This window comes from Variovorax boronicumulans (assembly GCF_009811375.1).
GTDB classification, from domain to species: Bacteria; Pseudomonadota; Gammaproteobacteria; order Burkholderiales; family Burkholderiaceae_C; genus Variovorax; species Variovorax boronicumulans.
In genome coordinates, this window is sequence record NZ_BKDH01000004.1 from 220794 (window position 1) to 333283 (window position 112490).

General features: G+C 67.9%; 103 protein-coding genes (2 of these 103 cut by a window edge). 62 read left to right on the forward strand and 41 right to left on the reverse strand.

All coding sequences use genetic code 11. The features are described from left to right. The 4 genes in view from VHAB30_RS26090 to VHAB30_RS31000 are tightly spaced (at most 26 nt apart) and all read left to right on the forward strand, a layout consistent with a single transcriptional unit that may run on beyond the window. Nucleotides 1-2440, forward strand: the 3' portion of a protein-coding gene (locus tag VHAB30_RS26090) for an LPS-assembly protein LptD (protein WP_159279101.1). 152 nt of this gene lie to the left of the window's left edge; the window shows 2440 of its 2592 coding nt (coding positions 153-2592); its start codon lies beyond the left edge, outside the window; it ends in the stop codon at nucleotides 2438-2440. Between the two features lie 19 nt (nucleotides 2441-2459). After that, nucleotides 2460-3863, forward strand: a complete 1404-nt coding sequence (locus tag VHAB30_RS26095; protein WP_159279102.1) for a peptidylprolyl isomerase — start codon at nucleotides 2460-2462, stop codon at nucleotides 3861-3863. Between the two features lie 26 nt (nucleotides 3864-3889). Continuing rightward, entirely contained in the window at nucleotides 3890-4657 is a 768-nt protein-coding gene (rsmA, locus tag VHAB30_RS26100; RefSeq protein ID WP_159274209.1) for a 16S rRNA (adenine(1518)-N(6)/adenine(1519)-N(6))-dimethyltransferase RsmA, read from the forward strand. After that, nucleotides 4654-4899, forward strand: a complete 246-nt coding sequence (locus VHAB30_RS31000; RefSeq protein ID WP_174250289.1) for a hypothetical protein — start codon at nucleotides 4654-4656, stop codon at nucleotides 4897-4899. Before rsmA ends, VHAB30_RS31000 begins: the two co-directional genes overlap by 4 nt. 43 nt (nucleotides 4900-4942) lie before the next feature. Here VHAB30_RS31000 and VHAB30_RS26105 read toward each other — a convergent pair whose 3' ends face one another. The 3 genes from VHAB30_RS26105 to VHAB30_RS26115 all read right to left on the reverse strand — a co-directional run bounded on the left by VHAB30_RS26105 (nucleotide 4943) and on the right by VHAB30_RS26115 (nucleotide 8361). Then, entirely contained in the window at nucleotides 4943-5368 is a 426-nt protein-coding gene (locus VHAB30_RS26105; RefSeq protein ID WP_095747788.1) for a barstar family protein, read from the reverse strand. Nucleotides 5369-5418: 50 nt separating this feature from the next. Then, a complete protein-coding gene (locus VHAB30_RS26110; RefSeq protein WP_056574987.1) occupies nucleotides 5419-5832 on the reverse strand; it encodes a ribonuclease domain-containing protein in 414 nt (137 codons plus the stop codon). A gap of 180 nt (nucleotides 5833-6012) precedes the next feature. Continuing rightward, the gene (locus VHAB30_RS26115) at nucleotides 6013-8361 is read right to left on the reverse strand and encodes an NADP-dependent malic enzyme (RefSeq protein WP_062473579.1); all 2349 of its coding nucleotides are present in this window, start codon (nucleotides 8359-8361) and stop codon (nucleotides 6013-6015) included. A 176-nt stretch (nucleotides 8362-8537) separates the two neighbouring features. Here VHAB30_RS26115 and VHAB30_RS26120 point away from each other — a divergent pair, with 176 nt between their 5' ends. The 15 genes from VHAB30_RS26120 to VHAB30_RS26190 all read left to right on the forward strand — a co-directional run bounded on the left by VHAB30_RS26120 (nucleotide 8538) and on the right by VHAB30_RS26190 (nucleotide 29446). After that, nucleotides 8538-9587, forward strand: coding sequence for an SPFH domain-containing protein (locus tag VHAB30_RS26120; RefSeq protein ID WP_062473577.1), 1050 nt, complete (start codon nucleotides 8538-8540; stop codon nucleotides 9585-9587). A 106-nt stretch (nucleotides 9588-9693) separates the two neighbouring features. Continuing rightward, entirely contained in the window at nucleotides 9694-11175 is a 1482-nt protein-coding gene (locus VHAB30_RS26125; protein ID WP_159279103.1) for a DUF4178 domain-containing protein, read from the forward strand. 63 nt (nucleotides 11176-11238) lie between these two features. Next, complete coding sequence (locus VHAB30_RS26130) at nucleotides 11239-11457, forward strand: DUF350 domain-containing protein (protein WP_062473571.1); 219 nt, start codon at nucleotides 11239-11241, stop codon at nucleotides 11455-11457. After that, nucleotides 11454-13010, forward strand: coding sequence for a polyamine aminopropyltransferase (locus VHAB30_RS26135; protein WP_390904044.1), 1557 nt, complete (start codon nucleotides 11454-11456; stop codon nucleotides 13008-13010). The genes VHAB30_RS26130 and VHAB30_RS26135 overlap by 4 nt, the downstream gene beginning before the upstream one ends. A gap of 7 nt (nucleotides 13011-13017) precedes the next feature. Beyond that, complete coding sequence (locus tag VHAB30_RS26140) at nucleotides 13018-14628, forward strand: FAD-dependent oxidoreductase (RefSeq protein WP_159279104.1); 1611 nt, start codon at nucleotides 13018-13020, stop codon at nucleotides 14626-14628. Then, entirely contained in the window at nucleotides 14625-15764 is a 1140-nt protein-coding gene (locus VHAB30_RS26145; protein WP_159279105.1) for a saccharopine dehydrogenase family protein, read from the forward strand. Before VHAB30_RS26140 ends, VHAB30_RS26145 begins: the two co-directional genes overlap by 4 nt. Nucleotides 15765-15771: 7 nt before the next feature. Then, entirely contained in the window at nucleotides 15772-16251 is a 480-nt protein-coding gene (locus tag VHAB30_RS26150) for an SRPBCC family protein (RefSeq protein WP_235926923.1), read from the forward strand. Next, nucleotides 16248-16625 carry a DoxX-like family protein gene (locus VHAB30_RS26155; RefSeq protein ID WP_159279107.1) on the forward strand — a complete coding sequence of 126 codons (378 nt, stop codon included), beginning with the start codon at nucleotides 16248-16250 and terminating at the stop codon, nucleotides 16623-16625. The genes VHAB30_RS26150 and VHAB30_RS26155 overlap by 4 nt, the downstream gene beginning before the upstream one ends. Beyond that, on the forward strand, nucleotides 16622-17098 hold the full coding sequence (locus tag VHAB30_RS26160) for a DUF2269 family protein (RefSeq protein ID WP_159279108.1): 477 nt from the start codon (nucleotides 16622-16624) through the stop codon (nucleotides 17096-17098). The genes VHAB30_RS26155 and VHAB30_RS26160 overlap by 4 nt, the downstream gene beginning before the upstream one ends. 123 nt (nucleotides 17099-17221) lie before the next feature. Next, on the forward strand, nucleotides 17222-23230 hold the full coding sequence (locus VHAB30_RS26165) for an alpha-2-macroglobulin (RefSeq protein ID WP_159279109.1): 6009 nt from the start codon (nucleotides 17222-17224) through the stop codon (nucleotides 23228-23230). 21 nt (nucleotides 23231-23251) lie between these two features. Next, nucleotides 23252-25573 (forward strand): penicillin-binding protein 1C, encoded by a 2322-nt coding sequence (gene pbpC / locus VHAB30_RS26170; RefSeq protein WP_174250290.1) that lies wholly within the window; start codon nucleotides 23252-23254, stop codon nucleotides 25571-25573. A gap of 75 nt (nucleotides 25574-25648) precedes the next feature. Beyond that, entirely contained in the window at nucleotides 25649-27001 is a 1353-nt protein-coding gene (locus VHAB30_RS26175; RefSeq protein ID WP_159279110.1) for an esterase-like activity of phytase family protein, read from the forward strand. Between the two features lie 149 nt (nucleotides 27002-27150). Further along, complete coding sequence (locus tag VHAB30_RS26180) at nucleotides 27151-27459, forward strand: DUF3649 domain-containing protein (protein WP_370680729.1); 309 nt, start codon at nucleotides 27151-27153, stop codon at nucleotides 27457-27459. After that, nucleotides 27456-29108 (forward strand): PepSY-associated TM helix domain-containing protein, encoded by a 1653-nt coding sequence (locus VHAB30_RS26185; protein ID WP_159279111.1) that lies wholly within the window; start codon nucleotides 27456-27458, stop codon nucleotides 29106-29108. The genes VHAB30_RS26180 and VHAB30_RS26185 overlap by 4 nt, the downstream gene beginning before the upstream one ends. Further along, nucleotides 29108-29446, forward strand: a complete 339-nt coding sequence (locus tag VHAB30_RS26190) for a DUF3325 domain-containing protein (protein ID WP_235926935.1) — start codon at nucleotides 29108-29110, stop codon at nucleotides 29444-29446. The genes VHAB30_RS26185 and VHAB30_RS26190 overlap by 1 nt, the downstream gene beginning before the upstream one ends. A gap of 36 nt (nucleotides 29447-29482) precedes the next feature. Here VHAB30_RS26190 and VHAB30_RS26195 read toward each other — a convergent pair whose 3' ends face one another. Genes VHAB30_RS26195 through VHAB30_RS26215 form a run of 5 tightly spaced genes read right to left on the reverse strand, consistent with a single transcriptional unit; the run spans nucleotide 29483 to nucleotide 34090 of the window. Further along, entirely contained in the window at nucleotides 29483-30622 is a 1140-nt protein-coding gene (locus VHAB30_RS26195; RefSeq protein WP_159279113.1) for a hypothetical protein, read from the reverse strand. Next, complete coding sequence (locus VHAB30_RS26200) at nucleotides 30619-32010, reverse strand: aminopeptidase P N-terminal domain-containing protein (RefSeq protein ID WP_159279114.1); 1392 nt, start codon at nucleotides 32008-32010, stop codon at nucleotides 30619-30621. Before VHAB30_RS26200 ends, VHAB30_RS26195 begins: the two co-directional genes overlap by 4 nt. 6 nt (nucleotides 32011-32016) lie before the next feature. Then, the gene (locus VHAB30_RS26205; RefSeq protein WP_159279115.1) at nucleotides 32017-32961 is read right to left on the reverse strand and encodes a hypothetical protein; all 945 of its coding nucleotides are present in this window, start codon (nucleotides 32959-32961) and stop codon (nucleotides 32017-32019) included. Continuing rightward, a complete protein-coding gene (locus VHAB30_RS26210) occupies nucleotides 32958-33686 on the reverse strand; it encodes a nucleotidyltransferase family protein (RefSeq protein ID WP_159279116.1) in 729 nt (242 codons plus the stop codon). Before VHAB30_RS26210 ends, VHAB30_RS26205 begins: the two co-directional genes overlap by 4 nt. 14 nt (nucleotides 33687-33700) lie before the next feature. Next, nucleotides 33701-34090 (reverse strand): S-adenosylmethionine decarboxylase family protein, encoded by a 390-nt coding sequence (locus VHAB30_RS26215; protein WP_159274196.1) that lies wholly within the window; start codon nucleotides 34088-34090, stop codon nucleotides 33701-33703. A gap of 149 nt (nucleotides 34091-34239) precedes the next feature. On the opposite strand from VHAB30_RS26215, the gene VHAB30_RS26220 reads away from it, so the two are divergent. Together VHAB30_RS26220 and gap are read left to right on the forward strand one after the other, a co-directional pair. Further along, nucleotides 34240-36345: a transketolase family protein gene (locus tag VHAB30_RS26220; protein WP_062473533.1), complete on the forward strand. Its 2106-nt coding sequence runs from the start codon at nucleotides 34240-34242 to the stop codon at nucleotides 36343-36345. A 63-nt stretch (nucleotides 36346-36408) separates the two neighbouring features. Continuing rightward, nucleotides 36409-37410: a type I glyceraldehyde-3-phosphate dehydrogenase gene (gene gap / locus VHAB30_RS26225; RefSeq protein WP_056575024.1), complete on the forward strand. Its 1002-nt coding sequence runs from the start codon at nucleotides 36409-36411 to the stop codon at nucleotides 37408-37410. Between the two features lie 73 nt (nucleotides 37411-37483). Here gap and VHAB30_RS26230 read toward each other — a convergent pair whose 3' ends face one another. From VHAB30_RS26230 to VHAB30_RS26240, 3 genes are all read right to left on the reverse strand, one after another. Continuing rightward, nucleotides 37484-38080 carry a hypothetical protein gene (locus VHAB30_RS26230; protein WP_159279117.1) on the reverse strand — a complete coding sequence of 199 codons (597 nt, stop codon included), beginning with the start codon at nucleotides 38078-38080 and terminating at the stop codon, nucleotides 37484-37486. Nucleotides 38081-38095: 15 nt separating this feature from the next. Continuing rightward, on the reverse strand, nucleotides 38096-38686 hold the full coding sequence (locus VHAB30_RS26235) for a hypothetical protein (protein ID WP_159279118.1): 591 nt from the start codon (nucleotides 38684-38686) through the stop codon (nucleotides 38096-38098). Between the two features lie 88 nt (nucleotides 38687-38774). Beyond that, entirely contained in the window at nucleotides 38775-39083 is a 309-nt protein-coding gene (locus VHAB30_RS26240) for a putative quinol monooxygenase (protein ID WP_159279119.1), read from the reverse strand. A gap of 208 nt (nucleotides 39084-39291) precedes the next feature. Between VHAB30_RS26240 and VHAB30_RS26245 the strand changes: the two genes are divergently transcribed. After that, complete coding sequence (locus VHAB30_RS26245) at nucleotides 39292-39582, forward strand: YciI family protein (protein ID WP_062473524.1); 291 nt, start codon at nucleotides 39292-39294, stop codon at nucleotides 39580-39582. Between the two features lie 24 nt (nucleotides 39583-39606). Here VHAB30_RS26245 and VHAB30_RS26250 read toward each other — a convergent pair whose 3' ends face one another. Together VHAB30_RS26250 and VHAB30_RS26255 are read right to left on the reverse strand one after the other, a co-directional pair. After that, complete coding sequence (locus VHAB30_RS26250; protein WP_174250291.1) at nucleotides 39607-40680, reverse strand: pirin family protein; 1074 nt, start codon at nucleotides 40678-40680, stop codon at nucleotides 39607-39609. Nucleotides 40681-40827: 147 nt separating this feature from the next. After that, nucleotides 40828-41244 carry a VOC family protein gene (locus tag VHAB30_RS26255; protein WP_159279121.1) on the reverse strand — a complete coding sequence of 139 codons (417 nt, stop codon included), beginning with the start codon at nucleotides 41242-41244 and terminating at the stop codon, nucleotides 40828-40830. A gap of 164 nt (nucleotides 41245-41408) precedes the next feature. Here VHAB30_RS26255 and VHAB30_RS26260 point away from each other — a divergent pair, with 164 nt between their 5' ends. Continuing rightward, on the forward strand, nucleotides 41409-42983 hold the full coding sequence (locus VHAB30_RS26260) for a CYTH and CHAD domain-containing protein (protein WP_159279122.1): 1575 nt from the start codon (nucleotides 41409-41411) through the stop codon (nucleotides 42981-42983). Between the two features lie 67 nt (nucleotides 42984-43050). Here VHAB30_RS26260 and VHAB30_RS26265 read toward each other — a convergent pair whose 3' ends face one another. Together VHAB30_RS26265 and VHAB30_RS26270 are read right to left on the reverse strand one after the other, a co-directional pair. Continuing rightward, nucleotides 43051-43527 (reverse strand): FKBP-type peptidyl-prolyl cis-trans isomerase, encoded by a 477-nt coding sequence (locus tag VHAB30_RS26265; protein WP_062473516.1) that lies wholly within the window; start codon nucleotides 43525-43527, stop codon nucleotides 43051-43053. A gap of 38 nt (nucleotides 43528-43565) precedes the next feature. Further along, the gene (locus VHAB30_RS26270; protein ID WP_139702923.1) at nucleotides 43566-44495 is read right to left on the reverse strand and encodes a LysR family transcriptional regulator; all 930 of its coding nucleotides are present in this window, start codon (nucleotides 44493-44495) and stop codon (nucleotides 43566-43568) included. A 139-nt stretch (nucleotides 44496-44634) separates the two neighbouring features. Here VHAB30_RS26270 and VHAB30_RS26275 point away from each other — a divergent pair, with 139 nt between their 5' ends. The 11 genes from VHAB30_RS26275 (at nucleotide 44635) to VHAB30_RS26325 (ending at nucleotide 55275) form a co-directional block, all read left to right on the forward strand. Continuing rightward, nucleotides 44635-45219 carry an NADPH-dependent FMN reductase gene (locus VHAB30_RS26275; protein ID WP_159279123.1) on the forward strand — a complete coding sequence of 195 codons (585 nt, stop codon included), beginning with the start codon at nucleotides 44635-44637 and terminating at the stop codon, nucleotides 45217-45219. Then, nucleotides 45216-46070 carry a pirin family protein gene (locus VHAB30_RS26280; protein WP_159279124.1) on the forward strand — a complete coding sequence of 285 codons (855 nt, stop codon included), beginning with the start codon at nucleotides 45216-45218 and terminating at the stop codon, nucleotides 46068-46070. The genes VHAB30_RS26275 and VHAB30_RS26280 overlap by 4 nt, the downstream gene beginning before the upstream one ends. Nucleotides 46071-46166: 96 nt before the next feature. Next, on the forward strand, nucleotides 46167-47372 hold the full coding sequence (locus tag VHAB30_RS26285; protein ID WP_095747339.1) for a M20 aminoacylase family protein: 1206 nt from the start codon (nucleotides 46167-46169) through the stop codon (nucleotides 47370-47372). A gap of 39 nt (nucleotides 47373-47411) precedes the next feature. Further along, nucleotides 47412-48386, forward strand: coding sequence for a tripartite tricarboxylate transporter substrate-binding protein (locus VHAB30_RS26290; protein WP_174250292.1), 975 nt, complete (start codon nucleotides 47412-47414; stop codon nucleotides 48384-48386). 445 nt (nucleotides 48387-48831) lie between these two features. Beyond that, the gene (locus VHAB30_RS26295; protein ID WP_095948363.1) at nucleotides 48832-49974 is read left to right on the forward strand and encodes a branched-chain amino acid ABC transporter substrate-binding protein; all 1143 of its coding nucleotides are present in this window, start codon (nucleotides 48832-48834) and stop codon (nucleotides 49972-49974) included. A gap of 15 nt (nucleotides 49975-49989) precedes the next feature. Continuing rightward, a complete protein-coding gene (locus tag VHAB30_RS26300) occupies nucleotides 49990-50925 on the forward strand; it encodes a 4-hydroxyproline epimerase (RefSeq protein WP_159279125.1) in 936 nt (311 codons plus the stop codon). Between the two features lie 11 nt (nucleotides 50926-50936). Beyond that, on the forward strand, nucleotides 50937-52040 hold the full coding sequence (locus VHAB30_RS26305; protein ID WP_159279126.1) for an NAD(P)/FAD-dependent oxidoreductase: 1104 nt from the start codon (nucleotides 50937-50939) through the stop codon (nucleotides 52038-52040). Beyond that, entirely contained in the window at nucleotides 52037-52285 is a 249-nt protein-coding gene (locus VHAB30_RS26310; protein ID WP_139702916.1) for a (2Fe-2S)-binding protein, read from the forward strand. The genes VHAB30_RS26305 and VHAB30_RS26310 overlap by 4 nt, the downstream gene beginning before the upstream one ends. After that, a complete protein-coding gene (locus VHAB30_RS26315) occupies nucleotides 52282-53556 on the forward strand; it encodes an NAD(P)/FAD-dependent oxidoreductase (RefSeq protein ID WP_159279127.1) in 1275 nt (424 codons plus the stop codon). Before VHAB30_RS26310 ends, VHAB30_RS26315 begins: the two co-directional genes overlap by 4 nt. Further along, complete coding sequence (locus VHAB30_RS26320) at nucleotides 53553-54269, forward strand: GntR family transcriptional regulator (protein WP_390904045.1); 717 nt, start codon at nucleotides 53553-53555, stop codon at nucleotides 54267-54269. The genes VHAB30_RS26315 and VHAB30_RS26320 overlap by 4 nt, the downstream gene beginning before the upstream one ends. 79 nt (nucleotides 54270-54348) lie before the next feature. After that, nucleotides 54349-55275: a fatty acid desaturase family protein gene (locus VHAB30_RS26325; protein ID WP_159279128.1), complete on the forward strand. Its 927-nt coding sequence runs from the start codon at nucleotides 54349-54351 to the stop codon at nucleotides 55273-55275. A gap of 4 nt (nucleotides 55276-55279) precedes the next feature. On the opposite strand, the gene VHAB30_RS26330 is transcribed toward VHAB30_RS26325, so the two are convergent. After that, nucleotides 55280-56170 (reverse strand): EamA family transporter, encoded by an 891-nt coding sequence (locus VHAB30_RS26330; RefSeq protein ID WP_159279129.1) that lies wholly within the window; start codon nucleotides 56168-56170, stop codon nucleotides 55280-55282. Between the two features lie 89 nt (nucleotides 56171-56259). On the opposite strand from VHAB30_RS26330, the gene VHAB30_RS26335 reads away from it, so the two are divergent. After that, nucleotides 56260-57147, forward strand: coding sequence for a LysR family transcriptional regulator (locus tag VHAB30_RS26335; protein ID WP_159279130.1), 888 nt, complete (start codon nucleotides 56260-56262; stop codon nucleotides 57145-57147). A gap of 12 nt (nucleotides 57148-57159) precedes the next feature. Here the strand turns inward: VHAB30_RS26335 and VHAB30_RS26340 are convergent, their stop codons facing one another. From VHAB30_RS26340 to VHAB30_RS26355, 5 genes are all read right to left on the reverse strand, one after another. After that, nucleotides 57160-57483 carry a hypothetical protein gene (locus tag VHAB30_RS26340; RefSeq protein WP_159279131.1) on the reverse strand — a complete coding sequence of 108 codons (324 nt, stop codon included), beginning with the start codon at nucleotides 57481-57483 and terminating at the stop codon, nucleotides 57160-57162. Nucleotides 57484-57574: 91 nt separating this feature from the next. After that, nucleotides 57575-57745 (reverse strand): hypothetical protein, encoded by a 171-nt coding sequence (locus VHAB30_RS31005; protein ID WP_167395080.1) that lies wholly within the window; start codon nucleotides 57743-57745, stop codon nucleotides 57575-57577. A gap of 94 nt (nucleotides 57746-57839) precedes the next feature. Then, nucleotides 57840-59282 carry an ATP-dependent RNA helicase DbpA gene (gene dbpA / locus VHAB30_RS26345; protein WP_062482564.1) on the reverse strand — a complete coding sequence of 481 codons (1443 nt, stop codon included), beginning with the start codon at nucleotides 59280-59282 and terminating at the stop codon, nucleotides 57840-57842. A gap of 124 nt (nucleotides 59283-59406) precedes the next feature. Beyond that, a complete protein-coding gene (infA, locus tag VHAB30_RS26350; RefSeq protein WP_062482563.1) occupies nucleotides 59407-59676 on the reverse strand; it encodes a translation initiation factor IF-1 in 270 nt (89 codons plus the stop codon). A gap of 553 nt (nucleotides 59677-60229) precedes the next feature. Next, complete coding sequence (locus VHAB30_RS26355) at nucleotides 60230-61480, reverse strand: MFS transporter (protein WP_159279132.1); 1251 nt, start codon at nucleotides 61478-61480, stop codon at nucleotides 60230-60232. A gap of 87 nt (nucleotides 61481-61567) precedes the next feature. Between VHAB30_RS26355 and pdxR the strand changes: the two genes are divergently transcribed. Beyond that, complete coding sequence (gene pdxR, locus VHAB30_RS26360) at nucleotides 61568-63034, forward strand: MocR-like pyridoxine biosynthesis transcription factor PdxR (protein WP_159279133.1); 1467 nt, start codon at nucleotides 61568-61570, stop codon at nucleotides 63032-63034. 11 nt (nucleotides 63035-63045) lie between these two features. Here pdxR and VHAB30_RS26365 read toward each other — a convergent pair whose 3' ends face one another. Next, nucleotides 63046-63522, reverse strand: coding sequence for an Lrp/AsnC family transcriptional regulator (locus VHAB30_RS26365; RefSeq protein WP_070063380.1), 477 nt, complete (start codon nucleotides 63520-63522; stop codon nucleotides 63046-63048). 120 nt (nucleotides 63523-63642) lie between these two features. On the opposite strand from VHAB30_RS26365, the gene VHAB30_RS26370 reads away from it, so the two are divergent. Then, nucleotides 63643-64941 (forward strand): aspartate aminotransferase family protein, encoded by a 1299-nt coding sequence (locus tag VHAB30_RS26370; RefSeq protein WP_159279134.1) that lies wholly within the window; start codon nucleotides 63643-63645, stop codon nucleotides 64939-64941. Here VHAB30_RS26370 and VHAB30_RS26375 read toward each other — a convergent pair. After that, on the reverse strand, nucleotides 64938-65990 hold the full coding sequence (locus VHAB30_RS26375; protein ID WP_159279135.1) for a sugar phosphate isomerase/epimerase family protein: 1053 nt from the start codon (nucleotides 65988-65990) through the stop codon (nucleotides 64938-64940). The genes VHAB30_RS26370 and VHAB30_RS26375 overlap by 4 nt on opposite strands. Before the next feature lie 105 nt (nucleotides 65991-66095). On the opposite strand from VHAB30_RS26375, the gene VHAB30_RS26380 reads away from it, so the two are divergent. Beyond that, nucleotides 66096-66983 carry a gamma-glutamyl-gamma-aminobutyrate hydrolase family protein gene (locus tag VHAB30_RS26380; RefSeq protein WP_062480404.1) on the forward strand — a complete coding sequence of 296 codons (888 nt, stop codon included), beginning with the start codon at nucleotides 66096-66098 and terminating at the stop codon, nucleotides 66981-66983. A gap of 18 nt (nucleotides 66984-67001) precedes the next feature. On the opposite strand, the gene VHAB30_RS26385 is transcribed toward VHAB30_RS26380, so the two are convergent. The 3 genes from VHAB30_RS26385 to VHAB30_RS26395 are packed head-to-tail and all read right to left on the reverse strand — an operon-like array spanning nucleotide 67002 to nucleotide 71049. After that, nucleotides 67002-68516: a class I adenylate-forming enzyme family protein gene (locus VHAB30_RS26385; RefSeq protein ID WP_159279136.1), complete on the reverse strand. Its 1515-nt coding sequence runs from the start codon at nucleotides 68514-68516 to the stop codon at nucleotides 67002-67004. Nucleotides 68517-68533: 17 nt separating this feature from the next. Further along, complete coding sequence (locus tag VHAB30_RS26390; RefSeq protein ID WP_174250293.1) at nucleotides 68534-70174, reverse strand: acyl-CoA dehydrogenase family protein; 1641 nt, start codon at nucleotides 70172-70174, stop codon at nucleotides 68534-68536. Nucleotides 70175-70212: 38 nt separating this feature from the next. After that, complete coding sequence (locus tag VHAB30_RS26395) at nucleotides 70213-71049, reverse strand: thioesterase family protein (RefSeq protein ID WP_159279137.1); 837 nt, start codon at nucleotides 71047-71049, stop codon at nucleotides 70213-70215. A 72-nt stretch (nucleotides 71050-71121) separates the two neighbouring features. Here VHAB30_RS26395 and VHAB30_RS26400 point away from each other — a divergent pair, with 72 nt between their 5' ends. Beyond that, entirely contained in the window at nucleotides 71122-71754 is a 633-nt protein-coding gene (locus VHAB30_RS26400) for a TetR/AcrR family transcriptional regulator (RefSeq protein ID WP_159279138.1), read from the forward strand. Between the two features lie 9 nt (nucleotides 71755-71763). Here VHAB30_RS26400 and VHAB30_RS26405 read toward each other — a convergent pair whose 3' ends face one another. From VHAB30_RS26405 to VHAB30_RS26415, 3 genes are all read right to left on the reverse strand, one after another. Continuing rightward, nucleotides 71764-71943, reverse strand: a complete 180-nt coding sequence (locus VHAB30_RS26405) for a hypothetical protein (RefSeq protein ID WP_062480395.1) — start codon at nucleotides 71941-71943, stop codon at nucleotides 71764-71766. Nucleotides 71944-72038: 95 nt separating this feature from the next. Then, complete coding sequence (locus VHAB30_RS26410; RefSeq protein WP_159279139.1) at nucleotides 72039-72920, reverse strand: N-formylglutamate amidohydrolase; 882 nt, start codon at nucleotides 72918-72920, stop codon at nucleotides 72039-72041. A gap of 12 nt (nucleotides 72921-72932) precedes the next feature. After that, a complete protein-coding gene (locus tag VHAB30_RS26415; RefSeq protein WP_159279140.1) occupies nucleotides 72933-73895 on the reverse strand; it encodes a tripartite tricarboxylate transporter substrate binding protein BugE in 963 nt (320 codons plus the stop codon). 109 nt (nucleotides 73896-74004) lie between these two features. Here VHAB30_RS26415 and VHAB30_RS26420 point away from each other — a divergent pair, with 109 nt between their 5' ends. Next, nucleotides 74005-74940 (forward strand): LysR substrate-binding domain-containing protein, encoded by a 936-nt coding sequence (locus VHAB30_RS26420; protein ID WP_159279141.1) that lies wholly within the window; start codon nucleotides 74005-74007, stop codon nucleotides 74938-74940. 4 nt (nucleotides 74941-74944) lie between these two features. Here VHAB30_RS26420 and VHAB30_RS26425 read toward each other — a convergent pair whose 3' ends face one another. Both VHAB30_RS26425 and VHAB30_RS26430 read right to left on the reverse strand, forming a co-directional pair. After that, the gene (locus VHAB30_RS26425) at nucleotides 74945-75925 is read right to left on the reverse strand and encodes a tripartite tricarboxylate transporter substrate binding protein (RefSeq protein ID WP_174250294.1); all 981 of its coding nucleotides are present in this window, start codon (nucleotides 75923-75925) and stop codon (nucleotides 74945-74947) included. Between the two features lie 6 nt (nucleotides 75926-75931). After that, nucleotides 75932-78901: a DNA topoisomerase III gene (locus tag VHAB30_RS26430; protein ID WP_070063301.1), complete on the reverse strand. Its 2970-nt coding sequence runs from the start codon at nucleotides 78899-78901 to the stop codon at nucleotides 75932-75934. 84 nt (nucleotides 78902-78985) lie between these two features. Between VHAB30_RS26430 and VHAB30_RS26435 the strand changes: the two genes are divergently transcribed. The 3 genes from VHAB30_RS26435 to VHAB30_RS26445 are packed head-to-tail and all read left to right on the forward strand — an operon-like array spanning nucleotide 78986 to nucleotide 80741. Next, nucleotides 78986-79714, forward strand: a complete 729-nt coding sequence (locus VHAB30_RS26435) for an SET domain-containing protein (RefSeq protein ID WP_390904048.1) — start codon at nucleotides 78986-78988, stop codon at nucleotides 79712-79714. 2 nt (nucleotides 79715-79716) lie between these two features. After that, nucleotides 79717-80532, forward strand: a complete 816-nt coding sequence (locus tag VHAB30_RS26440; protein WP_159279142.1) for a biotin--[acetyl-CoA-carboxylase] ligase — start codon at nucleotides 79717-79719, stop codon at nucleotides 80530-80532. 8 nt (nucleotides 80533-80540) lie between these two features. After that, complete coding sequence (locus VHAB30_RS26445; protein WP_159274165.1) at nucleotides 80541-80741, forward strand: sporulation protein; 201 nt, start codon at nucleotides 80541-80543, stop codon at nucleotides 80739-80741. 5 nt (nucleotides 80742-80746) lie between these two features. Here the strand turns inward: VHAB30_RS26445 and VHAB30_RS26450 are convergent, their stop codons facing one another. Both VHAB30_RS26450 and VHAB30_RS26455 read right to left on the reverse strand, forming a co-directional pair. Beyond that, entirely contained in the window at nucleotides 80747-81472 is a 726-nt protein-coding gene (locus tag VHAB30_RS26450) for a HEAT repeat domain-containing protein (protein WP_159279143.1), read from the reverse strand. Beyond that, on the reverse strand, nucleotides 81469-82911 hold the full coding sequence (locus VHAB30_RS26455) for a sensor histidine kinase (protein ID WP_062480377.1): 1443 nt from the start codon (nucleotides 82909-82911) through the stop codon (nucleotides 81469-81471). Before VHAB30_RS26455 ends, VHAB30_RS26450 begins: the two co-directional genes overlap by 4 nt. A gap of 142 nt (nucleotides 82912-83053) precedes the next feature. Here VHAB30_RS26455 and VHAB30_RS26460 point away from each other — a divergent pair, with 142 nt between their 5' ends. Then, a complete protein-coding gene (locus VHAB30_RS26460; protein WP_159279144.1) occupies nucleotides 83054-84019 on the forward strand; it encodes a hypothetical protein in 966 nt (321 codons plus the stop codon). A 26-nt stretch (nucleotides 84020-84045) separates the two neighbouring features. Here the strand turns inward: VHAB30_RS26460 and VHAB30_RS26465 are convergent, their stop codons facing one another. Beyond that, entirely contained in the window at nucleotides 84046-84720 is a 675-nt protein-coding gene (locus VHAB30_RS26465) for a response regulator transcription factor (RefSeq protein WP_056575150.1), read from the reverse strand. A gap of 62 nt (nucleotides 84721-84782) precedes the next feature. Beyond that, entirely contained in the window at nucleotides 84783-85268 is a 486-nt protein-coding gene (locus VHAB30_RS26470; RefSeq protein ID WP_159279145.1) for a MarR family winged helix-turn-helix transcriptional regulator, read from the reverse strand. 146 nt (nucleotides 85269-85414) lie between these two features. Between VHAB30_RS26470 and recA the strand changes: the two genes are divergently transcribed. From recA to VHAB30_RS26485, 3 genes are read left to right on the forward strand one after another with little or no spacing between them, the layout of a single operon-like run. Beyond that, a complete protein-coding gene (recA, locus tag VHAB30_RS26475) occupies nucleotides 85415-86524 on the forward strand; it encodes a recombinase RecA (RefSeq protein ID WP_159279146.1) in 1110 nt (369 codons plus the stop codon). Between the two features lie 60 nt (nucleotides 86525-86584). Next, nucleotides 86585-87058 carry a recombination regulator RecX gene (gene recX / locus VHAB30_RS26480; protein ID WP_095747317.1) on the forward strand — a complete coding sequence of 158 codons (474 nt, stop codon included), beginning with the start codon at nucleotides 86585-86587 and terminating at the stop codon, nucleotides 87056-87058. A 13-nt stretch (nucleotides 87059-87071) separates the two neighbouring features. Continuing rightward, complete coding sequence (locus VHAB30_RS26485; protein WP_235926924.1) at nucleotides 87072-87470, forward strand: SRPBCC family protein; 399 nt, start codon at nucleotides 87072-87074, stop codon at nucleotides 87468-87470. Between the two features lie 12 nt (nucleotides 87471-87482). On the opposite strand, the gene yiaA is transcribed toward VHAB30_RS26485, so the two are convergent. Next, complete coding sequence (gene yiaA, locus VHAB30_RS26490) at nucleotides 87483-87923, reverse strand: inner membrane protein YiaA (RefSeq protein WP_062482786.1); 441 nt, start codon at nucleotides 87921-87923, stop codon at nucleotides 87483-87485. Between the two features lie 114 nt (nucleotides 87924-88037). On the opposite strand from yiaA, the gene VHAB30_RS26495 reads away from it, so the two are divergent. The 3 genes from VHAB30_RS26495 (at nucleotide 88038) to VHAB30_RS26505 (ending at nucleotide 91412) form a co-directional block, all read left to right on the forward strand. Continuing rightward, a complete protein-coding gene (locus VHAB30_RS26495; protein ID WP_159279148.1) occupies nucleotides 88038-88760 on the forward strand; it encodes a hypothetical protein in 723 nt (240 codons plus the stop codon). A 133-nt stretch (nucleotides 88761-88893) separates the two neighbouring features. Continuing rightward, on the forward strand, nucleotides 88894-89844 hold the full coding sequence (locus tag VHAB30_RS26500) for a bestrophin family protein (RefSeq protein ID WP_159279149.1): 951 nt from the start codon (nucleotides 88894-88896) through the stop codon (nucleotides 89842-89844). A gap of 68 nt (nucleotides 89845-89912) precedes the next feature. Further along, a complete protein-coding gene (locus tag VHAB30_RS26505; protein WP_159279150.1) occupies nucleotides 89913-91412 on the forward strand; it encodes a succinate CoA transferase in 1500 nt (499 codons plus the stop codon). A 62-nt stretch (nucleotides 91413-91474) separates the two neighbouring features. Here VHAB30_RS26505 and argC read toward each other — a convergent pair whose 3' ends face one another. Continuing rightward, the gene (argC, locus tag VHAB30_RS26510; protein WP_159279151.1) at nucleotides 91475-92398 is read right to left on the reverse strand and encodes an N-acetyl-gamma-glutamyl-phosphate reductase; all 924 of its coding nucleotides are present in this window, start codon (nucleotides 92396-92398) and stop codon (nucleotides 91475-91477) included. A 207-nt stretch (nucleotides 92399-92605) separates the two neighbouring features. Here argC and sucC point away from each other — a divergent pair, with 207 nt between their 5' ends. The 12 genes from sucC to VHAB30_RS26570 all read left to right on the forward strand — a co-directional run bounded on the left by sucC (nucleotide 92606) and on the right by VHAB30_RS26570 (nucleotide 106505). Beyond that, the gene (sucC, locus tag VHAB30_RS26515) at nucleotides 92606-93772 is read left to right on the forward strand and encodes an ADP-forming succinate--CoA ligase subunit beta (protein WP_056575181.1); all 1167 of its coding nucleotides are present in this window, start codon (nucleotides 92606-92608) and stop codon (nucleotides 93770-93772) included. A 10-nt stretch (nucleotides 93773-93782) separates the two neighbouring features. After that, on the forward strand, nucleotides 93783-94676 hold the full coding sequence (gene sucD / locus VHAB30_RS26520) for a succinate--CoA ligase subunit alpha (RefSeq protein WP_056575184.1): 894 nt from the start codon (nucleotides 93783-93785) through the stop codon (nucleotides 94674-94676). A 116-nt stretch (nucleotides 94677-94792) separates the two neighbouring features. Further along, nucleotides 94793-95476: a TerC family protein gene (locus VHAB30_RS26525; protein ID WP_062475329.1), complete on the forward strand. Its 684-nt coding sequence runs from the start codon at nucleotides 94793-94795 to the stop codon at nucleotides 95474-95476. A 29-nt stretch (nucleotides 95477-95505) separates the two neighbouring features. Then, nucleotides 95506-96315 carry a Stp1/IreP family PP2C-type Ser/Thr phosphatase gene (locus tag VHAB30_RS26530; RefSeq protein WP_159279152.1) on the forward strand — a complete coding sequence of 270 codons (810 nt, stop codon included), beginning with the start codon at nucleotides 95506-95508 and terminating at the stop codon, nucleotides 96313-96315. A gap of 73 nt (nucleotides 96316-96388) precedes the next feature. After that, a complete protein-coding gene (locus VHAB30_RS26535; protein WP_159279153.1) occupies nucleotides 96389-97039 on the forward strand; it encodes an FHA domain-containing protein in 651 nt (216 codons plus the stop codon). 72 nt (nucleotides 97040-97111) lie between these two features. Then, entirely contained in the window at nucleotides 97112-99370 is a 2259-nt protein-coding gene (locus VHAB30_RS26540; protein ID WP_159279154.1) for a CHASE2 domain-containing protein, read from the forward strand. A 29-nt stretch (nucleotides 99371-99399) separates the two neighbouring features. Next, nucleotides 99400-100203, forward strand: coding sequence for a 3',5'-cyclic-nucleotide phosphodiesterase (locus VHAB30_RS26545; protein ID WP_159279261.1), 804 nt, complete (start codon nucleotides 99400-99402; stop codon nucleotides 100201-100203). Nucleotides 100204-100404: 201 nt separating this feature from the next. After that, nucleotides 100405-100875, forward strand: coding sequence for a pilin (locus VHAB30_RS31240; RefSeq protein ID WP_159279155.1), 471 nt, complete (start codon nucleotides 100405-100407; stop codon nucleotides 100873-100875). Between the two features lie 81 nt (nucleotides 100876-100956). After that, on the forward strand, nucleotides 100957-103044 hold the full coding sequence (locus VHAB30_RS26555; RefSeq protein ID WP_159279156.1) for a glycosyltransferase 87 family protein: 2088 nt from the start codon (nucleotides 100957-100959) through the stop codon (nucleotides 103042-103044). A gap of 143 nt (nucleotides 103045-103187) precedes the next feature. After that, a complete protein-coding gene (locus VHAB30_RS26560) occupies nucleotides 103188-104426 on the forward strand; it encodes a glycosyltransferase family 2 protein (protein ID WP_235926925.1) in 1239 nt (412 codons plus the stop codon). A 99-nt stretch (nucleotides 104427-104525) separates the two neighbouring features. Then, nucleotides 104526-105572: a class I SAM-dependent methyltransferase gene (locus tag VHAB30_RS26565; RefSeq protein ID WP_159279158.1), complete on the forward strand. Its 1047-nt coding sequence runs from the start codon at nucleotides 104526-104528 to the stop codon at nucleotides 105570-105572. A gap of 45 nt (nucleotides 105573-105617) precedes the next feature. Then, a complete protein-coding gene (locus VHAB30_RS26570; RefSeq protein WP_159279159.1) occupies nucleotides 105618-106505 on the forward strand; it encodes a glycosyltransferase family 2 protein in 888 nt (295 codons plus the stop codon). 26 nt (nucleotides 106506-106531) lie between these two features. On the opposite strand, the gene VHAB30_RS26575 is transcribed toward VHAB30_RS26570, so the two are convergent. From VHAB30_RS26575 to VHAB30_RS26590, 4 genes are all read right to left on the reverse strand, one after another. Next, nucleotides 106532-107458 carry a glycosyltransferase family 2 protein gene (locus VHAB30_RS26575; RefSeq protein WP_159279160.1) on the reverse strand — a complete coding sequence of 309 codons (927 nt, stop codon included), beginning with the start codon at nucleotides 107456-107458 and terminating at the stop codon, nucleotides 106532-106534. Nucleotides 107459-107491: 33 nt separating this feature from the next. Beyond that, a complete protein-coding gene (locus tag VHAB30_RS26580) occupies nucleotides 107492-108571 on the reverse strand; it encodes a methyltransferase domain-containing protein (RefSeq protein ID WP_159279161.1) in 1080 nt (359 codons plus the stop codon). 67 nt (nucleotides 108572-108638) lie between these two features. Beyond that, nucleotides 108639-110090 (reverse strand): flippase, encoded by a 1452-nt coding sequence (locus VHAB30_RS26585; protein WP_159279162.1) that lies wholly within the window; start codon nucleotides 110088-110090, stop codon nucleotides 108639-108641. A gap of 299 nt (nucleotides 110091-110389) precedes the next feature. Beyond that, nucleotides 110390-112490 carry the 3' portion of a PilC/PilY family type IV pilus protein gene (locus VHAB30_RS26590; RefSeq protein WP_159279163.1) on the reverse strand. Its footprint extends 2093 nt past the window's final position, so only the last 2101 of its 4194 coding nucleotides appear in the window; the start codon falls outside the window, past its right edge; it ends in the stop codon at nucleotides 110390-110392.

The following is a 112490-nucleotide window of genomic DNA, read 5'->3' on the forward strand; positions in this document are numbered from 1 at the left end:
CACCGAGACGCTGACGCCCGTGCAACGCAGCCAGCTGCCCAGCCTCGTCACCGGCGACCGCATTTCCGGCCGCCCCGACCTCGAGACCGTGGTCGAGGGCAATGCCACGCTGCGCCGTGGCCCGGTCGCCATCACGGCCGACCGCCTCGAGTATTACCAGCCGGACGACCGCGCCAAGGCCACCGGCAACGTGCGGGTCAACCAGGCCGGCAACGTGTACGAAGGCCCCGAGCTGGAGCTCAAGCTCGAGACCTTCGAGGGCTTCTTCAACAACGTGCGCTACCGCTTCCTCGCGACCGGCGGCCACGGCGAGGCCGAGCGCATCGACTTCGTCGACTCCAACGTCTCGATCGCGCGGCGCGCCAGCTACACCACCTGCCGCCGCGAGGACTTTCCCGGCTGGATGCCGGCTTGGCTGCTGACCGCGGCCACGCTGACCACCGACACCGAGGAAAACGAAGGCGTCGCCATCGATGCGCGCATGAGCTTCATGGGCATCACGACGCCGCCGATCCCGCGCGTGACCTTCCCGCTGTCCAACGAGCGCAAGAGCGGCCTGCTGCCGCCCACCATCGGGCTGGACAACACCAACGGCTTCGAGGTCGCGCAGCCCTACTACTGGAACATCGCGCCCAACCGCGACGCCACCTTCACGCCCACGCTGATGAGCAAGCGCGGGCTCAACCTGGCCAGTGAGTTCCGCTATCTCGAGAAGGACTACAGCGGCAGCATCCGCCTGGACCTGATGGGCAGCGACCGCCTCGTGGGCCAGCGCTACAACGAGGCGCGCGCCGAGCAGCTGCAGAAGCTGAACAACGGCGAGATCGCGCTCAAGGACCTGAACTTCGGCAAGCCGCCCGACAGCAGCAAGCGCTGGGGCCTGTGGCTCAATCACCACCACGACTTCGACGCCAAGGCGCTGGGCCTGGACTCGCTGTCCGCCAGCCTCAACATCAACCGCGTCAGCGACAACGACTACTGGCGCGACTTCACGCGCACGCCGACGCTCGCGCAGCGCCAGCTGCCGAACGATGCCTCGCTGAACTGGTCCAAGGGCGACTGGAGCGGCGCCGTGCGCGCCCTGCGCTACCAGACGCTGCAGTACAACCTGTCGCCGGTCGTGCCCTCGTACGACCGCGTGCCGCAGATCACGGCCAACTACGCCAAGTACGACTGGCACGGCTTCGACGTCTCGCTGAACACCGACTACTCGCGCTTTCGCGTCAACAGCATCCTGGCCGGCCAGCCCGGCTTCGACCTCATCCAGCAGTCGCAGCCCGACGGTGACCGCGTGTTCGCGCAGGCGGCGATCAGCCGGCCGTTCCTCACGCCGAGCTCCTTCGTCATCCCCAAGCTGCAGCTGCACGCGACCTCGTACAACTACTACCTGCCGCAGTCGTCCATTCCGAAGGTGTCGGTCAATGGCATCGACTACGTGAACGGGATGCCGTACAACCCGAGCCAGCTGTACTTCTTCCCGACCTCGTCGAACCGCGTCGTGCCGACCTTCAGCCTGGACAGCGGCCTGGTCTTCGAGCGCGACGCCAGCTACTTCGGCCGCGCCTTCCGCCAGACGCTGGAGCCGCGCGCGTACTACGTGTACACGCCGTACCGCAACCAGAGCATGCTGCCGAACTACGATTCGGCCGCCAACGACTTCAGCTTTGCGACCATCTACACCGAGAACGCGTTCTCGGGCGCGGACCGCATCTCGGACACCAACGCGCTCACGCTGGGCGTCACGTCCCGCCTGATCGACCCGGGCACCGGCGTGGAAGCCGTACGCTTCGGCATCGCGCAGCGCTTCCGTTTCGCTGACCAGAAAGTCACGCTGCCGGGCGTCGCGCCGGTCACCGACCGCACCAGCGACCTGCTGCTGGGCGCCCAGATCAACTGGACGCCCAAGTGGAGCCTGGACACGCTGCTCCAGTACAACCCCGATTCGCGCCGCTCCACGCGCAGCGCGATCAGCGCGCGCTACAACCCGGGGCCGTACCGCAACCTCAGCGCCGCCTTCCGCTACCAGGCGCCGAGCACGCCCACCGCCACCGACGGCAACAAGTCGATCGACTTCGGCTGGCAATGGCCACTCAACGACCTGTGGGGCGACAAGGGCAAGGACCTCGGGCCGGGCAAGGGCGAAGGCGGTGGCCGCTGGTACGCCGTGGGCCGCCTGAACTACAGCCTGCAGGACAAGAAGCTCACGGACGGCGTGCTCGGGGTCGAGTACGACGGCTGCTGCTGGATCAGCCGTGTGGTGCTGCAGCGCATCACCACCGGCCAGGTGACGGCCAACACCCGCATCATGTTCCAGCTCGAATTCGTCGGTTTCTCCAGCATCGGCTCGAGCCCGATGCAGGCGCTGCGACAGAACATCCAGCGCTACCAGCCGCTGCGTCAACCGACCGAAGCCCCGAGCCGCTTCACCAATTACGACTGAAACGACGACCGTCCACGCCATGAAACACATCCGTTCCCTCATCACCCTGGGTTGCCTTGCGGCCATCGCCGCAACGGCCGGCGCACAGGGCTTTCGTTCCGGCAGCGGCATCACGGACATCATGCGTGCCGGTCCCCGGATCGTGCCGCCGGCGGCGCGCCCTGCAGCTCCCGCGGCGGCGCCGGTGCAGCGCGCGGCCGAGTACATCGTGGCGCTGGTCAACTCCGAGCCCATCACCAACACCGAGGTGCAGTCACGTGTCACGCGTCTGATCCGCGAGAACCCGGACGCCGAGCGCGTGCCGCGCGCCGAACTCACGCGCCTCGTGCTGGAGCGCCTGATCACCGAGCGCGCGCAGCTGCAGCTGGCGAAGGAAAACGGCATCAAGGTCGATGACGTGGCGATCGACCAGGCCGAGCAGACCGTGGCCCGCCAGAACGAGATCAGCCTCACCGAGCTGCGCAGCCGCGTCGCGGCCGAGGGCATCTCGCCGCGCGAATTCCGCAACGACCTGCGCGACCAGCTGCTGCTCACGCGACTGCGCGACCGCGAGGTCGAGTCCAAGGTCAAGATCAGCGACACCGAGGCCGACGAGTACCTGCGCGAACAGCGCGAGAGCGCCGTCAAGAACAACGCCCTGCTCAACCTCAACATCGCCCAGCTGCTGGTGGCCGTGCCCGAGAACGCCACCGAGGCGCAGGTCGCAACCGCACAGAAGAAGGCCACCGACCTCGCGCAGCGCGCGCGCAGCGGTGAAGACTTCGCCAAGCTGGTGCGCGAGAACTCCGACTCGCCCGACCGCGCCAACGGCGGCGCGCTCGGCCTGCGCAGCGCCGACCGCTATCCGCCCGTGTTCGTCGAGGCCACGCAATCGACCGCGGTGAACGGCATCGCCGGGCCTGTGCGCTCGGGCGCCGGCTTCCACGTGCTCAAGGTGCTGACCAAGGCGCAGGTGGGTTCGTCGGATGCGTCCATCACCCAGACCCAGGTGCGCCACATCCTGCTGCTGAACGACCCCAAGCGCACGACCGCGCAGGCGGTGGCCCAGCTGCAGGAATTCAAGCGCCGCGTGCAGGCCGGTACCGCCGACTTCGCCGGCCTGGCGCGCGACAACTCGCAGGACGCGAGTGCCAAGGAAGGCGGCGACCTCGGCTGGTCGCGCCCCGGCCAGTTCGTGCCCGAGTTCGAGGAAGCCATGGACCGGCTCACGCCGGGCCAGATCAGCGACCCCGTGGTGTCGCGCTTCGGCGTTCACCTGATCCAGGTGGTCGGCCGCCGCGAAGCCAAGCTGAGCCAGTCGGAGCAGCGCGAAGCCGCGCGTGCCGCGCTGCGCGAACAGCGCGTCGAAGAAGCCTTCACCACCTGGGTGCAGGAAGTGCGCGCGCGCGCCTACGTCGAATACCGCGAGACGCCGCAGTCCTGATGGCCGCGGCAGCGTCTTAGGTCGCGATGGCACAGCACATTGCAAGAAAGCGGTTCGGACAGCACTTCCTGTCCGACGGCGGGATCATCGACGGGATCGTGCAGGCGATCGCGCCGCAACCCGGCGACGCGATGGTCGAGATCGGGCCGGGGCTGGCGGCGCTCACGCAGCCGCTGGTCGAACGGCTCGGCCGGCTCACGGTCATCGAGCTCGACCGCGACCTGGCCAAGCGGCTGCGCGAACATCCGCAGCTGGATGTCATCGAGTCGGACGTGCTCAAGGTCGACTTCGCCGAACTCGCGGCCAAGGCCGAGCCGAAGCCGCTGCGCGTGGTGGGCAACCTGCCCTACAACATCTCCACGCCGATCCTGTTCCACCTGCTGGGCTATGCCCACCTGATCGCCGACCAGCACTTCATGCTGCAAAAGGAAGTGATCGACCGCATGGTGGCCCGGCCCGCCACCTCGGACTACAGCCGCCTGAGCGTGATGCTGCAGTGGCGCTACGACATGGAGAACGTGCTGTTCGTGCCGCCCGAGAGCTTCGACCCGCCCCCGCGCGTCGACAGCGCCGTGGTGCGCATGGTGCCGCTCGCGCAGCCGCCGGCGGTCGATGCGGCGCGGCTCGGCGAGATCGTGCAGGTGGCCTTCAGCCAGCGCCGCAAGATCCTGCGGCACACGCTGGGCAAATGGCTGGGGGAGCATGGCTTCGCCGGCGAGTTCGACATCCAGCGCCGCGCCGAAGAGGTGCCGGTGGCCGAATACGTTGCACTGGCCCAGGCCGTTCCCCCATGAAAAAAGCCCGTCGACGACGGGCTTTTTTTGTGGCGGCGAGCGGTTGCAGTTACGCAGCTGCCAGCCAGTACCCCGCATTGAAGGGGCTGCTCATGCGCAGCGCCAGGGGCGACACGTCGACGAGCTTGTCGGTCGGCATTTTCTCGCCGGCCGGCTCGGTGCTGGCGGCGGGCGTGGCCGCGGCGGCTGCCGTGGCGGTGGTGTTGACTTCGATGCCATCGAGGGTTTCAGCGGTCGGCTGAGCCTCGTTCGCCCGTTCTGCTTGGCTGGTGGATGCAGAACGGGCTACAGAAAAGAATAGAAGCAGCGGAACGGGACCTTGCGATCGCCCCAGTAGTCCGAAGCGTCGCGGAAGATGTCGAGCAGTTGCTCGCGCGCTTCCTTGTCGAACTTGGCGTTGGCCGGGATCTGTTCGAGCACGATGACGAAACCAGGCTGCGGGCCCGATTTATGCAACGGGTCGGTCATGCAGTCGTACAGCGCGTCGAAGTTCTTGCCGAAGTGCGCCGGGAAGGTGAACTGCTGGGCAATCAGGTCGAGCACGTCCTGCTTGGTCTGGGCGTTGCCCAGGTTGGCGTACAGGAAGTGCTGGCCGGCCGCGTTGGCGGCATCCTGCAGGTCGTTCACGCGAAACGCGCGGATCGATTGCACGATGTTCGGGCGTACGGCTCGAAGGGATAAGGTCATATCCGCTGGTCTTTCCATAGTCATCATCATCTCGTCGGGGCGCTTCGGGGCGCCGCTCAGGTCGTTGTCATCGCTCATGGCGCAATCCGTCTGAAACTCGCATAGTGGTCCGCCGTGTACCAGCAGGCTTCGGGCGCCGTGCGCTGCTCGCCACCGCAAACGATCCGCCGGGCACCGCGGTTGCGCGCGCCGGGCGTTGGCACCGTGTACTCGCGGTAATGCCCGCGGCGTGCCGCTGGCAGGATGCGTTCGCGATTGCCGAATACCGTGCCGTCTTTGTCGTACCGGAAGGGGCCACCGTCAAGGATGGCCTGGTAGGTTCGCTGGCCCTGGACCGGCAGATCGGTCAGGGCAATCGATGCCTCGGAGGACGTTTTGTCGGCGCCGAACCATCCGCGGGCCTCGGCCCCCGTCGTCAGAGCCACCAGCATCAAGCTGGTGAGCGCAAACTTAGTGACAGAGGACGTGATCGAGGCGTAAGCCGCCATGGGGCACCACAAGAAAAGAGCGGGGGGTTTGAATTGCGCTCAACCTCGGGGTTAACCCGCAAATTCAAGCCCGCGAGTGTGCACCACGCTGGCGAAAATAGCAAGCGACTGCCCAAAGTTTGAGCAGTCGCGGGGGCAGAAAGCGACGCCTTAAGTTGGCGTCCACTCTCGCCAAATGGCCTATCTCTCGGCGTTTGCGTCGGCCACTGTCAAGGCTGTCATGTTCACGATGCGGCGAACAGTCGCGCTCGCCGTGAGAATGTGCACAGGTTTGGCCGCGCCGAGCAGAACCGGGCCGATGGCGATGTTGCCGCCGGCCGCGGTCTTGAGCAGGTTGTAAGAAATGTTGGCAGCGTCGATGTTGGGGAACACCAGCAGGTTGGCGTCGCCCGCGAGCGCGCTGTGCGGCATGACGACCGCGCGCTGCTTGCTGTCCAGGGCCACGTCGCCGTGCATTTCGCCGTCCACCTCGAGCCAGGGTGCCTGCACGCGCAGCAGGTCGAGCGTCTTGCGCATCTTGACGGCGCTGGGCTCGTTGCTGGTGCCGAAGTTGGAGTGCGACAGCAGCGCGGCCTTCGGCTTGAGGCCGAAACGCATCATTTCCTCGGCCGCCATGGTCGTGATCTCGGCCAGTTCCTCGGGCGTCGGGTCGTAGTTGACATGGGTGTCGACCAGGAACACCTGGCGGTCGGGCAGCAGCAGGCCGTTCATGCAGGCGTACACCGGCACGTCCTGCGGGGTGCTGGCGCAGCCGCCGGGGCGCTTGCCGATCACTTGGTCGATGTAGTGCAGGTGGATCAGCGTGGTGCCCCAGGTGCCGCAGATCATGCCGTCGACCTCGCCCTTGTGCAGCAGCATGGCGCCGATCAGCGTGAGGCGGCGGCGCATCTCGATCTTGGCGGTCTGCACCGTCTGGCCCTTGCGCTCGGTCATGCGGTGGTAGGTCTGCCAGAAGTCGCGGTAGCGGTGGTCCTGCTCGACGTTGACCACGTCATAGTCGAGCTCTTCCTTCAGGCGCAGGCCGAACTTCTCGATGCGCTGGGCGATGATGGCCGGACGGCCGATCAGCGTCGGGCGCGCCAGGCCTTCGTCCACCACGATCTGCGCGGCGCGCAGCACGCGTTCTTCCTCGCCTTCGCAGTAGGCCACGCGCTTCTTCGGCGCGCGCTTGGCGGCGTCGAAGATCGGCTTCATGGTGGTGCCCGAGGCGTAGACGAAGCTCTGCAGCTTGTCGCGGTAGGCGTCCAGGTCCTTGATCGGGCGCAGCGCCACGCCGCTTTCCTCGGCCGCCTTGGCCACGGCCGGCGCGATCTTCATCATCAGGCGCGGGTCGAAGGGCTTGGGAATCAGGTATTCGGGGCCGAAGCTCAGCTTTTCACCGGCGTAGGCGGCGGCCACGCGTTCGCTCTGCTCGGCCTGGGCCAGCTCGGCGATGGCGTGCACCGCGGCAATTTCCATCTCGTCGGTGATGGTGGTGGCGCCCGAGTCGAGCGCGCCGCGGAAGATGTACGGGAAGCACAGGACGTTGTTGACCTGGTTCGGGTAGTCGGTGCGGCCCGTGGCCATGATCACGTCGTTGCGCACCGCATGGGCGTCTTCGGGCGCGATCTCGGGGTTCGGGTTGGCCAGCGCGAAGATCACCGGCTTGGGCGCCATCTTGGCGACCATTTCCGGCTTGAGCACGCCGCCGGCCGACAGGCCGAGGAACACGTCGGCGCCGGCGATCACTTCCGACAGCTTGCGCATGTCGGTCTTTTGCATGTACTGGCGCTTGTCGTCGTCCATCAGCTCTTCGCGGCCTTCGTAGACCACGCCGGCCAGATCGGTGACGAACACGTTTTCGCGCTTCAGGCCCACCTTGAGCAGCAGGTTCAGGCAGGCCAGCGCCGCGGCGCCCGCGCCCGAGGTGACCAGCTTCACTTCGGCGATGTTCTTGCCGGCCACCTTCAGGCCGTTGAGCATGGCGGCCGCCACGGTGATGGCCGTGCCGTGCTGGTCGTCGTGGAACACCGGGATCTTCATGCGCTTGCGCAGCTCGCGCTCGACATAGAAGCAGTCCGGGGCCTTGATGTCTTCCAGGTTGATGGCGCCGAAGGTGGGCTCCAGCGAGGCGATGATCTCGACCAGCTTGACCGGGTCCTTCTCGTCGATCTCGATGTCGAACACGTCGACGCCGGCGAATTTCTTGAAGAGAACGCCCTTGCCTTCCATCACCGGCTTGGAGGCCAGCGGGCCGATGTCGCCCAGGCCCAGCACGGCGGTGCCGTTGGAAATGACACCCACGAGGTTGCCGCGCGAGGTGTACTTGAAGGCGTTGGCCGGGTCCTTGACGATTTCCTCGCAGGGCGCGGCCACGCCGGGCGAGTAGGCCAGCGACAGGTCGCGCTGGTTGACCATCTGCTTGGTCGCCGCGATGGCGATCTTGCCGGGGACGGGAAACTCGTGGTACTCGAGGGCGGCACGGCGCAACAGGGCGCGCTTGTCTTCCGGGGTGGGGGTCGAAGGGGACGATGCGGTCGAATCGGACATGTGCCGTTGCTCCTGGTGGCGCTTCTTCTGGGGGCGCCGATTGTAGACCTCGGTCCATACCGCCCTACGCCGCATGGCCGGTGGCAGGCATGACCAAAAGCACGGGGCACCGTCAAGGCCCTGTGGCAATATGTGTGGCTGGGACACAAACCGACAACATCTCGAGAGGAACGACCATGGCCCTGATGGATTTCATCAAGAAACAGTTCATCGACATCATCCAGTGGACCGAGTCCGGCGATGGCACGCTGGCCTGGCGTTTCCCGATGGCCGAGATGGAAATCCAGAACGGCGCCTCGCTCACCGTGCGCGAGTCGCAGATGGCGGTGTTCGTCAACGAAGGCCAGGTGGCCGACGTGTTCGGCCCCGGCATGTACAAGCTCACGACGCAGACGCTGCCCGTGCTCACGTACCTGAAGAACTGGGACAAGCTCTTCGAATCCCCCTTCAAGAGCGACGTCTATTTCTTCAGCACCCGCCAGCAGGTCGACCAGAAGTGGGGCACGCCCCAGCCGATCACGATCCGCGACAAGGACTTCGGCGCCGTGCGCCTGCGCGCCTTCGGCAACTACAGCTTCCGCATCGGCGACCCGAAGCTGTTCCACACCGAAATCTCCGGCACGCGCGACATCTACTCCGTGGCCGACCTCGACGGCCAGCTGCGCGGCCTGGTGCTGCAGAACATCAGCAACGCCATCGCCTCCAGCGGCCTGCCCTTCCTGGACCTGGCGGCCAACCAGATCCAGTTCGCGACCGCGCTGGCCACCCAGCTGGTGCCCGAGTTCGAAAAGATCGGCATCAAGCTCGAGAACATCACGGTCCAGAACGTCTCGCTGCCCGAAGAGCTGCAGAAGATCCTCGACCAGAAGATCGGCATGGGCATGGTCGGCAACGACATGGGCAAGTTCATGCAGTACCAGACGGCGCAGGCCATCCCCAAGTTCGCCGAAGGCGCAGCGGGTGGCAGCGGCATCGCGGGCGACGCGATGGGCCTGGGTGCCGGCGTGGCGCTCGGCCAGGTGCTGGCGCAGAACCTCGCGCAGGGCCTGAGCCCGAACGCCGCGGCCCAGGCCGCGGCCACGACGCAGCAGCCGGCCGTGGCCGTGGTGAGCGCCGCCGACGTGATGACCACGCTCGAGAAGCTCGGCGAACTCAAGACCAAGGGCATCCTCACGCAGGAAGAGTTCGACGCCAAGAAGGCCGAACTGCTGAAAAAGCTCGTCTGATTCGTCGCAATGTTTTCGATAGCGACTGACGCCCGCCCAGCGGGTGTCAGAGGCCTTTTGGGCTTGAATCATTCGTGGCCGGCCGCGCCATCGCACCCGGTGCGCCATGGCTGAGGAAACCGGCTCCCAACGCTACTACCGCGCGCCCTGCCCCGGCTGCGGCGCACCGGTCGAATTCCGCTCGGCGCAATCGACGCACGCGGTCTGTCCCTATTGCCAGAGCACCGTCGTGCGCCAGGGCGAGACGCTCGCGCGCACCGGCAAGATGGCGGAGCTGTTCGACGACTTCAGTCCGCTGCAGCTGTTCGCCACCGGCCGCATCCAGGACAAGCCCTTCACGCTGATCGGCCGGCTGCAGTACACCTACCCCGGCGGGCGCTGGACCGAGTGGATCGCCGCGCTCGACGGCGACCGCACCGGCGTGCTCAGCGAGGACAACGGCGCCTACGTCTTCGCGCTGCCCTTCGACCTGCAGCGCGCCGCGCCGCCGCCGGCCGACCTGCGCGTGGGCGCCACCACCGCCTTCGCCGGCCAGAGCTACACCGTCGCCTCCAACGAAGAGGTGGCGCTGACCTCCGCGCAGGGCGAGTTGCCGCACCTGCCCGCGCTCGGCCAACCGTTCGCGATGGTCGAGCTGCGCAACGACAAGGGGCTGGTGCTCAGCATCGACTACGGCACCGCCCCGCCCACCGCGTACCTCGGGCGCTCGGTGCAGCTGGACGACCTGCAGCTCACCGGCCTGCGCGACGAATCCGCGAAGGACGAAAAGGGCCGCAGCTTCAACTGCCCGAATTGCGGCTCGCCCGTCACGGTCAACCTGGCCGACAGCAAGAGCATCACCTGCGGCTCGTGCAACAGCATCATCGACCTGTCGCAAGGCATCGGCGGCGAGCTCAAGCACGCCGAGCAGAACGAGCCGGTGCGCCCGCTCATCGCGCTGGGCAGCATGGGCCAGTTGCAGGGCGCGCAGTGGCAGGTGGTGGGCTTCCAGCACCGCATGGGCCAGGAGCCCGGCGACGACGAGCAGTTCGGCTGGGACGAGTACCTGCTGTACAACAAGAAGCGCGGCTTCAGCTTCCTGGTCGATGCCGAAGACGGCTGGAGCATGGTCAAGCCGACCACCGGCGCGCCCGTGATGGCCGAGAACGGCACCACCGCCACCTACCTCAACAAGCGCTACCAGCAGCAGTACGCCTACAACGCCGAAACCACCTACGTGGCCGGCGAGTTCTACTGGCAGGTCGAGCGCGGACAGAAGACCTTCAACCGCGACTTCGCCAGCGGCGGCGCGCTGCTCTCGATGGAGCGCTCGGCCAACGAGCTGACGTGGTCGTCGGGCAGCAAGATCGACAGCGGCGCCGTGGCCACGGCCTTCAAGCTCGACGCCAAGAAAGACCTGTTCTCGCGCGGCGACGCGCTGCCCGTGAGCGCCGCGTCGGGCATGGGTTGCGGCACGATCATCCTCGTCATCGTGGTCATCCTCTTCGTGCTGATCATGATGAGCAATTGCGGCGGCGGCTCCTCGAGCGGATACCGCAGCTCGGGCGGTTCGTACGGCGGCTACTCGAGCGGCGGCGGCCACAAATGACGAAGATCGCGCGCAGGCATTGCTCTCTTGTTTCTCTCTTTATTGCTACGACTGGAGGTCCCCATGGGAATTGAATGGCTGAAACCGGGCGTGGTCCTCGGATCGCTCGTGTATGCGCTGATCGGCGTGGTGGTCTTCTGGATCTGCTTTCTGATCATCGACAAGATCACCCCCTATGACCTGTGGGGCGAGATCGTCGAGAAGCAGAACAGGGCGCTGGCGCTCGTCGTGGCCGCCATGTGCCTGGGCATCAGCGTCATCGTGGCCGCAGCAATCCATTGAGCGACGCGGCCCTGCCCGCGCGCACCCCGGATGCGCGGGGGCCGCAACCCGTGGAGATCGCGCTGCTCGCCAGCGTGTTCGTCGTCGCGGCCTGCGGCCTCGTCTACGAACTGAGCGCGGCCGCGCTGAGCTCCTACCTGCTCGGCGACTCGGTGCTGCAGTTCAGCACCATCATCGGCACCTACCTGTTCGCCATGGGCGTGGGCTCGTGGCTCTCGCGCTACTTCGACCGGCAGCTGCCGGCGCACTTCCTTCGCATCGAACTGCTCGTGGCGCTGATCGGCGGCGCGCTGCCGGCGATCCTGTTCCTGGCCAACGCCTACGTGCCGGGCGCGTTCCGGCTGCTGCTGTACGGCCTCGTGGTGGTGGTGGGCACGCTGGTGGGGCTCGAGATTCCGCTGGTGATGCGCATCCTCAAGCGCAACATCGTGCTCAAGGACCTCGTGTCGCAGGTGCTGACCTTCGACTACCTGGGCGCGCTTGCCGTGTCGGTCGCGTTCCCGCTGATCCTCGTGCCGCAGCTGGGCATGATCCGCACCGGCCTGCTGTTCGGCGTGATGAACGCCGCGGTGGCCGTGTGGGCGCTGTGGCTGTTCCGCCATGAGCTGCGCCGCGCCGGCGCGCACGCGGTGGCCTGCTTTCTCACGCTGGCCGCGCTCATCGGCGCCTTCTGGGGCGCCGACCACATCACCACGCTGGCGGAAGACAAGTTCTACCAGGACCGCATCGTCTTCAGCGCCAGCTCGCCCTACCAGCGCATCGTGGTCACGCGCGGCGCGCTCGGCCACCGGCTGTTCCTCAACGGCAACCTGCAGTTCGCCGAGCGCGACGAGTACCGCTACCACGAGGCGCTGGTGCACCCCGCGATGGCCGCGCACGGTGCGCCCAAGAAAGTCGCCGTGCTCGGCGGCGGCGACGGCATGGCGGTGCGCGAGATCCTCAAGTACCCCTCGGTCGAGTCGGTCACGCTGGTCGAGCTCGATCCGAACATGACGCAGCTCTTCACCACGCACGAGACGCTGGCCGCGCTCAACGGGCACGCGCTCTCGTCGCCGAAGGTGAAGGTGGTCAACACCGACGCGTTCCAGTGGCTGCAGCAGGAGGGCGACACCTTCGACGTCATCGTGGTCGACTTTCCCGATCCCACCAACTTCGCCATCGGCAAGCTCTACACCAACAGCTTCTACGCGCTGCTCGACCGGCGCCTGTCGGCCAGCGGCTACGCCGTGATCCAGACCACCTCGCCGCTGGTGGCGCGCAAGAGCTACTGGACCGTGGCGACCACCATCGAGTCGGTCGGCCTGAAGGCCACGCCGTACCACGCGCACGTGCCCAGCTTCGGCGAATGGGGCTACATCATCGCCAGCCACCGGCCCTACCGGCTGCCCGATGCGCTGCCGGGCGGCATGCGCTTTCTCACGCCGGCGACGCTGCCCCTGATGTTCGACTTTCCGCTCGACATGGCGCGCGTGCCGGCCGAAGTGAACCGCCTGTCGAACCAGACCCTCGTCACCACCTACGAACAGGAGTGGGGCAAGGTCATGGCGCACTAGCCGCGGCATGCAACGGCGCGACTTCCTCGGCGTGGCGGGTGCGGCGGGCGCCCTGGCGCTGGCCGGCTGCGAGGCGCCACCGCCGGTCATCGAAGGCGGCTTCACCGGCATCGATGTCGCGCGCGGCCACGCCATGCGCGACGGCGCGCTCAGGTCGCAGGCCCCGGCCACCGTCAGGCGCACCCGCGTCGTCATCGCCGGCGGCGGCGTCGCTGGCCTGGCGGCGGCGCGCGCGCTGCGCCTCGCGGGCATCGACGACTTCGCGCTGCTCGAACTCGAAGACACCGCTGGCGGCAACGCGCGCGGCGGCTCGGTCGGCGGCATCGCCTGCCCGCTCGGCGCGCACTACCTGCCCACGCCCGGCGACGACGCGCACGAGGTGCAGGACCTGCTCGAAGAACTCGGCCTGCGCCGCCGCGTGGCCGGCCGCTGGACCTACGACGAGCGCCACCTGTGTCACAGCCCGCAGGAGCGCCTGTTCTTCCGCGGTGAGTGGCAGGACGGGCTGCTGCCCGTGCACGACGTGGGTGCCGGCACGCAGGCGCAGTACCGCCGCTTCGCGCAGCGCATCGACGCCCTGCAGCACGCCGCCCACTTCGCCATTCCCACGCTGCGCTTCGCCGTCACGCCCGAGCTGCTCGCGCTCGACGCCGTGCCCTTCGCGGGCTGGCTCGACCGCGAAGGCTTCGACGACGCCCACCTGCGCTGGTACCTCGACTACTGCTGCCGCGACGACTACGGCGCCGGCATCGCGCAAGTGTCGGCCTGGGCCGGCATCCACTACTTCGCAAGCCGGCACGGCTTCCATGCGCCCGGTGACGCGAGTGGCAGCGTCAACGACACCAACCCCGACCGCGACGGCGTGCTCACCTGGCCCGAAGGCAACGGCTGGCTCACGAAGCAGCTGGCCGCGCCGCTGGGCGAGCGCCTGCACACCGGCCAGGTCGTCACGCGCATCGCCGAAGGGCGCGCGGGCGTCGAGGTCGACGCGTGGGATGCCGCATCGAAATCGATGGTGCGCTGGCAGGCCGAGCGCTGCATCGTCGCGCTGCCCGTCTTCATCGCCGCGCGCGTGGTCGAGAACCCGCCGGCGCTGCTGACGAGCGCCGCCGTGCACGTGCGCTACGCCCCGTGGCTGGTCGCCAACGTGCACCTGCGCGGCCCGCTGGCCGACCGCGTCGGCGCCGCGCCGAGCTGGGACAACGTGATCTACGGCACGCGCGGCCTCGGCTACGTCGATGCACGTCACCAGACGCTCGACCCCACGCCGCGCGGCACCGTGCTCAGCTGGTACCGCCCGCTGGGCCCGAGCGGCTACGACACCGGCGACGGCCGCCAGCTGCTGCTCGAGCGCCCGTGGACCGCATGGCGTGACGAGCTGCTGGCCGAGCTGTCGGTGCCACACCCCGACCTGCCCGCGCTCGCCACGCGCGTCGAGATCACGCGCTACGGACACGCCATGTCGATCCCGCGGCCCGGTCTGCTCGCGCAGATCGGCGCGCACGGCGACCGCGTGGCTGCGGGCCGGCTGTCGTTCGCGCACGCGGACTGGTCGGGCTATTCGATCTTCGAAGAAGCCTTCACGCGCGGCCACGTCGCCGGAGCGAACCTCGCATGAAGACACTGGTGCTCGGCGGCTACGGCAACTTCGGCGCGCGCATCAGCCGCGCGCTGGCGCAGGACCCGGGCATCGAGTTGTGGGTTGGCGGGCGTGACCTCGAACGGGCCACGGCGTTTGCGCAATCGCTGGGCGGCAGTGCACGCGGTGTGCGCGTCGATGCGCAGTCGCCCGACCTCGCGCAGGGGCTGGGTTTTCTGGGCGCCGACCTCGTCATCCACACCGCCGGCCCGTTCCAGGGCCAGGACTACCGCGTGCCGCAGGCCGTGGCAGCCGCCGGCGCGCACTACATCGACCTGGCCGACGGCCGGCGCTTCGTCTGCGACTTTCCCGCCGCGATGGACGCGGCCTTCCGCAGCGCGGGCCGCACCGCCGTGGCCGGCGCCAGCACCGTGCCCGCGCTGTCGTCGGCGGTGGTCGATCATCTCGCCGCCGGCTGGCAGAGCCTGCGCAGCATCGACATCTGCATCGCGCCGGCACAGGGCGCACCGCGCGGCGAAGCCACGCTCGCGGGCGTGCTCGCCTACTGCGGCGCGCCGATCCGCGTCTGGCAGGGCGGCCGCTGGACCGAGCAGCCCGGCTGGGCCCACCCCGCAAAAGTGCAGTTCGCCCGCATGAAGCCGCGCCGCGGCGCCTTGTGCGACATCCCCGACCTCGAGCTCTTTCCCATGCGCTACGCCGGCGTGCAGTCGGTCATGTTCCGTGCCGCACTCGAAGTCGGCCTGACCCAGCACGCCTTCGCCTTCCTGGCTTTCCTGCGCCGCACGGGCCTGCTGCGCGCACCGCAGAAGCTGGCGCCACTGCTGCACGCGACGGGCGGCGTGTTCGATGCGTTCGGCACCGCGCTGGGCGGCATGGTGGTGTGCGTCGAAGGCACCGATGCGCACGGCGCCATCGCGCGCCGCGCCTGGCACATCGCGGCCGACGACAACCACGGCCCCGAGATCCCCTGCATGGCCGCCATCCTGCTGGCCCGCCGGCTCGCGCGCGGCGAGGCGTTGCCGACGGGCGCGCACGCCTGCGCCGGCCTGCTCACGCTGCCCGAGTTCGACCCCGAGTTCGCGCGCTGGGGCATGGTGACGGATGTGATCGACGAAGGCGAAAGCGCAGCAGGCCATGGCACACCAGCGCTTTGAATTCGACATGCCGGCGCCGGCCGACGTGGTCTTCGATGCCTTCCACTATCACGTCTGGCGTGCGCGCTGGGACTCGCTGGTCGGCAACGCCCGCGTGGTGGGCGGCGCGCCCTGCCCTTTTGTGGGCGCGGAAACCGAGAACACCGGCGGCGGCTGGTTGCGGGGCCTGTCGATGCGCACGCGCTTCGTCACTTTCGACCGGCCGCATGTGGCCGCGGCTTCGATGGTCGGCCGTTCCTTTCCCTTCAGCCGCTGGGCCGCATCGATGCGGCACCGGGACACACAGCCTGGTCATTCGGTGCTGATCTACGTCTACACCATCGAAGCCGGACCGAAAGCCTTGCGCTGGCTGCTGGAGCCCGTGGTGGCCCAGGTCTTCGCGCGGCAGACACAGCGGCGCTTTGCGCGCATGCGCGACTTTCTTGCGGGACATGCGGACGAGGTCGTCCAGTGGCAACGGGCACAGCATGGGAGCGACGCGGCATGACGAAGACGCGTGACGACGACCGCCTGCTGCGCCTGAGCCTCGTCGCGGTCTGGCTCTTCACCGCCGTCGCCAGCATCGTCGAGCTCGACGGCCAGAGCCGCCGCGTGCTGGCCGATGCGGGCATCACCTCGCCGCCATGGCTGGTGCAGGCGCTGATCGTCGGCGGCGCGGCGGCCGATCTTGCGGTCGGCCTGGCGCTGTGGCTGCGACCCGGCCGCACCGTTTACCTGACCGCCTTCGCCCTGATGCTCGCCATGACGCTCGTGGCGACCGTGCTGCAGCCGGACCTGTGGCTGCACCCGCTGGGCCCGCTGCTCAAGAACCTGCCCATCGCCGCGCTGCTCTGGCATCTGTACCGACGCGCCACGCCATGAACACCTACCTCGTCCTCAAGTGGCTGCACATCGTCTCCAGCGTGCTGATGGTCGGCACGGGGCTGGGCTCGGCCTTCTACATGTTCTTTGCCAACCGCAGCGGCAGCGTGCCGGCGCAGGCGGTGGTGAGCCGGCTGGTGGTGCGGGCCGATTGGTGGTTCACCACGCCCACGGTCATCCTGCAGCCGGTCACCGGCTTCGCGCTGGCGCACATGGCGGGCTGGCCGCTGTCGACGCCGTGGCTGGCGCTGTCGCTGGGGCTGTTCGCGTTCGCGGGGGCGTGCTGGCTGCCGGTGGTGTGGCTGCAGATCCGCATGGCGGCCCTGGCGGGGCAGGCGCATCGCGAGGACACCGCGCTGCCGTCGCTGTATCTGCGCTACCAGCGCTACTGGGAGCTGCTGGGCTACCCGGCCTTCGTGGCCATGGCCATCGTGTTCTGGTTGATGGTCAACAAGCCCGCACTTTCGTTCTGACGTTCGAGACGGGCCGGTGCGCGGGCCCTGTGCGGTTTTCACGCAGACTTCACACACAGCGCCATGGCTTCACAGACCGGGCAGAGACTGTCAGGCGCCAACAAAAACATCGGGGGAGCGTCCATGCTTCAAGTTGCGAATCGAAAACTCGCGTCGCTCAGCGACGTGCTCTTCACCGGACTGGGCCGTGTGCTCGGGTTCCTGCGTCCGCTGGCACGCGGACTCATCGGTTCCTGGCGACCCCCGGGGTGGCTGCGCATCGTGGGCGCCTTTCTTCTCTTCGGGCTGCAGTGGCTGCAGCAACGGTTGGCCTGGGTGGTGGTGCTGGCGCTGCTGGTGCTGGCCGGCTGGTTCGCGAGCCCGCATGTGCTGAAGTGGTGGCACGGCCTCACGCCCGATCGCGTCGAGCCCGTTGTTTCCACCGCGCAGATCGTGCCGCCGCCGCGCACGCAGATCGAAAACGACAAGGGGCCCAACCCGGTCGTCATCAATTTCTCCGCCTCGGTCGCGCCGATCGCGCGCATCGGCCAGGAGGCGACCGGCGTGAGCATTGAGCCCGCCATCGCCGGTCGCTGGTCGTGGAGCAGCCAGAAGAAGCTCGAATTCCTTCCCGCGCAGGACTGGCCGGTCGGCCAACCCTACAAGGTGCAACTCTCGAAGGATGCGCTCGCGCCGCACATCGAGATCGAGCAGCGCAAGTACGAGTTCACCTCGCCCGAATTCAACGCGCGCATCGCGGGCGCGGAGTTCTACCAAGACCCGGTGCAGGCCAACGTGCGACGCGCGCTCTTCCAGGTGCGCTTCTCGCACCCCGTCAACACGGCAGAGTTCGAAAAGCGCCTGGTGCTGACCTATGACCAGGCCTGCGGTACCTCGATCTTCAGCGTGGGCAAGTGCGCGAGCGAGAAGTTCACCGTCAGCTACGACAAGCTGCGCCTCACCGCCACCCTCCAGTCCGAGCCGCTGCCCATTCCCGAGAAGACGCGCCCCGTGGTGCTCAGCCTCACCTCCGGCGCGGTCGCGCAGAAGGGCGGCCCCGGCCAGCGCAACGACCTCTCGCGCGCGGTCGACATCCCCGGCCTCTTCAGCCTCGACATCTCGAGCATCGACCCCACCATCGTCACGGGCGAGAACGGCGAGCCCGAGCATGTGATGCACGTCACCGCCTCGATGCCGGTGCACGAGCGCGAAATGGCGCGCGTGGTGCAGGCCTGGCTGCTGCCCGCCACGGAAGAAGCCAAGGGCGACCCCGAAGAAAAGTTCGACTGGTCCGCCGACCCCGCGAAGGTCACCGACGCGGTGCTGCGTCGCGCGAAGAAGATCAATCTGCAGCCTATTGCCAGCGAACGCGAAGTGACCGAGATGGTCAGCTTCCGTCTCCCGCAAGCCGAAGGCGGCCGCTACCTGCTGGTGCGCGTGGCCAAGGGCCTGAAGACGCCGGGCGGCTACCAGCTCGGCGCGGCGCGGCAGGACGTTCGCCTGCTCAAGACCTTCGCGCCCGAGCTCACCATCATGAGCCAGGGCTCGCTGCTCGCACTTTCCGGTGAGCGCAAGCTGCCGATCCTGGTGCGCGACCTGCCCGGCATCCGCCTGGAAATCGGACGCCTGCTGCCGCAGCAGTTGCAGCACCTGGTCACGCAGACCAACGGCGACTTCGCGCATCCGCAGTTCAACGGCGGCCTGCAGTCGGACAACCTCGTCGACCGCTTCCAGAAGGAAATTCCGCTCAGCATCCCCGCCGGCAAGGCGCACTACGAGACCGTCGACTTCGCGCAGTACCTGCGCAGCGATGTGGCCGACCGCCGCGGCGTGTTCCTGCTCAAGGTGCAGGGCTACGACCCCAAGGCCAAGAAGAAAGCCGAAGGCGATGCCACGCAGGCGCAGCCCGAAGAAGAGCAGCAGGAAGAACAGCCCTCGGAAGGCGAAGGCGACCCCGAAAGCGGCAACCCCGAAGACCAGAAGGACCAGCGCCTGGTGCTCGTCACCGACCTGGGCATCGTCGCCAAGAAATCGCTCGACGGCACGCGCGACGTGTTCGTGCAGAGCATCGCCAACGGCCAGCCGGTGGCCGGCGCACTGGTCGAGGTGTGGGGCCGCAACGGCATGATCGTCGCGTCGCAATCCACCGACGCCACGGGCGCTGCCAAGTTGCCCAACCTCGCCGGCTACCAACGAGAGAAGGCGCCTGTGGTGCTGGTGGTGCGCAAGGACGGCGACCTGAGCTTCCTGCCCTTCAACCGCAGCGACCGCACGCTCGACATCTCGCGCTTCGACGTCGGCGGCCTGCGCGCGGCCGGCGTGCCGAACCAGATGACCGCCTACGTGTTCAGCGACCGCGGCATCTACCGCCCGGGCGACACCATGCACATCGCGATGATGGTCAAGGCCGGCAACTGGGCCACGTCGCTGCGCGACCTGCCGCTCGAAGCCGAGGTCATCGACGCGCGCGGCCTCAGCGTGCGCCGCGAGAAGCTCAAGCTCGGCCCCGGCGGCGCGGCGGAAATCGCCCACGCCACGCAGGACACCTCGCCCACCGGCAACTACACCATCAACCTCTACCTGCCGCGCGAATCCTCGCCCGGCAACCCCGAGGTGCAGGGCCTGCTCATCGGCAGCACGACGGTGAAGGTGCAGGAGTTCCTGCCCGACCGCACCAAGGTGGTCGCCAAGCTCAGCAGCGAAGTGGCCGAAGGCTGGGTCAAGCCCAAGGACCTGAAGGCGCTCATCGACGTGCAGAACCTTTTCGGCACGCCCGCGCCCGACCGCAAGGTCGAAGGCACGCTCACGCTGAGCCCGGCCTTCCCGGTGTTCCGCGCGTTCGCCGACTACGCCTTCTTCGATCCGCAGCGCGCCACCGAGAAGCAGGTCGACGACCTGGGCAGCGTGCAGACCAGCGCCGAGGGCAAGGCCGAGTTCGACCTGCGCCTCTCGCGCTTCGATGCGGCGACCTACCAGGTGCACGTGCTCGCCAAGGCCTTCGAGCCCGAGGGCGGGCGCAGCGTCTCGGCCGAGGCGCAGACGCTGGTGAGCGACATGCCCTACCTTGTGGGCGTGAAGGTCGATGGCGACACCAGCTACGTGAGCAAGGGCGCCGCGCGCAATGCCACCGTGATCGCTATCGACCCGCAGGCCAAGAAGACGGCCGTGGACGACCTGAAAATCCAGCGCGTGGAGCGCAAGGTGCTCTCGGTGCTCGTGAAGCAGGACAACGGCCTCTACAGGTACGAATCGCGCAAGAAGGAAATCGTGATCGACGAGAAGCCGCTGGCCATCGTCGCGGCCGGCAACGCCATCGCGCTGAACACCTCCACGCCCGGCAACTTCGCCTACGTGGTGCGCAATGCCGGCGGGCTGGAGCTGAACCGCGTCGAGTACAGCGTGGCGGGCAACGCGAACGTTTCGCGCTCGCTGGACCGCAACGCCGAACTGCAGCTCACGCTCGACCGCAAGGACTACGAGCCGGGCCAGGAGATCGAGGTGAGCATCCGCGCGCCGTACGTGGGCGCCGGCCTCATCACCATCGAGCGCGACAAGGTCTACGCCCACGCATGGTTCAAGACCGACAAGACCGCCTCGGTGCAGAAGATCGTGCTGCCCAAGGACTTCGAGGGCACCGGCTACATCAACGTGCATTTCGTGCGCGACCCGGCCTCGGACGAGGTCTACATGAGCCCGCTGTCGTACGGCGTCGTGCCCTTCGCCACCAGCCTGGCCAAGCGCACCGCCAACCTGCAGCTCACCAGCAGCGAACTCGTGAAGCCCGGGCAGACGGTGAAGATGAAGCTCACCAGCGACAAGCCCACGCGCGCCGTGCTGTTCGCGGTGGACGAAGGCATCCTGCAGGTGGCGCGCTACAAGACGCCCGACCCGCTCAAGCACTTCTTCCAGAAGCGCGCGCTCGAGGTGGGCACCCTGCAGACGCTCGACCTGATCCTGCCGGAGTTCAAGAAGCTCATGCAGGGCGCCGCCCCCGGCGGTGACGGCGAAGGCGAGCTCGGCAAGCACCTGAATCCGTTCAAGCGCAAGCGCGACAAGCCGGTGGCCTACTGGTCGGGCCTCGTCGATGTGAACGGCAGCCGCGAGTTCAGCTACACCGTGCCCGAGAGCTTCAACGGCAGCCTGCGCGTGATGGCCGTCGCGGTGAACGACGAGACCACCGCCGCCAAGAGCACCCGCACCGTGGTGCGCGGCGACATGGTGATACTGCCGAACGCACCGCTCGCGATGGCGCCCGGCGACACGGTCGAAGTGGGCGTGGGCCTCGCGAACAACATCGTGGGTTCGGGCAAGGACGTGCCCATTGCGCTCACGCTCACCGCCTCGGGCGGACTCGAAGTGGTGGGCGATGCGACGCAGACGCTCAAGGTCAACGAGCGCGGCGAAGCGAGCACCAGGTTCAATGTGCGCGCCAAGCCGGGCGAGCAGGCGGTGCTGGGTTCGTCGGCGCTGGTGTTCACCTCGACGCACAAGACCTTCAGTGCGCGCCTGTCGACCGAAGTGAGCGTGCGGCCTGCGTCGCCGTTCGTCACGCTGGTGCAGGCGGGCAGCTTCCAGCGTGCGGGCGAGCTGAGCAGCAAGGCCGACCTGTACCCGAACTTCCGCAAGAGCGATGTCGCGGTGTCCGCCGCGCCGTGGGCCTTCGCGACCGGCCTCATGCAGTATCTGGAGGTGTACCCGCACGGCTGCACCGAGCAGATCACGAGCCAGACCTTCCCGGCCGTGCTGCTGTCGGGTCGCCCCGAGCTGGTGAAGGAAATGGCGCGTGGCCGCACGCCCGAGCAGGGCCCGATGCCGGAGGCGCGCAAGACCTTCGAGCGCTACCTCGTGCAGCTGCGCGCACGGCAGACGGCCGACGGCGGCTTCTCGCTGTGGCCCGGCGCGGGCACCGATGCCTTCGCCACGCTCTACGCGGTGCACCTGCTCATCGAAGCCAAGGACCACAAGCTGCCTGTGCCGCAAGACCTGCTGCAGAAAGCGAACACCTACCTGCAGGGCTGGCTGGGCAGCGGCGACACCTCGCTCGACGGCTGGCGCCAGCGCACGCAGGCGGCCTACCTGCTCACGCGCCAGGGCATCATCGCGCCGGCCGCATTGGCCAACCTGCGCGAAGCGTGGCGCAACAAGCAGACGCAAGGCTGGAGCGACGACCTGGGCGCCGTGTACCTGGCCGCGAGCTACCAGCTCGTGAAGCAGGAGCAAGTGGCCAACGAGCTGCTCAACCCGGTGTGGTCCGACCTGCTCGCGCGCACCGAGAAGAAACAGCGCCGCAATGTGTGGGGCGCGTACTACGACCCGCTGGTGCACGACAGCATGACGCTGCACCTGGTGGGCCGCCACTTCCCTTCGCGCCTGAAGACGCTGAAGCCCGAAGTGTGGGAAGGCATGGGCGCGATGGTGCGCGACGGCTGGTACAACAGCCTGTCGTCGGCCTCGATGCTGCTCGCGGTCGATGCGTACTTCGAAGCGGTGGCGCAGAACGCCGAGGGCAAGCTCACGGCGCAGAGCGTCAACGCGCAAGGGCAGGCCGCGGCACTCGCGCTGGGCTCGGTGAATCCGATCACGCGTGCCGCGGTGCCCGCCGGCACGGCCAAGCTCAAGCTGTCGAACGACAGCGACTTCAACCTGTACTACAGCTGGGCCGAACAGGGCTTCGAGCGCAACGTGCCCACCACGCCGGTGAACCAGGGCCTCGAGATCTTCCATGAAGTGCTCGATGCCAAGGGCAACCCGATCACCAAGGCCAAGCTTGGCGAAGAGGTCACCGTGCGGGTGCGCGTGCGCAGCCTGGAGCGCGCACAGCTCAACGACGTGGCGCTGGTCGACCTGCTGCCAGGCGGCCTGGAGCCGGTGCTGCAGGCCGTGGGCGACGACCAGGAAGCCAATGCCGATGCGCCGATCTGGAAGAAGCGCCTCGGTGGCGGCGGTTCGTGGAAGGTGCAGTACGCCGACATCCGCGAAGACCGCGTGGTGTTCTACGGCGCCGTCGACAAGAACCTGCTCGAAGTGACCTACAAGGCGCGGGCGACCAACGTCGGCGACTTCGTGGTGCCTGCGGCGTACGGCGAGGCGATGTACGACCGGCGCGTGTATTCGCGCTCGGCGGGTGCGCGCTTCCAGGTCGTCGCGAACTGACGCAAGGCAGCGGAGGCCGTCATGCGCTTCAGCGTGAAGTTGGGAAGGCTGCGCAAGCCTGCGCTGTGGGCGCTGGCGGTGGCCTTTCTGCTCACGCTGTTGCGCCTGTGGCCGCACGCCCCACTGAGCGAAACCGTCGGCAGCTCGCGTGCCGTGTACGCGCAAGGCGGCGAACTCTTGCGCCTCACCCTCGCAAGCGACGAGCAATACCGCCTCTGGGTGCCGCTCGACCGCATCTCGCCGACGCTGGTCGATGCGGTGCTGCTGTACGAAGACCGCCGCTTCTACGCGCACCCCGGCGTCAACCCTGCCGCGCTCGTGCGCAGCGCGTGGCGCATCGCCAGCGGCGAGCGCAGGCAGGGCGGCTCGACGCTCACGATGCAGCTGGCACGGCGCGTCTACGGCATCGACAGCCGCACGGCCATGGGCAAGATCGCGCAGATCGGCGCGGCGCTCTGGCTGGAGGCGCGTTTCGGCAAGCGTGAGATCCTCGAGGCGTACCTCAACACGGCGCCCTATGGCGGCAACATCGAAGGCGTGCAGGCCGCGAGCCTCATCTACTTCCGCAAGGACGCCGCCAAGCTCAGCCTGCCCGAGGCGCTGACGCTCGCGGTGATTCCGCAGAACCCCGTCAAGCGCATCGCCGAGCGCGGTCGCAATACCGAGCTGCAGTCGGCACGCGAACGCCTGTGGGCGCTGTGGGCCGAGCGCGATCCGACGGCAAAGCAGCACGCGCCGGATGCACAGCTCGCGCTCTCGGCACAGTCGCGCGGCAGCCTCCCCTTTCTCGCGCCGCACGCCACCGACATGCTGCTGGCGCAGGAGCGCGGTGTGCAGGAAGTGCGCACCACCATCGACCTGCGCATGCAGGCCACGCTCGAACGCGTGATGGGCCAGTACCTGCGCACGCACGCCGATGTGGGCATGACCAACGCGAGCGCACTGCTGCTCGACGCCTCGACCATGCAGGTGCGCGCGCTGATCGGTTCGGCCGACTGGCACAACGACGCCATCGCCGGGCAGGTCAACGGCACGCAGGCCAAGCGCTCGCCAGGGTCCACGCTCAAGCCCTTCATCTACGCGCTCGCGCTCGACCAGGGCTTGCTGCATCCGAAGACGATGCTGAAGGACGCACCGACCTCCTTCGGCCCCTACACGCCCGAGAACTTCGACCACCGCTTCGCCGGCCCGCTGCCCGCGCAGGAAGCGTTGATCCGCAGCCGCAACATCCCCGCGGTGGCCGTGGCCGCGAAGCTGTCGAAGCCGGGGCTCTACGACTTCATGCGGCTCGCGGGCGTGCAGAAGCTGCAGAGCGAATCGCACTACGGCCTCGCGCTGGTGCTGGGCGGCGGCGAAGTCACGCCTGAGGAGCTCGCGGGCCTCTACGCCACGCTCGCGAACGGCGGCATCTCGCAGCCGCTGCGCTACACGCAGCCCGCGCCCGACGAGCGGCCGGTGCAGCCGCTGCGCCTCTTGAGCGAAGAGGCCTCGTTCATCACGCTCGACATGCTGCGCCACACGCCACGCCCCGACACCACGCTGCCCGCGCGTCCCGCCATTGCATGGAAGACGGGCACGTCGTGGGGCTTTCGCGATGCGTGGACCGCGGGCGTGTTCGGCCGCTATGTGCTCGTGGTGTGGGTCGGCAACTTCGATGGCACGAGCAACCCCGCGCTGGTGGGCGTCGATGCGGCTGCGCCGCTGTTCCTGCGCATGGTCGATGCGCTGCGTGCAGAGCGGCTCGATCCCGGCGAGATCGCGACGCGACAGCCGGCGGACCTGCGCCAGGTCGAGGTGTGCACCGCGACGGGCGGGCTGCCCGATGCGCTGTGCCCGGTGCGCACCAAAACATGGTTCATCGCCGGCAAGTCGCCGATCCAGGTGAGCAACCTGCACCGCGCCGTGTGGGTCGACGAAACGACCGGCAAGGTGGTGTGCGGGCCGCAGCCCAACGCGCGCCAGCAGGTGGTCGAGCAATGGGGAAGCGACATGCGGCGGCTGTTCCGCCAGGCGGGCCTGCCGCGCGCGAGCCTGCCGACCGATGGCTGCGAGAAGGGCGAGGCTTCGGAGACGGCGCCGCTCATTACATCGCCCTTGCGCGGCGTGCGGCACACGCTGCGCGTGAAGAAGCCCGAGCCGCTCGTGCTGCGCGCCGAAGCCGCGGCGGGCACGCAGACGATCTACTGGTTCGCTGACGACGCCCTGGTCGGCAAGGCCGCGCCCGGCGAAGGCATCACCTGGATGCCGGACATGGCCGATTCGGGCCGGCGCTACGTGCTGCGCGCGGTCGATGACCAGGGCCGCGCCGAGTCGCGTGAAGTGACGGTGGACATCGCACCTTGAAGCCGGTGGATGTCACGGCGCCGTCACGCGCAATCGGCATGGTCTCGCGTTTCGACTGAAACCTTTCTTCTGCCCATGACGCGTCTCGCTTCCCTCTCCTTCATCGCCCTGGCTACTGCACTCGCCTGCGGTGGCGCGGCCGCACAGACCGCCTTCCCCGCCACGCTCTCCGGCCACGCCGTGCTGCCTGCGCAGAGTTTTGTCGCCGCACCAAAAGACGCGCCGGCCGACCTGCCGGTCAGCGGCAAGTTCACCACCGGCAAGCGCGTCGAGGCGCTGGGCACGATCGAGGGCCTTTCGGCCGGCCGCGGCACTGGCGTCTCGGTGCCCTTCAAGGGCCAACCGCTGCAGGGCCACTCGGGCATCAAGAAGATGGACGACGGCTCGTTCTGGGTGCTCACCGACAACGGTGCCGGCGCGAAGGCCAACTCGCCCGACTTCATGCTCTACCTGAACCACTACAAGGTGGACTTCAAGAGCGGCAAGTTCAATCGCCTGAACACGATCTTCCTGCACGACCCCGACAAGAAGGTGCCGTTCCGCATCGTTCACGAAGGCACGAAGCAGCGCTACCTGACGGGTTCGGACTTCGATCCCGAGAGCTTCCAGTTCGCCGGCGGCGCGCTGTGGATCGGCGAGGAGTTCGGCCCCTTCCTGATCAAGGCCGACCTGAAGGGCAAGGTGCTCGCGGTGTTCGACACGCAGGTGGACGGCAAGGCCGTGCGCTCGCCCGATCACCCCGCGGTCACCACGCCGGGCGCACCAGGCGGCGCTGTCGATTTCCAGATCAAGCGCTCCAAGGGCTTCGAAGGCATGGCCTCGTCCAAGGACGGGAGCAAGCTCTATGCGCTGCTCGAAGGCCCGGTGTGGAACGCCGAGGCCAAGGACTACGAGAAGGTCGACGGCAAGGAAGCGCTGCGCGTGCTGGAGTTCGACGTCGCGACCGAGAAGTGGACGGGCCGCCATTGGAAGTACGTGCTCGAAGCCAACGGCCACGCCATCGGCGACTTCAACATGATCGACGGCACCACCGGCCTCATCATCGAACGCGACAACGGCGAAGGCACGTCTGACAAGGCCTGCCCCGAAGGCCAGAAGCGCACCGACTGCTTCCACGACATCGCGAAGTTCAAGCGCGTCTACAAGGTCGAGCTCAGCGACGCGAACGTGGGCGGCGCGGTGCGCAAGATCGGCTACATCGACCTGCTGAACATCGCCGACCCGAACAAGCTCGCGCGCAAGCCGCTGAACGACGGCGTGCTCAAGTTCCCGTTCTTCACCATCGAGAACGTCGACGTGGTCGATGCCACGCACATCGTCGTCGGCAACGACAACAACCTGCCGTTCTCCAGCAGCCGCGAGCCCAACAAGGCCGACGACAACGAGCTGGTGCTGCTCGAAGCCGGCGCGCTGCTGCAGGCGAAGTAAGGCGCCGCGCGCCTTTCAAGGCCCCGCTCGCGGGATGGGCGGGGGCGAGAAAAACCGAGAAGATGAGTATGATTCTCATTCTCCAGGTTTTCTCTCTCCCTCTGTCCCATGAATTTCCGAACGACCTTGCACGTCGTCCGGCGCCCGTCGTGAGCGCCGGCCTCCGCTACCGGATGGGCGTCGCGTCGCGGGCCGTCGCTGCCATCGCGGGCGGCTACGGCGTCGCCGCGCTGTCGGCCGCCGTGCTCGCGCTGGGCCTGCCCGCTCTCTTCGGCATGGCGCGCAGCGAAGCCGCGCTGACCGGCACGCTGGCCTCCTTCCTCGTCTATGCCGTGGCCGTGATGTGGGTCTTTGCGGCCCGCTCGGCGTGGCGCGCCTGGACCGGCCTTGCCATCGCGGCGGCGCTGCAGGGCCTGCTGTTGCTGCTGTGGACCCAGGGCGGCGGAGGTGCCGCATGAAGGAAGGATTCCGTCAGTCGATGGCCTGGCTGCACACCTGGTCGGGTCTGCTGGTCGGCTGGGTGCTCTTCATGGTGTTCGCGGCCGGCACGGCCTCGTACTTCAAGGACGAGATCACCTTCTGGATGAAGCCGGAGCTGCACGCCGTGACGCCGGGCACGGTGCCGCAGCCGGTGGCCGCCGACAACGCGCTGGCTTTCATGCAGCGCCACGCGCCCGATGCCACGCGCTGGTTCATCACCTTGCCCACCGAGCGCGAGCCCGGCGTGAGCCTGCTGTGGGCCAAGCCGCCGCCGCCACCCGGCTCGCCGCCCGTGGACCGACGCCGCAGTTTCGACCGCGCCATGCTCGACCCGGCCACAGGCCAGGCGATCACCGCGCCGCGCGAGACGCGCGGCGGCGAGTTCTTCTACCGCCTGCATTTCGACCTGCACTACATGCCCGCGCTCTGGGCGCGCTGGATCGTCGGCTTCTGCGCGATGTTCATGCTCGTGGCCATCGTCAGCGGCATCGTCACGCACAAGCGCATCTTCAAGGACTTCTTCACCTTCCGCCCGAAGAAGGGCCAGCGCTCGTGGCTCGACGCGCACAACGTCACCGCCGTGCTCGCACTGCCGTACCACGCCATGATCACCTACACCGGGCTGGTCACGCTGATGTTCATGTACATGCCGTGGGGGCCGCAGGTGGCCTACAAGGCGCACGGCGGCAACGACACCTTCTTCGCCGAGGCCTTCCCGGGCGGCGTGCGCACGCAGATCAAGCCCTCGGGCACGAAGGCCGCGCTGGCGCCCCTCGCGCCCATGGTGGCGCAGGCCACGGCCCACTGGGACGGCGCGCCCGTGGGCCGCATCGTGGTGCACCGGCCCAACGACGCCAACGCCGTGGTCTCGCTCACGCGGGCCGAAGGCCGTCACCTGTCGTACGACCAGCCCAGCATGCAGTTCAACGGCACGACCGGCGCGCTCATCGGCAGCTTCGGCGACGTGCCCAAGGCCGCGGCCGAAACGCGCGGCGTGCTCTACGGCCTGCACATCGGCCGTTTCGCCGATCCGCTGTTGCGCGCGCTGTTCTTCGTGTCGGGCCTGGCGGGCTGCCTGATGGTGACCACGGGCCTGCTGCTGTGGGCGGTGAAGGAGCGCCAGAAATACGCCAAGACCCTCAAGCAGGGCGGGCGCATCGGCTTCGGCCTGCGGCTGGTCGACGGGCTGAACCTCGGTGCGATCGCGGGCTTGCCCGTGGCGATGGCCGCCTTCTTCTGGGCCAACCGCCTGCTGCCGGTCGACGTGGCGGGCCGCAACGAGGCCGAGATCCGCTGGTTCTTCATCGTCTGGGGCGCCACCGCCGTGCTGGGCCTGCTGCGCCCGACCCTGCGCATGTGGCAGGCGCAGCTTGCGCTCGGCGCGCTGCTGTTCGCATTGTTGCCGGTGCTCAATGCCTTCACCGGCCCCGCGCCGCTCACCGTGAGCCTGCGCACCGGGCCGAGTTCGGTGGCGGGCTTCGACCTCGTGGCGATCGCGCTCGGCCTGGGGTTGGCGGGTGCGACCTGGCTGGTGGAGCGCAAGCGCCGCAAGGCTTTGGCGGCACCCAAGAAAGCCGTCAAGCCGCCGCCGCCAACGGAACTTGCTGCCTCGGGTCAGGGATCGTGATGCCGCTGCTCGGGTTGGTGTTCGCCGCCTCGCTGGCCGGCTTCTGCGCGCTGAGCCTCGCGATGGACCGCCACAGCGAAGACGTCTTCGGCCGCGGCCACACGCCGGGCGCCTGGCGCCGATGGCTGCAGCTCGGGGGCACGGCGCTGCTGTGCCTGTCGCTGTGGGCCAGCCTGGAGGCGGCGGGCGGGTCGGTGGGGTGGGTGTTGTGGCTCGGGGCGTTGACTGCGGCGGCGCTGGCGACGGTCGGGCTGTTGAGCGGGTTGCCGCATCGCTTTCACTGGATCGCGTCTGCGGCAGGGGGCGTTGCGTTTCTCAGTCTGCTGTTCTGCTTGTGATCGCGCGGGCATTCGGGCCCGCAACCGTCCGCGCACTCAGTGGATGATCTTCCAACCCACGATGAGGTAGGTCGCGAAGGCGGTGGCGATCCAGATCCACGCCAGAGCGCGTTGCTCCTGATCGAGCGGCGCGTGCAACGGGCGGCTGCCCGCGGGCACGGCCAGGCGGGTCGTCGGCGAATCGATCCCGACCGCCTGCAGGGTGGCTTCCGACCATTCGCTCGGCCGACGCCGAAATTCGGCGAGCGCATGCAGCCATTGCGGTGGCAGCAGGAGCGGTGCGGCCAGTGCCATCAGCACGGCGCAGAAGGCGCGCAACGGTCTTGATGCATGCGCACGAGGCCCGGCGAAAAAATTCAGGGTGCCAGCCAGGTCCAGGAACAGGCGTTCGCGGTCGTGTTCCGGTGTCCGCCAGCGGGTGGCGGGCAATTGCTCGGGGCCGTGACGCATGAACACCGCGATGAAGTCGACGACGGCCTTGCGCGTCTCGTTCTCATGCGATTGCGTGCATCGATGACCGAAGCCCCAGCTCGGCAGCGGCAACGTCAATGGCTCCGTGCCCTGCTCCACGGTGGTGACGAGGGCATCGTCCTTGTTCAGCATCAGCAGACGCAAGTCTTCGGAGGTCTGCGTCGCGGGGCATCCCTTGCGATGGGCGACACGGATGCGCTCCCACGCGACCCAGCGGTCCTTCCCTTCCTCGCGCCACCACAGCCTTTGGTTGCGCCGGTCGCACAGAATCCCGACGGTCAACGGCGAGGGGCGCAGCACCTCCCTGAAGGTCAAAAAAATCGAGCGCGCGCCGAAAATCACGGCGTACAGCGTCACGCCGATCAACCAGAGCGCGATCAGCGTGCCCATGATCGTCTGGGGTATGTCTACATGGAACAGCAATGCCACCAGCGGCGCGGCCATCAGCAGACCGAACCAGACCGCATAGGCGGACACGACGGACTCGGGCTCCCGCAATTCCAGTGCGGTATCGCTGATCCGCGAAATCACGCCTTCGGCGCAGACCGAGGACAGTGGCGGCCCCTTGGACGCGTGGACGTCGTAGATGCGGTACTCACGTCCATCGAACCGGTCCGATTCCTTGTGATGCAGCAGCCACTGCTGCATCCAATACGGCGGGCGGTCGTCCACCAGCCTGGCGCGCCGCTTGCGGACCGTGCTCACCCCCGCATCAACGCCTCGATCTCATCCGCCTTCACCGGCACCCCCCGCGAAATCAGTTCGCAGCCCGTGGCTGTGACGATCGCGTCGTCCTCGATGCGGATGCCGATGTTGTGGAACTTCTCGGGCACGCCCTCGCCGGGCCGCACGTAGATGCCGGGCTCCAGCGTCAGCACCATGCCCGGGTGCAGGATGCGGCTCGGGCGGTTCTTGATGAGTTCGTTGGACAGCGGGTCCTTGCGCTCGCTCACTTCGCCCACCTGCGTGGGTTCGACATAACTGCCGCAGTCGTGCACGTCCATGCCCAGCCAGTGGCCGGTGCGGTGCATGTAGAACTGGAAGTAGGCGCGCGAATCGATCACGTCGTCGACGCCGCCGACCTTGTTGCCGTCGAGCAGACCCAGGTCGAGCATGCCCTGCGCCAGCACCTTCACGGCCGCGTCGTGCGGGTCGTTGAAGCGGTTGCCGGCCTTGGTGGCGGCGGCCGAGGCGTCCTGGCTGGCCAGCACCAGGTCGTACAGCGCGCGCTGCGGGCCGCTGAACTTGCCGTCGGCCGGGAAGGTGCGGGTGATGTCGCTGGCGTAGCCGTCGAGCTCGCAGCCGGCGTCGATCAGCACCAGCTCGCCCTTGCGCACGGGCGCGGCGTCGGCGCGGTAGTGCAGCACGCAGGCATTGGCGCCGGCCGCGACGATGGAGCCGTAGGCCGGGTACTGCGAGCCGCCCAGGCGGAACTCGTGCAGCAACTCGGCATCGAGGTGGTACTCGCGCACGTCCTTGCCCTCGCGCAGCATGCGCGCCGACAGCTGCATCGCGCGGATGTGGGCGCGGGCGCTGATCTGCGCGGCGCGGCGCATGGTGTCCTGCTCGTGCGCGTCCTTCACGAGGCGCATCTCGTCGAGCGGGCCGCATAGGTCGCGCTGCTCCTCGGGGCACAGCGCGCCGTAGCGCACGCGCGCGCGCACCGACTGCAGCCAGCCGTCGATGCGGGTTTCCAGGCCCTTGTGGGTGGCGAAGGGGAACCACACGGTCGAGCGGTTCTCGAGCAGCTTCGGCAACTTCGCGTCGAGGTCGTTCACCGAGAAGGCCTCGTCCACGCCCAGCGCGGCGGGGGCGGCGTCGGGGCCGAGGCGGTAGCCGTCCCAGATCTCGCGTTCCAGGTCTTTCGGCGCGCAGAACAGCGTGGCGCGGCCGTCGCCCGCCAGCACCAGCCAGGCGTTGGGCTCGGTGAAACCGGTCAGGTAGTAGAAGTAGCTGTCGTGGCGGAACAGGAAGTCGCTGTCGCGGTTGCGCTGGCGCTCGGGCGCGGTCGGGACGATGGCGATGCCGTCCTTGCCCAGTTGCGAAGCGAGGCGCGCGCGGCGCTCGGCGTAGATCGTGGTGTCATTGAGCATGGGATTTCACTTTCGATACGGTGCAAGTCCGGGGTCCGCGGGTACCAGATGCCGCCATGGGAACACATCCTGTGCAAAGTGGCTGACGTAGCCGCCGATCGTTGACTGGATGACCATGAATTGCAGCCGCTGCCGCACGCCCTGCAGCTGCTGCAGCTGGGCCAGGTCGAGGCAGGTGTTGCGCAGCCTCAGCACGCGCAGCTGCGCGCCCACGGGGCTGTGCAGCAAGGCCTCGTAGTCTGCGAAGGCCGTGATGCCGCCGGGCGTCCGGTCGGCCGGCCACGCCATCTGCTGCTCGGTGGATTCGGAAAAATCCAGCAGCCTGAGGCCCGGCAGCTGCGTTGCGGCGGCCAGGTGGCGGATGAAGTGCTGCGTGGCGAAATGGGCGCCGACGCACAGGCTGGTCAGTTGGGGCAGCGGCACGGCGAAGAAGTCGGCGTTCGGCGCGTTCGGCACCGTCAGTTCGCTCAGGTGCGGCGTCTTGCGCACCCAGCGCGCGATGTCGCCGCCCTCTTCGAGGATGCCGTCGCTGGTGCAGACGAGCGACTGGTTGTGGTCCTCGGGCTGCGTCGGCTTGATGAACAGCGAGCGCAGGCGGGGAAACATCACCGGGCTCTCGAGCAGCGGCGTGAACATCCATTCGCGCGAGCCGTTGGCGCCGCTGTCGGGGCCGCTGAACGACAGCGAGGTGATGCAGTCGGCCACGTCCTGCCGGCTCAGGCAGGCCAGGGTTTCGTCGAAGGCGTCGCCCCAGGTGTCGCCGAAGTATTCGACGTGCCAGCCCTGGCGCATGGGCGCGAGGCTCAGGCGCGTGAAGTCGCTCACGTAGAGCGGTACGGTCAGCGGGTCTTCGGGCGTGCCGTCGTTGCGTTCGGCGGCGGTCGCCAGGGCCAGGTCCTGCAGGCGCTGCGGCAGCAGGCGCAGGGCGTCGGGCAGCGGCGCGAGCGTCATGCGCCCGCTGCCGGCGCGACCCCGGCGTTGAGTTGCTGCAGGCGCTGCGGCGTGCCCACGTCGGTCCAGTCGCCGGTGTAGAGCTCGGCGCTCACCTGCTGGTTGTCCATGGCCGCGCGCAGGATCGGTGCCAGCGGGGCCTTGATGCCGTCCGGATTGCCAGCCGGGATGTCGCAGTACGGCGGCGCGAACAGCGCGGCGCGGTACAGGCCGATGGTCGAGAAGGTGTATTTTTCGGCCGCCTGGTTCAGCGCGAGCCCGTCGGGCGAGAGGCCGAAGTCGCCCTTGAGGTTGTGCGCCGGGTTCGGCACCAGCCACAGGTGGGCGAGCTTGCCGCTGGCCAGGAAGCGGTCGACCGCGGCCTGGGTGAAGCGGAAACCGGGCGCGAACACGTCGCCGGCCGCGACCCAGAACACCTCACCGAGCAGCGGCAGCGCGCGCACGATGCCGCCGGCTGTTTCGAGCGCGCCGCCGAAGTCGCGGCCTTCGTCGGAATAGGAGACGGACAGCGCGCCATGCCCGTCCAGCACGGGGTTCGCGCCGAACCGGGCGGCGACCTGCGCGCCCAGCCAGTCGGTGTTGACCACCAGTTCGGTGAAGCCTCCCTCGGCCAGCGCCTCCATCGGCCACTGCATCAGCGGCTTGCCGCGCACCTCGAGCAGCGGCTTGGGCGTGGTGTCGGTCAGTGGCCGCATGCGTTCGCCGCGGCCGGCGGCCAGGATCATCGCGCGCACCGCCATCACTGCACCGACCCGGCCACACGGCCGCGTTGCAGTTCGTTGCGTTCGCTGTGGCCGGGCTGGAACAGCGCCACCAGGCAGGCCATCAGCGCATGCGCCTTGGCCGAGTGGTCGGCGCCGAAGTTGCAGACGTACACATCGAGCGTCACGCCGCGCTGCTCGGGCCAGGTGTGGATGCACAGGTGCGATTCGGCCAGCAGCAGCGTGGCCGTCACGCCGCCCGGCCCCTGCGGCGTTGCCGGAAAACCATGGACCAGCTTGCCCACCGCCTGCAGCCCGGCGGCGGCCACGGCCTTGGTGCAGACCTCGCCGAGCGCGCGCCCGTCGGTGAGCCATTGGAGGCCGCATTGGCAGTCGTGGAGATCGGCGGTGAGGTGCAGCCCTTGCATGGGGGGCAACTCTAGCAGCCGGGCCTGCGACACAAGAGAGCATCAGTGGGGTGTTGGCCCTGTATCGAGGCCGGGCGCGGCTCGCCCGGTAAAATCTCGGGTTCTCCCGTATCCCCCACCCACCCTTTTCCCCCGAAAGCCCACTGCCCATGGCAAACCAAGCCCTGATGGCCAACGCGATCCGCGCGCTGGCAATGGATGCCGTTCAACAAGCCAATTCCGGACATCCGGGCGCACCGATGGGCATGGCCGACATGGCCGTCGCCCTGTGGGGCGAGCACCTGCGCTACAACCCCGCCAACCCGCACTGGTTCGACCGCGACCGCTTCGTGCTGTCCAACGGCCACGCCTCGATGCTGATCTACGCGGTGCTGCACCTCACGGGCTACGACCTGCCCCTGGCCGAGATCAAGAACTTCCGCCAGCTGCACAGCAAGACCGCCGGCCACCCCGAAGTCGACGTCACCCCCGGCGTCGAAACCACCACCGGCCCGCTGGGCCAGGGCATCACCAATGCCGTGGGCTTCGCGCTGGCCGAGAAGCTGCTGGCCGCCGAGTTCAACCGCAAGGACCTGGCCATCGTCGACCACCACACCTACGCCTTCCTGGGCGACGGTTGCATGATGGAAGGCATCAGCCACGAAGCCTGCGCCCTGGCCGGCGCCTGGCACCTGAACAAGCTGATCGCCCTGTACGACGACAACGGCATCAGCATCGACGGCCAGGTCAAGCCCTGGTTCATCGACAACACCGAAGAACGCTTCAAGGGCTACGGCTGGAACGTCGTCGGCCCCATCGACGGCAACGACGCCAAGGAAGTGGCCAAGGCCATCGCCAAGGCCAAGAAGGAAGCCACCAAGCCCACGCTGATCGTCTGCAAGACCACCATCGGCAAGGGCAGCCCGAACCGCGCCGGCACCGCCAAGGCGCACGGCGAGGCGCTGGGCGCCGAAGAAATCAAGCTCACGCGCGAAGCCATCGGCTGGCCCTACCCCGCCTTCGAAATCCCGGCCGAGGTGTATGCCGACTGGGACCACAAGGCCGAAGGCGCCAAGACCGAAGCCGCCTGGAACGACACCTTCGCCGCCTACACGGCCGCGTACCCTGAACTCGCCGCCGAGTTCACGCGCCGCATGAAGGGCGAGCTGCCCAAGAACTTCCATCAGGTCGCGTTCGACACCGTGGTCGCCGCCCATACCAAGGGCGAAACCGTGGCCAGCCGCAAGGCCAGCCAGCTCGCGCTGGAAGCCTTCACGGCCGCGCTGCCCGAAATGCTCGGCGGCAGCGCCGACCTCACGGGCTCCAACCTCACCAACACCAAGAGCACTGCCGCGCTGCGCTTCGACGCCAAGACCGGCGCCGTCGTGCTGAACGCGCCCCCCGCACCGGTGGTGCCCCAGGGCGGCGAAGACGAAGCCGCACAAGGTGATGCCGTCGAGCCGCCGCACGGCGAGATCGGCCGCCACATCAATTACGGCGTGCGCGAATTCGGCATGGCCGCCATCATGAACGGCGTGGCGCTGCACGGCGGTTACATCCCCTACGGCGGCACCTTCCTCACCTTCAGCGACTACAGCCGCAACGCCATCCGCATGGCCGCGCTCATGAAGCGCCGCGTGGTGCACGTGTTCACGCACGACTCCATCGGCCTGGGCGAAGACGGCCCGACGCACCAGTCGATCGAGCACGCCGCCTCGCTGCGCCTCATCCCGAACCTGGACGTCTGGCGTCCGGGCGACACGGCCGAAACCGCCGTGGCCTGGGCTGTCGCACTGCAGAACGCCACGCGCCCGACCGCCCTGCTGCTGAGCCGCCAGAACATCGCCTACGCCGCCAAGAGCGACCTGGGCGACATCAGCCGCGGCGCCTACGTGCTGTCCGAGCCCGAGAACGTCGGCCTCAAGAACAAGAAGACGGCGGCGGTCATCATCGCCACCGGTTCCGAAGTGCAGCTCGCGCTGGCCGCCCAGAAGCTGCTGGCCGACAAGAAGATCGCCGTGCGCGTGGTGTCGATGCCCTCGACCACCACCTTCGACCGCCAGGACCTGGCCTACAAGAAGGCCGTGCTGCCCAAGAAGATCCCGCGCGTCGCGGTCGAAATGGGCTGCACCGATGGCTGGTGGAAGTACGGCTGCGCGGCCGTGGTCGGCATCGACAGCTACGGCGAGTCGGCCCCCGCGCCCGTGCTGTTCAAGCACTTCGGTTTCACGGCGGAGAACGTGGCCGCCACCGTGGAAGCGGCTCTGCGCGACTGAGCGTCGCGCGGTTCGTCCTTTTCCCGTCCGATCAAAAGTTTTTCAACCTTAGGAGCAAGTCAGATGGCTATCAAACTCGGTATCAACGGCTTCGGCCGCATCGGTCGCAACGTGCTGCGCGCAGCCGTGCAGAACTTCAAGAACGACATCGAAATCGTTGCCATCAACGACTTGCTCGAGCCGGAATACCTGGCTTACATGCTCCAGTACGACTCGGTGCATGGCCGCTTCAAGGGTGAAGTCACGGTCGAAGGCAACACGCTGATCGTCAACGGCAAGAAGATCCGCCTGACGCAAGAGCGCGACCCGTCGCAGCTCAAGTGGAACGAAGTCGGCGCCGACATCGTGCTCGAGTCGACCGGCCTGTTCCTCACCAAGGAAACCGCGCAGAAGCACATCGACGCAGGCGCCAAGAAGGTGATCCTGTCGGCCCCCTCGAAGGACGACACCCCCATGTTCGTCTACGGCGTGAACGACAAGAAGTACGCCGGCGAAGCCATCATCAGCAACGCCAGCTGCACCACCAACTGCCTGGCCCCGCTGGCCAAGGTGCTGAACGACAAGTGGGGCATCAAGCGCGGCCTGATGACCACCGTGCACGCCGCCACCGCCACGCAGAAGACCGTGGACGGCCCGAGCAACAAGGACTGGCGCGGCGGCCGCGGCATCCTGGAAAACATCATTCCGTCGTCGACGGGCGCGGCCAAGGCCGTGGGCGTGGTGATCCCCGAGCTCAACAAGAAGCTCACCGGCATGAGCTTCCGCGTGCCGACCTCCGACGTGTCGGTGGTCGACCTGACCGTCGAACTCGTCAAGGACGCCACCTACGCCGAGATCTGCGCCGAAATGAAGGCACAGAGCGAAGGCGCGCTGAAGGGCGTGCTGGGCTACACCGAAGACAAGGTCGTCGCCACCGACTTCCGCGGCGACCCGCGCACCTCGATCTTCGACGCCGAAGCCGGCATTGCACTGGACGGCACCTTCGTGAAGCTCGTGAGCTGGTACGACAACGAATGGGGCTACTCGAACAAGTGCCTCGAGATGGTGAAGGTCGTGTCGAAGTAAGACTTCGCGGCCTCAACAAAAAACGCGCCCTCGGGCGCGTTTTTTATTGGGCGATGGGAACGATCTGGCCCGCTCAGCGCAGCTTCTCGTTGCGCCGAATCTCGCTGCTGAGCTGCGCCGTCATCCGCGTGGCCGCGCGCCGTGCGGCCAGGCCGTAGTCGCCGTTGAACTCGCCGAACTCCGCCGTGCCGTTGCCGACCGCGCGCACGCGCGTGACTTCGGCGCCCGCGGTGTCGGTCACCACGCAGGCGACCTCGGCCGTGAACGCGGTGGGCGGCCAGGTGATCCATGAAGACGAGCTCGAATCGGTCTTGATCTGCGGCGTGAACACCAGCGACACGCCCGCCGCTTCGTTCGCCTTGGCATCGCCCGCGGTGCGCAGCACGACGACGTTGCGGTAGACCCCGCGCAGCGCATCGCGGATCGATTTTTCGAGGTCGCGGTACGGGTAGTAGCTCACGCGGTCGCCGCTGCCGCCGGCGGTGGTCACCTGCAGGTCGCGCTGTGCGTCGGTCATCACGTAGGCCACCTTCTTGGGAATGAGGTGGGCGGCCGACCGGGGCGGTGCGGTCTCGGTGATCATCGTGATCGGGTGGGCGCAGCCCGCCAGCAGCACGGCGGTTGCCAGCACGGCGGCCAGCCGGGGCGTCAGGGAAGAAAGAAGCGTCATGGTGCGTTCCCGGCCTTACTGCGCAGGCGGCGCGATGGCCGCGACGAATTGCGGATCGGCATACACCTGCCGCAGCAGCGCCCGCACCAAGCGCGGGTACGCGGCCTGCCCGGCGGGCACGGCCACGATGTTGGCGTAGCTCGAATCGAAGGCGATCTCGCCGCGGTAGGTCTTGCGCAGCGTCTGTGCGGCGTTGCGCGTGACGGTGACTTCGACGTCCATGCGGCCGGAGCCGTTGACCACGCCCAGGTCGAGTTCGTTGACGAGGATCCGCGCCGCGATGCGCGTCGGCGCCTTGGGGTCGTAGACCGAGATCTCGCCCAGGTCGCGCATCAGTGCGTCTTCGAGGTACTGGGCGAAAGTGCCGCTGGGCGACACCAGCTTGGCGCGGCGCAGGCGCAGGGTGTTGAGGGCGTCATTGGGGTCGGTCGGCTGCACCTTGCCCACCGCGACCTTGCCGGGGTTGTGCGCCTCGAGCCGGTCGAGCGCTTCGTAGTCAGCGGCATAGGGCGGTGCGCCGAGCTGTGCGCAGCCCGTGGCCAGTGCCGCCAGCAGGAGCGCGCCAGTGCGCCAGCGCAGACCCTGCGGTCTGGAGACGATCGCCATGTCTTGAACCCCCTCGTCCGAGATGTCTTCTTCTCCCCGGCGCGAGGGTAGCAGGCATCGCGCCGCGCGCGAAGGCGGCGCGGCCGGCTCAGATCGGCTCGAGCACGTGGATGCGCTTGCTTTCGGTGAACTCCCTGGTCTGGGCGCTGAAGGCCGCCATGTGCGGCGCGACCCCGTGGGCCTGCAGGGCCGGGAGCGAGGCCCACTTCTCGATGACCACGAAGGTGTCGGGCCCGAAGCTGGCCTTCGACGGCGGAATGCCCTGCGCGTCGATCGTGGCCCCGTACTCGATGCAGCCCTCTTCGGCGAGCACGGCGGCGCGGTTGGCCTTGAAGGCTTCGAGCAGACGGGCGCGCTGGCCGGGCTTGGCGGTGATGACGGCAACGACTTGGATCATGGAACAGGGTCTCCGGTGAAGTGACATGAACTGAGGAATGCAACGACCGAATCTACGAGATCGCACGGCGCTGCGCAGGTCCGGTGGGCGACAAGGCCCGCATGCACATGCCGCATGCGACAGTTACCGGGTAGACACACTCTCGCTCCACCACGGTCGTGCCGAGGTCATAGGATCGGGTCATCTTCCGCATCGACCTGCCTTTGCCATGTTCATCGTCACCCTGACCTACATCCGTCCGCTCGAGGAACTCGACGCTCTGATGGATGCGCATGTCACCTGGCTCAAGAAGCACTACGCCAGCGGCCTGTTCGTGGCCTCGGGGCGCCAGGTGCCGCGCAAGGGCGGCGTGATCCTGGCGCGCTCAGGCGACCGCGAGGGGCTCGAGGCGGTGCTGGCACGCGACCCCTTCGTGCAGGGCGGCGTCGCGCGCACCGACGTGATCGAGTTCATCCCGAGCATGACCGCGCTGAGCGTCGAGGTGCTGCGCGGCTACTGAGAACCGCGCAGCCTCGGAAGCCGGTCAGGCCCCCGGCACTTCCTCGCGCCCGTCGGGGTGCCGCGCGAAGCGCGCGGCCTCGGCGCCATGCACCGGCGCCGGGTCGGCCCAGGGCCAGCCGCCGAACTGCGTGCGGCGGTAGTCGGCCATCGTCTGCGCGATCTCGGCCTGCGTGTTCATCACGAACGGGCCGTACTGCGCCACCGGCTCGCCGATCGGTCGGCCCTGCAGCAGCAGGAACTCGCCGTCGCCCTCGGGGCCGTTGCACAGTTCCACGGCCGCGTCGGCGCGCAGTTCGATGGCCGCCGGCCCGTCCACGCGCCGCCCCGCCACCTGCGCGGTGGCGCCCTTGAAGAAATACAGCATGCGCCGCGTGCCCTCGCCGGCGGCGGGCGGCAGCGTCCAGCGCGCGCCGGGCGTCATGCGCAGCGTCCAGATCGCCAGGTCGGCGCCCGCCTGCGCGGCCCACGAAGCGGGCGGCGGCGCGAGCGGGTCGATGGCGGCCTGGGCTTGCGCATCATTGGCGCCGAAGCGCCCGGCGATCACCGCCACCTCGGTGCGACCGCCCTGCGCGTCGTCCGAGGCGAAGCGCGGAATCGCCTCCGACCAGAACATCGTGAAGTGCGGCTCGGCCATCTTGTTCCTGGCCGGCAGGTTGAGCCAGATCTGGAACAGCTCCAGCGGATTGGGCGCGCCGGCGTCCAGCAGCGGGAACATCTCCGAATGCACGATGCCCTTGCCGGCCGTGAGCCACTGCACGTCGCCGCCGCCGAAACGCGCGGTGGCGCCCAGCGAGTCGGAGTGGTCGACCAGGCCCTTGCGCACGATGGTCACCGTCTCGAAGCCGCGGTGCGGGTGCGAGGGAAAGCCCGGCACCGTCTCGCCGTGGTACATGCTCCAGCCGTCCTTGCGGCTGAAGTCCTGGCCGATCTGGCGGCCGGCCAGCGAGGCCTCGGGGCCCATGCGGCCGTTGCCCTTCGGGTACGCGTCGTCGTGGTAGACGCAGAACAGGAAGGGGTCCAGCGTCTGCCACGGGAAGCCGAGCGGCTGGACCTGGACGATGGGAGACGCGCTGTGGTTGTCGTTGCTGTCGGACATGTCGGTATTCCTTGGTGAGGCAGGCACGGCCGCCATGCGGGCCGCGCCGGAACCAGGAATATCGGGGCGGCGCCGCCTTTCGGTAGTTGCCTTCCGCGCAACGATCAAGAGCGCATATGGAACGATGGGCATCGTCCGGCCCCAAGGTCACTGTTGGGGCATCTCGGCGTTCGGGTCCATGTAGACCAGTTCCCAGATGTGGCCGTCCAGGTCCTGGAAGCCGTGGCCGTACATGAAGCCGTAGTCCTTCGGCTCGCGTGGCGTCGTGCCGCCGGCGGCCACCGCCTTGGCGACCAGGTCGTCGACCTCGGCCCGGCTCTCGCACGACAGGCATACCAGCACCTCGTTCTCCTTGCGGGCGTCCGCGATGCCCTGGTTCGTGAAGGTCTTGAAGTAGTCCTCCATCAGCAGCATCGCGTGGATGCTGCCTTCGTGGATGACCATGCAGGCAGCGTTCGCGTCGGTGAACTGCGGGTTGAAGGTGTAGCCCAGCGCGCCGAAGAAAGCCTTGCTCTTGTCGAGGTTCCGGACGGGGAGGTTCACGAAGATCTGCTTGGTGGCCATGGTGTCTTTCCTGTGCTGATGAAGGGTGAATGGGGTGTTTGCCGACATCTTGTGTACGCCGTCCACAAAAGATATCAAAGAAAATGGACGGTGTCCACATGATTTTTCGAAGCACCGGAAATCGGCCGGCACCACCTCGTTGAGGGGGAAAAAGAGCGGGCATCATGAACACCATGGAAATCGAGTTCAAGTTCTGTATTCCCGCCGGCCGCCTGAAGGCCGTCGAAGCCGCATTGCGGCGCGGCGCCGTCGTGCGCACGCGCCTGCAGGCCCGCTATTTCGACACCGCCGACCAGCGTCTTGTCGCCGACGGCATGGTGCTGCGCCTGCGCAAGGAGGGCCGGCGCTGGGTGCAGACCGTCAAGGCCGCCGGCGACAACGCGCTGCACCGGCTCGAGCACAACGTCGACCTGGGCACCGGCGCCGCCGTGCCCGCCATCGACCCCGCGCGCCACGCCGGCACGCCCGTCGGCGAGCGGCTGGCCCGCCTGCTGCAGCCGACCGATGGCGATGCGGTGCCGCTGGTCGAGCGCCAGTCGACCGACATCGTGCGGCTTACGCGCGACCTGCGCGTGAGCGGCCCGGCCGGCGCCGTGGTCGAGATGGCGCTCGACGTCGGCAAGGTCGTCGTGCACGCGGGCACGCCCGCGCAGCGCACCTCACCCGTGTGCGAGCTGGAGCTCGAACTCAAGAGCGGCGACGTGCAGGGGCTCGTGGCGCTCGCACGGCGCTGGGCGCAGCAGCACGGCCTGTGGTTCAGCACCGTCTCGAAGGCCGAGCGCGGCATGCGCCTGCTGGCCGAACAGGAGACGGTGCCCGCCGTGAAGGCCGAAGCGCCGCGCTTTTCCACTCATGGCCCCGACGGCCGCGCCATCCAGCAGGCCATCGTCGCGTCGTGCCTGGACCAGATGCTGCCCAACGCCAGCGAGATCGCCGCGGGCAGCACCGACGAAGAGCAGATCCACCAACTGCGCATCGGCATCCGCCGCCTGCGCACCGCGCTGCGCGAACTGGCGGGGCTCGATGCCGATACGAGCCGCTTCGACGCTGCCATGTGGGAGCCGCCGCTGGTCGACGCCTTCCGCGCGCTCGGCGAACTGCGCGACCGCGAACAGGTCGTGAAGCTCGCGCAGCCGCGGCTGCGTGAGGCGGGTGCGCCGGAGGTCGATCCGCTGGCAGGCGATGCGGTTGCTGTTGCCGCGCAGGCATCGACACCCGGCGACATCGTGCGCGCCGCCGCGTTCCAGGACGTGCTGGTGTCGCTGATCGGTTTCACCGCCGTCGCGCCCGAGTCGACGGGCCCGGCACCGCTCGCCGCCGACGCGGCCCTTCAGCTGCTGCGCGAGCGGCTCCGGCGCCTGCACAAACAGGCGGTGCGCGACGGCCGGCGCTTCGAATCGCTCGCCACCGAACACCAGCACCGCGCGCGCAAGCGGCTCAAGCGCCAGCGCTACCTGGCGGAGTTCGCGGCGCCGCTGTTCGCCGAGGCGGAAGGCGGCAAAAAGAAGAAGGACGCGGCCGACCGCTACCTGAAAGCCCTGCGCCCCGCGCAGGACGCACTGGGCGCGTTCAACGACGAGGCCGTGGCGCTCGCGCTGTACCGCGAAGTCGCATCGCGCGATCCGCGTGCGTGGTTCGCGGTGGGCTGGTTCAGCGCGCGCCGCGCGGCGGGGGCGACGGCGTGTCGCCAGGCGCTGGAGACGATCGGCGAGGCGCCGAGGTTCTGGAAGAAGAACTAAGAAGAAACAACTGGCGAAGCGAACGCCGGGCCACGCGGCCCTCGGCGTTCGTCACCGACTCCGGCACTCAGTGGTGGTGGCCGTGCGCCCCATGCACATGCCGGTGCTCGATCTCCACCGGCAGCGCCGCGCGCACGTCCGTCACCTGCAGGCTGAACTTCAGCGCCTTGCCGGCCCAGGGGTGGTTGCCGTCGAGCAGCACGACCGGGCCCTTGATCTTGGTCACGGTGAAGACGTGCTCGGTGCCGTCGTCGAGCCGGCCCTGCAGCTGGCCGCCGACCTTCACGCCGGGTGGGAACTCGGTCTTGGGGATGGTGCGCACCAGCGCCTCGTCGCGCAGGCCGAAGGCGTCTTCGGGGGCGAGGTTCAGCGTGGTCTGGTAGCCCTTTTCCTGGCCGTCGAGCGCCTGCTCGATCTTGGGCAGGGTGTTCTCGTAACCGCCATGCAGGTAGGCCATCGGCTCGGGGCTGGCTTCGATGAGCTTGCCCTGGGCGTCGGCGACTTTGTACTTGAGGGTGACGACGGTGTCTTTTTCGATTTTCATGGCGGGCATTTTCTGTGGAAATCGATCCGTGGCTGAAGTCAGGTCATCCGCGCCCGCCACACATCCGGCAACGCCTCCTCCTCCCGCAGCTTCTGCGTCACCATCCCGATGAACGCCGACACCGCCCGCGGCAGGTGCTTGCGGCTCGGGTAGACCACGCTCAGCCCGTGCCCGGTGCGCTGGTACTGTGGCAGCACCGGCACCAGCCGCCCCGCCTCCACGTCGAGCCGCCCCATGGCCGGCGGCAGCAGCGCGATGCCCAGGCCGGCGATGGCGGCCTTGCGCAAGGCCTGCGCCGTGTTGCCGCTGAAGCGGCCGCCCACCTGCACTTCTTCTTCCTTCCCGCCGGGCCCGGTCAGGCGCCAGGTGGTGCGACCGCTGGGGTGGGCGGGGGTCACGCAGTCGTGGTCGGCCAGCTCAGGCAGCGTGGCGGGCGTGCCGCGCGCGGCCAGGTAGGCGGGGCTGGCGACGAGGCCGTCGGTGCGCGGGCCGAGCAGCTGGCGGGCGACGTACCCCGAGTCGGCCAGCGCGCCGCCGCGGAAGGCGATGTCGATCTGCTCGGCGATCAGGTCGGCCTTGGCGTCGCTGAGCACGAACTCGACGCGCACCAACGGGTACGTGGCCAGGAAGTCGGCCACCCAGGCCATGGGGAAGAAGTCGAAGAAATCGGCCGTGGCCGCCACGCGCACGCGGCCGCTGGGTTCCTGGCTGCCGGTGATGAGCGCCTGCCCGGCCTCGACCAGCCCGTCGACCGCCTCGGCGCACTGTTCGTGAAACGCCTGCCCGGCGCCGGTGAGCGTGAGCTTGCGCGTCGAGCGCTGCAGCAGCCGGGTGCCGAGCTGCGCCTCCAATTGCTGGATGCGCCGGCTCACGGTGTTGGGCGGCAGGCCCAGCCGGCGGCCGGCCTCGGCAAAGCTGCCGTGGCGCACCACCTGCACGAAGACGGCGATGTCGTTGAGATCGAGCATGGCGGGGCCTATTCCTTCTGTTCGTGGATGAGTGCAATCCGACTCTACCGTCTAGTCGATCAATGCGTGCATGCCTAACCTTCAGTCCATGGCCTTTCCGGCCTTCGACCACCCCATTTCATTCAGGAGCACGCACCCCATGAGCGCACAACAACCCCGCATCGGCATCGTCATCGGCTCGACCCGCGAAGGCCGCTTCGGCGAAAAGCCCGCGCACTGGATTCACGACATCGCGAAGCAGCGCACCGACCTGGCCTTCGAGCTGGTCGACCTGCGCGAGCACCCGTTGCCCTTTTTCAACGAAGCCGGCGCGCCGGCCTGGGGCCCGGTGAAGAACGAGGCCGCGCAGCGCTGGCAGGCCAAGCTGGCCACCTTCGACGGGCTCATCATCGTCACGCCCGAGTACAACCATGGCCCGAGCGCGGTGCTGAAGAACGCGATCGACTGGGCCTACAAGGAGTTCATCCGCAAGCCAATCGGCTTCGTGGGCTACGGCGGCGTGGGCGCGGCGCGGGCCGTGGAGCAGCTGCGGCTGGTCGCGGTCGAGATGCAGATGGCGCCGGTGCGCCACGCGGTGCACATCGGCATGGTCGAGTTCCTCGGCATCTGGCAGCAGGGCAAGTCGTTCGACGACTTCCCGCACCTGGCGCAGTCGGCCACGGGCCTGCTCGACGACATGGCGTGGTGGACCCGCGCACTGAAGACCGCCAGGGAGGCCGTATGAGCGCGGTCGTTGCAGCAGACACCCGCGCCATCGTCTACCGCACGCGCGGCGCGAAGCACGGGCCGATCACGCGGCTCATGAGCCCCGGCGACCTGGGCGAATATCTCAAGCCCTTCGTGTTCCTCGACCTGTTCGGCTTCGATGTCGACGGCGGCCACAAGGGCTTCGGCCTGCACCCGCACTCGGGCATCGCCACGCTGACGTGGCTGATCGAAGGCGACACGCTGTACGAGGACACGACCGGCGAACAGGGCGTGCTGCGCGGCGGCGGCGTCGAGTGGATGCGCGCTGGCAACGGCGTGTGGCACACGGGCGCACCGGCGCCGGGCGTGACGCGCGTGCAGGGCTTCCAGCTCTGGGTGGCGCTGCCGGCCGCCGAGGAAAACGCGCCCGCGCAGAGCATCTACCTCGCGCCCTCGCAGGTGCCGCAGGAAGGCCCGGCTCGCGTGCTGCTCGGACGCTACGGCGCGGCGCAGAGCCCCATTCCAGCACCCTCGCCGATGAACTACCTGGCCGTGCAGTTGAAGGACGGCGAACGCTGGCGCTACACGCCGCCCGCCGGCCACACGGTGGGCTGGGTGGCGGTGAACGCGGGCCGGCTCGACGCGGGCGACGGCACCGGCGGCCCCATCGGCACGGGCGAGCTCGCGGTGTTCGAGGAGTCCGGTGCGGCCATCGACGTCGTGGCGCAGGGCGACACGGCCTTCGTGCTCGGCTCGGCGGTGCCGCATCCGCACGAGCTGGTGATGGGCCACTACTCGGTGCACACGAGCCGCGCGACGCTCGACCGGGGCGAGGCCGAGATCCGCCGCATCGGCGCGACGCTGCGCGCGCAAGGCCGGCTCGCCTGAGCGACGAACCGCGCGTAAGCCAGCATGCGCCCCGCGGGCGGCTGCGCCAGAATCGTTCGCTTCTGTTTTTCGCGAACGATCCCGCAGCCGCCCGCCATGAATCTTGTCGACGCCTTCGCCGCCCACGCCACCCGTTTCATCGACATCCGGCGCGACATCCACGCGCACCCCGAACTCGGTTTCGAAGAGCACCGCACCTCCGAGAAGGTCGCGAGCCTGCTGACCGAATGGGGCATCGAGGTGCACCGCGGCATCGCGGGCACCGGCCTCGTCGGCGTGCTGCGCAAGGGCACGGGCAGCCGCACCATCGGCCTGCGCGCCGACATGGACGCATTGCCGCTGCACGAAGCCAACGAGTTCGCCCACAAATCGACGAACCCCGGCCGCATGCACGCCTGCGGCCACGACGGTCACACGACGATGCTGCTGGCCGCCGCCTGGCACCTGTCGCAACAAGGGCCGGATGATTTCGACGGCACCGTGCATTTCATCTTCCAGCCCGCCGAGGAGATGGGCAAGGCCGGCGCCAAGAAGATGATCGACGAGGGCCTGTTCGAGCGCTTTCCGTGCGACGCGGTCTTCGGGCTGCACAACTTCCCCGTCGGCGACGTCGGCCGCTTCGCGCTCAACGAAGGTGCGCTGATGGCGTCGAGCAACACCTACAAGATCACCGTGCGCGGGCGCGGCACGCACGCCTCGATGCCGCACACCGGCATCGACCCGGTGGCCGCGGTGGTCACGCTGGCGCAGCAACTGCAGACCATCGTGGCGCGCACCATTCCCAGCACCGAGCGCGCACTGCTGGCGGTCACGCAGCTGCAGGGCTCGGATGCGCCCAATGTGATTCCCGATGTGGCGACGGTGGGCGGCACGATCCGCACCTTCTCCATCGAGGCCATCGACAAGCTCGAGGCGCGGCTGCGCGAAGTGGCGGCCGGCGTGGCGGCGGCGCATGGCTGCACGGCCGAGGTGTACTTCAACCGCTCCTCGCCGCCGACCGTGAACCATCCGGCCGAGGCGCGCTTTGCCGCCGGCGTGATGCGCGAGGTGGTGGGCGACGACATGGTCACCGACAACTTCCCTGCCGTGATGGGCGCCGAGGACTTCGCGCACATGCTGCTCGCGCGGCCCGGCTGCTACGCCTTCCTGGGCAATGGCGACGGCGACCACCGGCTCGACGGCCACGGGCCCGGCCCTTGCATCATCCACAACACCTCGTTCGACTTCAACGACGAGATCATCCCGATCGGTGCCAGCTACTTCGTGAAGCTGGTGCAGCGCTGGTTGCCGTCGGGCACCTGAAAAACAATTTTTTTGTTGACGATGAAAGCGGCCACCTCGATGACTTTTCCCCTGTTCACCCGACGTTCGCTGGCTGCGCTTGCAGCCGCCGTGGCCCTGGGCGGCCTTGGTGCCGCGCACGCGCAGCAGCGCGTGATCCACATCATCGTGCCCTTCGGCACGGGCGCCGTGCAGGACACGGTGGCGCGCGCCTTCAACAACGAGCTGGGCGTCGCGCTCGGCGGCAGCGCCATCGTCGAGAACCGCGCGGGCGCGGGCGGCACGGTGGGCGCGGCGGTGGCGGCCAAGGCGCCGGCCGACGGCAACACGCTGGTGCTGGCGGCGGCCAGCCACAACATCGCGGGCTTCCTGTACAGCAAGCTGCCCTACGACCCGCTGAAGGACTTCGTCGGCGTGGCGAACGTGGGCAATGCGGGCTACGTGCTGGCGGTGGCCAGCGGCATGAACGTGTCCAACACGGCCGACTTCATCAAGGAGGTCAAGGCCAACCCCGGCAAGTACAACTACGCCTCGGCCGGCAACGGCAGCGCCACGCACCTGGCGATGGCGTCGTTCCTCGCGAAGGCGGGGCTGCAGATGACGCACATCCCGACCAAGTCGACCGGCGAGGCCGTCAACGAGGTGCTCGCGGGCCGCGTGCAGGCGGTGATCTCGTCGAGCATCGGTGTGATGGGCTTCCAGGACGACGCGCGCGTGAAACTGCTGGCCTCCACGGGCCAGTCGCGCAGCCCCTTCCTGCCGAAGCTGCCGACGGTGGGCGAGAGCGGCCTGCCGGGCTACGCCTTCGATTCGTGGATTGGCCTGCTGGCACCGGCGGGCACGCCGAAGGCCGAGGTCGAGCGCATCAACGCGGCGGCCAACAAGGTGCTGGCCGATCCGGCGATCCAGGAACGCTTCAAGCGCCTGGGCGTGGAGCCGCGCAGCCAGAGCGCCGAAGCTTTCCAGAAGCTGCTGCGTGCGGATTGGGATGCGATGGGGGCGGTGGTGAAGGCTTCGGGGGCGAAGGTCGACTGACCTTTGCTTGCCTGGGTTGGCGCTCCTGTCTGGGGCGCGTGCCCGGGCCACCGGGTACTTCCCTCCGCGAATGTCCCCCGGGGCTGCGCCCCTCCTCCTTGATTTCGCTGCGGGAAGCACCCAGTGTCCCGGGCACGGGGCACGCTGCTGGTTCTCCGCTGATCAACCACCGCACTGACCCGATCACGTCGATGGGGTGCCTTGCGCAGCGAAATCAAGGAGGAGCCCGAAGGGCGGAGGACATTCGCGGAGCAAGGTGCCCCGTCGGCGTGATCGCGCCCCGAACGGCCCGTTCGTTCACAGATATCACAGAACCCCAGCGACTGAAAGAGCGCTTGCCCCACAGATATCCACAAGATATGTGCTTAATATATTTAAACTGAGACAGATCTCCCATGCACTCGGGCCCTGTCGTTTTTCATTGTTCCCAACCCTAGGAAGAAGCATGAAGTCACAAGCAGGCATGGTTTCCTCACTCAGTCTCGCGGGCCTGGTCGCCCTGGCCGTGGCCAGTCCCGCGCAGGCACAGGAGCAGGTGGTCAAGATCGGCCACAGCGGTCCGCTGTCGGGTCCCAACGCCTTCGCGGGCAAGGACAATGAAAACGGCATCCGCCTGGCCATCGAGGAACTCAACGCGAAGAAGCTCAGCGTCGGCGGCAAGACGCTGAAGTTCGAGCTGGTCTCCGAAGACGACCAGTGCGACGCCAAGACCGGCGTCAGCGTGGCGCAGAAGTTCGTCGACGACGGCGTCAAGTTCGTCATGGGCCCGTACTGCTCGGGCGTGGCCATTCCGGCCTCGCGCATCTACAGCGACGGCGGCACGCTGGTCTCCACCGTGGGCACCAACCCGAAGGTCACGCAGGGCGGCTACAAGAACCTGTACCGCATCATCGCCAGCGACAACCAGATCGGCGGCGCCATGGCCGTGTACGCGGCCAAGGAACTGAAGGTGAAGAAGGTCGGCGTGATCGACGACCGCACCGCCTTCGGCCAGGGCCTCGCCGAAGAGTTCACCAAGGAGGCCAAGAAGCAGGGCCTCACCATCGTGGGCCAGGAGTTCACCACCGACAAGGCCGTGGACTTCACCGCCATCCTGACCAACATGAAGGGCAAGGCGCCCGAGGCCATCTTCTTCGGCGGCTATGCGCCGCAGGCCGCGCCCATGGCGCGCCAGATGAAGCAGCTGGCCGTGCCCGGCAAGCTGCTGGGCGGCGACACCGTGTGCAGCCCGGCCACCGGCAAGATCGGCGGCGACGCGGTGAACGACCTGGTGTTCTGCGCGCAGGGCGGCTCCATGCTCGAGAAGGCGCAAAGCGGCCCGGCCTTCAAGGAGAAGTTCAAGAAGCGCTTCAACGTCGACCCCGACGCATACGCCGCCTCGTACTACGACCAGGTGCTGTTCATCGGCGAGTCGATGAAGAAAGCCAACGCCATCGACCCCGACAAGGTCGGCGCCGAGCTCTACAAGGCCACCTACAAGGGCGTGGCTGCCACCTACGCGTACGACGACAAGGGCAACATGAAGCAGGCGCCCATCACCGTCTTCACCTTCAAGAACGCGGCCCCCGTGCCGATCGCCAGTTACTGAGTGAGCCCCACACCCATGCAACGCATCCAGGTCATCGATTCGCACACGGGCGGCGAGCCCACGCGCCTTGTGATCGGCGGCTTTCCCGATCTGGGGAAAGGCTCCATGGCCGAGCGCCGCACGCTGCTGGCCGATCAACACGACAAGTGGCGCGCAGCCGCCGTGCTGGAGCCGCGCGGCAGCGACGTCGTGGTCGGCGCGCTGCTGTGCGAGCCGGTGTCGCCCGATGCCGCGGCGGGCGTGATCTTCTTCAACAACGCCGGCTACCTGGGCATGTGCGGCCACGGCACCATCGGGCTGGTCGCGAGCCTGGCGCACATGGGACGCATCGGCGTGGGCGAGCACCGCATCGAGACGCCCGTGGGCACGGTCACGACCACGCTGCACGAAGACGGCTCGGTGAGCGTGCGCAACGTGCCCGCGTACCGGCACCTGCACCAGGTGGCGGTCGAACTGACGGGCCACGGCACCGTGCGCGGCGACGTGGCGTGGGGCGGCAACTGGTTCTTCCTCGTGAGCGACCACGGCCTGCGCGTGGCGAGCGACAACCTCGCGGCGCTGACCGACTACACGGCCGCCTTGCGCAAGGCGCTGGCGGCGCAGGGCATCACGGGCGCGGACGGCGCGGAGATCGATCACATCGAACTCTTCGCGAACGACGACGAAGGCGCCGACAGCCGCAACTTCGTGCTGTGCCCCGGCAACGCCTACGACCGCTCGCCCTGCGGCACCGGCACCAGCGCCAAGATCGCCTGCCTCGCGGCCGACGGCAAGCTCGCGCCGGGCGCGGTGTGGCGGCAGGCCAGCGTGATCGGCAGCGTCTTCGAGGCGAGCTACGCGATGGACGGCGACCAGGTCATTCCCACGCTGCGCGGCCGCGCGCACATCAGTGCCGAGGCCACATTGCTTATCGACGACGAAGACCCCTTCGGCTGGGGCATCCGCCTCTGACACCGGGGCGCATGGACGCGGACGTCATCGTCATCGGCGCCGGCATCGTCGGCGCGGCGTGTGCCCATGCGCTGGCGCAGGCCGGGCGCCGCGTGCGCGTGCTCGACGCGCGCCTGGGCGGTGCCACCGGCGCGGGCATGGGCCACCTCGTGGTGATGGACGACAACGCGGCCGAGCTCGAACTCAGCCGTCATTCGGTCGCGCAGTGGCGTGCCCTCGCGCCGCGCCTGGGCGCCGACTGCGCCTACAGCCCCTGCGGCACGCTCTGGATCGCGGCGAACGACGAGGAAATGGCCGAGGCCGAACGCAAGCAGCAACGGCTGGGCGCGCTCGGCATCGAGAGCCGGCTGCTGGGCGCGGTCGAACTCGCGCGCGCCGAGCCCGCGTTGCGCCCCGGCCTGTCGGGCGCGCTCGAAGTGCCGGGCGACGGCATCCTCTATGCGCCGAATGCGGCGCGCTGGCTGCTCGCGCAGCATGCGGCATTGGTGCAGGTCGAGCACGCGAAGGTCGAGGCCATCGAGGACGACGGCACGCTGCGCCTGGCCGATGGCAGCCGCCGCACCGCGCCGCAGGTCGTGCTCGCCAACGGCATCGAGGCGACGACGCTGTGCCCCGAGCTGCCGATCCGCCCGAAGAAGGGCCACCTGCTCATCACCGATCGCTACCCCGGCACGGTGCATCACCAGCTCGTCGAACTCGGCTACGTGACCAGCGCGCACCACAGCGACGGCGACTCGGTCGCCTTCAATGTGCAGCCGCGGCCCACGGGGCAGCTGCTGGTCGGCTCGTCGCGCCAGTTCGACACGACCGACCTGGCCGTCGAGGCGCCGATGCTCGCGCGCATGCTGCAGCGCACGCTCGACTACCTGCCGGGGCTCGCTGACCTGAATGCCGTGCGCGCGTGGACCGGCCTGCGCGCCGCCTCGCCCGACGGCCTGCCGCTGCTGGGCAGGCACCCGTGGCGCGAGAAGCTCTGGCTCGCGGTAGGCCACGAAGGGCTGGGCGTGACCACGGCACCGGGCAGCGCGCACGTGCTCGCGGCGCTGATGACCGGCAGGGCGCCCGATTTCGACGCCGCGCCGTATGCGCCGCGCGGCCTGCGGGAGAGGGCATGAGCGATCAGACCTTGCTGCACATCGATGGACAGCCCGTGCGCGTGAAGGCCGGCAGTTCGGTCGCCGCCGCCTTGCGCATCGCGGGCGGCATGGGCGCGGCGCGCACCTCCGTCACGGGCCAGCCGCGCGCGCCGTTCTGCGGCATGGGCGTGTGCCAGGAATGCCGCGTGCAGATCGACGGGCGGCGACGGCTCGCCTGCCAGACCGTGTGCGCCGAGGGCATGCGCGTGGAGACCACGGCATGAGCGGCGTGGCGATCGACGCGTGCGATGTGCTGGTCGTCGGCGCGGGCCCGGCGGGCATGGCCGCGGCCGTGGCGGCGGCGGCCAGCGGTGCGTCGGTCGTGGTGATCGACGACAACCCCGCGCCCGGCGGACAGATCTGGCGCGATGGCCCCGGCGCGTCGCTGCCGCCGGCGGCACGCCAATGGCGCGAGGCGCTCGCACGCCACGCGAACCTCCGCGTGCGCAGCGGCACGCGTGTCGTTGCTGCGCCAGCCTCCCACGAGTTGCTGCTCGAAGACGCCGAAGGTGCGACGCGCATGCGGTGGCAAAAACTGATCCTGTGCACCGGCGCGCGCGAACTGCTGTTGCCCTTCCCCGGCTGGACGCTGCCCGGCGTGACGGGCGCGGGCGGGCTGCAGGCGCTGATCAAGGCCGGCCTGCCGGTCGAGGGCGAACGCATCGTCGTCGCGGGCAGCGGGCCCTTGCTGTTGGCCGCCGCTGCCACCGCCAAGGCGGCGGGCGCGCAGGTGCTGCGCATCGCCGAGCAGGCCTCGTTCGCCTCGGTCGCGGCCTTCGGTGCCAGCCTCGTGCGCTGGCCCGGCAAGGCCGTGCAGGCGCTCACGCTGGCCGATGCACGCTATCGCACCGCGTCGCGCGTGGTCTCGGCACAGGGCACGGCGCAGGTCGAATCGGTGCGGCTGCGCGAAGGCAGCCGCGAGGTCGAGATGGCCTGCGACCGCATCGCCTGCGGCTTCGGCCTCACGCCCAACACGCAGCTCGGCCAGTTGCTCGGCTGCGCGCTGGCGGGGCAAGCCATCACAGTCGATGCGTTGCAGGCCACGAGCGTCGCAGGCATCTACGCGGCCGGCGAATGCACCGGCTTCGGCGGCAGCGAGCGCGCGCTGGTGCAGGGCACCATCGCCGGCCATGCCGCCGTCGGCGAGGCCGCCCAGGCCCGCGCGCACGACCGCGAACGCGCCCGCTGGGACGCCTTCGCCGCCCAGCTGCACCGCCGCTTCGCGCTGGCCGACGACCTCAAGGCCCTGCCCCGGCCCGACACGCTCGTGTGCCGCTGCGAGGACGTGCCTTTTGCCGCGCTCGCGGCCTGCACCGGCTGGACCGACGCCAAGCTGCACCGCCGCTGCGGCATGGGCGCCTGCCAGGGGCGCGTCTGCGGCGACGCGGCGCAGTTCCTGTTCGGCTGGACGCCGCCCGCGCCGCGCCCGCCGCTGGTGCCGGTGCGCATCGAGACACTGGCCGGGCTTGCAGCCCCCGGCGACGCCCGACAATGACGGCCCCGCCTCAGTACACGCACGAGCACACCCACATCCCCACCATGGCCGCCCCGAAGACCGCTCCCCGACCCCCGCCCAAGCGCCGCGCGGCCGACCTGGCCTACGACGCCATCGAGGCGCTGCTGTCCACCATGCAGCTGGAGCCCGGCAGCCAGATCGTCGAGGCCGAGCTGGCCGAGCGCACGGGCCTGGGCCGCACGCCGGTGCGCGAGGCGCTGATGCGCATGGTGTCGATCGGCCTCATCGTGCAGCAGCCGCGCCGCGGCCTGCTGGTGTCGACCATCGACCTGGCCGACCACCTCGACGTGATCCAGACCCGCCGCGTGCTCGAGCAGCTGATTGCCGCCTGCGCCGCGCGCCGCGCCACCGCGCCGCAGCGCCAGGCCATCGTGCGCTGCGCCGAGGCGATGGTCGAGGCCGCCGGCCGCGGCGACCTGAACGACTACATGCAGGCCGACCGCGCGCTCGACCTCGTCACGCACCAGGCGAGCCACAACGACTCGGCGGTGAAGGCGGTGGTGCCGCTGATCGTGCAGTGCCGGCGCTTCTGGTACGCCTACCAGCACGAGGGCGAGATCGTCGAGGGCGCCAACGCGCACCTCGAACTGGCGCAGGGCATCGCCACCGGCGACGAGGCCGCGGCCATCGCGGGCGCCGAGCGGCTCATGGACTACCTCGAAGTCTTCGCCCGGAAAATCATCGACAAGTAGGCCGAAGGGCCTCGCCTGCCCCCGCCCACACCGGGGAACTACGCGTGATCTGCCGGCGCCTTCGCCGCATACTGGCCCGATGGCCGCTGCACCCCGCGCTCGACCCGAAGACTTCTTCACCCCCGACGAGTGGCAATCGCTCACCGCGCGCTCGTCCTGGCGAGGCCTGTGGCTGGTGGCGCACTGCTGGGGCGTGATCGGCGCCGCGATGCTCGTGGGCATCGTGTGGCCGTGGACGATTCCGCTCATGGTGCCGATCGTCGGCACGCGCCAGCTGGGCCTGTTCATCCTCATGCACGATGCCGCGCACGCGGGGCTGCACCGCCACCGCAAGGTCAACGACTGGGTCGGCTACTGGTTGTGCTCGCCCACGCTGCGCGACTACCGGCCCTATCACCTGCAGCACCACCGCTTCGTGCAGCAGACGGAAGACCCGGACCTCGTGCTGTCGGCGCCCTTCCCGATCTCGCGCGACTCGATGTGGCGCAAGGTCGTGCGCGACCTGAGCGGCCAGACCTTCTACAAGCAGCGCTTCGGCCACATCGCCGACGGCATTCGACAACGTGCACCGGGTGAATCGGCGCTGCGCGTGTTCGGGCGCGAGCTGGCGAAGGACAGGCGCTTTCTCATCGGCAACGGACTGGGCCTGCTGGCCTTCGCCGTGGCGGGCTACTGGTGGGCCTGGGTGGCGATGTGGCTGCTGCCGATGGCGACCTGGCTGCCGCTCGTGAGCCGCGTGCGCAACATCGCCGAGCATGCGCTGGTGGCGCAGAACGAGGCCGATCCGCTGCGCCAGGCGCGCACCACGCACGCCGGCTGGCTCGAACGCATCTTCGTGGCGCCCTACTGGGTCAACTACCACTGCGAGCACCACATGTTCACCAACCTGCCCTGCTGGGCGCTGCCGAAGGCGCACCGCCTGCTGCAGCGCCAGGGCGCGACCGCGCGCATGGAAGTGCAGCCCGGCTACCTGCAGCTGCTGCGCCAGGCAGCGCCAGTGGCGTAAGCCTTCAGCGGCTGGGTGCGGGCTGCACCGCCGCCACCGGCTGCGCACCGCGCTGCGCCTGCTGGCTCAGCCAGATGCTCGCGATCACGATGCCGATGCCCGCCATCTGCCAGCCCGAGAGGCTCTGGCCCAGCAGCGCCCAGCCCAGGATCACGGCCGTCACCGGGCTCAGGAAGGCCAGCGGCGCGATCGCCGAGGGCTCCAGCCGGGCCACGCCGCGGAACCACACGATGTAGGTGAGCGCGGCGCCGACCAGGCCGAGCCAGGCGAAGCCGACCCAGTTCATCGCCGTGAGCGCCGGCAGCGGCGGTTCCAGCCACAGCGCCACCGGCAGCAGCAGCAGGCCGCCGGCCGTCAGCTGCCAGGCCGTGAAGGTCAGCGCCGACACCGGCGGCTGCCAGCGGCGGCTGAGCACCGTGCCGAAGGCCATCGACACGGCCGCCGCGAGCGCCGCGGCGATGCCCAGCGCATCGAGCGCGGCGTTCGGCGTGAGCACCAGCAGCGCCACCCCGCCCATGCCGATCACGGCCGCCGCCACCGACAGCGCGCGCACCGGCGCACCCAGCAACAGGCCGGCGAGGAACACCACGAACAGCGGCTGCACCGAGGTGATGGTGGCCGCCACGCCGCCCGGCAGCCGGTAGGCCGCCAGGAACAGCATCCCCCACAGCACCGAGAAGTTCAGCGCGCCCAGCAGCAGGATGCGCCCCCACCACGCCCGGGGCGGCAGCTGGCGCACGATGAGCATCAGCAGCAGGCCCGCCGGCAGCGCGCGCAGCAGCGCCACCGTCAGCGGGTAGTTCGCCGGCAGCAGCTCGGTGGTCACGATGTAGGTGCTGCCCCAGACCGCGGGCGCGATCGCGGTGAGCAGGAGGTCGGTGGTGCGGGAGGTCATGGCTCGAATCTAGGGCGTTGACCTGTGGTTGTGAATGCTCGAATAATGAATTGATTCTTTACTGACAGTCGTCAATCGAGCGCCGGCCCATGGACCATCTCACCGCCCTCAAGGTCTTTCGCACCACCGCCGCGGCGGGCAGCTTCGCCGGCGCCGCGCGGCAGCTGGGGCTGTCGGCCGCGGCCGTCAGCAAGAACATCGCCGAGCTGGAGGCGCACCTGAAAGTGCGGCTGATCAACCGCACCACGCGCAGCATGAGCCTCACCGAGGCCGGCGCGGCCTACGTGGAACGGCTCGCGCGCATCCTCGACGACCTGGACGAGGCCGACGCCGCGCTGGCGCCCGTGGGCGCGAGCCCGGGCGGCGTGCTGCGCGTGAGCGCGCCGCTGACCTTCGCGCTGACCTGCATCTCGCCGCACATCCCCGCCTTCCTGACGCGCCACCCGAACCTGCGGCTCGAGCTGAACCTGCAGGACACCCGCATCGACCTGATCGGCGAGGGCTACGACCTCGCGATCCGCGGCAGCGACCGGCTGGAGGATTCGAGCCTGGTCGCGCGCGAGCTCATGACCATGACCCACGTGCTGTGCGGCGCGCCCGGCTACTTCGCGGCCCACGGCCGGCCCGCCGCGCCCGAAGACCTGAAGGCCCACGAGTGCGTGCAGTTCACGCTGTCGGGCCACGCGAACAAGTGGACCTTCCGCCGCGCCGGGCGCAGCGTGGCGGTGCCCATCGACGGGCGCTACAAGGTCAGCTCCAGCATCGCCGTGCGCGACGCCCTGCTCGCGGGCTTCGGCCTGAGCCTGGTGCCGCGCATCTATGTCGAACCGGAGCTGGCGGCGGGCCGGCTCGAAGCCGTGCTCGAAGACTGGGAGGCCGACCGCACGCCGGTGTACGCCGTGTACCCGTCGCGTCACCTGGCGGCGAAGACGCGCGCCTTTGTCGACTTCCTGCTGGAGCGGTTCGCGGCGCGTTGAGGCGCGCGGCGGCTAGTCGCCTGCCGGCTCGGCGATCTCGGGCGCTTCCCACCCCAGCAGCTCGGCCAGCCGCTGCACGATCCAGCCGGCCTCGGGCACCGACACGCCCGATTCCGGCGTGGCCAGGCCCGCGTGGATGCGCCGCAGGATCTCGCTTTCGACCGGCACCTCGGTGTGGTGCTGGATCTGCGCATGGCCCACGAGGTGGCCTGCGAGGTCTTCGCAGATCTCGTAGCGCGCGCGCACCACGTCGATCGGCTCGCTCAGGCGCTGACGCGTGTCGCTGTAGACCGCGAAGAACGAGGGCGGGATGTAGATCTGGTTGTCGTCGGACATGGCGGCGCGGGATGCAGGGCAGGCCCCAATGACAAAACGCGCCCGGGGGCGCGTTCGTCGTGGCTCCGAAGAAAGAGCCGCGGGGGCTGGATCAGCCGCCCTTGCTCGGGCGCTTGCCCGGGTTCTTCTTGCTGCGCGTGGCGGTGCCGCGCTCGAGGCTGATCTTCTGGCCGCCACCGTTGCGCGGCACGGTGTAGCCGGGCATGGGCGTCGGCTTCGGGCTGGCAAGACGGTCGGCTTCGGTACGGATTTTCTTGGGCATGGAAAGCTCGGATAAAAAAGATGTTCGACCCCCGATTAGGCCACATCGGCAGATTTCGTCTGCCAAGCGCCCAAACAGGAGCATGGGAGGGATGTCAGGTGGACTGCGGTGTCAGCAGGCGCACCTTGACGCTCTTGCCCTTCACGCGGCCGTTGCCGAGCTTGCGGGCGGCTTCTTCGGCAATGCCGCGGTCCACCGCGACATAGGTCGAAAACTCGTTGACGTTGATCTTGCCGACCTGGTCCTTGGTGTAGCCGCAGTCGCCGGTCAGCGCGCCCAGCACGTCGCCGGCGCGGATCTTTTCCTTGCGCCCGCCGACGATCTGCAGCGTGGCCATGGGCGGCGTGAGCGGCGCGCCCTTGGCGGGCGTGAGCTCGGCCAATGGGTGCCATTCGGACTCGCGGCCCTGCAGCTGTTCGATCTTCCCGACGAAGCCCATCTCGTTCATGCTGGCCAGGTTCAGCGCCAGGCCTTCCGAGCCGCCCTGCTGGCCCACGCGGCCGGTGCGGCCCACGCGGTGGATGTGGATTTCGGAGTCGGGCGTCACGTCGACATTGATCACCGCTTCGAGCTGCGCGATGTCCAGGCCGCGCGCCGCCACGTCGGTGGCCACCAGCACCGAGCAGCTGCGGTTGGCGAACTGCACCAGCACCTGGTCGCGCTCGCGCTGCTCCAGCTCGCCGAACAGCGCCATCGCGCTGAAGCCCTGCGCCTGCAGCACGTCGACGAGGTCGCGGCACTGCTGCTTGGTGTTGCAGAAGGCCAGCGTGCTCACGGGACGGAAATGGTCCAGCAGCAGGCTCACGGCGTGCAGCCGCTCGCTGTCCTTCACCTGGTACCAGCGCTGGCGGATCTTGCTGCCTTCATGCTGGGCCTGCACCGTGATCTGCTCGGGGTTCTTCATGAACTGCTGCGCGAGCTTGGCGATGCCTTCGGGGTACGTGGCCGAGAACAGCAGCGTCTGGCGTTCCTTGGGGCACTGGCGCGCCACCTTCACGATGTCGTCGAAGAAGCCCATGTCGAGCATGCGGTCGGCCTCGTCGAGCACCAGCGTGTTGAGCGCCGAGAGGTCGAGGTTCTCGCGCTCCAGGTGGTCCATGATGCGGCCCGGCGTGCCCACCACGATGTGCGCGCCGTGCTCCAGGCTGGCGATCTGCCCGCGCAGCGCGACACCGCCGCACAGCGTGACGACCTTGATGTTTTCTTCGGCGCGCGCCAGGCGGCGGATCTCGGTCGTGACCTGGTCGGCCAGCTCGCGCGTGGGGCACAGCACCATCGCCTGGATGGCGAAGCGGCGCGGGTTCAGGTTGGACAGCAGCGCCAGCGCGAAGGCGGCGGTCTTGCCGCTGCCGGTCTTGGCCTGGGCGATCAGGTCCTTGCCGAGCAGGGCGGGTGGCAGCGCGGCGGCCTGGATGGCCGTCATCTGCGTGTAGCCGAGCTGGGTGAGGTTGGCCAGCATCTGGGGCGACAGCGCCAGCGTGGCAAAGCCGTGGGGTTCGGCCTGGAGGCCGCCGGCTGGGGAGGTGGTGGAGTTCATCGTTCGGCAGCCGGAGACAGACAGACAGGAAAACGCAAAGGGGAAAAAGTGACGGCCCGGAAAAGACAAAGGCCTTGCAGGGCCCCCTCCGGGAGGGCGCTCTGCAAGGCCGGCCGGGCGTCGCTCAGCGGCGGGGCGTGTTGTTGCCCGAGTTGGTCGGCGGGGGACCGCGGCGTTCCAGGTGGCGGAACGTGATGCGGCCCTTGGTCAGGTCGTAGGGCGACAGCTCGAGCGAGACCTTGTCGCCGGCCAGGATGCGGATGTGGTGCTTGCGCATCTTGCCGCCGCTGTAGGCGATCAGCTGGTGGCCGTTGTCGAGCGTGACGCGGTAGCGCGAGTCGGGCAGGACTTCGGTCACTGCGCCGTTCATTTCGATCAGTTCTTCCTTGGGCATGTGTGATTACCTCTGAATCGTTCGATGTGTGTTGGAGATGAAGATGGGCGTGTTGGTTTCAGTCGGCCGGCGGGTCAGCCGGCGTCCAGGAATCTGTCGTTGCGGTGCGGGAAGCAGAAACCTGCCCACCGCGATGCTGTTGCGAAAGTGTCCATGAAGCCTGGGGCGCTGCGTGCCGGTGCGGGGCGCGCAATGCCGAAAAATTAGTGAGAACGGACGCGCCGCACGCGCGATTCGCTTCAACAGGAACGAAGGCAGTGGTGGCATTCATGGGCGCCCGGTCTGGCGCTCCAACACACTGTGAAAGCCGGCGTGGCCCGAGGGCTGGAAACGAGAAGCCTGATGAATCCTGGAACCCGGATTCGGATGGCAACGCAGATCGGCCGGCGGGGGTGACGAAATTCTTCGTCGTGGTATCGAAACGAACCCGACATTATAGCTTGCAGGGCATGACAGTTGCTTGTCTTAAAAACAACGCCCGCATGAAAAAGGCCCCGAAGGGCCATCCATTCTATCAATGTAGCTATTAAAAATATAGCAATCCGCCGCAGGATCAGGCGCAGGCCGGCGCCGTTGACGCCACAGGCGCTACCGACCGGGCCCGCCGCGCCGCGCGCCACAGCAGCACCAGCCCCGCCAGCTGGGCGGCGGCGCCCACCCAGCCCACCGCGCTCACGCCGAACCACGCGATGGTCGCGCCGCCCAGCCCTGAGCCCGCCGCGATGCCCAGGTAGACCGCCGAGGCGTTGAGCGACAGCGTCATCGGTGCGCGCTCGGGCGCCAGCCGGATCAGCCGCACCGCCTGCGCCGGCCCGAAGCCCCAGCCGGCGAAGCCCCACAGCGCCGACAGGCCCACGATCAGCGGCAGCGCCAGCCCGCGCGGCAGCATCTGCGCGGCGAACGAGAGCCCGCCCATGATCACCACCAGCGCCAGCGCGAAGCCCCGCGCCATGCGGTCGGCGCCGAAGCGGTCGGTGGCCCAGCCGCCGGTCGCGGTGCCCAGCGCGGCGGCCACGCCGATCGCGAAGAACACCGCGCCCACGCCCTCGGCCCCGAAGCCCAGCGTGTGCCCGAGGAACAGCGCGATGTAGGTGTAGAAGCTGAAGCCGCCCGTGGCCCACAGCACCGTGGCCAGCAGCGCCGGCGCCACGCCGGGTTCGCGCGCCACGGCGAAGGCCGAGGTGCGCGGGGCCGCGTCAGTGGGTGCCTGCGCCAGCGTGCGCGGCAGCCCCACGCACAGGCCCCAGGTGGCCAGCGCCGCCACCGCGGCGATCAGCAGGTAGGCCGTGCGCCAGCCGCCCCAGCCCGCGATCCAGGCGCCCAGCGGCACGCCGAGCGCCACCGCCACGGTGCCGCCGCCGGTCACGATGGCCAGTGCCCGGCCGCGCAGCGCGGGCGACACCATTGCCGCCGCCACCGCGCTGGCCGTCGGCAGGAACACGCCCGCCACCAGCCCGAGCGCGACGCGCGCCAGGGCCAGCTGCGCGATGCCGTGCGCCATCGAGGCCGCCGCCGTCAGGCCCGCGAACGTCGCCAGGCTGGCGATGAGCAGCGGGCGGCGCCCGAAGCGCGCGAGCAGCGCGGCCATCAACGGCGAGCCGATCGCATAGCTCAGCGCGAACAGCAGCACCAGCTGGCCGGCCCGCGCGGCGCTGACCTGCAGGTCGGCCGCCAGCACCGGCAGCAGGCCGGCGACCATGAAGCTTTCGGTGCCGATGGCGAAGGCGCCCAGCGCGAGCCAGGCCAGGCCCAGGGGCAGGCGTTCGGCGGGCGGTTGCGGTGAGGTTTCAGGAGCGGTGTGCATGGTGAAGGACTCCATGGGTGGGTGTTCCAAGGCCTCCAGAATAGGATTGCAGGCGGCTCTTCAAAAGAACCACAATCGGCAAAGATCATGGAGCCACTTTTCGAGCTTGCCCTGTGCCTGCCGGTCGCCGGTTCGCGCGACCTGCTGCGCGCGCTGCACCGCCAGCTGCGCGACGCCATCCTCGACGGCCGGCTGCAGCCCGGCGCCCGCCTGCCCGCCACGCGCGCGCTGGCGCAGCGGCTGGGCGTGTCGCGCAACACCATGCTGGCGGCCTACGACCTGCTGCTGAGCGAGGGCTACCTGCTGGCGCGCCCGGGGTCCGGCACCTACGTGGCCGACACGCTGCCCGCGTTGCGGCGCGGCCGGGCCACGCCCAAGGAGGCGGGCGCCGCGCCCCGGCGCGATCCGCGGCTGGTGCCGCTGAACCTGCCCGGCGCCGACCTCGCCCCCACGCTGCAGCCGCGGGCCGCGCGCGACGACTTCCGCGTCGGCCTGCCCGATGTCGGCGCCTTTCCGTTCGACATCTGGCGTCGCCTGTCCGACCGCGCGCTGCGCCGCGTGGCGCGCCAGACCGCCGACTACGCCGACCCGCAGGGCCAGGGCGCCCTGCGCGAGGCGATCGCGGCGCACGTGTCGTTCACGCGCGCGGTCGGCTGCACGGCCGACGACATCGTGGTCACGGCCGGCGCGCAGCAGGCCTTCGGGCTGCTCGCGCGCATCCTGGTGGTGCCGGGGCGCACGGTGGTGGCGGTCGAGCAGCTGTTCTATCCCTCGCTGCGCGAGGCCATGCTGGCCGCTGGCGCGAAGGTGGTCACGGTGCCGACCGACGACGAAGGCCTGTGCGTGGACCGCATCCCGCCCGAGGCGCGCGTGGTCTGCGTCACGCCCTCGCACCAGTTCCCCACCGGCGTGGCCATGTCGCCGCCGCGCCGCGCCGCCCTGCTCGCCTTTGCGCGGGCGCGCAACGCCGTGCTCATCGAGGACGACTACGACAGCGAGTTCCGCTTTGCCGGCCGCCCGCTCGACGCGCTGCAGACGCTCGACCGCGCCGGCTCGGTGTTCTACGTCGGCACCTTTTCCAAGAGCCTGTTCCCCGCGCTGCGCCTGGGCTTCGTGGTGGCGCCGCCCTGGGCCCGCGCGGCGCTGGTGCGGGCGCGCGAGCTGGCCGACTGGCACGGCCCGGTGCTCGGGCAGGAGGCGCTCGCGGCCTTCATTGCCGAGGGGCACCTGGCGCGCCACATCCGGCGCATGCGCAAGCTGTACGGCGCACGGCGCAGCGCCCTGCTCGACGCGCTGGCGCGCCACGGCGCGGGCCGGCTGGAGGCGATTCCGTCCGATGCCGGCCTGCACCTGTCGGCCTGGCTGCACGGCGGCGCGCGCGACCATGTGGTGGTCGAACGCGCCGCGGCGGCCGGCATCACCTTGCCGCCGCTGTCGCGCTTCGCGCTCGATCCGCAGGCGCCCGATGCGCCCAACGGGCTGGCCTTCGGCTTCGGCCTGATCGCCGAGTCGCAGATCGACGGCGCGATCCGGCGGCTGGTGCGCCTGCTGTAGCGGCGGCGCCCTCAGGCGCTGTCCAGCGGCAGCCGGGTCGTGAACTTGGTGGTCGACAGCACGATGTCGCTCGAGTAGTTCTCCAGTTCCAGCGCGTCGCCCAGCTGCTCCTGCGCGAAGGCCTGGTAGTCGGGCAGCGAGCGCGCGCAGATCACCAGCACGAAGTCGGTCTCGCCGGCCACGCAGTGGCACTGCAGCACCTGCGGCAGCGCATGCACCTTGCGCTCGAAGGCCTGGATCGCCTCGCGCGTGGTGCTGCGCAGCGACACGCGCGAGATCACCAGCACCGGAAAGCCCACGCGCGCGGCATCGAGGATGGCCACCTCCTCGCGGATCACGCCCGCGCGCCGCAGCCGCTGCACGCGCTTGAGGCAGGCTGAGGGCGAGAGGTTCACGCGCTCGGCCAGCGTCTGGTTCTGCAGGCCCGCGTCGGCCTGCAGTTCGGCCAGGATGCACTGGTCGATGCGATCGAGGGTGCCGGTTTTCATGGTGCCGCCAGTGTGGCGCAAGGTGCGCGCAATCGGCTTCGTTTTCGGGCCCGCACAACGACACCGGATTTCGCGGCCGATGGCTACGCTGGGGCTCCCCCGACGAACAAGGAGCATCCGATGGCCGAAGGCGCAACCTACGACCCCGTGGTCAGCAAGCACCTCGTGCGCTACGGCATGGGGCTGAGCCCGCATGTCATCGTGAAGGCGCGCGGCGCCACGCTGTGGGACGCGAACGGGCGCGAGATCCTCGACTTCACCTCGGGCCAGATGTGCGCCACCATCGGCCACAACCACCCGCGCATCGTCGCGGCGATCGAGAAGGCCTGCGAGGGCGCGCTGCACCTGTACAGCGGCTTCGTCGGGCCGGCCGTGCCGGCGCTGGCCGGGCGGCTGGCGGCGATGCTGCCGCCGTCGCTGTCGAAATCGCTGTTTTTATCGACCGGCGGCGAGGCCAACGAGGCCGCCGCGCGCATGGCCCGCGTGGCCACCGGCCGCTACGAGATCGTGGGCCTGAACGGCGGCTGGCACGGCGTGAACGGCGGCATGGCCGCACTCACCTTCGCGGGCCGGCACCACGTCGACTACGGGCCGCACAAGCCCGGCACCATGTCGATCCCCGCGCCGAATTGCTACCGCTGCCCCATCCGCCATTGCCGCGACGCCTGCGACACCACCTGCCTCGACGTCGGCTTCGACATGGTCGATGCGCAGTCCAGCGGCTCGCTCGCGGCCTTCATCGCCGAGCCGGTGCTGAGCTCGGGCGGCGTGATCGTGCCGCCCGTCGGCTACTTCCCGAAGCTGCAGACCAAGTGCCGCGAGCGCGGCATGCTGCTGATCCTGGACGAAGCGCAGACCGCCTTCGGCCGCCTGGGCAGCAACTTCGCGTTCGAGCAAATTGGCGTGGTGCCCGACTTCCTCACCGTCTCGAAGACGCTGGGCGGCGGCCTGGCGATCGGCGCCACGGTCACCAGCGAGGCGATCGAGCAGGACTGCCACGAGAAGGGCTTTGTGCACGTCACCTCGCACGTGTCCGACCCGCTGCCGGCCGAGGTCGGGCTGGCGGTGCTCGACGTGCTCGAGGAAGAAGGGCTCAACCAGCGCGCCGCCGCCATGGGCGAGCGCCTGAGCCGGGGCCTGGCCACGCTGAAGGCGCGGCACGAGGTGATCGGCGACGTGCGCGGCCACGGCCTGCTGCAGGGCGTGGAACTGGTGAAGGACCGCGAGACCCGCGAGCCCGACGCCGAGCGCGGCCGCGCCATCACCGACGCCTGCATGGCGCGCGGCCTGAGCATGAACATCGTGGCCGTCGGCGGCATGGCGGCCGTGTGGCGCATCGCGCCGCCGCTGAACGTGAAGCCGGAGGAAATCGACCGCGGCCTCGAAATCCTCGACGACGCGATCCGTTCGACGAGCTAGATCCCCAACATCCGCCGGTTGGCCGCCACGTCCGCCCCGCCGGCCGCGAAGTCGTCGAAGGCCCGGTCGGCCACGTGGATGATGTGGTCGGCGATGAAGGTTGCGCCTTCGCGCGCGCCGTCTTCCGGGTGCTTGATGCAGCACTCCCATTCGAGCACCGCCCAGCCCGGAAAGTCGTACTGCGCCATCTTCGAGAAGATGGCCTTGAAGTCGACCTGCCCGTCGCCCAGCGAACGAAAGCGGCCGGCCCGGTTGATCCAGCTCTGGAAGCCGCCGTACACGCCCTGCTTGCCGGTCGGGTTGAACTCGGCGTCCTTCACGTGGAAGAGCTTGATGCGCTCGTGGTAGTGGTCGATGTAGGCCAGGTAGTCGAGCTGCTGCAGCACGAAGTGGCTCGGGTCGTACAGCAGGCAGGCGCGCGGGTGGTTGCCCACGCGCTCCAGGAACATCTCGTAGCTCACGCCGTCGTGCAGGTCTTCGCCGGGATGGATCTCGTAGCCCACGTCGACGCCCACGGCGTCGAAGGCATCGAGGATCGGGCGCCAGCGGCGCGCCAGTTCGTCGAAGGCCTCCTCGATGAGGCCGGCCGGGCGCGGCGGCCACGAATACAGGTACGGCCAGGCCAGCGCCCCCGAGAAGGTCGCGTGCGCCGTGAGCCCGAGGTTGGCCGAGGCCTTGGCCGCGTGGTGCAGCTGCTGCACCGCCCACTGCTGGCGCGCGACGGGGTTGCCGCGCACCTCGGGCGCCGCAAAGCCGTCGAAGCCCGCGTCGTAGGCCGGGTGCACCGCGACCAGCTGGCCCTGCAGGTGGGTCGAGAGCTCGGTGATCTCCAGGCCGTGGCCCGCAAGCAGGCCCTTGATCTCGTCGCAGTAGGTCTTGCTTTCAGCGGCGCGCTTCAGGTCGATGAGGCGCGTGTCCCAGCTGGGGATCTGCACGCCCTTGTAGCCGAGGCCCGCGGCCCATCCGGCGATGGCGTCGAGCGAGTGGAACGGGGCCGTGTCGCCCGCGAACTGGGCCAGGAAAATGCCCGGCCCCTTGATCGTCTTCATGCGTGTCTCCTGATGCGCCGCACAGCATACTTCGGGGGTTCGGCTGACACACGACCGAAGTTCGATGGGCGCACAATGAACTTTGTCCACAGGGAACCCATCGACATGTCTCAGCCTGTCGCCGCCCGGCTCAAGATCGGCTTGTCCGCCTGCTTCTCGCACGCCGACCCGGCCCGCTCGCTTTTCACGAACAAGACGCTGCAGTACGTCGAACAGTCGATCGCCCACTGGCTCATGTCGGCCGGCGCGATGGTGGTGATGGTGCCCTGCCCCACGGGCGAGACGGCGCGCGGCGACACCAAGCTGTCGCACTACGCCGAGTGGCTCGACGGCGTGGTGATGCACGGCGGCGCCGACGTCTGGCCCGGCAGCTACGGCGAGGAGCCCCTGAAAGACGCCTGGATCGGCGACCAGATCCGCGACCTGTACGACCTTGCGCTGGTCGAGGCCTTCGAGCAGGCCGGCAAGCCGATCTTCGGCGTGTGCCGGGGCCTGCAGCTGATCAACGTGGCTTTCGGCGGCACGCTCTACCAGGACATCGAGGAGCAGCACGGCCACCCCGAGACGGTGCGCCACCGCGACCCGGTGACCTACGACCAGAACTTCCACCAGATCGAGATCGTCGAAGGCACGCGCCTGGCGAAGCTGTACCCCGAGGTGCGCACGGCGCGCGTCAACAGCATCCACCACCAGGGCATCAAGGGGCTCGCGCCCGGCTTCGAGATCGAGGCCTGGAGCCTGCCCGACCGCGTGCCCGAGGCGATCCGCCGCCGGCCTGAAAAGGGGCGCGGCTACATCGCGGCGACCCAGTGGCACCCCGAGTTCCACAAGTACGGCAGCACCGAGACCGTGGACGACACGCCGATCCTGCACGACTTCCTGTGGGCCTGCGCCACCGCCCGCGTGGCGCCGCGCACGAGCATGCGCGAGATGCAGGGGCGCATTCGCAACCGGGCGGCGCGGTTGCTGCGGCAGGCGTTGTTGCGGCGCTGAGCGCTGCGCCGCAGCGCGTCAGCCCGCGTCGCGCAGCAGGTGCTTCAGCAGCTTGCCCGTCGCCGTGCGCGGCAGGCTCTCGCGCACTTCGTAGATGCGCGGAATCTTGTAGCGCGCCAGCCGGTCCTCGAGAAAACGCACCAGCTCGCGCGCCTCGAGTGCGCGCCCGCCGCGCGCCACCAGCACCGCCGTCACGGTCTCGCCCCACTCGGGGTGCGGGCGGCCGATGACGGCCACGTCCTGCACGTCGGGGTGGGCGCCCAGCGCGTCTTCCACTTCCTTCGAATAGACGTTCTCGCCGCCCGTGATGATCATGTCGCGCAGCCGGTCGACGATGAACAAAAAGCCGTCCTCGTCCACCCGCGCCAGGTCGCCCGTGCGGTACCAGCCTTGGGCGTCGAAGGCCTCGGCGCTCGCCTGCGGGTTGTCGAGGTAGCCCTGCATCACGGCCGGCGAACGCAGGTGGATCTCGCCGACCTCGCCCGCGCCGCAGCGCCGGCCGTCGGGGTGGCGCACCTCGATGGCCACGCCGGGCACGCCCGCACGGCCGATCGAACCGGCCTTGGCGATCGCGTCTTCCGGGTAGAGCACCGTGCCCAGCGGGCCCGATTCGGTCATGCCGTAGACCTGCACGAAGCGGTCGCTGCGGTAGCTGTGGGCCAGCTTGCGCGCCATGTCGGCACCGAGCGGGCCGCCGCCGTAGGCCCACAGGCGCATCGCGCTGAAGTCGTAGCGCTGCACGTCGGGCACCACCGACAGCGGCGCCAGGAAGGCGATGGGCGCGCCGAAGGTGAAGGTGATGCGTTCTTCGGCCAGCGTGTCGAGAAAGGCCTTGGGCGCGTACTCGCGCAGCAGCACCACGGTGCCGCCCATGAGCAGCGTGCCCAGCAGCCAGTTGTTGAGCGGCGACGAATGCCACACCGGCATCGCGACCAGCGTGCGCTCGTTGCGCGACAGCGACATGCCCGCCGCCGTGCACACCGCCGCCATGAACACGTTGCGGTGGCTGTGCAGGCAGCCCTTGGGCTTGCCCGTGGTGCCTGAGGTGTAGAGCACCTGGGCCAGCGTGTCGGTGCCGGGCGCCGGGGCGTCGTCGCCCAGCGGCGCGGCCTGCGCCGCCAGGTCGTCGAACATCGGCAGGCCGTCGGCGCCGCTGTCGGTCGCGAGCCAGTCGCAGCGGTGCGCGATGCGCGCGGCGACCTGCGTGGCGAGCGTGCCGTCGGCCACGCACAGGCGCACGCCGGCGTGCGCCAGCACGTAGTCGATCTCCGGCGCCTGCAGCTTGTGGTTGACCGGCACCACGGCCGCGCCGAGGCGCCAGGCGCCGAACATCGCGGCGACGAAGCCGACCGTGTTGAAGCACAGCAGCGCGACCTTGTCGCCGGCGCCCACGCCCTGCGCGCGCAGCACGGTGGCGGCGCGGCGCGAGAGCTCGGCGAACTCGGCGTAGGCCCAGGCGCGGCCCGCGGCGTGCAGGCATTCGTGCGCAGGCTGGGTGCGGGCGTGCTGGTCGAGCAGGGAAACGAAATCCATCCGTGTCGGCTCCGTGCTCAGTGCCAGGCGGCGCGCACCAGCGCGCCGGGGTCGCTGGTGCCGGCGCTGATGCCGGTCACGGGGCCCCAGTCGGGATCGAAGCGGCTCGACACGAACGCGGCCGCCGCGAGCGGGCTCGCGTGCTGCAGCATCAGGCCGGCCTGCGCCGCGCGTACCAGCCGCTGCGTGAAGCGGCGCGCCTGGCGTTCCAGGTCCTGCGGCGCGAGCTGCACCATCTGGCGCAGGGCCTGCACCTCGGCCTGCAGGCGCGCTTCGCCGGCGGTCACTTCCTGCAGGTGGTCGAGCACGAGGTGCGCGTCGTCGGGGTTGCGCGACACGGCGCGCAGCACGTCCAGGCACATCACGTTGCCCGAGCCTTCCCAGATCGAGTTGACGGGCGCCTCGCGGAACAGGCGGCCCATCGGGCCGTCTTCCACGTAGCCGTTGCCGCCGAACACCTCCATCGCCTCGCCCGTGAGCGCCACCGCGCGCTTGCAGTTCCAGAACTTGGCGGCGGGCGTGAGCAGGCGGCGCCAGGCCGTGTCCAGCGGCGCGGGCGAGCCGAAGCGCGAGGCCAGCTCCATCGCCAGCAGCGTGGCGCTTTCGGTTTCCAGCGCCATGTCGGCCAGCAGCTCGGTCATCACCGGCTGGTCGACCAGCGCCTTGCCGAAGGCAAAACGGTTGCGCGTGTAGTGCAGCGCCTGCGCGAAGCCCTGGCGCATGAAGCCGGCGCTGGCGAGCGCGCAGTCCAGCCGCGTCACGGTGGCCATCTCGATGATGGTCGGGATGCCGCGGCCCTCGTCGCCCACGAGCACGCCCCAGGCCTCCTTGAACTCGACCTCGCTGCTGGAGTTGGAGCGGTTGCCGACCTTGTCCTTCAGGCGCTGGATGTGGATCGCGTTCTTGCTGCCGTCGGGCCGCCAGCGCGGCACGAAGAAGCACGAGGAGCCGTGCTCGTCGGTCTTGGCCAGCACCAGGTGGCCGTCGCACATCGGCGCCGAGAAGAACCACTTGTGGCCGGTGAGGAGGAACTCGCTGCCCCACGGGCCCTGGCCGGCCGGCACGGCGCGCGTGGTGTTGGTGCGCACGTCGCTGCCGCCCTGCTTCTCGGTCATGCCCATGCCGACGGTCATCGAGGTCTTGCCCTCGAGCGGGATGTCGCGTGGGTCGTGCACGTGGGCGGCGAGCTTGTCGCGCAGGTCGGCGTACAGCGCGGCGTTGCGGCGCATCACGGGGATGCAGGCCTTGGTCATGGTGGTCGGGCAGGTCGAGCCCGACTCGATCTGGCTGTGCATGTACAGCGAGGCGCCGTAGCCCACCCAGGCCGAGGGCCGCTCGTCGAAGAACGGCAGGTTGGCGATGCCGTTGCGCCGCGCGATCGACATCATGGTGTGCCACGCGGGGTGGAACTGCACGCTGTCGATGCGCGTGCCGGTGCGCGAGTGCGTGTGCAGCTCGGGCTCGTGGCGGTTGGCGTCCTCGGCGGCGCGCAGCGTGGCCTCGGCGCCGTACTCGGCGCCCTGGCGCACCAGCTCGTCGTCGCGCCAGGCGGCGCCGCCGCGCCCCACCGCGCCGCGCAGCGCGGGGTCGCTGGTGTAGACGTTGTAGTCCTTGAGCTCGGGGACCTGGTTGTCGGGATGGATGCCGGGAATGGTCATGGCGTTGTCTCCGTGAATCGGTGAAAGAGGGGGCGTGTTCAGGCGGCGGCGGCGCGTTCGCGCACCACCAGCGTCTGGGTCGCGAGGCCGATGAGGCCGCGCGTGTCGTACAGGTGGGACACGGTGAGGCCCGCGCCGCCGGCGTGCATCTCGGTGCTGGCGCGCAGGCCGATCCACTCGCCCTCGGGCACGCGAAACAGGTTCAGGCTGAGGTCGGCGTTCGAGAACAGGAAGTCGGCGGGCGACAGCACCCAGCTCAGGCCGTTGCCGAAGTCGGCCGCCGCCGCCGCGCGCATCGCGGGCGAGGTGGCCACGCCGCGCACCAGCGGCACCGCAAGCCGGAACCACGCGGCGCCCGCGCCGGGCTGCGCGATGTCGCCTTGCGCGAGGCGCGATTCGACGGCGGTCTGGTGGAACGAGAGGCCGTCGGGCAGGCCGGGAATGCGCAGGCGCTCGGTGCAGTCCTCGGGCAGCGGGCGCAGTTCGCGCGGCGCGTCGCCCGCGGGCAGGTTCGCTGGCAAGGTCAGCGGCGAGGTCTTCAGCAGCAGCGCATGCGCGCGGGCCACCACCGTGTCGCCCGCGAGCAGGTCGATGCCCACGCGCACCGTGGCGCGCGAGGCCTGCGACTGCGTGCGCGTGGCCAGCGGCGCCACCGGCACCGGCTTCACCAGCTCGAGCGTGAGCCGCGCCAGCTGCCAGCCGGGGCCGGGCGCCGCGCGTTCGGCGATGTGCGCGAGCAGCGCGGCGGGCGCGCCGCCATGCTGCGCGCGCGGGTCCCAGGGGCCGCGCGAGAGCGCGTCGGGCTGCCACGTGTCGCCCTCGCCGGTGTAGACGGCGGGGGGCGTTGTCTCGGGGGCGCGGTCGGGCGAGGTCATTGCAGAATGCCTTTCGATGGGATCAAAAATTCTAGGAACAACCCGCCCCCAAGGTGTTCGGGTTCGGCGGCCATGACCGGCGCCCGTGCACCCGCCGTCGCCCCGAGGAGGAAGCCGCGCCAGTCCCGCGCGCGCCACACCTCGCAGGCCTTGCAGGAAGCCTTTGTTCGGCTTTTGGTCGAGAAGGGCTACGCCGCCATCACGATCCGCGAGATCGTGGCCGTGGCGGGCACGGGCCTGGGCAGCTTCTACGAGTACTTCGAGAACAAGGAGGACCTGGCGCGCGTGTGCCTGCACCTGCGCTCCAAGGCGCTGCTGCTGGACATGCGCGCGGTCGTGGCCGCGACCGAAGGCCGACCGTGGCGCGAGATCGTCGACGCGGTGATCGATGCGCAGCTCGACGCGCACCGCGCGCAGCCCGTGGCCTGGGGTGCGCACTACCTGCTGGAGCGCCACCTCTCCAGCCCCGAGGCCTACCGCAAGATGTACGACCGCTTCGTGGCCGAATGGGTGGGCGTGCTCGACGCGGCGGGCGACGTGGGGGCCGACGGCCCGCAGAAGAAAGAGGCGGCGCGCGTGTGCCAGACCATCATCTACGGCCTGGTCGCGCACACCCACATCGGCACCGGTGGGCGGCCCGACCTGCAGACGCTGTCACGCCAGTTGCGCGATGCGCTGCGGGGCTACCTGGCGACGGTCGCCTGAGGCTCTGGCTCAGCGCGACGACTTGTTCGTCGTGCCGCTGACGCCGGCGTCGATGGTGCCGAACACTGTCACGCCGCTGCCCGATGAAGACGTGGAGGAGGAAGAAGACGGCGACGGCGCGGTGCCGGCGCAGCCCGAGACCAGCAGACCGGTCGCAAGGACGGCGAGGGCGGCAAGGATCGACTTCACGGCAGGACTCCAGAGAACAAAGGACGTCCCACTATAGGCCGGGGGCTCCGGCCGCCCTGTAACAAAGACACCAGCCGCCGCAGGGGCGGCGTTGTTCAGCCTGCCACGCGCGGGTCGGTCGCCAGCAGCATCTCGACCATCGAGCGCAGGTCGGCCTGCAGCCGCGCAGCGCCGGCTTCGTCGAGCGCCAGCGTGGCCTCGTCCATGTAGAGCTTGCGGTTGATCTCGACCTGGATGCTGTTCCGGTTCGCCGCCGGGTTGCCGTGGCGGCGCACCAGCTCCACGCCCTTGTACGGGTGGTTGTAGTCCACGCTGTAGCCGCGTGCGCGCAGGTGTTCGCACAACTTGTGCGACAGCGCCGGGTCGGCCGTGCTGCCGTCGCGGTCGCCGATCACGAAGTCGGCGTGCGCCAGCCCCGGGAAGTCGGTGGCGTGGCTGCCCGCGATGGCCGGCATCGAGTGGCAGTTGATGTGGATGCTGTAGCCGTGCCGTGCATGCGCTTCGTCGATGGCCTGCGCCACCGCCGCGTGGTACGGGCGCCAGCACTGGTCGATGCGCTGGCGCACCTCGGCCACCGTGAGCGGCCGGTCGTAGATCGGCAGGCCCTCGTCGGTGAGCTTCCAGATCAGGCCCTTGCCCAGGCGCACTTTCGACAGCACGCGCGGGTCGGTCGACACCGGCTCGGTCCACGGGCCGTCGAGCATGGTGGTGTCGACCTCGGTCATGTCGCGGTTGGCGTCGAGGTAGCTGCGCGGAAAGTGCGCCTCGATCCAGGCGGCGCCCATGTCGCTCGCAAAAGCGTAGAGCTTCTCGACGTGGGTGTCCTCGGCCCGGCGCAGCGTGGCGAGCTCGCACACGGGCCGGAAGTCCTCGGGGTAGACGGTGCCGCTGTGCGGAGAGTCCAGCACCAGCGGGGTGTGCCCGGCGACGCTCGTCACCTGGGCGCGGGTTTGAATCAGTTTCAGGACTGGATGCATAGGCGGTGTCGGTCAGTCCAATCGGATGCGCGCGAAGGCGGCCACCTTCTTCATCTTCTCGATCTCGCTCGCGATCTGCTTCGTGAACTCGGCCGGCGTGGTGCCCGAGGCGTACAGCCCCTGCAGCGACAGGCGCTCGCGCACCGCGGGGTCCTTCAGCGCGGTGGCCACGGCCTGCTGCATGCGCAGCACCAGCTCGGGCGGCGTGCCGGCGGGCGCGATCATGCCGAACCACGACGGGTCGTTGCTGGCCGCGTAGCCCAGCTCGCCATACGTCGGCACCTCGGGCAGCACGTCGAGGCGGCCGCTCCAGGACACGGCCAGCGCCTTCAGCTTGCCGGCCTTCACGTGCGGCAGCGACGAGGCCACCTGGTCGAAGTACACCGGCACCTGGCCCGCGAGCACGTCGTTGATGGCCGGGCCCGCACCGCGGTAGGGGATGTGCACCATCGAGGTTCCGGTGCTGCTCTTGAACAGCTCGCCCCACATGTGGCCGATGGTGCCGTTGCCCGGCGAGGCGTACGACACCTTGCCCGGGTTGGCCTTCAGGTACTTCACCAGCTCGGCGAAGCTGCCGACCGGCAGCACGGCCGGGTTGATGACGATCACGCCCGGCGCCTTCACCAGCTCGGTCACGGCGGCGAAGCCCTTGATCGGGTCGTAGGGCAGCTTGTGGTACACGGCCGGGTTCACGCCGTGCGTGGACAGCGTGGCCACGCCGAAGCTCAGGCCGTCGGGCGTGGCGCGCGCCAGCTCGGCCATGCCGATCGAGCCGCCCGCGCCGGCGCGGTTGTCGATCACCACGGGCTGCTGGAGGATCTTGGCTAGGGGCTCGGAGAGCACGCGGGCCGTGATGTCGGTGGCGCCGCCGGGCGGGAAGGGCACGACCAGGCGGATCGGCTTGCCTTGGGCAAAGGATATTCCTGGGGCGAAAGAAACAGCAGCCAGGGTGGAGAGGAAATGACGACGTTGCATGAGGGTTCTTCCAATGGAACGATGAGTGAATGTGCAAAGCTGCAGCTCACCTGAAGCAAAGGATATACCCGATATCATTCCAATCTGGAATGACTTGATGGGCTCCCCCATGCCGCTGCGACGCCTCAACCCGCCCCTGAACCTGCTGCGTGCCTTCTCCACCGTGGTGCGCTTCGGCGGCGTGTCGCGCGCGGCCGAGGCGCTGCACCTCACGCAGGGCGCGGTGAGCAAGCAGGTGCAGGAGCTCGAGCGCTGGATCGGCGCGCCGCTGTTCGAGCGCAGCCGCAAGCGCCTGGCGCTCACGCCGGCCGGCGAGCGCTATGAAAAGGCGGTGCGCGCCCTGCTGGCGCAGCTGGAGGCGGCCACGCTGGAGCTCATCACCAGCGGAGACGGCGGCGGTGCGCTGCATTTGTCGACCCTGCCCACCTTCGGCGCCAAGTGGCTGATTCCGCGCCTGCCCGACTTCCAGCAGCGCCACCCGCAGATCACGCTGCATTTCGTGCCCTTCGTGCACGGCTACGACTTCGAGCGGCCCGAGCTCGACTGCGCCATCCTGTTCGGCGACGGCCACTGGCCCGGCGCGCGCTCGCACTACCTCGCGGGGCAGGACGTGGCGCTGATCGCCCCGCGCGCCGCGCAGGCCGAGGCCGCCATCCGCACGCCGCAGGACGTGGCGCGCTGCACCCTGCTGCGCCATGTGAGCGTGCCGCAGTCGTGGCTGCACTGGAGCGAGGCGCACGGCGTGCGCGGGCTCGACCCGCTGGCCGGGCTGCAGTTCGACCAGTTCCAGACCATGATCCGCGCCGTCATGGCCGGCATGGGCGTGGCGCTGGTGCCGCGCTGCCTGGTGCAGGACGAAATTGCGTCGGGGCTGGTGGAAGAGCCGCTGCCCAACGGCGGCTACCGGGGCAGCGAGGGCTACTGGTTCTGCTACCCCGAGGGGCGTGGCCAGCTGGCCACGCTGGACCATTTCCGCCACTGGCTGCTGGCCGAGGTCGACCGCAGCGGGGAAGCGACGGCGCTGCCGCTGGCTGCGTCGGCCTGAGAAGTTACTCGGGCTTCGCGCCCGACGCCTTCACCGCCGCACCCCAGAGCCCGATCTCGCTCGCCACGAAACGGTCGAACTCGGCGCCGGTCGTCGGTGCCGGCTCGGAGCCCCGGTCGCGGATGAAGCGCGCCATCTGCTCGCTCTTGAGGATGTCGGTCACTTCGTGGTTCAGCCGCGCCACGATCTCGGGCGGCGTGCCGCGCGGCGCCATCAGGCCGAGCCAGCCCACGGCTTCGAAGTTCTTCGTGCCGGCCACGCCGCTCTCGCGCACGGTGGGCACCTCGGGCAATTGCGACGAGCGCGTGGCCGACGTCACCGCCAGCGCAACCGCCTTGCCCGCCTTGATGTGCGGCAGCGCGGCCGTCACCGAGTCGACCATCAGCGGCACCTGGTTGCCCAGGAAGTCCGCCTGGGCCGGCCCGCTGCCCCGGTACGGAATGTGCGTGATGAACACATGCGCCGCCGATTTGTACATCTCGCCCGACAGGTGCTGCGTGCCGCCGATGCCGGCGCTCGCGTAGCTGAGCTTGCCGGGTTCGGCCTTGGCGCGCGCCGTGAGCTCGGCCAGTGTGCGGATGCCGCTTTCGGGCGTGGCCAGGAACACCAGCGGCACCTTCGCGATGAGCGAAATGCCGACCAGGTCCTTGCGCGGGTCGAAGCCCGGCTTGGCGTAGAGCGTCTGGTTCACCGCCATCGCGCTGCCCGCCACCACCAGCGTGTAGCCGTCGGGCGGCGCGCGCACCACGAACTCGGTGCCGATGTTGCTGCCCGCGCCCGCCTTGTTGTCGACGATCACGGGCTGGCCCAGCCGCTTGCCGAGCTGTTCGGCGAGCGCGCGGGCAAAGATGTCGGTGGCCTGCCCCGGCGGGAACGGCACGACCAGCTTGACGGGCTTGTCAGGCCACGCGGCGGCTTGGGCCAGGCCCGCGCCGCCCAGCAGCATCGCTGCAGCCAGCGCGGTGGCGAGGTGTCTGCGCTGCATGCGTCGTCAGGCCGCGTCGGGCGCCGAGAGGTGCTTGCCCACGATGCCCGCGAGTTCGAACATCGTCACCTGGTCCTTGCCGAACACCGGCTTGAGCTTGGCGTCGGCGTTGATCGCGCGCTTGTTGGTCGCGTCCTGCAGGTTGTTGGCCTTGATGTAGTCCCACAGCTTCTTGATGACCTCGGTGCGCGCCACCGGTTCGGCGCCGATCACCGCGGCCAGCGAGTCGCTGGGCTTGAGGCCTGCGCCGGGCTTGCGCGGCTTGGCCGCCTTCTTCTCGGCCGGTGCCTTCTTGGCGGCGGGCGTCTTCTTCGCCGCGACCTTCTTGGCCGCCGCGGTTTTCGCGGCCGGCTTGCCGAAGGTCTTGCGCGGCGGGAACTTGCTGCCGCCTTCGCGCGGTGCGAATTCGAAGGTCACCTTGCCTTCTTCGGCGTTCCACGTGAGGAAGGCCTTGAAGGCGCGGCGCGTGCGCATCGAGACGAACTTGTCGAGCAGGTCGGTCTTGCCGGTGGCCAGCAGCTTCTCCATCTGGTCGCGCTCGACCGGCTGCTGCAGGATGATCTTGCCGGTCTTGAAGGTGCAGCTGGGGGTCGGCTGCTCGTTCGTCGGCACCGACTTCTCGCAGACGTAGTTGCTGCCGTGATCGAACACCGGCGCGCCGCACACCGGGCACGGGCCCACGGTGTCCTGCTGGCTGAAGTCGACGATCTCGCCGCTGTCTTCGTTCTTGTCGTCGCCGAAGTCGAACTCGAGCTTCCAGTTCTTGGCTTCTTCCCCGTCGTACTTGAGGATGATCTCGGCGGTGAAGGGCCAGCCCGCCTTGGAGCGGAAGCCCTCGAGCGGGCCGATGTGCTTGTTGGCCAGCAGCTGCTCGGCCTCGGCCACCTCGAAGGTGCGCCCGGCCGGCGACTTGCCGAACGAGAAGCCGCAGGCGTCCTCGCCCGTGCCGCTCTTGCCGGTGCAGCCGTAGCGGCGGTAGTTTTCCTTCACCACGCCGCCGCAGTTCGGGCAGGGCGTGGCGAGCGTGGCGTAGTCGCCCGGCACGGTGTCGCGGTCGTACTCCTTGGCCTTCTTGACGATGTGCTCCGTCATCTCGGCGATCTCGCGCATGAAGGCGTCGCGGCTGAGCGCGCCCTTCTCCATCTGCGCGAGCTTGTATTCCCACTCGCCCGTGAGCTCGGCCTTGGACAGTTCTTCCACGCCCAGGCCGCGCAAGAGCGTCATGAGCTGGAAGGCCTTGGCGGTCGGGATGAGCTCGCGGCCTTCGCGCAGCATGTACTTCTCGGCGATCAGCCCTTCGATGGTGGCCGCGCGCGTGGCTGGCGTGCCCAGGCCCTTCTCCTGCATGGCCTCGCGCAGCTCGTCGTCGTCGATGGTCTTGCCGGCGCCTTCCATGGCGCCCAGCAGCGTGGCTTCCGAATAGCGTGCGGGCGGGCGCGTCTTCAGGCCCTTGAGGTCGGCCGACTCGTTCTGCACGATCTCGCCCGGCTTCACCGGCACGAGGCGCTTGCCGTCCTTGTCGTCTTCCTTCTCGTCGTCCTGGGCTTCCTTGCCGTAGATGGCGAGCCAGCCCGGCTTGACCAGCACCTTGCCGTCGGTGCGGAACGGGTACTTCTTGCCGCCCTGCTCCACCGTGCTGATGCGCGTGGTCACCTGGTGCTCGGCGCTCGGGAAGAACACCGACAGGAAGCGGCGCACTACGAAGTCGTACAGCTTCTGCTCGGCTTCGCTCAGGCCGCTCGGGGCCTGCAGCGTCGGGATGATGGCGAAGTGATCCGACACCTTGGCGTTGTCGAAGATGCGCTTGTTGGGCTTGACGTAGTTGCCGTCGACCGCCTGCTGCGCGAACGGCGCCAGGTGCTTCATGCCGCTGCCGGCGAGCATCTCCATGGTCTGCTTGACGACCGGCAGATAGTCTTCCGGCAGCGCGCGCGAATCGGTACGCGGGTAGGTCAGCGCCTTGTGGCGTTCGTACAGGCTCTGCGCCAGCGCGAGCGTGGTCTTGGCGCTGAAGCCGAAGCGGCCGTTGGCCTCGCGCTGCAGCGAGGTCAGGTCGAACAGCGCGGGCGAGGCCTGCGTGGTGGGCTTGCTCTCTTCGGTGACGGTGGCGGGCTTGCCGCGCGAGGCGTCGGCGATGGCGCGGGCCTCCTGCTCGGACCACACGCGGTCGGCGCGCTGCTCGGCATCGGGCTCGCCGTTGGCCAACAGCGGCGCGTTGGCTTTCTTCCAGTCGGGGTTGAACCACTTGCCGGGGTACTGGCCGGCCTCGGCCGCGAAGCTGCCGTGGATTTCCCAGTACTCGCGCGAGACGAACTTGCGGATCTGCTCCTCGCGCTCCACGACGACGGACAGCGTCGGCGTCTGCACGCGGCCCACGGTCGTGAGGAAGAAGCCGCCGTCGCGCGAATTGAATGCGGTCATGGCGCGCGTGCCGTTGATGCCCACGAGCCAGTCGGCCTCGGAGCGCGAGCGCGCGGCGTCGGCCAGGCCCTGCATCTGCTTTTCGGTGCGCAGCGCGTCGAAGCCGTCGCGGATCGCCTGCGGCGTCATCGACTGCAGCCACAGGCGCTTGACCGGCTTGCCCAGCGGGCTCTTGCCGCCGGCGTACTGCTCGATGAGGCGGAAGATCAGTTCGCCCTCGCGGCCCGCGTCGCAGGCGTTGATGAGCTGCGTCACGTCCTTGCGCTTGGCCTGCTTGACCACGGCGTTCAGGCGCGTCTTGGTCTTGTCGACCGGCTTGAGGTCGAAGTGCGGCGGGATCACCGGCAGGTTGGCGAAGCTCCACTTGCCGCGCTTGACGTCGAATTCCTCCGGGGCCTGGATCTCGACCAGGTGGCCCACGGCGCTGGTCACGACGTAGGTGTCGTTCTCGAAATGCTCGTCATGTTTGTCGAACTTGCCGGCCACCGGCGTGAGGGCCCGGACGATGTCCTGGGCCACCGACGGCTTTTCTGCGATTACCAAAGTCTTTGTCATCTGAGGGCTCTCTATACTCTGCGGCTTCCGCGTGCGCACGCGCGCACACGCATGTGTGCATATTCAACCTAACAGACTTCGGCGATGCCTTCCAAATCCCCACTTTCCGCCGGCCGCGACAAGGAAGCCGCCCCCCTGACCGAGCCCGAGGCGCGTTCCGCCGCCACGCGCTCCGGTGGCCGGCGCATCCAGATGCGCCGCTCGGACGTCCACGGCAACGGCGTGTTCGCCCTGCAGGACCTGGCCGAAGGTGAAACGCTGATCGAATACAAGGGTGAGGTCATCAGCTGGAAAGAGGCGCTGCGCCGCCATCCGCACGATCCGACCCAGCCGAACCACACCTTCTACTTCCACATCGACGACGGCCGCGTGATCGACGGCAATGTGAAGGGCAACGACGCGCGCTGGATCAATCACTCGTGCGAGCCGAACTGCGAGGCCGACGAAGTCGATGGGCGCGTTTATATCAAGGCCCTGAGAAACATCGCCGCCGGCGAGGAACTGAACTACGACTACGGCCTGATCATCGACGAGCCGTACACCGAGAAGCTGCTGTCCGAGTTCCCGTGCTGGTGCGGCTCCGAGATGTGCCGCGGCACGCTGCTGACGCCCAAGGACGAGGACGAAGAAAAAGACAAGAAGAAAAAGAAGAAGGCCAAGAAAAAAGCCGAGAAGAAGAAGGCCGAGGCCAAGGAAGCGAAGAAGGCTGAAAAGAAAGCCGAGAAGAAAAAAGCGGACAAGAAGGCCGACAAGAAAAAGGCCGACGGCAAGAAGAAGTCCAAGGGCGACGCCCCGGCCGCCGCCGGAGACTGACGATGGGCACGACGCCGGCCAGCGCCTGGTTCGAAGACCGGATCGCCGCGACGGTCGCGCCGCTGCTGCCCGGCTTCGCAGTCGAGGCCGTGGCCGAAATCGATTCCACCAACACCGAGCTGATGCGCCGTGCGCGCGCCGGCCGCACCGACCCCGTGCTGCTCGTGGCCGAGCGCCAGACGGCCGGGCGCGGCCGCCTTGGCCGCCCCTGGCAGAGCGCGCAGCAGCCCGAGGCGCCCGCCTCGCTCACCTTTTCGCTCGGCCTGCCGCTGGCACCGGCCGACTGGTCGGGCTTGTCGCTGGCCGTGGGCGTGAGCGTGGCCGAAAGCCTCGACCCGACGGGCGCGCACCAGGTCGGCCTCAAGTGGCCCAACGACATCTGGGTGAACGACCGCAAGCTGGTCGGCATCCTCATCGAAACGGCGATGCCGCAGACCGCCCGGCCCGATGCCGCGCGCTACCTCGTGGTGGGCATCGGCATCAACATCGGCCCGCGCGAGGGCGACGGCATGCGCACGCCGCCGGCCTGGCTGCGCCAGTGGCAGCCCGACGCGTCCGCGCCCGAGGTGCTGCAGGCGCTGGCCGAGCCGCTGGTGCGCAGCGTGCTCGCCTTCGAGGCGCAGGGCTTCGCGCCTTTTGCCGAGCGCTTCGCGGCGCGCGACGTGCTGCGCGGGCGCGAGGTGACGCTCAGCGACGGCACCGCCGGCCTGTGCGAAGGCGTGGCCTGGGGCGGCGAGCTGCAGGTGCGCACCGACGCCGGCCTGCAACTCATCTCGAGCGACGAAGTGAGCGTGCGCCCGCGCGGCATGTCTTTCTGAGCGAGGGCATGAAGCTGCGCCTGGTCCTCATCGCCCTGCTCGCCGCCAACGCGGGCTACTGGCTGTGGACGCGCGGCGACCTGGCCGGCTTCGGGCTCGCGCCCGCGGCGCTCGACGAGCGCGAGCCGCAGCGCATGGCGCGGCAGATCCACCCCGAGTGGGTGCAGATCCGTAAGGAAGCCAAGCCTTCGGGCACGCCTGCGCCCTGAGCGGATCAGGCAGCAGCCGCGCGCGCGAACATGCGCCGCGCCTTGGCCAAGGCGGCCTGCAGTTTTTCTTTGGAGGGCGGCTCGTGCGAGCTCGAGCTCAGGCCGAATTTCTTTCCTGCGATTTCCTGCACCGCGACCAGGATGCCGCCCAGCACGGCCGGATCGGTCTCGGTGTCGAGCGCCTGGCGCAAGGGCTCGAGCGCCTTGGGCGCAGCGCTGCGGCGGTTGAACACGATCTGCATCAGCGCGCTCGCGGCCCATCGGCGGTTCGTGGCGACGGCGTCGTGCGCGAGCAGCGGCACCACCTTGGCGATGTCGGTCGTGCCGCCGAGCCAGCCGATCACCCACAGCCCCTTGCAGCGCAGCTCGTCGTGCGATGACGCGAGCGCGGCGCGCGCCAGGACCGCCGTCTCTTTCAGCCGTCGGCCCTTGCGGTACTTGAAGCCGCCGAGCAGCTGCAGCACCGTGGCCTGCATGGCCGGGTCGGGCTCCTGCTCGAACTGCGCGAGCAGGTGGTCTTCGGCTGCGTCGCCGCGCTCGCCGAACTTGCGGCACAGCCAGTCGTAGAGCTCGCTGTCCATGCCGGTGTCGTGCAGCAGCGCGTAGTGGAAGGCGAGCGCCTCGGCTGAATCCTGTTCCAGCAGATCGGCGCCGAAGTCGAACATGTCCGACACGTCGGTGTCGAGGCGGATTTCCAGGAAGCGTTGGCGCAGCGTGTCGAGCGGATTCATTCCGACGGGGCCTCCTCGAAGCGCACGGTGAAGAGCGCGCCCGGCGGATGCTTGCCGGGGTGCGCGTCTTCGAGCTTGACCCGCGCGCGGTGCTGGTTGGCGATCTCTCGCACGATCGGCAGGCCCAGCCCGGAGCCGTCGGCCTCGTTGCCGAGCACGCGGTAGAAGGGCTCGAACACCAGCTCGCGGTCGGCCTCGGCGATGCCGGGGCCGTTGTCCTCCACCTGCACCAGCTGCACGTGGCCGAAGGGGTCGGCCAGCACGCGCGCCGTGACCACGCCGGGGCGCTCGGGCGTCGAGGGCGTGTAGTTGAGCGCGTTGTCGACCAGGTTGCGGACCAGCTCTTTCAGCAGCGTCGGGTTGCCGTCGACCATCACGCCGGGCGCGCCGGCCTGGACACCGTCGTAGCCGAGGTCGATGCGCTTTTCGATCGCGCGCGGCACCGCCTCGCGCACCACCTCGATGGTCAGCCGCGCGAGGTCGCAGGGCTGGCAGTGCGTCATGGCGCTGGTCCCCTCGGCGCGCGCCAGCGACAGCAACTGGTTCACGGTGTGCGTGGCGCGCACGCTGGCGCGGCCGATCTGCTTGAGCGACTGCTTGAGCTCGTCGGCGTTGGCGCCCTCGCGCTGCGCCAGGTCGGCCTGCATGCGCAGGCCTGCGAGCGGCGTCTTGAGCTGGTGGGCGGCGTCAGCCAGGAAGCGCTTCTGCGTGAAGATGGAGTCGTTGAGCTTGTCGAGCAGCTCGTTCACCGACGACACCAGCGGCACCACCTCGAGCGGCACCGAGGATTCGTCGAGCGGGCTCAGGTCGCCCGGGCGGCGCTCGCGGATGCGCGCCTCGACCACCGACAGCGGCTTGATGCCGCGCACCAGCGCCAGCCAGATCAGCAGCACCGCCAGCGGCAGGATCGCGAACTGCGGCAGCAGCACGCCCTTGATGATCTCGGTGGCGAGCACCGCCTGCTTCTCGCGCGTCTCGGCCAGCTGCAGCAGCGAGGGCGGCACCTCTTCGCTGCCGCTGGGAATCCACAGCGAGGCCACGCGCACCGGCTGGCCGTGCACGGTGCTGTTGTGCAGCAGGACCACGTTGGTGCCGGGCGGGTCGTCCACGTTGGGCTGCGGCAGGTCGCGCTCGCCGTGCAGCAGCGTGCCGTGGCCGTCGAGCAGCTGGTAGTAGATGTGGCCGGCGTCGTCGGCACGCAGGATCTCGCGCGCCGACTGCGACAGCACGAAGTGCGTCTGCCCCTGCTTCACCGTGACCAGCTCGGCCAGCACCTTCACGTTGTGCTCCAGCGCGCGGTCGAAGGGTGCGTTGGCGATGCCCTGCGCCACCAGCCAGGTCACGCCGATGCTCACCGGCACGAGCAGCAGCAGCGGCGTGAGCATCCAGTCGAGGATCTCGCCGAACAGGGAGCGCTGGGCGCGCTGGAAGAGCTTCAAGGGAGTTCCTGGCAAGACGAAAGAACGCGGGCGAGCGTGAACTAGTACTGCGATTCGCAGGTGTGACGTTTCATTGACAAGGTGTGACTGGTTGTAGCCTTGACGTGCAGTTTCTGCAATTCAAAAACATCAGGGAGAAATCATGAAGCAAAAGACCGTGGGCGGCTGCCCCAAGCCGCTCTGGATGGCCGCGACCGTGTTGGCCGCCAGCGTGGGTGTGACTGCATGCGGCGGTGGAGGTGGCGGAGGCGGCGGTGGCATGCCGATGCTGCCGATCGCACCGGTTCCGGCGCCCGCCCCCGCGCCCTCCCCAGCCCCGGCGCCCGCGCCCGCACCGGCCGAGAACCGCGCCGCCGTGCCGGGCTCCGAGCCGTCGCCCTCGCTGAGCGCGCCGCAGCCCGGCTCCACCGCCGCGGTGGGCAATGACAGCGAAGGCATCTACGCGGGCGTGCGAGGCATTGCCTTCGTCGGCACCAACGGTTCGTTGGCAGGCAGCTTCCTCGGGGGCACGATGTGGGGTTCGCTGAAGGTCACGGGGCTCGACTGGTCGTTCAACCCGGACACCGAGTTGTATGTTCCGCCCAACGCATATCCGGTGACGGGCTCGGGCACCTTCGCGCCGAAGAAGTCGGTGGATGGCACCTACGCCTACGACAACCGCAGGCCGTCCGATGTCGGCCCGCTGGCCTACACGATCGAGAACGCGCTGGCGGTGTCGCAGGCGAGCATGACCGGCACGTGGTCCAACACCGACAGCAGCCCGAGCCTGGGCGTGACGGTGCAGGTCGATGGCCAGGGCGTGTTCACCGGCAGCACGAGCGGCGTGCAGATCGGCCAGTGCACGCTCTCGGGCACCGTCGCCCTGGCGCAGCCCGGCTCGGCCAAGAACATGTACAGCCTCACGCTGAAGGCCGTGAATGCCGCCACGGCCAGCACCAACGATTGCAAGCTCACCCCCGCCGCCACCGGCAGCTATGCCGGGCCGGCCATCATCGGGCTGGTGCCGGCGGGCGTGTACGACAGCAACGGCTACTTCCGCAGCCTCATGTTCCTGATCCGTTCGAACACCGGCGCCACGCTGCTCGTCAACCTGCGCAAGCAGCCCTGACGGCATTTCGCGCGGGCAGGGCACGCTCAACCGGGAATCTTCTCGAGGCAGTAGCCCAGCCCGCGCACCGTCGCGATGCGCACCGGTCCCTTCTCGATCTTCTTGCGCAGGCGGTGGATGTAGACCTCGATGGCGTTGATGCTCACCTCTTCGCCCCATTCGCACAGCCGGTCCACCAGCTGGTCCTTGCTGACCAGCCGGCCGGCGCGCTGCAGCAGCACCTCGAGCAGGCCCAGTTCGCGCGCCGACAGCTCGATCATCTTGCCGTCGATGGTCGCCACCCGGCCGGCCTGGTCGTAGACCAGCGGGCCGTGGCGGATCGCGTTGCTGGTGGCGCCCATGCCGCGCCGCGTGAGGGCGCGCACGCGCGCCTCGAGCTCCTGCAGGCTGAAGGGCTTGGCCATGTAGTCGTCGGCGCCGTGGTCCAGGCCCTTGACGCGCTCTTCCACGCTGTCGGCCGCCGTGAGCACCAGCACCGGCAGCTGCGAGCCGCGTGCGCGCAGGCGCTTGAGGATCTCGATGCCGTGCAGGCTGGGCAGCCCGAGGTCGAGGATCAGCAGGTCGAACTCGCTGTGGGTCATGAGCGCGGTGTCGGCCTGCGAGCCGTTGGCCACATGATCGACCGCCGCGCCCGAGGTGCGCAGGCTGCGCAGCAGGGCATCGGCCAGCACCTGGTCGTCTTCGGCAATCAGTATTCGCATGAGCCACCTCCGGCGGATTCAGGCGCCATGCCGGCGCAGTTCACATTTGTCTCAACGCGAGTCTAGCCCGCTGTATAGGCTTCGAGTCCGATGGTTACCACGGTGGCGATCTCGTCGCCCACGCTGGCGCGGAACTCGCGCTCGGTCTGCGTCACGGCGCGGCGGAAGGCGTCCAGCCAGGCCAGCCCGTCGGCCGTGAACAGCACGCGCCGCGCGCGCGCGTCGAGCGGGTCGGGCCCGCGCGTGACCAGCCCCCAGGCCTCGCACTGGTCGACCAGCGTGCCCATGGCCTGCTTGGTCATGCCGGCGCGCTCGGCCAGCTCGGTCAGGCGCGAGCCCTCGCGCGCCAGGTGCCGCGTGATGTGGATGTGCGCCGCGCTCACCTGCGCGCGCGCCGCCAGGTTGGACAGCGCCAGCGGCACGTCGATGTCGTGCGCCATGAGCGCCAGCACACGCTCGTCGAAGCGGCGCATCGCATGGCCCAGCAGGCGGCCCAGGTGGGTCTGGCGCCAGGCGTCGGGATCGGTGGGAAAGGCGGAGTCGGCCATGGCCTCAGATGGTAAGGCAAACTGACTTTAAAGTGGGTTTGCGAAACGTCATGAGCCCCTACACTACTGTTCAAGCATCCAGCCTGTGGTTAAAAGCAGATGGATGAACCCCGACACAAACCGTTGATATTCAAGGAGATTTCCACATGGACGCAGTCGTCAAGGGCGCAAGCATCTCGGTCGCCAACAGTGAAAAGGCCAAGGCCCTGCAGGCCGCGCTGGCCCAGATCGAAAAGCAGTTCGGCAAGGGCACGATCATGCGCCTGGGCGAAGGCGAGGCGCTGGAAGACATCCAGGTGGTGTCCACCGGCTCGCTGGGCCTGGACATCGCCCTGGGCGTCGGCGGCCTGCCCCGTGGCCGCGTCGTTGAAATCTACGGCCCGGAATCCTCGGGCAAGACCACGCTCACGCTGCAGGTGATTGCCTCCATGCAGAAGCAGGCCGGCACCTGCGCCTTCGTCGACGCCGAGCACGCGCTCGACGTGCAGTACGCCCAGAAGCTCGGCGTGAACCTGTCCGACCTGCTGATCAGCCAGCCCGACACCGGCGAGCAGGCCCTGGAAATCGTCGACTCGCTGGTGCGCTCGGGCGCCGTCGACCTGATCGTGGTCGACTCGGTGGCCGCGCTCACGCCCAAGGCCGAAATCGAAGGCGAAATGGGCGACTCGCTGCCCGGCCTGCAGGCCCGCCTGATGAGCCAGGCGCTGCGCAAGCTCACGGCCACGATCAAGAAGACCAACTGCATGGTCATCTTCATCAACCAGATCCGCATGAAGATCGGCGTGATGTTCGGCTCGCCCGAAACCACCACCGGCGGCAACGCGCTGAAGTTCTACGCCTCGGTGCGCCTGGACATCCGCCGCATCGGCACCATCAAGAAGGGCGACGAGGCCATCGGCAACGAAACCAAGGTGAAGGTGGTGAAGAACAAGGTGTCGCCCCCGTTCAAGACGGCCGAGTTCGACATCCTGTTCGGCGAAGGCATCAGCCGCGAGGGCGAGATCATCGACATGGGCGTGAACGCCAAGATCATCGACAAGTCGGGTGCCTGGTACGCCTACAACGGCGAGAAGATCGGCCAGGGCCGCGACAACGCCCGCGAATTCCTGCGCGAGAACCCCGACCTGTCGCGCGAGATCGAGAACAAGGTGCGCGAGTCGCTAGGCATTCCGCTGCTCGCGGCCGACGCCGGCACCGAACCCGAGAAGGCCGAGAAGCCCGCCAAGGCCTCGAAGTCCGACAAGGCGGCGGAGTAAGTTCGAGATAAGCGGCCTTCGCGCAGTGCGTGGGCCGCGTGAGCGACCCACCACCCCCGAATGGCCTTCAGTGCCCCCTCCCTCAAAGGCCGCGCCCTGCGCCTCCTGAGCCAGCGCGAGCATTCGCGCGCGGAGCTGGAGCGCAAGCTCGCGAAGCACGAGGAAGAGCCCGGCACGCTGGCGAAGGCGCTCGACGAGCTGGCAGCCAAGGACTTCATCAGCGAGCCACGCGTGGTCGCCTCGGTGCTGCACCAGCGCGCCGCCCGTTCGGGCGCGTTGCGCGTGAAGCAGGAGCTGCAGGCCAAGGGCATCGCGCCCGAAGCCATCGCGCAGGCGGTGGCCGGCTTGCAGGAGACCGAAGTCGAGCGCGCCACGGCCCTGTGGCGCCGCCGCTTCGACGCGCCACCCGCCGATGCGAAGGAGCGCGCGAAACAGATGCGATTCCTGATGGCGCGCGGTTTCTCGGGCGCCGTCGTGTCCAAGGTGCTCAGGAGCGACTTCGATGACCCAAGCGACGACCCCAACGGCGAATGAAGGCGACGCGGCCTTGTCCCGCGTCATCACGCAGCGCGTGCAGTGCGAATGGCGCGACGCCTATGCGCTCGCGTCCGATCCGAAGCGGCTGCCCGACTGGGCCAGCGGCCTCGCGAAGAGTGCGCTGGTGCCGCACGGCGACCACTGGATCGTGCGCACGCCCGAAAGCGGCGAGGCCCGCATGCGCTTTGCGCCGCCCAACGACCTGGGCGTGCTCGACCACTGGGTGGCGCCCGAAGGCGTGCCCGAGGTCTACCTGCCGTTTCGCGTGATCGGCGTGGCGCCTGGCGTGTGCGAGCTGCAGTTCACGCTGCTGCGCCAGCCGCACATGGACGACGCGGCCTTTGCGCGCGATGCCGGATGGATCGCGCGCGACCTGCAGGCCCTGCGCCGCCTGCTCAAGGCGGGCTGAGCCCGGCCTGGCTTACTCGGTGGCCGTGACGTCGTCGGCCAGCGGGTTCTCGGCCTTGTACGCGGCGATGTCGCGCACGTTCTTCTGCACCGCCACCGCGCCGAACAGGCTCAGCAGGAAGGCCATGGCGTAGAAGCCCTTCTCGCTGGCGGCCAGCGAGGCGTTGAACAGGCCCACGGCCAGCAGGCCCACCGACAGCAGCAGCGAGACCCAGCACAGGCCGAAGTAGATGCCGGTGACCGAGATGCCCTCGAGCCGGTCGCGCACCGTCTTTTGCAGCGACACGGCCGAGAACAGGCCGTACATGAGGATGGTGAAGTAGTAGCCCTTCTCGTTGAGCTGCATCGCGGCATTCCACAGCCCGAGCAGGTACACGATGGCGCCGATGATCAGCGCGGCCCAGGATGCGGCGACGAATGCGCCGGTCGGTTTCTGAAACTTGACGGTTCCCATGACGATCCTCCTCGTTGTTGTGTGGCGCGATTATGGTGCGGGAAGGCGGTGGCATGATCGCCAGCGACCGGCCTCGCAGGAGGCGGCTTTCCAGAAAAACCGGAGGAACCCTTCATGTCGTCGCCACCCGCCCACCCGCAGTCCCTCGTTCGCACCGGCGCCAAGGCCGGCTTCGCCTTCGCCGGCTCGGCCATCAAGGGCGCGCTGATCGGCCTGTTTCTCGGCGGCGGCGTGTTCTTCTACTACCTGACCCAGCTGCAGGGCCCGGGCATCCCGGCGGCGCGGGCCGGTGGCGCGGGCGCCATCCTGGCGCTGATCATGTCGCCGCCGCTGCTGGTGGCCGTGCTGCTGTCGCTGTTCGTCGGTGTGTACTTCCTGCTCGGCGTGCAGCGGGGCCGCGCCCGCGCGATGCAGCACCTGGTCGCGGCGCGCGGCGAGGCCGTGTCGCAGCGGCTGGGCGACGCGATCGCGGGCCGCATCGAAGCCATGCCGCGCACCCACGGCGGCCTGCAGCGCGTGGCCGACTGGCTCTCGCCCGACGCCCTGTGCCAGCAGCTCGCCCCGGTGCTCGGCGAAGGCCGGGCCGTGCGCGCGGTAGTCGGCTTCGTGCTGGGCCGCCTGCCCCTGAGCGACATGCTGGCCGAGTGGCAGCAGGAGCGTGCCGCGCACGGTGCGACGACGCCGGCGACGGGCGAAGACCCGGCCCTGCGCGCCCTGCTCACGCGCCGAATCCACGAGGTGCTGCAGGAGATGGCGACGCCCTCGCGCAAGCTCTTCTACATCGCGCTGGTGGCGCAGGCCGTCCTGCTGGGCGTGGGGCTGTGGCTCGTGCGCTGAGCCCGACCGTCTTCGTTGGTCTTGAGGCGTGCAGCTGCTGCGGCGCTGACGCCTCGGCGACAATCAGCGCCCGCGCGGGCCTTGCGGTGTGCGCGGCCTCCATGCCTGCCTGTCTCCCCTGCCCCCCGCTTTCATGATCGTCCGGAAACGCCCGTCCGGGCTCAAGCTGTTTCTGTCCTGGCGGGGCTCCGTCCTGCCGCGCATCGCCGCGGCGCTGACGCTCAATGTGGTCGTGGCCATCGTCGTCACGGTGCTGCACGGGCGCTTCGGCTCCATCAAGATCCCGCTCGGCACCGTGCCCTTCGCGCTGCTGGGCCTGCCGCTGGCGATCTTCCTGGGCTTTCGCAACACCGCGGCCTACGACCGCTTCTGGGAGGCGCGCAAGCTCTGGGGCGAGGTGATCCTGCGCTCGCGCAATCTGGCGCGTCAGTGCCAGAGCCTCATCGACGGCGATGCGCCGGTGAACGCCGGCGCCGACACCGTCCGCCGCCTGGACGACCTGCGCGTGCGCATGACCCTGCGCGCCGCCGCCTTTGCCCATGCGCTGCGCCACCAGCTGCGCGGCACCGACGCCGCGGCTGACACCCAACCCTTCCTGCGCGAGGCGGAGTGGCAGGGCCTGACCCAGGTCGCCAACCGGCCGCATGCGCTGCTGATGCACATGGGCGCCGACCTGCGCGAAGCGCTGCGCGCGCGGCGCATCGACCCGGCGCTGGCGGCGGGTGTCGACGGCACGCTGTCGGCGCTGAGTGCGGCGGCCGCGTCGTGCGAGCGCATCCTCAGCACGCCCATTCCCTTCTCGTACACCCTGCTGCTGCACCGCACGGCGTACCTCTACTGCTACCTGCTGCCCTTCGGGCTGGTGGACTCGGTCGGGTTCATGACGCCGGTGGTGGTGCTGATCGTGGCCTACACCTTCTTCGGCCTGGACGCGCTCGGCGACGAGATCGAGGAGCCCTTCGGCACCGAGTCCAACGACCTGCCGCTCGAGGCCCTGTGCCGCACGCTCGAGATCGACCTGTGCCAGTCGGTGGGCGCCCCGGCGCCGGCGCCGCTGGTGCCGGTCGACTACTTCCTGCGCTGACACCCGCCGCGCGCGCGGTGCCGGCTTTTCTTTTCCCTGCCTGACGAAAGAAAGACGTTTTGTCCCCCATGCCGCACGAAGACCGCATCCGCCTGCCCGCCCTGCGCAGCAGGATCACCACCGCCGAGGCCGCAGCCGAATGGATCCGCGACGGCATGGTGGTCGGCATGAGCGGGTTCACGCGCGCCGGCGACGCCAAGGCCGTGCCGCTGGCGCTCGCGGCCCGCGCGCGCCGCGCGCCGATGAAGATCACGCTCATGACCGGCGCCTCGCTCGGCGGCGACGTGGACCGCCAGCTGACCGAGGCCGGCGCCATCAGTCGGCGCATGCCGTTCCAGGTCGACACCGTGCTGCGCCAGGCGATCAACCGCGGCGAGGTGATGTTCATCGACCACCACCTGTCGGAAACGGTCGAGATGCTGCGCACGCGTCAGATCCCGCCGATCGACATCGCGATCATCGAGGCCGTGGCCATCACCGAGACCGGCGCGCTGGTGCCGAGCACCTCGATCGGCAACAGCGCGAGCTTCGCGATCCTGGCCGACAAGGTGATCGTCGAGATCAACACCTCGCAATCGACCGCGCTCGAAGGGTTGCACGACATCTTCATTCCGAAGCACCGCCCGCAGCGCGAGCCGATGCCGCTGGTGGCGCCGCACGACCGCATCGGCACCAGCGCCATCCAGATCCCGCCCGAGAAGATCCTGGGCATCGTCATCACCGACAAGGCCGACAGCACCTCCACCGTGCTGCCGGCCGACGCCGAGACCGCGGCCATCGCGGCGCACCTGGTGGCCTTCTTCGAGCGCGAGGTGGCGCAGGGCCGGCTCACCGAGCGGCTGCTGCCGCTGCAGGCGGGCATCGGCACGGTCGCCAACGCGGTGATGTCGGGGCTGGGCGCGGGGCCCTTCGAGCACCTCACGATGTACTCGGAGGTGCTGCAGGACTCGACCTTCGACCTGTTCGACGCCGGCAAGCTGGACTTCGCCTCGGGCTCGTCGATCACGCTGTCGCCCGCGAAGGCACGGCAGGTGTTCGGCGACCTGGCGCGCTACAAGGACCGGCTGGTGCTGCGGCCGCAGGAGGTGAGCAACCACCCGGAGATCATCCGGCGCCTGGGCATCATCGCGCTGAATACGGCGCTGGAAGCCGACATCTACGGCAACGTCAATTCGACCCACGTGCTGGGCACGCACATGATGAACGGCATCGGCGGCTCGGGCGACTTCGCGCGCAACGCCTACCTGTCGATCTTCGCGACCAAGTCGGTCGCCAAGCAGGGCACGGTGTCGAGCATCGTGCCGATGGTGTCGCACGTCGACCATGCGCCGCAGGACGTCGACATCCTGGTCACCGAGGTGGGCCTGGCCGACCTGCGCGGGCTGGCGCCGCGCGAGCGGGCGGCGGCGATCATCGCCAACTGCGCGGCCGAGCCGTACCGCGCGATGCTGCAGGACTACCACGCGCGTGCTGTGGCGACCTGCGGCGGCCACACGCCGCACCGGCTGGAAGAGGCCTTTTCATGGCACGTGCGCTACCGCGACACGGGCACGATGCGGGCCGACTGAAAGCAGAAAGGCCGGTCCTTGCGGGCCGGCCTTTCCTTCTTGTCAGCGCTTGAAGCGGGGGCTCAGAGCGCCAGCATCAGCTTGAGGTTCTGCACCGCGGCGCCGCTGGCGCCCTTGCCCAGGTTGTCCAGGCGCGCGATCACCACGGCATGGCGGTGGTCCTCGTTCGGGAACACGCGGATCTCGAGCTGGTTGGTGTCGTTGAGCGCCAGCGCGTCGAGCTTGCCGTTCTCGGTCGGCGGCAGCACCTTCACGAACTGCTCGGGCGTGTTGCTCTTGGCATAGTGGGCGGCCAGGGCGTCCTGCAGGTCGCCGGCCCTGGGCTTGCCGGGCAGCAGGTCCAGGTGCAGCGGCAACTGCACCAGCATGCCCTGCTTGAAATTGCCCACCGACGGAATGAAGACCGGGCGGCGCGTGAGGCCGGTGTAGGTCATGATTTCGGGGATGTGCTTGTGCTTCAGGCCCAGCGCGTAGGTCTCGAACAGCGGCGCCTTGCCGGCCTCGTAGTCCTCGATCATGGTCCGGCCGCCGCCCGAATAGCCGCTCACCGAAGGCAGCGACACCGGGAAATCGGCCGGCAGCAGGCCCGCGTCGACCAGCGGACGCACCATGGCGATGGCGCCGGTGGCGTAGCAGCCGGGGTTGCCGACGCGGTCGGCCTGGGCCACGGCCTGCCAGTGGCCTTCGACGAGTTCGGGGAAGCCGAAGACCCAGCCCGGCGCGATGCGGTGGGCGGTCGAGGCGTCGATGATCTTGGGCTTTTGGCCCGGGAGCTGGTCGATCAGCGCGACCGACTCGCGCGCCGCGTCGTCGTGCAGGCACAGCACCACGAGGTCGACGCCGGCCATCAGCTCGCGCTTGGCGGCCACGTCCTTGCGCAGCTCGGGCGCGATGCTCACGAGCTCGATCTGCGGCATCGTTTGCAGCCGCTCGCGAATTTGCAGGCCGGTGGTGCCGGCTTCGCCGTCGATGAAAACCTTGGCCATATCGGAGTATGCGTAGGGTGGCTAGAAGAAAGTACGTATTGACCGCAACCGCGCATCAAGTATTGGTGCGGCGCACCATGATACAGTCCGCGGTTGTTCGCCGCCCCCAGCCGTCAGGCTGCCGTCGCCCGCGAACAACAGAGCAGAAACAACAGTCTCACTCCCGATCTCCCGTTCTCAACCTCCTCCTTCCGAGAGACATCCCTCATGAAGATTCACGAGTACCAAGGCAAGGAAATCCTTGCCAAGTTCGGCGTGCCGGTGCCGCGCGGCATCCCGGCCTATACGGTTCAGGAGGCGGTCGAGGCCGCCCAGAAGCTTGGAGGCCCGGTCTGGGTCGTCAAGGCCCAGATCCACGCGGGTGGCCGCGGCAAGGGCGGCGGCGTCAAGGTCGCCAAGTCGATCGAAGACGTCAAGAAGCTGGCTGGCGAGATCCTCGGCATGCAGCTCAAGACCCACCAGACCGGCCCTGAAGGCCAGAAGGTGCGTCGCCTCTACATCGAAGACGGCGCCGACATCAACAAGGAATACTACATTTCGGCCGTGACCGACCGCGCCACCCAGAAGGTGGCGTTCATCGCTTCGAGCGAAGGCGGCATGGACATCGAGGAAGTGGCCCATTCCACCCCCGAGAAGATCATCACGGTCTACGCCGACCCCAAGGACGGCCTGACCGACGCGCAAGCCAAGGAAATCGCCGACGGCATCGGCATGCCGGCCGATTCGACCGCCCAGACGGTCGACATCCTGAAGAAGCTCTACACCTGCTACATGGAGACGGACGCCTCGCTGGTCGAGATCAACCCGCTCAACCGTGACAGCAAGGGCAACGTCATGGCGCTGGACGCCAAGTTCAACTTCGACAGCAACGCGCTGTTCCGCCACCCCGAAATCGTGGCCCTGCGCGACCTGGACGAAGAAGACGCGGCCGAAGTCGAAGCCTCGAAGTTCGACCTCGCCTACATCTCGCTGGACGGCAACATCGGCTGCCTGGTGAACGGCGCCGGCCTGGCCATGGCCACCATGGACACCATCAAGCTGTTCGGCGGCGAGCCGGCCAACTTCCTGGACGTGGGCGGCGGTGCCACCCCCGAGAAGGTCACGGAAGCCTTCAAGATCATGCTGAAGAACAAGAACGTGGAAGCCATCCTCGTGAACATCTTCGGCGGCATCATGAAGTGCGACACCATCGCCACCGGCGTGATCGCAGCCTGCAAGGCCGTGAACCTGCAAGTGCCGCTGGTCGTGCGCATGAAGGGCACCAACGAAGTCGAAGGCAAGAAGCTGCTGGCCGAGTCGGGCCTGCCGATCATCAGCGCCGACACCATGGCGGACGCGGCCCAGAAGGTCGTGGCAGCAGTCAAGAAGGCCTAAGGAACAAGTCATGTCGATCTACATCAACAAAGACACCAAAGTCATCACGCAAGGCATCACCGGCAAGACCGGTCAGTTCCACACCGAGAAGTGCCAGGAATACGCGAACGGCAAGAACGCCTTCGTGGCCGGCGTGAACCCGAAGAAGGCCGGCGAGTCGATCTTCAACATCCCGATCTTCGGTTCGGTGAAGGAAGCCGCCACGCAGACCGGCGCCACCGTGTCGGTGATCTACGTGCCGCCGGCAGGCGCCGCGGCCGCCATCTGGGAAGCTGTCGAAGCCGACCTGGACATGGCGATCTGCATCACCGAAGGCATCCCGGTTCGGGACATGCTCGAAGTGCGCAACAAGATGAAGGCCAAGGAAGCGGCCGGCGGCAAGAAGACCCTGCTGCTGGGCCCGAACTGCCCCGGCCTGATCACGCCCGACGAAATCAAGATCGGCATCATGCCCGGCCACATCCACCGCAAGGGCCGCATCGGCGTGGTCTCGCGCTCGGGCACGCTGACGTACGAAGCCGTGGCTCAACTGACGGAAATCGGCCTGGGCCAATCGTCGGCAGTCGGCATCGGCGGCGACCCGATCAACGGCCTGAAGCACATCGACGTGATGAAGGCCTTCAATGACGATCCGGACACCGACGCCGTCATCATGATCGGCGAAATCGGCGGCCCCGACGAGGCTGACGCAGCCCGCTGGTGCAAGGACAACATGAAGAAGCCGGTCGTCGGCTTCATCGCCGGTGTCACCGCCCCTCCCGGCAAGCGCATGGGCCACGCCGGCGCGCTGATCTCGGGCGGCGCCGACACGGCCGAAGCCAAGCTCGCCATCATGGAAGAGTGCGGCTTCACCGTGACGCGCAACTTCTCGGAGCTGGCCAAGCTGCTCAAGGGCAAGCTGTAAAAAGCACACGTACCGCTGGCGGCATTCCCGCCGCTCGCATTACCACGCAGAAATGAAAAAGCGCCCGCATTGAGTTGCGGGCGCTTTTTTAACTACAACACAGTGGAATCAGAGACATGGAACTTCTTCAAAGCACGGACTTCTGGATCGGTCTGATCAAGATCGTCTGGATCAACATCATCCTCTCGGGCGACAACGCCGTCGTGATCGCCATGGCGGCGCGATCGCTGCCGCCCGCGCAACAGAAAAAAGCCGTACTGTTCGGCTCGGGCGCGGCCGTGGTGCTGCGCATCGTGCTGACGGTGGTGGCGGCCAAGCTGTTGGCGCTGCCCTACCTGCAGATCATCGGCGGCGCCCTGCTGCTGTGGATCGGCCTGCAGCTGCTCAGCGAGGAAGACGAAGGCGACGGCGAGTCCAAGGAATACGGCAGCATGTTCGCGGCCGTGCGGACCATCCTGCTGGCCGACCTGGTGATGAGCCTGGACAACGTGATCGCCGTGGCGGCCGCCGCGCAAGGCAGCATGGTGCTGCTGGTGTTGGGCCTGGCCATCAGCATCCCCTTGGTGATTTTCGGCAGCACGCTCATGATCAAGCTCATGGAACGCTTCCCGATCATCGTCATGCTGGGTGCCGCGCTGATCGGCTGGGTCGGCGGCGAGACCATCGTGAGCGACGTGTCGCTGCACGAGGCGCTGGCGGCCAACCCCTGGATGCACTACGTGGGCGCGATCGCCGGCGCGGTGCTCGTCGTGGCCCTGGGCCGCTTCCTGCAACGGCGCGCACGCGCTGCTGCGCACTGATCCCTTCAAAAAGCGAGCGCTGACAAACGATGGCAGGTGTTGGCGTTTCCCTTTTCTCCAGTCGACCGGCGCTGAGCTGGGAGTTTGCGGCGCTGACCGATGTCGGGCGCCTGCGCGCTCACAACGAAGACGCGGTGCACGTCGACCCGGCGCTCGGCCTGGCGCTGCTGGCCGACGGCATGGGCGGTTACAAGGGCGGCGAGGTGGCCAGTGTCATGGCCATTTCGCTGATGCACGCGAGCTTCGGGCGCTGGTTCGCCCAGGCCGGCATGCAGGCGCCCGCCCGCGTGGTCCGGCGTGCGCTGCAGGCGGCCACCGATGAGGCCAACGGCGCCATCCTCCAGGCGGGCATCACCCACGAAGAACTGCGGGGCATGGGCACGACTCTGGTGCTGGCGGCGTTCCGCCCCCAGCGCGTGGTCGTCGGCCACATCGGCGATTCGCGCTGCTACCGCCTGCGCAACAACAAGCTGGAGCAGCTCACGCGCGACCATTCGCTGCGCCAGCAGCAGCTCGACGCGGGTGCCATCACGCCCGAAGAGGCCCTGAACTCCCCCACCCGCAACCTCGTGACGCGGGCCGTGGGCGTGGAAGCCCAGGTGTTGCTGGAGATGCACGAGCACAGCGCCAGGCCGGGCGACCTGTACATGCTGTGCTCCGACGGGCTCAGCGAGATGGTGCCGGATGCGCAGCTTTTCACGCTTTTGAGCCGTGATCTGGGGCTGAAGGAGATGGCTTCACTTTTGGTTGCAATTTCAAACGACAATGGCGGACGGGATAACATTTCAGTTGTTCTGGCCAAGGCGGGCGTCAGCGAAGCGACCCGCGGGGCCATGTAGCAGCCAACCCAGGCGGCGGACCGTTTGCGCCGCCTGACGGTGCTGGATCTTTGCAAACGGGGAGTAATCGGCCATGCCGAAGATGATCATTTCGGTCGATGGCGTCGTCATCGGCCAAGTGGCGCTCGCCAAGAATCGCACGACGTTGGGCCGGCGCGCCTACAACGACATCGTGATCGACAATCTCGCCGTCAGCGGCGAGCATGCCGTGCTGCACATGAGCGGCGGCGAAGTCGAAATTGAAGATCTCAACAGCACCAACGGCACCTACGTCAATGCGCTGGCCGTCCAGAAGCAGGCGCTCCAGGACAACGACGTCATCGAGGTCGGCGGCTGCCGCATCCATTTCCGCTCGCACAGCAACCTCATGGCCGGCCCTGGCTCCGTGCGGGCCTCGCTCTCCGAGTATTCGGCGCCGATGCCGCTCTCGTCGGCGCCCACCGAATCGGGCGCGCTGGTCGAGCTGGGCGTGCCCGTGCTGCGCGTGCTCTCGGGCGCCAACGAAGGCCAGGACGTCCCGCTGCAGAAGGTGGTCACCACCATCGGCAAGCCCGGCGTCGCCGTGGCCGTCGTCACCCGCCGCCGCCAGGGCTACGTGGCGGCCACCGTCGTCGGCAGCGTCACGCTCAACGGCGCCCCGCTGGGCGCCGAAGCCGTCGCGCTGCAGGAAGGCGACGTGCTCGAACTCGGCGGCGCCTCGCGCATGCAGTTCCTCCGGATCTGAGCCGGCCCGGACGCCCTGCTCCGTTCCCCGTTTTCTCGCCGACAGGCATTTGTTGTCCAAGGCTGACCAGCCATGAGCGCATTGCGGCGGCACTGGCCGCGCATCGCCATCACGCTGCTACCGGTGGTGCTGGCGCTGCTCCACGCCACCGGCGCCTGGCGGCTGGGCGTGATCGAGCACCTGGACCATCTGATCTACGACGCCCGCCTGCGCGCCACCATGCCGGGCACGCCCGACACGCGGGTCGTGATCGTCGATGTCGACGACGCCAGCCTGGCGCGCGAAGGCCAGTGGCCCTGGCCGCGCGACAAGATCGCCAGCCTCACGACGGAACTGCTGGCCCGCCAGCACGTGGCCGTGCTCGGCTTCGACGTGATGTTTCTCGAGCCCGATCGCAGCTCCGGCCTCGGGCGCCTGAAGGAGATCGCAGCCGGGCCATTGAGCGGCGTGCCGGGCCTCGCTGCCGAAATCGACCAGCTCGCGCCGACCCTCGACCACGACGCCACACTGGCCCAGGCCCTGCGCGGCCAGCCCGTGGCGCTGGGCTACTACTTCACCCGCACCGAACAGCCCAGCGCCAAGGGGCTGCTGCCGGCGACGCCCGTGCTGCCGCCCGACGCCTTTCCGCCCCATGCTTCCTTCGTCACGCTCTGGAACGGCTTCGGCGCCAGCCTGCCGGTGCTGGGGCGCGCGGCGCCGGTCGCGGGGTTCCTGAACACCCTGGTTGGTGACGGCAGCGACGACGGCGTGATTCGCAGCGTGCCGCTCATTGCCCGCTACGAAGGCGAGCATGCGTCGCCCGGGCACTACGAGTCGCTGGCGCTGGCGGTGTACCGGCTGGCGAACGGCTCGCCGCCCGTGCGGCCGGCGCTCGTGGCCGGCGACGGCAACTTTCCGCGCCTGCAGGCGCTGGTGCTGGGGTCGCTGCGCATCCCGGTCGACCAGAGTGCCAGCCTGCAGGTGCCGTTCCGCGGCCCCGGCGGGCCGCGCGCAGGGTCGTTCCGCTACGTGGCCGCTGCCGACGTCCTCGAGGGCCGACTGGCGCCGGGCGAGTTGAAGGACAAGATCGTGCTGCTCGGCGCCACCGCGCCCGGCCTGCAGGACCTGCGCGCCACCCCGGTCGGCGCGGCGTTCCCGGGCGTCGAAGTGCACGCCAACATCGTCTCGGGCCTGCTCGACCGGCGCCTGCTGGCCGTGCCCGACTACGCGCCGGGCTACGAAGTGCTGACCGTGCTGACGGCGGGGCTGCTGCTCGCGTTCGGGCTCTCGCTGCTGTCCGCATCGCGCGCCGTGCTGCTCGGCGCCGGCGTGGTCGCCGCGCTGGTCGGCCTCAACACCTGGCTCTACGTCGGCCACAGCCTCGTGCTCCCGCTCGCGTCGGCGCTCGTCATGGTGGCGCTGGCCTTCGCGCTCAACATGAGCTGGGGCTACTTCGTCGAATCGCGCGCGCGGCGCGGGCTGGTGCGGCTCTTCGGCACCTACGTGCCGCCGGAGTTGGTCGACGAAATGCTCGTGCGCCCCGGCCGCTACAGCATGCGCGCCGAGAGCAAGGAAATGACCGTGATGTTCTGCGACATGCGCGACTTCACCCGGCTGTCCGAGCAGATGGCGCCGGCCGAGCTGCAGGCCTTCCTGAACACCGTCTTCAGCCGGCTCACCGAGGTGATCAGCGCGCACCGCGGCACCGTCGACAAATACATGGGCGACTGCGTCATGGCCTTCTGGGGCGCACCCATCGACACCCCCGGCCATGCCGCGCTCGCGGTGCAGGCGGCGATCGACATGGCGGCCGCCGTGCACGACATCAACCGCCAGCACCGTGCCAACGGCCGCCCCGAAATCAGCGCCGGCATCGGCCTGAACAGCGGCCTCATGAGCGTCGGCGACATGGGCTCGACCGCGCGCCGCAGCTATACCGTGGTCGGCGACGCGGTCAATCTCGCGTCGCGGCTGGAAGGCCTGAGCGGACACTACGGGGTCGAGATCGTGGCCAGCGGCGCCACCCGCGAGGCGGCGCCCGGCTTCGTCTGGCAGGAACTCGACAGCGTGCGCGTCAAGGGCAAGGCCCAGGCCGTTGCCATCTACACCCCGCTCGTGCCGGAAGCTGCGGCCGAGTCGCAGGACACACGGCAGCAACTCGACCGCTGGAGCCAGGTGCTCGCCGCCTACCGCCGCCAGGATTGGGCGCTGGGCCGGAACTTGCTGGCTCCCCTGCTCGCCGCGGATGCGAAAAAAGTCCTTTACCAGCTCTACGCCCAGCGTTTAGCCTCGATGGCGCTTCGCCCGCAAGACCCGGACTGGGACGGCGCCACCCGGTTCGACACCAAATGACGACAGACGCATACAAGGGGTCTTCCACAATGCAGGTTCGCGTGCTGGGTTGCTCGGGCGCCATCGCCAAGGACTGCCGCACCACCTCGTTCCTGGTCGATGCGGACCTGCTCGTGGACGCCGGCACGGGCGTCGGCGACCTCACCCTCGACGAGATGGCCGCCATCGACGACGTGGTGCTCACCCACTCGCACCTCGACCACATCGCCGCCCTGCCCCTGATGCTCGACGCCGTCGGCAGCCGCCGCCCCCGGCCCCTGCGCGTGCATGCTCTGGCGGCCACCATCGACGCGCTGCGGGCGCATGTGTTCAACAACGTCATCTGGCCGAATTTCGAACGCATTCCCAGCCCCGAATCGCCGTTCGTGAGCTTTCACGAGATCACGGTCGGGCAGCGCCTCGAGTTGGGCAGCGACGCCCCCAAGCTGATCGAGGTGCTGCCGGCCGTCCACACCGTGCCGGCCTGCGGCTTCGCCATCCGCCGGGCGGAAGGCGGCGCCCACTGGGTCTTCAGCGGCGACACCGAACGCAACCCGCCGTTCTGGGAGCGCATCAACGCGATCGACGTGGCGATGCTGGTCATCGAGACCGCCTTCAGCTCCCGCGAAGAGGCATTGGCCGAACGCAGCCTGCATCTGTCGCCGGTGGCGCTGGCGCACGAGCTGGCGCACATCGATCCGGGCAAGCAATACCCGATCTACATCACCCACACCAAGCCGGCAGAGACCGAGGAAATCATGAGCCAGATCGAGATGCTGGCGGGTCGGGAGGTGGCCGGGTTGGCGCAGCGGGACATCCGCTGGCTCAAGGCGGATGGGGTGCTGACCTTCTGACAGGGCCTGGTCGGGCATGACAAATTTGTCGACACAATTGGCATCTGAGTGCGAGTTGTGTCACATCATGTAACCATCTTGTGACCAAAGGCGGCCCGATCGAGGGCTGCAGGGTGGGGAAACCGGGTGGCACGGATGCTGCGGAAGGTTCCTCGCTCCGGGCTGGTTCCCGGGCTCTACAAACCAACCTGGAGTTAATGAATGAACCGTCGTTCTATCGCACGCAATGTGCAAAAGGGTTTCACCCTGATCGAATTGATGATCGTTGTGGCGATCATTGGTATCTTGGCTGCTGTGGCGCTGCCGGCGTATCAGGACTACGTCGCGAAGTCGCAAGTCGCTGGTGGCTTGGCCGAAATCACACCTGGCAAGGTGAACATTGAAGATCGCATCGCTTCGGGCACGCCGCCCGCAACGGTGGCAGACATTGGTCTCTCTGCGACCACCAAGCGCTGCGCTATCGCGATCGCCACGTTCACTGGTGCCACGGCCCCGGCCAACTCTGGTGGCACGATTACCTGCACGCTGATTGGTAATGCCCAAGTCAATGGCAAGACCGTCACCTGGACCCGCACTGCGGACACCGCCGGCACCGGCGGCACGACCGGATCTTGGACCTGTGCCACCAACGTGGCAAACAAGCTGGCCCCGAAGGAATGCCCTGGCGTGTAATTTTCGCCATCGCATGACGAGCCGCCTTCGGGCGGCTTTTTATCTTGTATTGCAAGCAGATAGGTCTCATCAGCAAAACTCATGACTGAGAGTTCACGCGCACTTGGCCGATCCGCCCTTTTCGCTGAAGCAGGCCGCCGTGGAGTTGGGGAAGGGCGTTTGCTGGCATATGCGATCTGCAGCATTCTGGCTATCACCTGGACTCTGCTTGCTGGCAAGGATGTGCCTTGGGATGCTTTGCACTACCACGTGTATGCAGGCTACAGCGTCTTCAACGAACGCTTGACGGTTGACCTGTTCCCGGCTGGCACGCAGACTTATCTGAACCCCTACTCTCATGTGCCGTTGTACCTGATGGTGGATGCGAGGTGGCCGGCGGTAGCGATAGGTGTCTCCTTTGCCCTGATGCAAAGCGTGATGCTATGGATGACCTGGGAATTGGCACGCGTTGTATGCCGGCGTCAAGGTGGCAACAGTTCGGGCATCGTTGTTTGGGCTGCGGTGGCCTTCGCGTTGCTCAACCCCGTTTTCTTGCAGGCGCTGGGATCTTCGTTCAACGACGTCACCACTGGCGCGCTTGCGCTGGGCGGCTACGTTGCTCTGGCTAGCGCATTCGTTGGAGGTCGACTCCACCTGGTCGCATTGGGAGGCGCCCTGCTTGGCGCCGCTTCTGCGCTCAAACTCTCGAACGCGACCTTTGCGCTCCTGCCTGCAATCCCCATGGTTGTGGGATGCGTTTCGACGCCACGCCGACGTGTGCGAGCGCTACTGACATTCGCTGTCTGCGCTGGTATCGCTGTGATTGCCGTGACTATGCCCTGGTCCATGCGATTGGAGCGCGCTTTTGGCAATCCCTTTTTCCCGATGCTTGACGGTCTATTTCGCGCATCGGATGCTGCCACGCCCAAGAGTCAACCCGAGAGTTCGCCTTGGCAATTGCTTGGGCAGTTGGTCGCCGGAATGAGGGATCCACGCTTCCTGCCGTCGTCATTGACCGAAGCGTTCGCGCGGCCGTTCGACATGCTTAGTGCGCGGCGCCTCATACATACCGAACCCTCATCACCCGATCTGCGCTACGCCGCTTTGGTGATGTTGGCGATGCTTGGTGTCGTGGCCTGGGGCGCGCGCCGCCGGTGGAAGAGTGCAGCTACGGCAATCAGTAGCCAGTCAAATCGTGCGTACGCATGCTTGGTCATTTCGCTTGCGGCGAGTTGGGTGCTCTGGCTGAGCATCAGCGGGAACAGCCGCTACTTCTCGCCCATGGCTTGCATCGCGGGCGTCCTACTTGTTGTGGGCCTGCATCGACTTCTGGCACCCGCGCCGCAACGGATACTGATCTATGTCTTGGCAGTCATGCTTGGCATGCAGATCGTTTTCCTGTGGCAAACGAGAGACCTTCGTTGGGGTCCCCAACCTTGGGGTGGGCAGTGGCTGCAAGTGAACGTACCGCCGCATTTGCAACTAGAGCCGCAGCTCTACCTTCCCTTGGATTCGCAATCTCAATCCTTCCTGCTGTCCTGGCTAGCGCCAGGCTCAGCATTCCTGGGAGTGGCCAGCGGGATTGGGCCTGACGGATTCGTCGGAAGTCGTGCGCGCGCGCTGATAGACGCCAATCTGTCGCGGCTTCGCATGGTCAAGCTTGTAAGAGAGTTCGAATCAGACGGCAAACCGAGCCGGCTTGTTCCAGCCAACATCGACTATCCACTTAGGCGCTTTGGATTGGAGATTGATCCCAAAGACTGCGAGTACATCAAGTACAAGGGCAATTCTGAAGCGATCGAGCGTGCTGACCTCCGTGCCGGACTTCGCAACGAAATTCAGCTCTATGCGTGTCGAGTGGTGCCCGGTGGCCGCTTGAGCCCTTTGGAGCTCGGCAGCAAGCGAGTTGCAGAACAAGTACTCGATGACGTAGAAGATGCATGCGTCGAGCTGTTTGGCCAACATCGACGGGGCAGCAGCACTCGCAGCGGCAATATCTGGCGTCGCACTTACGGCAGCGACTTGGCGCTTTGGGTGACCGACGGTGGATTGATCTGGTTCGAGGATCTCCTTCGTGGCGGCGGCGACCGGATCGCGATCGGACGAACTGACGACTGGCTCAAGGCACCACAGAAAATCAACTGCTGGCGCAAAGGTGGCAGAGCATATGTCGAGTTTGAGCAAAACTAGCAACGAGATCCAATGGCCAAATTCAAAGCGCAACATAGGTCAGCATTCGTTTGTGCAAGTCTTTCTCATGGATGCTAACTACATGAGAAGCCCGGAATTCAACTATGAGTAGTGCAGTTCTCAATCTGGCAAAGACTCCCCTCGTGGGCACGGTGCATCTTCCTGCATCGGGCAAGGCTTCGCCGATTGAGTTGACAGTCCTCATGCCGTGCCTCAATGAGGCACAGACGCTTTCGACCTGCATCGCAAAGGCTAAGGCATTCCTTGCACATGCGGGGATCAGCGGAGAGGTACTGGTGGCCGACAACGGCTCGACCGATGGATCGCAGGAACTGGCCGCATCGTGCGGAGCACGCGTCATCGACGTGCCAGTTCGCGGCTACGGCGCAGCACTGATCGCGGGCATCGACGCTGCTGTGGGCCGCTACGTCATCATGGGCGACGCCGACGACAGCTACGACTTCAGAACCCTTGCCCCCTTTGTCGCCGAATTGCGCCAAGGAAGTCAGCTCGTGATGGGGAACCGCTTTCGCGGAGGCATCTTGCCCAGCGCAATGCCTCCATTGCATCGCTACCTGGGCAACCCAGTGCTCAGTTTCATGGGACGGCTTTTCTTCAAGTCCAAGATTGGCGACTTCCACTGCGGCTTGCGCGGCTTTGAGCGCGAAGCCATTCGACAACTGGAGCTATGTTGTGAAGGCATGGAGTTCGCCAGCGAGATGATCGTCAAGGCATCCTTGAGCGGGCTGCGTGTCGCCGAAGTGCCGACCGTTCTTTCTCCGGATGGCCGAGATCGGCCCCCGCATTTGCGGACCTGGCGCGACGGCTGGCGGCATTTCCGATTTCTGCTGCTGTTCACGCCACGCTGGCTGTTTCTGTATCCGGGCGTGGTGCTGACCTTGTTGAGTCTCACGCAACTGCTGCTTGCGCACTGCCACCCGGTCAACCTGGGCCGCTGGCCGGTCGGCATCCATACCCAACTGTTCGCGGCCGCAGGCATGGTGGTGGGCTATCAGACCATGCTGTTCGCCATGGGCGCTGTACTTGCTCGGCATTGCGCGCGTCTGAATACGCCGCACCCGCGGGAACGATGGGCGCTGCGCGCGGCCGGCGGAGGATGGCTGTCGATCGGGGGAGCGCTTGCGACGCTGGCTGGATTGGCAATGTGTGCGAGCCTCACGTGGCAATGGGGGCGTACCGGCTTCGGAGCGCTGGATCCCGAGACCGCCATGCGGCAGATCATTCCCGGCGTTGCGCTGTTGTTGATGGGAACGCAATCGTTGTTGGCTGCGATTTTTTTTGCAGCGCTTCGAAGCGCTTTTGACCTGCGGCGAGGAGCCAGGCCTGCGCATGGCATCGAGCCCGAGCTCCCAGGGACATGAACGGTGTTGCAGGCCGGCCAACCGGCAGTCTGCGCTCCTGCATATCCTTGCTCCATTGAGCACTTCATCGGAACAGGCAAGTCTTGCCCACCTCTCAGCATGAGTAAAGAGAACAACCAGAGTCGTGATTGGCCATCCGAAGGTCTGGAGCATCTGCGCGCCTGCCCGATCTGCGCAGGTGAGCGCCGTCATTGCGTGCATCAGGGCTTGGCAGATCATTTGTTCAACGCACCGGGACGTTGGGATCTGTACGGCTGCGAGCAGTGCGGCACAGCCTATTTGGATCCCAGGCCCAATCGTCAAACGATCCATCTAGCGTATCAAGACTATGGAACGCACGAAAGCCAGTTGGACGATGACCCGGAACAGCCAGGAACGGATTGGCGCGGGTCTCTCAAACAGGCCATCCTGCGCGCATACATTCGCGTGCGCTTCAGCAGCAAGCCGTTCAAGCCGAGTGATGTCTTTGCAGGTGCGATGTGGCTTCGCCCATTCTTGAGGCCGCGTTTCGATGCGGCCATGCGGCATCTTCCTGTTTCGATCAAGCCCGGCACGGTGCTGGATATTGGCTGCGGAAACGGCCGTTTCCTGGCGTGGGCACGCGTCGCGGGCTGGCAGGGTTGTGGCACCGAATTCGACATACAAGCGGCGGCAGTCGCGCGCGCGAAAGGGTTCGATGTTCACGAAGGGCCTCTGGATGAATTGGTCAACAGCGGTAGCAAGTTTGATGCGGTCACCATCAGTCATGTCATCGAGCATGTGCACGAGCCATCCGCGCTCTTGCGAGCTGCGCGTCAATTGCTCAAACCAGGGGGGCATTTCTGGATCGAAACCCCCAACATCAATGCACGTGGCCATGCGTATTTTGGTGCGGGTTGGGCGGGACTTCATCCGCCACACCATCTCCAAGTGTTTGCACCAAAGGCGTTGGAAAGGCTGCTTCAGGACGCCGGGTTCATCGATATTCGTGTTGCTTCTTCGCAATCCGGCTGGCGGGCTATGGCTTCCTTGAGCCGACTGGCAGATCCGGCGCAAATGGGCAATATCCGTTCCCAGGCGATCCGCGAAGATATGGCGGAATTCCTGGGGCACAGCGATGCGGCACAGGGAGAGTGCATTACGCTGACGGCGACAGTGTCTGCCTGAATGGATCTCGGCGTGTCAATCCCATCGCAATCGACGTCCGAGTCCATGAGCGGCACAGTGTTCGCTGTGGTCGTTACCTACAACCCGGACGACAAGCTGGCCGACCGGTTGCAGGCCTTGCGCGAGCAAGTGCACGGGCTCTTGGTTGTGGACAACGGTTCAAACAACGCCGATGCTGTGCATTCGATGGCGTTGCAAGCTGGGTGCTCAGTGGTCCTCAACCTCGAGAACCTTGGCATTGCCGAAGCCCTCAATCAGGGCGCCCGTGCCGCCATTCAATTTGGAGCCGAATGGCTTGCGACCTTTGATCAGGACAGCCAGGTAGCTCCGGAAGCTATTGCGCAATTGCTGGCTGCTTCTGCGACATTGCCGCAGCTAGACCGTGTCGCGATCCTGGCCATGAGCCATCGCGACCGTGGGACAGGGCGTGATTACCATCGCGCCGGCGAAATCTTGAAGGAAACAGAGCAATGGCGGTCGGTGCGCACGACCATCACATCGGGCAGCTTGGTGCGCGTATCGGTTTTCCCCCAAGTGGGATTTTTTGATACACGGCTTTTCATAGATACAGTTGATCTGGAGTTTTGTCTGCGTTGCCGCAGCCAGGGACTGATGGTGATGGAAAACCGAGTGGTGATACTTGCCCATTCAATGGGGAATTCCACAACCCGTGTGATATTTGGATTCCCGCTCGTGCTGACTGGGCACTCTCCGCTACGTCGCTACTACATCACCCGCAACCAGCTTGAAATGTGCCGGCGCTTCGCTGGAGCCGACCTGCGTTGGGCGTTGGGAGCGTTCTGGGATCTGACAAGTGGTAGTGCAATTACCCTGTTGCTGGAGACTGAACGTCGCGCAAAGTTGCACGCGATGCTCTCTGGACTGGGTGATTTCATGCTGCGCCGCTTTGGACGGAGAACGCGGCCGTTGTAGACGCGTGTTGGCCGGCCCACAGTTCCTCATCGGGGGCGGCTGATCAGGCCTCGGCCGGTAATCCAGCTTCCCAGCAGAAGCAGACGCAGCAGCACATCGCCGACAAGTGATTGGCGAAAGCGCGCTGGGGTTATCAGCAGTCGCATGGCGGTTGTTGGTCTGCCGCTGTCGAAGTAAGTGTCCAGCAACTGTCGGTCCACCGCATTCAGTTCTGCCGCGTGTACAGCGCGAAAATTCTCGATCTGCTCGTACATGATGTGGACCCAGTTCTTCTTGCGGAGAAAGCGCAGGATCGCGAGGTAGCGTTCCATGCCGGAGCCCATTCCAATCGCATTGGCTCCATGCTGCCGATAAAGGATGGTGGGCTCGCGATCAACGACGACCTGGCCGAACGCCGCGATGACCAGGTACAGCCACCAGTCGTGAAAATAGATGCGATCCGGGTCGCCATATTGACGCGCCAAAGGCAGGGCCGCGCGATTGATGGCACAGGTGCAACCGGTCACGATATTTTCCGTCAGCGCATTGCGAAACGACGGTGGCCGCTCCCACATTGGCGATAGACCGAGGGGGAGCAGCTGTTCGTTGACCAGCCGAAGGCGTGAGCAATACAACGCGGGTTTGGCTTGCAGCGGTGCTAGGTGTGCGGCAGCTCGCTCGATCTTGTTCGGCAGCCATACGTCGTCCTGGTCGCTCAGCATGATCAGATCTGCGTCGTCGGGCGCGGTGTCGAGTAGCTTGAAGAAGCTTCGAACAAAACCGACGTTGGGTCCGTGGGTCACCACAATGCGCGGATCCCCGAGCGCTTGAATGCGTGCAACGGTTTCATCGGTCGATCCATCGTCGCGCACGATCACGCGCCCGCCAGCCGGCAATTGATCGAGGATGGAGCGAAGTTGCTCTTCCACGAGGCGCTCACCTTGCCACGTGGACATCAATACGACGACGTTCATAGGAACCTCCGTTCGCTGGCCCCCATATGCCCTTTAGCCCCGAACAAGGCTCATCACCTTGCCTAGGAAGCTAGTGACTTGCCACGAAACGGACTTGAACAATGTGGTGCCGCGCTCTCGCGCCTGTTTTTCGCGGGCGCGCTCGGTATCGAGTTCGGTCCTTAGCGAGGCAAGTTGCTCTTCGCAATTCGTCCGGCCTTCTGTCTTGCATCGCGCCGTCATCCTCATCGAGGGGAGTGTGGCAATCTGTCGATCAATGCCATCTCTGGTCATTGCATCTTGAAAGCGCAACAGCCGCAGCGGTCGAGTCGTCGTGTCGTCCATCGCCTTCTCACACCAGTCCTCGACGAATCTTCGAGGCTCCTGCCTCGTACCTTGGTCCGGAATCTTTTCCAGAAGAAGGGCGAACTCGATGGCTTGAGATCTGGGGAGATGCTCAGCGAAATACATCGAATTCAATCGCCAGAGCCACGCCCCCTCTGACATTCCGGCAACCAGCAATGACGCAAATTCCTCCGGACTCCATGCATGGACGTGAATGGTGCGCCTCCGATGCAATACGAATCGCGCCGCGTTCAACAGGCTGGGGTTGTACCATTCGCGGACTTCACGCGGATGCATTGGTGGTTGGTTGTAGATCGCCTCACAAAATTCACGAATGCTCGCTTCGTCGACTTCAGTCACACCCGCGCGATACTTTGCGAGTGGCACCGAAAAAGGTGTGGGTTTACGCATTGCATCGAAAGTTCGACTTCGGTCCGGCACGACCAAAAGTAACTTTCCCCCAACGCGGAGCACTCTGTAGAACTCTGCAATGACCTCAAGCGGGTTGGCGACATGCTCGATGACATGCGAGGCGACCAGTCCATCAAAAGAGCCGGATTCAAGTTGCGGCAGTCCTTCAGTATCGAGATCGACGTTGTAGTGAGCTTGAATGCCTGGCGGCTGCCCGATCAATTCGGGAAAGTTCTTGTCCCGCCCTCCTTCGACTGGGCGATCTGCATATTTGACTTTTGCGGTAGGCGCAACAACGAAGGGGCGGCTACCGGGGCCTACCTCCAGCACCTTGCCGTCGATAGAAAGGCCGATGAGATCGCGAGGGCTAGTACTCATGAGTCAATGGTATTGAGATGCAAGGGGCGCTCGATTCGCAACGCGCCTGTTCCTGAAGCTGTCGATTTCAAATCGACCGTCGACGCGCATCGTGATGCTTCATTCGGCGATTGGCCGTGAGCCTTTGGATCAGAGACCATCCCAACAGAACGAACAAGAGCACGAGCCCGAATGGCCATGGAGACATTGAGAAGAGATTTGTCCTCATGGCAAGCGCCAGAATCGCAGCCATAAGGACTGTAGGGATTGCAAGAAGCCGGAGCGTCGAAAGCAGCGTACCCGCCAAATAGGAGAGAAGAAGAAAATCTATCGCAACCCTGGCGGTAAATACCGCTGCGGCGCCCACAAGGCCCCATGCTTGAAGCGCGATGTACAGCGCTGCGAGGTATGGCAGCAACTCGACCATATGGATCTTTGCTACGAGATCGGGACGCCCGCTTGCGAGCAGCTTGGTGAAGGGCACGATAGCGAGACTGTTGATCCAGAAGGCAAAGCACAGGATTTGCATCACGCCGGCAGAGTGGGCGGCGAGTTCCGGTGAGATCCACCACGCGAGGAATGGCGCCGACAACAACAATCCTGCCGCCATGAGCGGCGACAGCCATACACTGAGCGTACGCAGGCCAAACATGGCCAGTTGATGTCGTTCGGCGTCTGAGGTCGAACGGGCAAAACGAGGAAACAGAGCCTGGTTCAGCGCCGAGGACAGCAACGTAGTACGTTCCGTCATTTGGAAGGGGATGACGTAGTGGCTGATTGACTTGGCGCCCAATAGGGCACCGATTGCAAAGCGGTCAGCAACGATCATGAGCGGCCCCACAATTGCGCTGACGGTCGTCCATCCGCCAAACCGCAGCAACTGCAAGGCATACAGCCCATCAACCGATACTGAAGAACCAGCGAGATAGTGGGTGCCGCAGCGCCACAGCATCGGTATCAGCACGAGCAAACGAACTGCTGCCACCGCGGCAACAAGCCCAGGTAGCTGAGCGCCGATCATCGTTGCTACAGCCAATGGGGTTAGCAACGCCAGCACATTGACCGATGCGCCGATCAGGTTGAGCTCTCCAAATGCATTGCGTGCCTGAAATGCACCGCTTAACACGCCTGCAAGGGTTGTCGCCGGCACCAGTGCTGCGGCCCACGGCAAGGCTGCGAGGAGTTCGACGCGCAAGCCGGGCTCGATGGAAGTGTGCTGTGTAAAGAACCAGGCGCCTAGAGGTTGGGTGGCCAAGGCGCCCGCCACTCCGAGTCCGAGGCTGAGCGACAGCGCCGTCCAAAGCACCTTCGCATGTTCGCTCTTCGGTTTCCCGATCATTTGTGCGAGCTGCCGGGCTGTTGCCTGGCCAATTCCCAAGTCGAACAGACCCATATATCCGAAGAAGAGCCAGATCAGAGCCAGCACTCCAAAACGGGCCTCCCCGATCAAGCGCAAGTAGACCGGTATTGTGAGCAGCGACACCATCAGCGGCAGAGCTTGGCCGATCAGGTTGTAGGCAGTGTGGCGCTGCAGGCTCATGTGCTCGAGGATGAGGGGCGTTGAGTTAGAAGAGCGCGGGCAAGATCTCGATGTACGCGCCGAATGCGCCGAGTTCGAAACATGGGCGGGTGGCTCATGCAAGCCGACAGATCGAGTGAGCTGCGGCAAGTGTATTGCGTGGCTCAACGGATCTGGCCAAAGCTCGCCGCTGGTTGAGCTGTCCGCGCGGATCTAAAGGCAGGGGCTGCGCCAGTTCCTGAAATTGGAAACGCCCGATGAGGCTCACCGGGCGTCCAGCTTCGCGTCTCCGCTTGCGTACGGTCAATCGTCCTCGCGCCTCAATTGACCGTCGGCACTTCCCGCCAGTTCAGCAGCCGCAACGTAGTGCCGGCCGGCGGCGTGAAGGGGATCTTGTCCAGATCGCCGCGCACATTGCCGGAGATCAGGCGCACGCTGCCGTCGACGCCCACAAACTTGAGGTCGGTGATCGCAGTGGTGGATTGCACGAATGCGGCACCGTTGGCCAGCGCCGTGCGGCCGGTATTGAAGTCGATGGCGTAGATCTGACTCTGACCCGAAGGGCTGCAGGCATCGCCGCTGGTGAGCAGCGACGAGAACGCCACGAGGCCGTTGAAGGCGACAGGACTCGCCACCATGCGCAGGCCAATGCCTCCTTCCGTGCCCAGGTCGAGGTACCAGCCGCGCGAATCGGTGGGAACGACGGTGCCGCTCACAAGATTGGTGACGGCGGTGAGGCCGCTGCGTGTCACGGGCATGGTGTCGTCGGCCGGCTTGAAGGCCGTGGCAGTGCCGTCGATGACGGCGTAGAAGCTCTGCGCCGCGCTGGAATTGATGTCGCTCGAATCGAGCAACTGGCCGGTGCCGACCATCACGTAGCGCTTGCGGGTCGTGGGCTGGATCTGAACCAGGGGGCGTGAGGTGATGGGCTGGGCTTTCGGGGTTGTGGCGCCATCGGTGAAGAGGGCGATCTTCGTCGGCGCTGGATAGGCCGTGGTCGTGCCCGCGGCCGCGGTCACGTCGAAGCGCCAGAGCTGACCGTTGAGATCACCGACGTAGATCGCGTCGGCCGTGCCGTCGGTCAGGTCGGAGATGAAGGCCGTGGCATGGGTCATTCCGTTGGCCACCGCGCCGGTGCTTACCTTCTGCAGCAGCGCACCGGTTTCCGGATGCACGAAATAGAGATAGCCGTTGTGGTTGCTGTTGTCGTTGTGATAGCCCGAGGTCAGCACCACCACCCAGCCGTAGCGCTTGGTCTTCAGGATCAGTGGGGCGCCGTAGCTGAAGCCCATGTCCGCATCCGTGAACTCCCACAGCACCTTGCCCGCCACGATGGTTTCGTCGGTCATCGTGGTCGGATCGGTCACGTCGATGGCGTAGAAGCTCTTTCCGCCCTTGCCGAGGCCGCCGACCAGCAGCGAGCGCCAGTCCGAGCCGGTGGCCGCGAAGGTGCCGCCAGCACGGTCGAAGTCGACATCGACCACCTCGGGCGTTGCATCGACGTAGTACTTGTGCAGGTAGTTCGGGTTGCCCAACTGGGCCAGGCCGTCCGCGGCCGGCGTTGCGGGGCTGCTGGGCCCATTGAAGAGCGCGCTCGGCACGTAGGCGAACTGTTCGAGGCCGGCGTTGGCGCCGGTGAGTTCGCCGCGGAACGCATGCAGCATGCCGTCGTTCGCGGCGGCGTAGACCATCGTGGGACGCGCGGCCTTGGCCGTCTTGAAGGCGGCGTAGCCCCGGTTCACCGCGTCCGAGTAGCTCGATGCGGGCGGGCCGACCGGTTTCACCTTCGAGTTGACGATGTCGCCCAGCAGCTTGCTGCGAAGCCGGTACGGCTTGGTCCCGTCGGTTGCGGTCTTTTCCTGGCTGCGATCGCCGCGCAGGTAGTTCAGGTAGTTGGCGCTGTCGTCGCCGGTGACGTAGAGCGTATCGAGCGCGGCCGCTTGGCTGCCCGTTCCGGTGGTGAGGCTTCCGATGCGGAAGGGCACGCCTGTCGTGCCGTTCCAGGTGGCGATGCGCCGGTTGGTGTTCCAGCCCGTGCCGGCGAACTGCGTCGCGAGCTTGCTCGTGCTGTTCCATGCCGCCGTGAGTGAGGGCGTACCGTCAGCGGCAAAGCTGATGCTGCTCGCACTCACGACGCCGGTCCAGTCCTGGGCGTCATATTGCGAGGCATACGAAGCCGAGCCCGTGGCGGCGACCTGCAGCGCCGAGAGCGAGAACGAGGTGGTGTACGCCTGGATGGCGTTCACGATGCGCTCGAAGGCCTGCGTCAGGCCTCTGACCAGCGTGTCGGGCTGGCCTGCGGCAAAGTAGTTGTCGGGACGCGGCTGCGTCAGGTTCGCGGCACGTGTGTCGGTCAGCGTCTCGCCGCTGGTCGACCACCAGTCCAGCGGAATGGTGCCGGCGAAGGTATAGGGGTCGAAG

Bases quoted from the DNA above. Each gene is read 5' to 3' on its own strand.
- VHAB30_RS26245 (WP_062473524.1), top strand. From the start codon at position 39,292: ATGTTCATCGTCACCCTGACCTACATCCGTCCGCTCGAGGAACTCGAC.
- VHAB30_RS31240 (WP_159279155.1), top strand. From the start codon at position 100,405: ATGAACCGTCGTTCTATCGCACGCAATGTGCAAAAGGGTTTCACCCTG.
- VHAB30_RS26585 (WP_159279162.1), bottom strand. From the start codon at position 110,090: ATGAGCCTGCAGCGCCACACTGCCTACAACCTGATCGGCCAAGCTCTG.
- gap (WP_056575024.1), top strand. From the start codon at position 36,409: ATGGCTATCAAACTCGGTATCAACGGCTTCGGCCGCATCGGTCGCAAC.
- VHAB30_RS26365 (WP_070063380.1), bottom strand. From the start codon at position 63,522: ATGAAAACCGGCACCCTCGATCGCATCGACCAGTGCATCCTGGCCGAA.
- VHAB30_RS26410 (WP_159279139.1), bottom strand. From the start codon at position 72,920: ATGCATCCAGTCCTGAAACTGATTCAAACCCGCGCCCAGGTGACGAGC.
- VHAB30_RS26145 (WP_159279105.1), top strand. From the start codon at position 14,625: ATGAAGACACTGGTGCTCGGCGGCTACGGCAACTTCGGCGCGCGCATC.
- sucD (WP_056575184.1), top strand. From the start codon at position 93,783: ATGTCGATCTACATCAACAAAGACACCAAAGTCATCACGCAAGGCATC.
- VHAB30_RS26290 (WP_174250292.1), top strand. From the start codon at position 47,412: ATGACTTTTCCCCTGTTCACCCGACGTTCGCTGGCTGCGCTTGCAGCC.
- sucC (WP_056575181.1), top strand. From the start codon at position 92,606: ATGAAGATTCACGAGTACCAAGGCAAGGAAATCCTTGCCAAGTTCGGC.
- VHAB30_RS26140 (WP_159279104.1), top strand. From the start codon at position 13,018: ATGCAACGGCGCGACTTCCTCGGCGTGGCGGGTGCGGCGGGCGCCCTG.
- VHAB30_RS26495 (WP_159279148.1), top strand. From the start codon at position 88,038: ATGTCGTCGCCACCCGCCCACCCGCAGTCCCTCGTTCGCACCGGCGCC.
- VHAB30_RS26370 (WP_159279134.1), top strand. From the start codon at position 63,643: ATGGCCGAAGGCGCAACCTACGACCCCGTGGTCAGCAAGCACCTCGTG.
- argC (WP_159279151.1), bottom strand. From the start codon at position 92,398: ATGGCCAAGGTTTTCATCGACGGCGAAGCCGGCACCACCGGCCTGCAA.
- VHAB30_RS26260 (WP_159279122.1), top strand. From the start codon at position 41,409: ATGAACACCATGGAAATCGAGTTCAAGTTCTGTATTCCCGCCGGCCGC.
- VHAB30_RS26545 (WP_159279261.1), top strand. From the start codon at position 99,400: ATGCAGGTTCGCGTGCTGGGTTGCTCGGGCGCCATCGCCAAGGACTGC.
- VHAB30_RS26385 (WP_159279136.1), bottom strand. From the start codon at position 68,516: ATGGATTTCGTTTCCCTGCTCGACCAGCACGCCCGCACCCAGCCTGCG.
- VHAB30_RS26240 (WP_159279119.1), bottom strand. From the start codon at position 39,083: ATGATCCAAGTCGTTGCCGTCATCACCGCCAAGCCCGGCCAGCGCGCC.
- VHAB30_RS26325 (WP_159279128.1), top strand. From the start codon at position 54,349: ATGGCCGCTGCACCCCGCGCTCGACCCGAAGACTTCTTCACCCCCGAC.
- VHAB30_RS26165 (WP_159279109.1), top strand. From the start codon at position 17,222: ATGCTTCAAGTTGCGAATCGAAAACTCGCGTCGCTCAGCGACGTGCTC.
- recA (WP_159279146.1), top strand. From the start codon at position 85,415: ATGGACGCAGTCGTCAAGGGCGCAAGCATCTCGGTCGCCAACAGTGAA.
- VHAB30_RS26355 (WP_159279132.1), bottom strand. From the start codon at position 61,480: ATGCACACCGCTCCTGAAACCTCACCGCAACCGCCCGCCGAACGCCTG.
- VHAB30_RS26160 (WP_159279108.1), top strand. From the start codon at position 16,622: ATGAACACCTACCTCGTCCTCAAGTGGCTGCACATCGTCTCCAGCGTG.
- VHAB30_RS26185 (WP_159279111.1), top strand. From the start codon at position 27,456: ATGAAGGAAGGATTCCGTCAGTCGATGGCCTGGCTGCACACCTGGTCG.
- VHAB30_RS26310 (WP_139702916.1), top strand. From the start codon at position 52,037: ATGAGCGATCAGACCTTGCTGCACATCGATGGACAGCCCGTGCGCGTG.
- VHAB30_RS31000 (WP_174250289.1), top strand. From the start codon at position 4,654: ATGAAAAAAGCCCGTCGACGACGGGCTTTTTTTGTGGCGGCGAGCGGT.
- VHAB30_RS26570 (WP_159279159.1), top strand. From the start codon at position 105,618: ATGAGCGGCACAGTGTTCGCTGTGGTCGTTACCTACAACCCGGACGAC.
- VHAB30_RS26125 (WP_159279103.1), top strand. From the start codon at position 9,694: ATGGCTGAGGAAACCGGCTCCCAACGCTACTACCGCGCGCCCTGCCCC.
- VHAB30_RS26450 (WP_159279143.1), bottom strand. From the start codon at position 81,472: ATGAATCCGCTCGACACGCTGCGCCAACGCTTCCTGGAAATCCGCCTC.
- VHAB30_RS26250 (WP_174250291.1), bottom strand. From the start codon at position 40,680: ATGTCCGACAGCAACGACAACCACAGCGCGTCTCCCATCGTCCAGGTC.
- VHAB30_RS26575 (WP_159279160.1), bottom strand. From the start codon at position 107,458: ATGAACGTCGTCGTATTGATGTCCACGTGGCAAGGTGAGCGCCTCGTG.
- VHAB30_RS26340 (WP_159279131.1), bottom strand. From the start codon at position 57,483: ATGTCCGACGACAACCAGATCTACATCCCGCCCTCGTTCTTCGCGGTC.
- VHAB30_RS26315 (WP_159279127.1), top strand. From the start codon at position 52,282: ATGAGCGGCGTGGCGATCGACGCGTGCGATGTGCTGGTCGTCGGCGCG.
- VHAB30_RS26190 (WP_235926935.1), top strand. From the start codon at position 29,108: ATGCCGCTGCTCGGGTTGGTGTTCGCCGCCTCGCTGGCCGGCTTCTGC.
- VHAB30_RS26255 (WP_159279121.1), bottom strand. From the start codon at position 41,244: ATGGCCACCAAGCAGATCTTCGTGAACCTCCCCGTCCGGAACCTCGAC.
- VHAB30_RS26415 (WP_159279140.1), bottom strand. From the start codon at position 73,895: ATGCAACGTCGTCATTTCCTCTCCACCCTGGCTGCTGTTTCTTTCGCC.
- VHAB30_RS26390 (WP_174250293.1), bottom strand. From the start codon at position 70,174: ATGACCATTCCCGGCATCCATCCCGACAACCAGGTCCCCGAGCTCAAG.
- VHAB30_RS26440 (WP_159279142.1), top strand. From the start codon at position 79,717: ATGGGCACGACGCCGGCCAGCGCCTGGTTCGAAGACCGGATCGCCGCG.
- VHAB30_RS26120 (WP_062473577.1), top strand. From the start codon at position 8,538: ATGGCCCTGATGGATTTCATCAAGAAACAGTTCATCGACATCATCCAG.
- VHAB30_RS26305 (WP_159279126.1), top strand. From the start codon at position 50,937: ATGGACGCGGACGTCATCGTCATCGGCGCCGGCATCGTCGGCGCGGCG.
- VHAB30_RS26565 (WP_159279158.1), top strand. From the start codon at position 104,526: ATGAGTAAAGAGAACAACCAGAGTCGTGATTGGCCATCCGAAGGTCTG.
- VHAB30_RS26200 (WP_159279114.1), bottom strand. From the start codon at position 32,010: ATGCTCAATGACACCACGATCTACGCCGAGCGCCGCGCGCGCCTCGCT.
- yiaA (WP_062482786.1), bottom strand. From the start codon at position 87,923: ATGGGAACCGTCAAGTTTCAGAAACCGACCGGCGCATTCGTCGCCGCA.
- VHAB30_RS26465 (WP_056575150.1), bottom strand. From the start codon at position 84,720: ATGCGAATACTGATTGCCGAAGACGACCAGGTGCTGGCCGATGCCCTG.
- VHAB30_RS26205 (WP_159279115.1), bottom strand. From the start codon at position 32,961: ATGACGCTCGCGCCGCTGCCCGACGCCCTGCGCCTGCTGCCGCAGCGC.
- dbpA (WP_062482564.1), bottom strand. From the start codon at position 59,282: ATGAACTCCACCACCTCCCCAGCCGGCGGCCTCCAGGCCGAACCCCAC.
- VHAB30_RS26435 (WP_390904048.1), top strand. From the start codon at position 78,986: ATGCCTTCCAAATCCCCACTTTCCGCCGGCCGCGACAAGGAAGCCGCC.
- VHAB30_RS26505 (WP_159279150.1), top strand. From the start codon at position 89,913: ATGCCGCACGAAGACCGCATCCGCCTGCCCGCCCTGCGCAGCAGGATC.
- VHAB30_RS26470 (WP_159279145.1), bottom strand. From the start codon at position 85,268: ATGGCCGACTCCGCCTTTCCCACCGATCCCGACGCCTGGCGCCAGACC.
- infA (WP_062482563.1), bottom strand. From the start codon at position 59,676: ATGCCCAAGGAAGAACTGATCGAAATGAACGGCGCAGTGACCGAAGTC.
- VHAB30_RS26335 (WP_159279130.1), top strand. From the start codon at position 56,260: ATGGACCATCTCACCGCCCTCAAGGTCTTTCGCACCACCGCCGCGGCG.
- VHAB30_RS26580 (WP_159279161.1), bottom strand. From the start codon at position 108,571: ATGAGTACTAGCCCTCGCGATCTCATCGGCCTTTCTATCGACGGCAAG.
- VHAB30_RS26115 (WP_062473579.1), bottom strand. From the start codon at position 8,361: ATGTCCGATTCGACCGCATCGTCCCCTTCGACCCCCACCCCGGAAGAC.
- VHAB30_RS26500 (WP_159279149.1), top strand. From the start codon at position 88,894: ATGATCGTCCGGAAACGCCCGTCCGGGCTCAAGCTGTTTCTGTCCTGG.
- pbpC (WP_174250290.1), top strand. From the start codon at position 23,252: ATGCGCTTCAGCGTGAAGTTGGGAAGGCTGCGCAAGCCTGCGCTGTGG.
- VHAB30_RS26110 (WP_056574987.1), bottom strand. From the start codon at position 5,832: ATGGCGGCTTACGCCTCGATCACGTCCTCTGTCACTAAGTTTGCGCTC.
- VHAB30_RS26215 (WP_159274196.1), bottom strand. From the start codon at position 34,090: ATGCAAGGGCTGCACCTCACCGCCGATCTCCACGACTGCCAATGCGGC.
- VHAB30_RS26155 (WP_159279107.1), top strand. From the start codon at position 16,248: ATGACGAAGACGCGTGACGACGACCGCCTGCTGCGCCTGAGCCTCGTC.
- VHAB30_RS26285 (WP_095747339.1), top strand. From the start codon at position 46,167: ATGAATCTTGTCGACGCCTTCGCCGCCCACGCCACCCGTTTCATCGAC.
- VHAB30_RS26535 (WP_159279153.1), top strand. From the start codon at position 96,389: ATGCCGAAGATGATCATTTCGGTCGATGGCGTCGTCATCGGCCAAGTG.
- VHAB30_RS26380 (WP_062480404.1), top strand. From the start codon at position 66,096: ATGTCTCAGCCTGTCGCCGCCCGGCTCAAGATCGGCTTGTCCGCCTGC.
- VHAB30_RS26150 (WP_235926923.1), top strand. From the start codon at position 15,772: ATGCCGGCGCCGGCCGACGTGGTCTTCGATGCCTTCCACTATCACGTC.
- pdxR (WP_159279133.1), top strand. From the start codon at position 61,568: ATGGAGCCACTTTTCGAGCTTGCCCTGTGCCTGCCGGTCGCCGGTTCG.
- VHAB30_RS26265 (WP_062473516.1), bottom strand. From the start codon at position 43,527: ATGAAAATCGAAAAAGACACCGTCGTCACCCTCAAGTACAAAGTCGCC.
- VHAB30_RS26530 (WP_159279152.1), top strand. From the start codon at position 95,506: ATGGCAGGTGTTGGCGTTTCCCTTTTCTCCAGTCGACCGGCGCTGAGC.
- VHAB30_RS26230 (WP_159279117.1), bottom strand. From the start codon at position 38,080: ATGACGCTTCTTTCTTCCCTGACGCCCCGGCTGGCCGCCGTGCTGGCA.
- VHAB30_RS26375 (WP_159279135.1), bottom strand. From the start codon at position 65,990: ATGAAGACGATCAAGGGGCCGGGCATTTTCCTGGCCCAGTTCGCGGGC.
- VHAB30_RS26105 (WP_095747788.1), bottom strand. From the start codon at position 5,368: ATGACTATGGAAAGACCAGCGGATATGACCTTATCCCTTCGAGCCGTA.
- VHAB30_RS26445 (WP_159274165.1), top strand. From the start codon at position 80,541: ATGAAGCTGCGCCTGGTCCTCATCGCCCTGCTCGCCGCCAACGCGGGC.
- VHAB30_RS26420 (WP_159279141.1), top strand. From the start codon at position 74,005: ATGCCGCTGCGACGCCTCAACCCGCCCCTGAACCTGCTGCGTGCCTTC.
- VHAB30_RS26130 (WP_062473571.1), top strand. From the start codon at position 11,239: ATGGGAATTGAATGGCTGAAACCGGGCGTGGTCCTCGGATCGCTCGTG.
- recX (WP_095747317.1), top strand. From the start codon at position 86,585: ATGGCCTTCAGTGCCCCCTCCCTCAAAGGCCGCGCCCTGCGCCTCCTG.
- VHAB30_RS26275 (WP_159279123.1), top strand. From the start codon at position 44,635: ATGAGCGCACAACAACCCCGCATCGGCATCGTCATCGGCTCGACCCGC.
- VHAB30_RS26540 (WP_159279154.1), top strand. From the start codon at position 97,112: ATGAGCGCATTGCGGCGGCACTGGCCGCGCATCGCCATCACGCTGCTA.
- VHAB30_RS26300 (WP_159279125.1), top strand. From the start codon at position 49,990: ATGCAACGCATCCAGGTCATCGATTCGCACACGGGCGGCGAGCCCACG.
- VHAB30_RS26220 (WP_062473533.1), top strand. From the start codon at position 34,240: ATGGCAAACCAAGCCCTGATGGCCAACGCGATCCGCGCGCTGGCAATG.
- VHAB30_RS26525 (WP_062475329.1), top strand. From the start codon at position 94,793: ATGGAACTTCTTCAAAGCACGGACTTCTGGATCGGTCTGATCAAGATC.
- VHAB30_RS31005 (WP_167395080.1), bottom strand. From the start codon at position 57,745: ATGCCCAAGAAAATCCGTACCGAAGCCGACCGTCTTGCCAGCCCGAAG.
- VHAB30_RS26295 (WP_095948363.1), top strand. From the start codon at position 48,832: ATGAAGTCACAAGCAGGCATGGTTTCCTCACTCAGTCTCGCGGGCCTG.
- VHAB30_RS26555 (WP_159279156.1), top strand. From the start codon at position 100,957: ATGACTGAGAGTTCACGCGCACTTGGCCGATCCGCCCTTTTCGCTGAA.
- VHAB30_RS26270 (WP_139702923.1), bottom strand. From the start codon at position 44,495: ATGCTCGATCTCAACGACATCGCCGTCTTCGTGCAGGTGGTGCGCCAC.
- VHAB30_RS26210 (WP_159279116.1), bottom strand. From the start codon at position 33,686: ATGATCCTGGCCGCCGGCCGCGGCGAACGCATGCGGCCACTGACCGAC.
- VHAB30_RS26235 (WP_159279118.1), bottom strand. From the start codon at position 38,686: ATGGCGATCGTCTCCAGACCGCAGGGTCTGCGCTGGCGCACTGGCGCG.
- VHAB30_RS26280 (WP_159279124.1), top strand. From the start codon at position 45,216: ATGAGCGCGGTCGTTGCAGCAGACACCCGCGCCATCGTCTACCGCACG.
- VHAB30_RS26095 (WP_159279102.1), top strand. From the start codon at position 2,460: ATGAAACACATCCGTTCCCTCATCACCCTGGGTTGCCTTGCGGCCATC.
- VHAB30_RS26320 (WP_390904045.1), top strand. From the start codon at position 53,553: ATGACGGCCCCGCCTCAGTACACGCACGAGCACACCCACATCCCCACC.
- VHAB30_RS26330 (WP_159279129.1), bottom strand. From the start codon at position 56,170: ATGACCTCCCGCACCACCGACCTCCTGCTCACCGCGATCGCGCCCGCG.
- VHAB30_RS26400 (WP_159279138.1), top strand. From the start codon at position 71,122: ATGACCGGCGCCCGTGCACCCGCCGTCGCCCCGAGGAGGAAGCCGCGC.
- VHAB30_RS26430 (WP_070063301.1), bottom strand. From the start codon at position 78,901: ATGACAAAGACTTTGGTAATCGCAGAAAAGCCGTCGGTGGCCCAGGAC.
- rsmA (WP_159274209.1), top strand. From the start codon at position 3,890: ATGGCACAGCACATTGCAAGAAAGCGGTTCGGACAGCACTTCCTGTCC.
- VHAB30_RS26460 (WP_159279144.1), top strand. From the start codon at position 83,054: ATGAAGCAAAAGACCGTGGGCGGCTGCCCCAAGCCGCTCTGGATGGCC.
- VHAB30_RS26425 (WP_174250294.1), bottom strand. From the start codon at position 75,925: ATGCAGCGCAGACACCTCGCCACCGCGCTGGCTGCAGCGATGCTGCTG.
- VHAB30_RS26175 (WP_159279110.1), top strand. From the start codon at position 25,649: ATGACGCGTCTCGCTTCCCTCTCCTTCATCGCCCTGGCTACTGCACTC.
- VHAB30_RS26395 (WP_159279137.1), bottom strand. From the start codon at position 71,049: ATGACCTCGCCCGACCGCGCCCCCGAGACAACGCCCCCCGCCGTCTAC.